The organism is Cyclobacterium xiamenense (genome assembly GCF_009467825.1).
Taxonomy (GTDB): Bacteria; Bacteroidota; Bacteroidia; order Cytophagales; family Cyclobacteriaceae; genus Cyclobacterium; species Cyclobacterium xiamenense.
This window is the reverse complement of record NZ_WIOK01000001.1, coordinates 230,686-346,028: the sequence shown is the minus strand read 5'-3', so window position 1 is coordinate 346,028 and position 115,343 is coordinate 230,686. Positions and strand designations below refer to the sequence as shown.

At 48.5% G+C, this 115,343-nt stretch carries 85 protein-coding genes, 1 tRNA gene and 2 pseudogenes (2 of these 88 only partly in view); 45 read left to right on the top strand and 43 right to left on the bottom strand.

Annotated elements, in window-relative coordinates; genetic code table 11:
* Positions 1-129, bottom strand: the beginning of a protein-coding gene (locus GCU44_RS01400) for a DUF2911 domain-containing protein (protein ID WP_154852771.1). The gene continues 483 nt to the left of window position 1, outside the view; only the first 129 of its 612 coding nucleotides appear in the window; its start codon is at positions 127-129; its stop codon lies beyond the left edge, outside the window.
* Between the two features lie 431 nt (positions 130-560).
* Between GCU44_RS01400 and GCU44_RS01395 the strand changes: the two genes are divergently transcribed.
* From GCU44_RS01395 to GCU44_RS01300, 20 genes and pseudogenes are all read left to right on the top strand, one after another.
* Positions 561-1,562, top strand: coding sequence for a 3-keto-disaccharide hydrolase (locus GCU44_RS01395; protein ID WP_154852768.1), 1,002 nt, complete (start codon positions 561-563; stop codon positions 1,560-1,562).
* A 95-nt stretch (positions 1,563-1,657) separates the two neighbouring features.
* Positions 1,658-2,752 carry a PepSY-associated TM helix domain-containing protein gene (locus tag GCU44_RS01390; protein ID WP_154852766.1) on the top strand — a complete coding sequence of 365 codons (1,095 nt, stop codon included), beginning with the start codon at positions 1,658-1,660 and terminating at the stop codon, positions 2,750-2,752.
* A 167-nt stretch (positions 2,753-2,919) separates the two neighbouring features.
* Positions 2,920-3,027, top strand: a pseudogene (locus GCU44_RS23240) (NAD(P)-binding protein); the annotation flags it as partial.
* Positions 3,028-3,509: 482 nt separating this feature from the next.
* Entirely contained in the window at positions 3,510-4,247 is a 738-nt protein-coding gene (locus tag GCU44_RS01380; protein WP_154852763.1) for a DUF1538 domain-containing protein, read from the top strand.
* A 3-nt stretch (positions 4,248-4,250) separates the two neighbouring features.
* Positions 4,251-5,024 carry a DUF1538 domain-containing protein gene (locus GCU44_RS01375; protein WP_154852760.1) on the top strand — a complete coding sequence of 258 codons (774 nt, stop codon included), beginning with the start codon at positions 4,251-4,253 and terminating at the stop codon, positions 5,022-5,024.
* Positions 5,014-5,358 carry a P-II family nitrogen regulator gene (locus tag GCU44_RS01370; protein WP_154852757.1) on the top strand — a complete coding sequence of 115 codons (345 nt, stop codon included), beginning with the start codon at positions 5,014-5,016 and terminating at the stop codon, positions 5,356-5,358. Before GCU44_RS01375 ends, GCU44_RS01370 begins: the two co-directional genes overlap by 11 nt.
* An 11-nt stretch (positions 5,359-5,369) precedes the next feature.
* Positions 5,370-5,765 carry a CBS domain-containing protein gene (locus GCU44_RS01365; RefSeq protein ID WP_154852755.1) on the top strand — a complete coding sequence of 132 codons (396 nt, stop codon included), beginning with the start codon at positions 5,370-5,372 and terminating at the stop codon, positions 5,763-5,765.
* A 418-nt stretch (positions 5,766-6,183) separates the two neighbouring features.
* Entirely contained in the window at positions 6,184-6,837 is a 654-nt protein-coding gene (locus GCU44_RS01360; RefSeq protein ID WP_154852752.1) for a DUF2490 domain-containing protein, read from the top strand.
* A 55-nt stretch (positions 6,838-6,892) separates the two neighbouring features.
* The gene (locus tag GCU44_RS01355; RefSeq protein WP_154852749.1) at positions 6,893-7,636 is read left to right on the top strand and encodes a carbonic anhydrase family protein; all 744 of its coding nucleotides are present in this window, start codon (positions 6,893-6,895) and stop codon (positions 7,634-7,636) included.
* A gap of 250 nt (positions 7,637-7,886) precedes the next feature.
* Complete coding sequence (locus GCU44_RS01350; RefSeq protein WP_154852746.1) at positions 7,887-8,981, top strand: FIST signal transduction protein; 1,095 nt, start codon at positions 7,887-7,889, stop codon at positions 8,979-8,981.
* Positions 8,963-12,622: a PAS domain S-box protein gene (locus tag GCU44_RS01345; protein WP_154852744.1), complete on the top strand. Its 3,660-nt coding sequence runs from the start codon at positions 8,963-8,965 to the stop codon at positions 12,620-12,622. The genes GCU44_RS01350 and GCU44_RS01345 overlap by 19 nt, the downstream gene beginning before the upstream one ends.
* A 281-nt stretch (positions 12,623-12,903) precedes the next feature.
* Complete coding sequence (locus GCU44_RS01340) at positions 12,904-15,039, top strand: outer membrane protein assembly factor BamB family protein (RefSeq protein ID WP_154852741.1); 2,136 nt, start codon at positions 12,904-12,906, stop codon at positions 15,037-15,039.
* 758 nt (positions 15,040-15,797) lie between these two features.
* Positions 15,798-16,382, top strand: coding sequence for a hypothetical protein (locus GCU44_RS01335; protein ID WP_154852738.1), 585 nt, complete (start codon positions 15,798-15,800; stop codon positions 16,380-16,382).
* Positions 16,383-16,708: 326 nt separating this feature from the next.
* Positions 16,709-17,227: a nuclear transport factor 2-like protein gene (locus GCU44_RS01330; protein ID WP_154852735.1), complete on the top strand. Its 519-nt coding sequence runs from the start codon at positions 16,709-16,711 to the stop codon at positions 17,225-17,227.
* A gap of 139 nt (positions 17,228-17,366) precedes the next feature.
* The gene (locus GCU44_RS01325) at positions 17,367-19,004 is read left to right on the top strand and encodes a TonB-dependent receptor (RefSeq protein WP_154852732.1); all 1,638 of its coding nucleotides are present in this window, start codon (positions 17,367-17,369) and stop codon (positions 19,002-19,004) included.
* Positions 18,943-19,785, top strand: coding sequence for an outer membrane beta-barrel family protein (locus tag GCU44_RS01320; protein WP_154852729.1), 843 nt, complete (start codon positions 18,943-18,945; stop codon positions 19,783-19,785). Before GCU44_RS01325 ends, GCU44_RS01320 begins: the two co-directional genes overlap by 62 nt.
* Positions 19,786-20,177: 392 nt before the next feature.
* Positions 20,178-20,606: a nuclear transport factor 2 family protein gene (locus GCU44_RS01315; RefSeq protein ID WP_154852726.1), complete on the top strand. Its 429-nt coding sequence runs from the start codon at positions 20,178-20,180 to the stop codon at positions 20,604-20,606.
* An 82-nt stretch (positions 20,607-20,688) separates the two neighbouring features.
* Entirely contained in the window at positions 20,689-21,693 is a 1,005-nt protein-coding gene (ahr, locus tag GCU44_RS01310; RefSeq protein WP_154852723.1) for an NADPH-dependent aldehyde reductase Ahr, read from the top strand.
* A 96-nt stretch (positions 21,694-21,789) separates the two neighbouring features.
* Positions 21,790-22,425: a sulfotransferase family protein gene (locus tag GCU44_RS01305; RefSeq protein ID WP_154852720.1), complete on the top strand. Its 636-nt coding sequence runs from the start codon at positions 21,790-21,792 to the stop codon at positions 22,423-22,425.
* Positions 22,426-22,648: 223 nt separating this feature from the next.
* Positions 22,649-23,443 carry an SDR family NAD(P)-dependent oxidoreductase gene (locus GCU44_RS01300; protein WP_154852716.1) on the top strand — a complete coding sequence of 265 codons (795 nt, stop codon included), beginning with the start codon at positions 22,649-22,651 and terminating at the stop codon, positions 23,441-23,443.
* Between the two features lie 384 nt (positions 23,444-23,827).
* On the opposite strand, the gene GCU44_RS01295 is transcribed toward GCU44_RS01300, so the two are convergent.
* Entirely contained in the window at positions 23,828-25,402 is a 1,575-nt protein-coding gene (locus GCU44_RS01295) for an alpha-L-arabinofuranosidase C-terminal domain-containing protein (protein ID WP_161993876.1), read from the bottom strand.
* Between the two features lie 430 nt (positions 25,403-25,832).
* Here GCU44_RS01295 and GCU44_RS01290 point away from each other — a divergent pair, with 430 nt between their 5' ends.
* From GCU44_RS01290 to GCU44_RS01275, 4 genes are all read left to right on the top strand, one after another.
* Positions 25,833-26,261 (top strand): DoxX family protein, encoded by a 429-nt coding sequence (locus GCU44_RS01290; protein ID WP_154852710.1) that lies wholly within the window; start codon positions 25,833-25,835, stop codon positions 26,259-26,261.
* Between the two features lie 232 nt (positions 26,262-26,493).
* Complete coding sequence (locus tag GCU44_RS01285; protein ID WP_154852707.1) at positions 26,494-27,474, top strand: NAD(P)-dependent alcohol dehydrogenase; 981 nt, start codon at positions 26,494-26,496, stop codon at positions 27,472-27,474.
* 9 nt (positions 27,475-27,483) lie between these two features.
* Complete coding sequence (locus tag GCU44_RS01280) at positions 27,484-27,912, top strand: DUF1801 domain-containing protein (RefSeq protein ID WP_154852704.1); 429 nt, start codon at positions 27,484-27,486, stop codon at positions 27,910-27,912.
* Between the two features lie 234 nt (positions 27,913-28,146).
* Positions 28,147-29,232, top strand: a complete 1,086-nt coding sequence (locus GCU44_RS01275; RefSeq protein WP_154852700.1) for a porin — start codon at positions 28,147-28,149, stop codon at positions 29,230-29,232.
* 267 nt (positions 29,233-29,499) lie between these two features.
* On the opposite strand, the gene GCU44_RS01270 is transcribed toward GCU44_RS01275, so the two are convergent.
* From GCU44_RS01270 to GCU44_RS01235, 8 genes and pseudogenes are all read right to left on the bottom strand, one after another.
* On the bottom strand, positions 29,500-29,895 hold the full coding sequence (locus GCU44_RS01270; RefSeq protein WP_154852697.1) for a hypothetical protein: 396 nt from the start codon (positions 29,893-29,895) through the stop codon (positions 29,500-29,502).
* A 74-nt stretch (positions 29,896-29,969) separates the two neighbouring features.
* Complete coding sequence (locus tag GCU44_RS01265) at positions 29,970-30,479, bottom strand: Crp/Fnr family transcriptional regulator (RefSeq protein ID WP_154852694.1); 510 nt, start codon at positions 30,477-30,479, stop codon at positions 29,970-29,972.
* Between the two features lie 363 nt (positions 30,480-30,842).
* Complete coding sequence (locus GCU44_RS01260) at positions 30,843-32,012, bottom strand: alpha/beta hydrolase-fold protein (RefSeq protein WP_154852691.1); 1,170 nt, start codon at positions 32,010-32,012, stop codon at positions 30,843-30,845.
* 204 nt (positions 32,013-32,216) lie between these two features.
* Positions 32,217-33,158, bottom strand: a complete 942-nt coding sequence (locus GCU44_RS01255; RefSeq protein WP_154852688.1) for an NAD(P)-dependent alcohol dehydrogenase — start codon at positions 33,156-33,158, stop codon at positions 32,217-32,219.
* Positions 33,159-33,161: 3 nt separating this feature from the next.
* Entirely contained in the window at positions 33,162-33,776 is a 615-nt protein-coding gene (locus tag GCU44_RS01250) for a hypothetical protein (RefSeq protein WP_154852685.1), read from the bottom strand.
* 84 nt (positions 33,777-33,860) lie between these two features.
* Entirely contained in the window at positions 33,861-34,442 is a 582-nt protein-coding gene (locus GCU44_RS01245; RefSeq protein WP_154852682.1) for a Crp/Fnr family transcriptional regulator, read from the bottom strand.
* 454 nt (positions 34,443-34,896) lie between these two features.
* Positions 34,897-35,340: pseudogene (locus tag GCU44_RS23450) on the bottom strand (4-fold beta flower protein).
* 83 nt (positions 35,341-35,423) lie between these two features.
* Entirely contained in the window at positions 35,424-36,731 is a 1,308-nt protein-coding gene (locus GCU44_RS01235) for a T9SS type A sorting domain-containing protein (RefSeq protein ID WP_154852676.1), read from the bottom strand.
* 486 nt (positions 36,732-37,217) lie between these two features.
* On the opposite strand from GCU44_RS01235, the gene GCU44_RS01230 reads away from it, so the two are divergent.
* The 5 genes from GCU44_RS01230 (at position 37,218) to GCU44_RS01210 (ending at position 45,942) form a co-directional block, all read left to right on the top strand.
* Positions 37,218-37,373 (top strand): hypothetical protein, encoded by a 156-nt coding sequence (locus GCU44_RS01230; RefSeq protein WP_154852673.1) that lies wholly within the window; start codon positions 37,218-37,220, stop codon positions 37,371-37,373.
* A 622-nt stretch (positions 37,374-37,995) separates the two neighbouring features.
* Entirely contained in the window at positions 37,996-40,197 is a 2,202-nt protein-coding gene (locus GCU44_RS01225; protein WP_161993875.1) for a carbohydrate-binding protein, read from the top strand.
* 536 nt (positions 40,198-40,733) lie between these two features.
* The gene (locus GCU44_RS01220; RefSeq protein WP_154852666.1) at positions 40,734-43,469 is read left to right on the top strand and encodes a DUF1553 domain-containing protein; all 2,736 of its coding nucleotides are present in this window, start codon (positions 40,734-40,736) and stop codon (positions 43,467-43,469) included.
* Position 43,470: 1 nt separating this feature from the next.
* Entirely contained in the window at positions 43,471-44,967 is a 1,497-nt protein-coding gene (locus tag GCU44_RS01215) for a DUF1501 domain-containing protein (protein ID WP_154852663.1), read from the top strand.
* A gap of 27 nt (positions 44,968-44,994) precedes the next feature.
* Positions 44,995-45,942 (top strand): sugar phosphate isomerase/epimerase family protein, encoded by a 948-nt coding sequence (locus GCU44_RS01210; protein ID WP_241684799.1) that lies wholly within the window; start codon positions 44,995-44,997, stop codon positions 45,940-45,942.
* Here the strand turns inward: GCU44_RS01210 and GCU44_RS01205 are convergent.
* Positions 45,939-46,853 (bottom strand): glutaminase, encoded by a 915-nt coding sequence (locus tag GCU44_RS01205; protein WP_154852660.1) that lies wholly within the window; start codon positions 46,851-46,853, stop codon positions 45,939-45,941. The genes GCU44_RS01210 and GCU44_RS01205 overlap by 4 nt on opposite strands.
* A 150-nt stretch (positions 46,854-47,003) precedes the next feature.
* A complete protein-coding gene (clpB, locus tag GCU44_RS01200; protein WP_154852656.1) occupies positions 47,004-49,619 on the bottom strand; it encodes an ATP-dependent chaperone ClpB in 2,616 nt (871 codons plus the stop codon).
* A 308-nt stretch (positions 49,620-49,927) separates the two neighbouring features.
* Between clpB and GCU44_RS01195 the strand changes: the two genes are divergently transcribed.
* The 3 genes from GCU44_RS01195 (at position 49,928) to GCU44_RS01185 (ending at position 53,113) form a co-directional block, all read left to right on the top strand.
* Positions 49,928-51,280 (top strand): sulfatase, encoded by a 1,353-nt coding sequence (locus tag GCU44_RS01195; RefSeq protein ID WP_241684798.1) that lies wholly within the window; start codon positions 49,928-49,930, stop codon positions 51,278-51,280.
* A gap of 95 nt (positions 51,281-51,375) precedes the next feature.
* The gene (gene rlmN / locus GCU44_RS01190; protein WP_092176190.1) at positions 51,376-52,425 is read left to right on the top strand and encodes a 23S rRNA (adenine(2503)-C(2))-methyltransferase RlmN; all 1,050 of its coding nucleotides are present in this window, start codon (positions 51,376-51,378) and stop codon (positions 52,423-52,425) included.
* A gap of 70 nt (positions 52,426-52,495) precedes the next feature.
* The gene (locus GCU44_RS01185; protein ID WP_092176187.1) at positions 52,496-53,113 is read left to right on the top strand and encodes a TetR/AcrR family transcriptional regulator; all 618 of its coding nucleotides are present in this window, start codon (positions 52,496-52,498) and stop codon (positions 53,111-53,113) included.
* Positions 53,114-53,124: 11 nt separating this feature from the next.
* Here the strand turns inward: GCU44_RS01185 and GCU44_RS01180 are convergent, their stop codons facing one another.
* The 4 genes from GCU44_RS01180 to GCU44_RS01165 are packed head-to-tail and all read right to left on the bottom strand — an operon-like array spanning position 53,125 to position 57,129.
* Positions 53,125-54,051: a rhomboid family intramembrane serine protease gene (locus GCU44_RS01180; RefSeq protein WP_154852650.1), complete on the bottom strand. Its 927-nt coding sequence runs from the start codon at positions 54,049-54,051 to the stop codon at positions 53,125-53,127.
* 6 nt (positions 54,052-54,057) lie between these two features.
* Positions 54,058-54,849: a rhomboid family intramembrane serine protease gene (locus GCU44_RS01175; protein ID WP_154852647.1), complete on the bottom strand. Its 792-nt coding sequence runs from the start codon at positions 54,847-54,849 to the stop codon at positions 54,058-54,060.
* Between the two features lie 19 nt (positions 54,850-54,868).
* Complete coding sequence (mutL, locus tag GCU44_RS01170; RefSeq protein ID WP_154852644.1) at positions 54,869-56,716, bottom strand: DNA mismatch repair endonuclease MutL; 1,848 nt, start codon at positions 56,714-56,716, stop codon at positions 54,869-54,871.
* Positions 56,713-57,129, bottom strand: coding sequence for a hypothetical protein (locus tag GCU44_RS01165; protein ID WP_154852642.1), 417 nt, complete (start codon positions 57,127-57,129; stop codon positions 56,713-56,715). The genes mutL and GCU44_RS01165 overlap by 4 nt, the downstream gene beginning before the upstream one ends.
* Positions 57,130-57,383: 254 nt before the next feature.
* Between GCU44_RS01165 and GCU44_RS01160 the strand changes: the two genes are divergently transcribed.
* From GCU44_RS01160 to lpdA, 7 genes are all read left to right on the top strand, one after another.
* Positions 57,384-60,353 carry a glycoside hydrolase family 3 N-terminal domain-containing protein gene (locus GCU44_RS01160; RefSeq protein WP_154852639.1) on the top strand — a complete coding sequence of 990 codons (2,970 nt, stop codon included), beginning with the start codon at positions 57,384-57,386 and terminating at the stop codon, positions 60,351-60,353.
* Positions 60,354-60,417: 64 nt separating this feature from the next.
* Positions 60,418-61,560, top strand: coding sequence for an N-acetyl-alpha-D-glucosaminyl L-malate synthase BshA (gene bshA / locus GCU44_RS01155; RefSeq protein WP_154852635.1), 1,143 nt, complete (start codon positions 60,418-60,420; stop codon positions 61,558-61,560).
* A 161-nt stretch (positions 61,561-61,721) separates the two neighbouring features.
* Positions 61,722-62,348, top strand: a complete 627-nt coding sequence (locus GCU44_RS01150) for a sterol desaturase family protein (RefSeq protein WP_154852632.1) — start codon at positions 61,722-61,724, stop codon at positions 62,346-62,348.
* 124 nt (positions 62,349-62,472) lie between these two features.
* Positions 62,473-63,291 (top strand): Rossmann-fold NAD(P)-binding domain-containing protein, encoded by an 819-nt coding sequence (locus tag GCU44_RS01145; RefSeq protein WP_241684797.1) that lies wholly within the window; start codon positions 62,473-62,475, stop codon positions 63,289-63,291.
* 305 nt (positions 63,292-63,596) lie between these two features.
* Positions 63,597-66,389 (top strand): 2-oxoglutarate dehydrogenase E1 component, encoded by a 2,793-nt coding sequence (locus GCU44_RS01140; protein ID WP_154852629.1) that lies wholly within the window; start codon positions 63,597-63,599, stop codon positions 66,387-66,389.
* A gap of 88 nt (positions 66,390-66,477) precedes the next feature.
* Positions 66,478-68,037, top strand: coding sequence for a 2-oxoglutarate dehydrogenase complex dihydrolipoyllysine-residue succinyltransferase (odhB, locus tag GCU44_RS01135; RefSeq protein WP_154852626.1), 1,560 nt, complete (start codon positions 66,478-66,480; stop codon positions 68,035-68,037).
* A 60-nt stretch (positions 68,038-68,097) separates the two neighbouring features.
* On the top strand, positions 68,098-69,495 hold the full coding sequence (gene lpdA / locus GCU44_RS01130) for a dihydrolipoyl dehydrogenase (protein WP_154852623.1): 1,398 nt from the start codon (positions 68,098-68,100) through the stop codon (positions 69,493-69,495).
* Between the two features lie 248 nt (positions 69,496-69,743).
* Here the strand turns inward: lpdA and GCU44_RS01125 are convergent, their stop codons facing one another.
* Complete coding sequence (locus GCU44_RS01125) at positions 69,744-71,036, bottom strand: UDP-N-acetylmuramoyl-tripeptide--D-alanyl-D-alanine ligase (protein ID WP_154852620.1); 1,293 nt, start codon at positions 71,034-71,036, stop codon at positions 69,744-69,746.
* Between the two features lie 182 nt (positions 71,037-71,218).
* On the opposite strand from GCU44_RS01125, the gene GCU44_RS01120 reads away from it, so the two are divergent.
* Positions 71,219-73,354 (top strand): T9SS type A sorting domain-containing protein, encoded by a 2,136-nt coding sequence (locus GCU44_RS01120; protein ID WP_154852617.1) that lies wholly within the window; start codon positions 71,219-71,221, stop codon positions 73,352-73,354.
* Here the strand turns inward: GCU44_RS01120 and GCU44_RS01115 are convergent.
* Genes GCU44_RS01115 through GCU44_RS01100 form a run of 4 tightly spaced genes read right to left on the bottom strand, consistent with a single transcriptional unit; the run spans position 73,351 to position 75,878 of the window.
* A complete protein-coding gene (locus GCU44_RS01115) occupies positions 73,351-74,142 on the bottom strand; it encodes an amidohydrolase (RefSeq protein ID WP_154852614.1) in 792 nt (263 codons plus the stop codon). The genes GCU44_RS01120 and GCU44_RS01115 overlap by 4 nt on opposite strands.
* A gap of 16 nt (positions 74,143-74,158) precedes the next feature.
* Entirely contained in the window at positions 74,159-74,710 is a 552-nt protein-coding gene (gene def / locus GCU44_RS01110) for a peptide deformylase (protein ID WP_092172596.1), read from the bottom strand.
* Positions 74,707-75,120: a Holliday junction resolvase RuvX gene (gene ruvX, locus GCU44_RS01105; RefSeq protein ID WP_092172593.1), complete on the bottom strand. Its 414-nt coding sequence runs from the start codon at positions 75,118-75,120 to the stop codon at positions 74,707-74,709. The genes def and ruvX overlap by 4 nt, the downstream gene beginning before the upstream one ends.
* On the bottom strand, positions 75,120-75,878 hold the full coding sequence (locus GCU44_RS01100) for a hemerythrin domain-containing protein (RefSeq protein ID WP_092172590.1): 759 nt from the start codon (positions 75,876-75,878) through the stop codon (positions 75,120-75,122). Before GCU44_RS01100 ends, ruvX begins: the two co-directional genes overlap by 1 nt.
* A 177-nt stretch (positions 75,879-76,055) precedes the next feature.
* Here GCU44_RS01100 and GCU44_RS01095 point away from each other — a divergent pair, with 177 nt between their 5' ends.
* Together GCU44_RS01095 and GCU44_RS01090 are read left to right on the top strand one after the other, a co-directional pair.
* Positions 76,056-77,687, top strand: coding sequence for a S41 family peptidase (locus GCU44_RS01095; RefSeq protein WP_092172847.1), 1,632 nt, complete (start codon positions 76,056-76,058; stop codon positions 77,685-77,687).
* Between the two features lie 89 nt (positions 77,688-77,776).
* Positions 77,777-78,232 carry a VOC family protein gene (locus GCU44_RS01090; RefSeq protein WP_154852610.1) on the top strand — a complete coding sequence of 152 codons (456 nt, stop codon included), beginning with the start codon at positions 77,777-77,779 and terminating at the stop codon, positions 78,230-78,232.
* Positions 78,233-78,278: 46 nt separating this feature from the next.
* On the opposite strand, the gene GCU44_RS01085 is transcribed toward GCU44_RS01090, so the two are convergent.
* Positions 78,279-80,231, bottom strand: coding sequence for a M1 family metallopeptidase (locus GCU44_RS01085; protein ID WP_154852608.1), 1,953 nt, complete (start codon positions 80,229-80,231; stop codon positions 78,279-78,281).
* A gap of 254 nt (positions 80,232-80,485) precedes the next feature.
* Here GCU44_RS01085 and GCU44_RS01080 point away from each other — a divergent pair, with 254 nt between their 5' ends.
* Both GCU44_RS01080 and GCU44_RS01075 read left to right on the top strand, forming a co-directional pair.
* Complete coding sequence (locus tag GCU44_RS01080; protein WP_154852605.1) at positions 80,486-82,318, top strand: TonB-dependent receptor plug domain-containing protein; 1,833 nt, start codon at positions 80,486-80,488, stop codon at positions 82,316-82,318.
* A 176-nt stretch (positions 82,319-82,494) separates the two neighbouring features.
* Positions 82,495-82,569: transfer RNA gene (locus GCU44_RS01075), tRNA-Val, on the top strand.
* A gap of 220 nt (positions 82,570-82,789) precedes the next feature.
* Here GCU44_RS01075 and GCU44_RS01070 read toward each other — a convergent pair.
* Together GCU44_RS01070 and GCU44_RS01065 are read right to left on the bottom strand one after the other, a co-directional pair.
* Positions 82,790-84,889 (bottom strand): FG-GAP repeat domain-containing protein, encoded by a 2,100-nt coding sequence (locus GCU44_RS01070; protein ID WP_154852602.1) that lies wholly within the window; start codon positions 84,887-84,889, stop codon positions 82,790-82,792.
* A gap of 200 nt (positions 84,890-85,089) precedes the next feature.
* Positions 85,090-86,571 carry a Do family serine endopeptidase gene (locus tag GCU44_RS01065; RefSeq protein ID WP_154852599.1) on the bottom strand — a complete coding sequence of 494 codons (1,482 nt, stop codon included), beginning with the start codon at positions 86,569-86,571 and terminating at the stop codon, positions 85,090-85,092.
* 290 nt (positions 86,572-86,861) lie between these two features.
* Here GCU44_RS01065 and GCU44_RS01060 point away from each other — a divergent pair, with 290 nt between their 5' ends.
* Positions 86,862-89,357 carry a mechanosensitive ion channel family protein gene (locus GCU44_RS01060; RefSeq protein WP_154852596.1) on the top strand — a complete coding sequence of 832 codons (2,496 nt, stop codon included), beginning with the start codon at positions 86,862-86,864 and terminating at the stop codon, positions 89,355-89,357.
* Between the two features lie 3 nt (positions 89,358-89,360).
* Here GCU44_RS01060 and GCU44_RS01055 read toward each other — a convergent pair whose 3' ends face one another.
* The 19 genes from GCU44_RS01055 to GCU44_RS00965 all read right to left on the bottom strand — a co-directional run.
* Positions 89,361-91,919, bottom strand: coding sequence for a sodium:solute symporter family transporter (locus GCU44_RS01055; protein WP_154852593.1), 2,559 nt, complete (start codon positions 91,917-91,919; stop codon positions 89,361-89,363).
* The gene (locus GCU44_RS01050) at positions 91,916-92,953 is read right to left on the bottom strand and encodes a Gfo/Idh/MocA family protein (RefSeq protein WP_154852590.1); all 1,038 of its coding nucleotides are present in this window, start codon (positions 92,951-92,953) and stop codon (positions 91,916-91,918) included. Before GCU44_RS01050 ends, GCU44_RS01055 begins: the two co-directional genes overlap by 4 nt.
* Positions 92,954-95,308: a M81 family metallopeptidase gene (locus GCU44_RS22980; RefSeq protein ID WP_161993874.1), complete on the bottom strand. Its 2,355-nt coding sequence runs from the start codon at positions 95,306-95,308 to the stop codon at positions 92,954-92,956.
* Positions 95,298-95,675, bottom strand: a complete 378-nt coding sequence (locus GCU44_RS01040; RefSeq protein WP_154852587.1) for a RidA family protein — start codon at positions 95,673-95,675, stop codon at positions 95,298-95,300. The genes GCU44_RS22980 and GCU44_RS01040 overlap by 11 nt, the downstream gene beginning before the upstream one ends.
* A 46-nt stretch (positions 95,676-95,721) precedes the next feature.
* Complete coding sequence (locus GCU44_RS01035) at positions 95,722-96,381, bottom strand: RraA family protein (protein ID WP_154852584.1); 660 nt, start codon at positions 96,379-96,381, stop codon at positions 95,722-95,724.
* Positions 96,378-97,304, bottom strand: coding sequence for a dihydrodipicolinate synthase family protein (locus GCU44_RS01030; protein WP_154852581.1), 927 nt, complete (start codon positions 97,302-97,304; stop codon positions 96,378-96,380). The genes GCU44_RS01035 and GCU44_RS01030 overlap by 4 nt, the downstream gene beginning before the upstream one ends.
* A 9-nt stretch (positions 97,305-97,313) precedes the next feature.
* The gene (locus tag GCU44_RS01025) at positions 97,314-98,420 is read right to left on the bottom strand and encodes a pyridoxal-phosphate dependent enzyme (protein ID WP_154852578.1); all 1,107 of its coding nucleotides are present in this window, start codon (positions 98,418-98,420) and stop codon (positions 97,314-97,316) included.
* Positions 98,417-99,241, bottom strand: a complete 825-nt coding sequence (locus tag GCU44_RS01020) for an SDR family NAD(P)-dependent oxidoreductase (RefSeq protein ID WP_154852576.1) — start codon at positions 99,239-99,241, stop codon at positions 98,417-98,419. Before GCU44_RS01020 ends, GCU44_RS01025 begins: the two co-directional genes overlap by 4 nt.
* Positions 99,228-100,145, bottom strand: a complete 918-nt coding sequence (locus tag GCU44_RS01015; protein ID WP_154852573.1) for a succinylglutamate desuccinylase/aspartoacylase family protein — start codon at positions 100,143-100,145, stop codon at positions 99,228-99,230. The genes GCU44_RS01020 and GCU44_RS01015 overlap by 14 nt, the downstream gene beginning before the upstream one ends.
* Before the next feature lie 9 nt (positions 100,146-100,154).
* The gene (locus GCU44_RS01010; RefSeq protein WP_154852570.1) at positions 100,155-100,916 is read right to left on the bottom strand and encodes an SGNH/GDSL hydrolase family protein; all 762 of its coding nucleotides are present in this window, start codon (positions 100,914-100,916) and stop codon (positions 100,155-100,157) included.
* 59 nt (positions 100,917-100,975) lie between these two features.
* Complete coding sequence (locus GCU44_RS01005; protein WP_241684796.1) at positions 100,976-102,115, bottom strand: sialidase family protein; 1,140 nt, start codon at positions 102,113-102,115, stop codon at positions 100,976-100,978.
* Complete coding sequence (locus GCU44_RS01000; RefSeq protein ID WP_154852567.1) at positions 102,112-103,581, bottom strand: sulfatase; 1,470 nt, start codon at positions 103,579-103,581, stop codon at positions 102,112-102,114. The genes GCU44_RS01005 and GCU44_RS01000 overlap by 4 nt, the downstream gene beginning before the upstream one ends.
* Before the next feature lie 215 nt (positions 103,582-103,796).
* On the bottom strand, positions 103,797-105,383 hold the full coding sequence (locus tag GCU44_RS00995; protein WP_241684795.1) for a sulfatase family protein: 1,587 nt from the start codon (positions 105,381-105,383) through the stop codon (positions 103,797-103,799).
* Positions 105,368-106,513 (bottom strand): sialidase family protein, encoded by a 1,146-nt coding sequence (locus GCU44_RS00990; RefSeq protein ID WP_154852564.1) that lies wholly within the window; start codon positions 106,511-106,513, stop codon positions 105,368-105,370. Before GCU44_RS00990 ends, GCU44_RS00995 begins: the two co-directional genes overlap by 16 nt.
* Before the next feature lie 2 nt (positions 106,514-106,515).
* Complete coding sequence (locus GCU44_RS00985; RefSeq protein ID WP_154852561.1) at positions 106,516-107,673, bottom strand: sialidase family protein; 1,158 nt, start codon at positions 107,671-107,673, stop codon at positions 106,516-106,518.
* Positions 107,673-108,842 carry a sialidase family protein gene (locus GCU44_RS00980; RefSeq protein ID WP_154852558.1) on the bottom strand — a complete coding sequence of 390 codons (1,170 nt, stop codon included), beginning with the start codon at positions 108,840-108,842 and terminating at the stop codon, positions 107,673-107,675. The genes GCU44_RS00985 and GCU44_RS00980 overlap by 1 nt, the downstream gene beginning before the upstream one ends.
* A gap of 34 nt (positions 108,843-108,876) precedes the next feature.
* Positions 108,877-110,361, bottom strand: coding sequence for a RagB/SusD family nutrient uptake outer membrane protein (locus GCU44_RS00975; protein WP_154852555.1), 1,485 nt, complete (start codon positions 110,359-110,361; stop codon positions 108,877-108,879).
* Between the two features lie 28 nt (positions 110,362-110,389).
* On the bottom strand, positions 110,390-113,611 hold the full coding sequence (locus tag GCU44_RS00970) for a SusC/RagA family TonB-linked outer membrane protein (RefSeq protein ID WP_154852552.1): 3,222 nt from the start codon (positions 113,609-113,611) through the stop codon (positions 110,390-110,392).
* A gap of 267 nt (positions 113,612-113,878) precedes the next feature.
* On the bottom strand, positions 113,879-115,343 hold the 3' portion of the coding sequence (locus GCU44_RS00965; RefSeq protein WP_154852549.1) for a sialidase family protein. Its footprint extends 233 nt past the window's final position; only the last 1,465 of its 1,698 coding nucleotides appear in the window; its start codon lies beyond the right edge, outside the window; it ends in the stop codon at positions 113,879-113,881.

Sequence of the window (115,343 nt, the reverse complement as noted above, 5' to 3'; positions counted from 1 at the left end):
CTGCTGGGAAACAGCAGCCGCAGGGCTTGGCGCAGGCGCCATCAATTGGGCCTCTGCCTGAAAAAAGACGGAAAAAACCAGCAGCATACTTAGTACGGCTGGAAAATAAAGTGGTGTTGACGTTTTCATACAATTTGGTTTTTTGAGTAATTATGAATGAAAGATACAAAAGGCAAACGGAAAACTAGCCCTTTCAATTTGAGATTTTTCGCGCGTGCCGGCCTGGAAGTTTTCCCGCCTCACGACGCGGGAAAACTTTATGCAGTCCTATAGACCGGGATTCATCACTTCTACCTGCGCGAATGGGGAAAAGAGGACAAATGGAGCAGCACGGCAAAATTCGCCCATATCTGGGTTTTAAAACAAGGAGTTTGGATCCTGAGCGAAGTGATTAGCTACGATCACCGAGACCCGCCGCTGGAAAGTCAATCCCAAGGCAACCTACCAGAATCCACAGGATCACCGGATCAAATGGCGTTTTAATTTATTTTTTTTTTAGTACATTCGAATTCGAACGCGGAAGCGATCCGTAAATTCAGAAAAAACTCAAAATATATCCCATGAAACAGCTACTATCTCCCATCCTACCCCTCCTCCTTCTGGTGGGCAGTTTTACGCATACCACTGCTGAAACACGACTAGCCAATCCCTTTCTCGGGATGTGGGGCCTGGAAATCGAAGGTGGCGGTGTCGGCTGGCTGCACGTGAGTGAAGAAAAAGGGTACCTCGACGCCGAACTGCTGTGGATCGGAGGAAGCGTACTTCCCGTAGCCCATGTCTACCTGGCCGATGAAAATACACTGGTCGTCACCCGGACCAACACGGCTAAAAAAAGCGAAGATCGGAGCCATACCCTCACCCATACCCTCCGCATAGTGAAATCAGGAGATTCCCTGAAAGGGACCATGACAGGACCCAGTCGGGCCGGGGAGTACCAATCTCATTTTACCGGAAAACGAATGCCTCCCATGCCGGACAAACCCGATTTAGCCGACCTTCGGTACGGAAAACCAGTCTCCTTATTCAATGGCACCGACCTGAGCGGTTGGGTATTGATGAACCCCAATCAGGCCAATGGCTTTTCGGCGCAAAACGGCGTGCTGCTAAACGACCCCGTGCAGCCTAATAACGGAGCCCACGTCTCTTACGGCAACATCCGCACCGAGCGGGAATTCGAAGATTTCAATCTCAAACTAGAGGTGAATGTACCGGAGGGAAACAACAGTGGGGTGTACCTCCGAGGCATCTACGAAATCCAGGTAGTGGATTCCTACGGAAAACCGCTCGATTCCCACAATATGGGTGCCTTATACAGTCGGATCACCCCCAGCCAGGCTGCCGAAAAACCTGCCGGCGAATGGCAGTCCATGGACATTACTCTGGTAGATCGGCACGTTACCGTTATTCTCAACGGCAAAAAAATTATTGACAACGAGCCAGCCTGGGGCCCTACCGGTGGAGCCATGAGTGCCGACGTGCTGGCTTCCGGACCAATATACCTGCAGGGAGATCATGGCAAGGTGAGTTACCGGAACATTGTTTTGACGCCCATTGAGAAATAAGCAAGGATTCCAATCCTCCACCTCTTATCCGGCATGCTCAAAATAGCCGTGACCGGATAAGGGTTTTAGGCTGCCAGCGAATGTCGTATTTCCGCATGTCCATTCGAAAACTGCTTACCCGTTTACACCTGATCCTTGGACTGGGAACGGGGCTGTTGTTTTTCGTCATTGCGCTTTCCGGTGCGATTTATACCTGGGAACCGGAATTCAGTCGGCTTGCCTACCATCAAGCCGTGGAAGCGCAGGACAAACCGGTTGTCTCCATCGCTGACCTACGGAACAGCCTGGAAAAAACCTTTCCCGAGGGAGATTTTCGGACGGCCCTCTACCGCGACCCGGAAAGCAGCATCGAAGTACTGTTGTACGCCCCTGGTACCTATTATCTCGCACAACTAAACCCCTATTCGGCCGAACTGATTCATTTACAAGACATGAATAAGGGCTGGATTAATTATCTAAAAAAACTCCACCGAAACTTACTTTTGGGAGAATTGGGCCGGGAAATTGTACACTGGGTAACCCTGCTGGCCATTCCCCTGTTGGTATCCGGATTGGTGATTTGGTGGCCCGCTACGGGCCGGCCAACGAAAGATAAGTTTTTCCTGAAAACTACCGGGAGCGCAAAAAAACGGAACTACGACCTGCATTCCGTTTTGGGCTTCTATGCTTCCTGGGTCCTTATTTTCGCCCTACTTACGGGGATATATTGGGGCTTTACACCCGTAAAAGAAACGCTTAAACAGCTCAGTGGCGAAAATACCATCGCATGGGAGGCCCCTCAATCGAAGGCTACGGCGGCGCGACCGGATAACGACGCCATCCTCAACCGATTGATCGCCGACTACCGGAGCACATTTCCCCATGCAGCGGTTCGGATTAGTATTCCGCATGCAGCGGACGAGGCGATCCATCTTTCCGTCATCGATCCTGGCAAGGGCTTAAACGCCATCGATCATTACTACCATGATCGATACTCGGGAGAACGAATTCGGGGGAAATTTCGAGCCGGCCTTTCCGGAGAGATCAGTACCTTCAACGCCATCAACGGCCTGGTGTACGAAATCCATTTTGGGAGTATTCTGGGGCTTCCGGGAAGGATCCTCGTATGTATAGCGGCATTGATCGCCGCATCCCTACCAATCACCGGACTGCTTGTCTGGCTCGGTAAACGAAAAAGCAAAAGGGTCTAGCTCCCGCTCCAGGCGCTTTAAAATAGGTTGCCGGATGTCCGAAAAACAAGAGCAACTGCATCTTTTCGATCTTTTTTCTGTTTTTTACCAAGCAATTTCTGCACATTTAGTAAATTACCGCCGGGGCGGTGTATGCCACGGTCAATGCTTCTACTAAGCCAATAACAATGCTAACTCTTGATGCTATAGTCATCGGCTCGGGTATTTCCGGTGGCTGGTCCGCCAAGGAATTGTGCGAGAAAGGTTTAAAAACCCTGGTCTTAGAGCGGGGACGGAGAAAATATCAATGCCGGAACATTTGTGGCTGAGGTTTTCATCTGGACAGCTATTTAAGCTACGTCGCGTACGCTTGATACTTCACCGGAAAGACTTGTTTATAATCCCGATTAATTCGAGGAAAAAACTTAACTAGTTTCCCGAAACGAATTCCGACGAAAATGCCGCCGATTTTGTGTCTATCCGAAACACCCTAAAGCGGATGAAGTATTTTCGAATAACCCAAACACCGAAAATGCTCCTCCCTACAAAAATCTCAAAATTAAGTGGTTTGAAATTTCAAAACTAAAACAAAGTATACCTACTCATCAAACCGCAAAAAACACTAAATTCGCTTCAGGAGGTCTTTAGCAGTGTTCAGCTTCTATAGCAGATGAATCTGGATTGGCTACAAATTCAAAAAATCGTATTTTCGAAAACGAGGCTTTAAAAATTGAAAGCAGACAGCTTCGTTGCTGTTTGAGTAACCAACGACCAAACGATGATAGTAAAATTACTAAAGATTACTGGCGGTAAACTAAAAAGTGCGTTTTTTGATTTGGTACCAATTGTATTGGTTGTCTCCTTCTTTCAAATAGCGGTGCTAAAACAACCTTTTCCAAATCTTCCTGAGGTACTAATGGGTCTGTTGTTTGTGGTATTCGGCTTGATGTTGTTTATCGAAGGACTAGAGATCGGTTTGTTTCCAATAGGCGAAAACCTTTCTTATGCCCTATCTAAAAAGGGAAGTTTGGGCTGGCTTTTGTCCTTTTCCTTCTTGTTGGGTTTTTCTACTACCATTGCAGAACCTGCCTTGATTGCGGTAGCAAAAGAAGCCGCCTACATTGCGGTGGAAAGTAACCTACTGGAACTGAAAAATGAAGCAGGATATGCCTTGGGGCTACGTTTATCAGTAGCGCTATCCGTGGGTCTAGCTATTGTTCTTGGAGTTTTGCGTATTATCAAAGGTTGGCCAATCTACTATTTGATTATCGGTGGGTACATCTTGGTAATGACAATGACCTTTTTTGCTCCTGATGCAATTATAGGTATTGCCTATGATGCGGGTGGAGTGACAACCTCCACGATTACCGTACCCCTGGTTACTGCCCTCGGTGTAGGTTTGGCTACGGTCATTCAGGGCCGAAGTCCGCTTACTGACGGGTTTGGGTTAATTGCTTTCGCCTCATTATTGCCAATGATTTTTGTTATGGGTTACGGGATTTTAATTTTCTCCTAATAGATGAGACAGCATTTTATCGCTACCTTTCTATCGACTATTCAGGATGTTGCTCCCATCGTGTTATTAATTGGAGCATTTCAGGTTTTTGTCATTAAAAAGAATATTCCTAAGCTCAAAAAGGTCCTTTTTGGCGTTGTCCTTGTTATTGTTGGCCTAACCTTTTTTTTAATGGGCCTGGAACAAGCACTCTTTCCGATAGGGGAAATCATGGCTGAACAGTTATCGAATAGTTCCTTTATTTCCGAACAATATTCGGGTGGCATTGGCGATTGGCAAGCGTATTACTGGGTATACATCTTTGCTGCTTTTATCGGATTCGCCACCACGATAGCCGAACCCTCCTTGTATGCCGTAGCCCTAAAGGCAAATGAAGTCTCCGGAGGCACTATTCGAACGACCTCACTGCGGGTTGTGGTTGCAATTGGGGTAGCATTTGCTTTGGTTCTTGGCACGTATCGAATCGTCGTTGGTGATTCGTTGGTCTATTACATCTTAGCAGGTTACATCGTGGTCATCGTCCAAACCATTTTTGTAAAAAAAGATTTGGTAGCCCTTGCTTACGATTCGGGTGGTGTTACCACCTCTACGGTGACGGTCCCAATTGTAGCAGCCCTTGGATTAGGTTTAGCAGCGGCGGTACCCGGTAGGAATCCCGCAATCGACGGGTTTGGCCTGATCGCATTTGCCAGTGTATTCCCAATTATTGCGGTGCTTAGTTATGCGCTCCTAAATGATATGATCGTACTACTTAAAAAAAATAACCATGAAGTTTAAATTAATCGTGGCCTTTGTCAATCCGGATATCACGGAAAAGGTTATCAAAACAGCAAAAAAAGCTGGTGCCACCGGCGATGTCAGCATGCAAGCTAAAGGAAGCGGTTTGGAAGAAACCAGTTTTCTTGGCCTTTCAATTCAAGACAAAACGGATGTTGTTTTGTTCGTAGTGGAAGAACACCACGTAAAGCCAATTATCCAATCTGTATCTGAAGAGTGCAGCCTGGAAGAACCTGGAAATGGAATATTATTGGTCCTGGCAATTGACAAGGTAGTTGGTCTTTCCAAACAAATAAAAAAGATTCGAGACAACTTAAAATCCAAACAATTATAAAAAAGCAAATAATGGGAACGTATAAAAAAGCCAAGGATATAGCGACAAACAAGCTGTATTTCATCGACGGACTTTCGAGTGCGAGAGAAGCCGTTCAATTAATGAAAGAAAAAGAAGTGCAAGCGCTATTTATCAAGAAAAGAAATGAAGAAGACGCCAATGGAATCATCACCCTAACTGACATTATCAAAGGAGTCATAATTCCAGATAAAACTCTAGACGAAGTAAGTGTCTATGAAATAATGACAAAACCGGCCCTGTCAATTTCCGCAAATTTAAATGTTCGATATGTGCCCAGATTTTTAGCTAATTTTAACGTAAAAGTAGCACCGGTAGAAGAAAACGGGGAGTTAATCGGGTTTATTGATTATAAACAGTGCGTGTACACGTACCTGGAAAATGAATAATTCTGGTTTTGCAAGCATCTTGAAAAGTAGATACATTATTGAGTCTAGGTGTTGTCACTAGTAGGCTGATACCTTGAGAAGTGGGCTCTCATAAGATAGTTTTCCCTCCCAGGTATATCTTATTCGTAGCATCGGAACAATTACACCTCAATTATCATGAGCCCAAAGTAAAAGCAACCACAAAAAGAGCTGATAAACAGTGAGTAACTCAGCCTTCAAACCTACGTCAACGACAGTCATCTTAGTTAAACTACCAAATTCCTCGTCGCGAACACCTTAAAAGGTATCAGATTTGCTGATAGTCCCACTGCCTACAGGACAAAAAAGCCTTCAGGAGTTTATGGATACCCTGCCAATTGAGTAACTTGCACCCAACGCTGAATTGTACCACATCCGAAAACAAAAAAAACACCACCGAATGAAGCTTATTTTTGCACTACTCTTTTTGATGCCGGTTTCGCTGCTTGCCCAATCCACTGACGTAGGGAACTGGATGATCTATTTTGGCGATAAAAAAATTTCCGAGAAATGGAATTGGCACCACGAGGTACAGTACCGAAACTTTAACGCAATCGGCGACACCGAACAGTTGCTTCTCCGGACGGGAATTGGTTACAACCTGAGCGAGAACAACAACAACCTCCTGTTGGGATACGGATTCATTTACAGCGAACCCTACATAGGCGATACGGATGCCAAAACCCAGTTCAACGAGCACCGCATCTACCAGCAATTTATCACCCGGCAAACGAGCGGACGCGTTGCTTTTCAACACCGGTACCGGTTTGAGCAACGTTTTTTTGAGGACGATACCAGACTCCGTCTTCGGTATTTTTTAGGCATTACGGTAGCACTCAATCACAACCAACTTGTGGATAATACCGTTTATTTATCTGCATACAACGAGCTGTTTGTGAATACCGAACAGACCGTTTTTGATCGAAACCGATTGTATGGAGGAGTAGGGTATCGAATATCGAAAAATGTCCGGACAGAGATCGGGTACATGAACCAACGAACCAATACCGTATCCCGAAACCAACTGAATCTGATTGCCTTTGTAAATTTCTGAACGCGTTGCGTTCAGGCCCAGAACCCTTTTCACCAGTTTAACTGAACGCAATAGAATGACTACATTACAATCAATCGTAGGGCTGGTGACATTTACCCTGCTTGTCGCCTGTGCCCGTCCCAATCAAACGGATGAAGCCTTACCAAGTAGTAACGAACAAACGGCAAGCCCCCTGGTTCAGGAGGTCCTTACCCGGGAGCAGCGGGATGCGCTGTCGCCGGGCGATGTTTTGCAATCCTTTAAAGAGGGAAATGAGCGGTTCCAAACAAACGACCTAACAGCGAGAGACCACTCGGCGCAGGTACGAAAAAGTGCCTCCGGCCAATTTCCCAAAGCGGTAGTATTGTCTTGTTTGGATAGCCGGGTACCGGTAGAAGACGTTTTTGACAGGGGTATCGGTGATATTTTTGTGGGTAGAGTGGCCGGTAACTTTGTTAACGAGGATCTATTGGGAAGCATGGAGTTTGGCTGTAAAGTGGCCGGTTCCAAGTTAATTTTGGTTTTGGGACACGAACACTGCGGTGCTGTACAGGCAGCTATCGAAGACGTAAAAACGGATAACATCACCGCCATGCTGAGTAAAATCCGTCCGGCAGTGGACGCAGTTGTCTACGAAGGTGACCGGACGGCTGCCAATGCGTCCTTTGTGCAAAAGGTCTGCGAACAGAACGTCCGGCACACCATCGAGCAGATACGGGCGAATAGTGAGATTCTCAAAGAAATGGAAGCCGCTGAAGAAATAATGATTGTCGGCGGCGTATACGACATGGATACGGGAAAAGTAACGTTTTTGGAATAAAATAAAATACCGCCAACGATCATCTCCCTCGTTACTCACCGGCTCCCTGCCTGCAATAAATCCGGATATACTCCTACTTATCCCTGAAAATTTATAGAATCATTCAAAACAGGGCATGTGAAGAGAAAAAATATCGGCTATTTTTTAAAAAAAATGGAGGAAATTCCCTTTCTTGTAGTAGAAAAGTCCGGATGCAGCCCATCTGGGATAATTAATTTTGTAAAAGCTGATACAACCAAACCGTACAGGCATGTATTTTTCAACACAGGAGCTGCTGAAATCGGCGCTGATTGACGGCCAGCGAAATCCGAAAATCGCCTCCTACCTGCTTTTTGTTGCCGCGGAAAATCACCCCGACAAGGCATCCTTCGAGGAGATCCTCGCATTGAACGAAAAACCGCTCCTGGGAGGTATTTTTCCCGAAATTATCGGAGAGGGAATCCGGTACAAAACCGGTTTTGCGCTAGTGCCGCTGGAAGAGCGGCTACAGGTAGCCTGTTTTGAATCGCAGCAGGGAATTGTTTCACCGGAAGCGTTCAGGCATTGGCTGGAAGAACAGCCGGTAGAAGCCGCAAGTGTTTTTTGCTTTGTGAACGCGTTCTGGTCAGAAAAAACGACCTTCTTACACGCACTTTACGACGTATTCGGCCCTTTTGTCAATTACCTGGGGGGTGGCGCAGGTTCGCTGAGTTTCAAATCCTTTCCCTGTATCCTTTCCAACCAACGCGTGATCGAACGGGGGGCCGTGATCGGACTCATGGACGAAACCGTCCAATTAGGCGTGGCCCATGGATGGCAACCGATTAGCGACCCCATCAAAGTGACGCAAACCAAGGGAAATACCATCGTCAGCCTTAACTGGAAACCTGCTTTTGAGGTCTACCGGGAGCTGATCGAAGCCCACTCCCAACAACGTATCTCCCCGGAAAACTTTTTCGATATTGCCCGTTCCTATCCGCTGGGGCTGGTTCGGCTGGACGACGAAATGATCATTCGAGATCCCTATGCGACCGAAGCGGGTATGCTCCATATCGTGGACGAGGTCCCCGAAGGCGAATACATCCGCATCATGCATGGGGATTTACATTCGCTGCTAAAAGGGGCTCGGGAGGCAGTTAGCAGCGCGTTTAATGGGCAAACCGCTGAAGGAAATCAGGTGTGTTTTGATTGTATCTCGCGGGTACTGTTTATGCAAAGTGACTTTCAACAGGAACTGACTTTTCTCAACCAAAACCATCCAATGGATGGGGCGCTGAGTGTTGGCGAAATCGCCAATATTGGCAGTGCCTCCCTGGAATTGTTTAATAAAACGGTAGTCGTGGCACGATGGAAAAAGACAAATTAAACATTCAGGTTCTTCTCGAAATCGCTTTGAACCAGCGGATTCAGGGAGAAATTGAGGATAGCCTGGGAAGGGTACTGACTTTGTATCTGCGCAAACTAAACTGTTTTGCAGCCGCGATTTTTCAAAATGACGCGCTGGTGCAGGTACTACCCAAGGCCATGCTGAAGCGTGAAAATTGGTTGGTACAAGCAAAACAATTGCTGGCAGGGGTGGATTCACACTCCCAACAACCCCATTACCAACTGCTGGATCAGATACACTGGTACGCATTCCCCCTGGATCGGTACGGGTGTATGGTATTGATGCGACAGCGGGCACTCGGTACCGAAATGCAATGGGAACTTGGGCGCGTGGCCTACCAGTTGGGACGCGACCTCTGTCAGGCAAAAGAGGAGCAACGGCTGCGGCTATTGCAGGAACTTTTTGACAATTCTTCCGATGCCATACAGATAGCCGAGGAAAGCGGTAAACTCTACTATATCAACAAGGTAGCTGCAGAGCGATTGGGCATCGAAAAGCAACAGGCGCAACGGTACCGGGTGGGCGATTTTGAGATGATTTTTGAAAACGAGCAAAATTGGAAACGTCACGTGCAGGATTTGGAGTCCAATGGACAGATGATCATGGAAGGCACCAATATCCACCAAAAAACCGGAGAAACCACCCCGGTAGAAGTTACCGCCACCACTACCCGGATTAAAGACAAAAAATTTATCGTCGCGATCTCACGCGACATCAGTGAACGAAAAAAACAAGAGCGGGCATTGAACGCTTCGAATCAGAAGTTGACAAGCATCTTTAACGAGATGAGCGACGTGGTCTGGTCGGTAAAACTACCGGAAAATCGGGTCATCTTTATCTCTCCATCCGTTGAAAACCTGTACGAGATCGCCCCAGCCGAATGGCTCGCAGATATCAGCTGCTGGGAAAAATACATCTACCCGGAGGACCGGGCAGTAATCACACAAATCCGCAGGTCGCTTGCGGCCAAGGGCTCCTATGCTGTACGGTACCGGATTCTGACACCCTCCGGTAAAACCAAATGGATTCGAAATAACGGGAAACTAATTTTCGACAACGAAAGGAAACCCATACGCCTGGACGGGGTGATGATGGACCGAACCCAACAGTACCAGGCACAGGAAACGCTGCAGCAAGAACTTCAATTGCAGGAGGTACTCATCGATATCGCCACCACCTACATCAATCTTGACCTTTCAAATTTAGGCACCACCGTCCAGCAATCGCTAGAAAAAATGGGCCATTTTGTTGCGGCAGACAGGGCCTATATTTTTGACTACGACTTCAAAGAAGGGACGACCTCGAATACCTACGAATGGTGCGCCGAAGGAATAAATCCCGAGATCAATAATTTGCAACAGGTACCCATCTCCTTGTTACCAAATTGGGTGGAAGCCCACCGGAGAAACGAGGCATTTTACGTGCCTCGGGTACAGGACCTCGACGACGAAACCGACGGCGGGCTGAAATCCCTGCTTGAACCGCAAAACATCAAAAGCCTGATCGCCATCCCCATGTTGGATGGAACGGAACTAGTAGGCTTTGTCGGATTTGAGTCAGTAAAAAAACACCACCAATACAGTCAAAAGGAACAAAAACTGCTCTCCCTTTTTGGGCAGATGCTCATCAACATACGCAACCGGAAAAAATGGGGCGTCCAACTACAGGTACAGGAAGAAAAATTCAGAAACCTAATCGCCAATATGAATCTGGGCCTGTTGGAAGTCGACCTATCGGATCAGGTCATCTATGCCAATCATAGCTTTTGCCAGATGTCCGGATATACCCTGAACGAGCTAAAAGGACAGCTGGCCACCAACCTTCTTTACCCGGCAGGACAACAAAATCGGGTCAACCAGAAAAATCAGGAAGGCGAGCAAGGAATTACCACGAGTTTCGAGGTGGAAATAAAAAACAAAAAGGGAGAGCCCAAATGGTGGTTCGTTAGCTGGGCACCCAATTACAACGATCAGGAGCAACTCATCGGTAGCATTGCCGTGCACCTGGACATCACCGAACAAAAACAACTCGAACAGGAATTGGCCAAAGCCAAATCCTTTGCCGAGGCCGCCGCCAAAGCCAAAGAACTTTTTCTGGCCAATATGAGCCACGAAATACGAACCCCGCTCAACGTAATCATTGGCATGATACGGCAGTTGAAAGCAGAAAATCTGGGACCAAAACAGCATGGATACGTGCTCCAGGCTCAAACCTCCGCCAAGCACCTGCTGACCATCTTAAATAATATCCTGGATGTCGCAAAAATTGAATCGGGCGATTTGGAAATTATCCAATCGGAATTCAGTCCCGCTGCCATGGCGCAGAACGTGCATTCCATTCTCTTTTCCCAGGCCAAGGACAAATGCCTGGACTTTTCCCTGCAGGTAAGTCCCCAGGTTCGCCCCGTGCTGATCGGAGACGAAGTCCGCCTACGGCAGGTACTCATCAACCTCCTGGGCAATGCCATTAAATTTACCGAAAAAGGAAATATTCAACTGCGCGTACACGTACTGCAAGAAACCGATTCCAGCCAAACCCTGCAATTCGAAACCGCCGATACCGGCATTGGCATGTCCGAAGACTTTATTCAAAAGATATTCGATAAGTTTTCTCAGGAGCAAAACACCTCCAATCGCAGGTTTGAGGGAACCGGATTGGGCATGGCCATTTCACACGACCTGGTGCGGCTCATGGGCAGCGAACTACAGGTGGAAAGCCGAAAAAACGAAGGTACCAAATTCTCTTTCGTCCTCACACTGCCGATCGGCGACCCCAGTAAACTGGTATCCCAAAGCAAGGAGACAAAACCCGGTGCCTTTCTTGGCTGCAAGGCGCTGCTCGTCGAAGACAACGAAATGAACCGCTTTATTGCCATGCAAAGCCTGGATTTTATGGGGTTCCAAACGACCGAAGCAGAAAATGGAAAAAAAGCCATCGAACATATTAAAAACAAAACCTTCGACCTCATTCTAATGGATATACAAATGCCCGTGATGGATGGAGTAGAAGCGACTGCCTACATTCGCCAGCAACTCAACGTGACTACGCCCATCCTGGCACTTACCGCCAATGCCTTTCGGCACGACATTGATTTGTACCTCCACACCGGTATGAATGACTTTATCACCAAGCCCTACGATGAACAGGATTTTTTCAGGAAAATCGAGCAGGTACTCCGGAAGCCAACAACCCCGGAAACGGAATCAGAACCCGATCAGACCGACAGCGGGAACGACGATGCATCCGTGAAAAAATCAACCCAACCCCTGTTCGATCTGTCCCAATTGGAAGAAATAAGCAGAGGCAGTGAGCAGTTTATTCAAAAAATGTGCGAACTGTTTGTTTCCCTCGCCGATGAAATCACCGGTGAAATGCAACAAGCCCTGGATCAGAGAGATTGGCCGCGCATCCAAAAAGCAGCCCATAAAATAAAACCAAGCTTGGACCAATTTGGGGTGGATTCCATCAAAAACACCGTACGCGACGTCGAAGATTACGTCATGCGCCGCGACAACGAAGAGGAATTCAAGGACATGGTGCGCCAAATCATCGATACCCTGCATCAGGTTGCTGCAGGTCTACCGAAAGCATCGGCAGCAAATGGGAACGAATTGGGGTAGCGCCAGGGCTTTTTTACCCGCGTGGATTTCAACAGATCTTCCCCAAAATCTGGCCGAATCAGTTCCCCTGACCCTTTATCTGTTCCATCCAACCGCTGGCAAAAAGAATCAATTGTCCCTACCTCCTCCACGGAAAAAGCCTGAGCAGGGCTAGGCGGTACAGTCAATCTGCCACGGTAGAAATAAAATTTTATTATTCCCAAATATTTCAGCATATTCGTAGGTAAACCGACGAGCAAAAACCTCATTGGCTTGCTGGTAGCACTGTGTAACGTATACCCATGGCTGTTTGTACGACCCCTTCGAATCCCTGGCTTCCTGTGCCGCTGCTGGCACTTTGCGTGCTGGGAAACTTTTGCTGTACACCCGATCTAAAGAATCAGGACTGGCCCGAATACCTGGGTGGGCCCGACCGAAACCATTACTCACCCCTGGCCCAAATCAGCCCGGAAAATGTCGGAGACCTCCAGATCGCCTGGAGCTATTCTACCGGAGACAGCGGGCACATGCAGACCAATCCCCTGATCGTAGACGGGGTGCTGTACGGTGTGAGTGCCTCCTTGCGTCCCTTTGCCCTGGATGCCGCTACCGGTAAAGAAATCTGGCGGCACGAAACTGCAGAAAAAGGGGCTTTCAGTGCTTGCAGAGGCCTGAGCTACTGGAAAGCAGGCATCGATGAGCGGATACTTTATACCCAGGGTGAATGGCTTCATGCAGTGGATGCACGGACGGGCAAGCCGATTCCGGGTTTTGGTGCAGCTGGAAAGGTAAGCCTGAAAACCGGTCTTGGTCCCACTGCCCGGAACAAAATGGTGCTATCCAATACACCCGGCACCGTCTTCGAAAATTTGATCGTCATGCCACTACGGGTGGCGGAGGACCACCAGGCTGCGGCCGGGCACATTCAGGCCTTTGACGTCCGAACAGGTGCCCTGGTGTGGGTGTTTCATACCATTCCCCATCCTGGGGAATACGGGTACGAGACCTGGCCACCCGATGTGTACAAAAACGAGGGGATCGGCGGCGCCAACAACTGGGCAGGCATGGCGGTGGACCGGGAACGCGGGATTTTGTACGTGCCCACCGGATCTGCAGCACCGGATTTTTATGGCGGTGACCGGCCCGGTACCAATTTGTTCGCCAATACCCTGCTGGCATTGGATGCGCGTACTGGTAAACGAATCTGGCATTACCAATTGGTTCACCACGACATCCTGGACATGGATTTGCCGGCTCCTCCCAACCTGATTACCGTCCGCCATGCCGGAAAAACAATCGATGCCGTGGCACAGGTCACCAAACACGGCTACGTTTTTTTGTTTGACCGGGAGACAGGACTGCCCCTTTTTGATATAGAAGAAGTACCCGTGCCTGCCTCCACCATCCCAGGCGAACAGGCATGGCCTACCCAGCCCATCCCCAGCCGGCCACCCCCCTTCGCACGGCAGCTACTATCCGACTCCCTCATCAACCCCAAGGCCAACAACCGGGATGAACTTCTGGAAATCCTCCGTAATTCCGGGTATCAGGGACCCTTTACCCCGCTCAACGAGCGGGGTATGCTGGTTTTTCCCGGCCTGAGTGGTGGCGCCATCTGGGGAGGTGCAGCAGCAGACCCGGAAGGCATCCTGTATATCAACAGTAACGAAATGGCCCGCTACATGGGTATCGGACCGAGTACGGCTCCCGAAATCCTGGACGCCATGGGGAGCGGGGAGCGGGTGTATACCCTAAACTGCGCGCCCTGCCACGGCACCGACCGCAATGGCCATCCCCAAAGCGGCTACCCTTCACTTCGCCAAGTGAGCGAGCGCAAAACAGCGGATGAAATTGCGGATCTCCTCCATGCCGGTAAAGGGATGATGCCGGCCTTTCCGGGATTGGCTGAGGAGGAAAAGGAAGCACTTATAAAGTACCTGTTAACCGAAGCGCGCATGAGCGGAGCTTCCGAGGAACCCGGACTGATAGCCGAAGGAACGGGCTTACAACCTCCTGCCTGGGTGGTAAACCGATACATGAAATTTTTGGACGATCAGGGCTACCCGGCAGTGCGCCCGCCCTGGGGTACACTGACGGCCATCGACATGAATTCCGGTGATTTCCGCTGGCAGGTGCCTTTCGGAGAAAACAATGCCGGGACCCATGGCGGGGATTCCGCGGCCGGAACCGAAAGTTTTGGCGGCCCATTGGTTACGGGCAGTGGTTTATTGTTTATCGCAGCTACCCGAGACGGGAAGTTGCGCGCCTACGCTACAAACACCGGAAAATTGCTTTGGGAAACCCTGCTGCCCGCAGCAGCTTTTGCCACGCCAAGCAGCTATTCGGTCAATGGGAAACAGTACATCGTCCTCGCTTGCGGTGGCGGCCGGTTCAATACCCCCACAGGTGACCAATACGTCGCGCTTGCCTTACCGTAGCGACACTCGAAACAGCTTGCTTACCCGACGGGGTAGGGATCCAAGTGGCACTATATGTATCCCACTACCTGCATACAAAAATACGTTTTTACCATCCATTTACCGTCCGACAACCCAGCCCCGGAAAAAAAATCCGCTCGTTGATACAGTATTTCCGGCTATTCGTCCTATACGGCTTTTTATAAAATTATTTACTTGTAAATTGGTTCTACTAAAGTATTTAAAAGAATTATTTACACAATTAAACAAATTATATTCTATTTATTGTAAACTGGGCGTCGAGCGTTTAGCAGTAGGCGTTGATGACCGCACAACAGCTGGTCCGATTGGTTAATGGCCTGAGGCTGCATCCACCCAAAGCTTAGACGTTCACTTTTCAGTGAATAGGGGTTTTGTTGCAGGAGGCAAAAATTCTATCTGGGTGTGTAAAACCGGAAATATGTTCTGTAGATCGATTGGGTCGCGTCGCCGTCCGGAAGGAACCCACCCGACGGCAATGCCAATCCTGATGCAAGCGGGACCGGGGACTCGCCTCCCTATACAAGGGATAGTGGCGAAAAACCAGCGGGACAATCCATTCAGTCGTCGGTTTCGATCCTTTAAACGGGCATTTTACCCTGCCTCCTTTTACCTGCGATGTACTTCGTAAAAAAGCAGCAGATTGACCGAACCAAAAATGAATCGCGAGTTAGCATTATTTAGATAACCGCGAAGCTTTTTTAAGAGAGCACAAAACAAAAAATTTTAAACACGTTACTATGGAAAACAAACAAACATTCGATCGCACCACAGGTGTGAGACTGGCTAAAGAAGCGGGTGCAGTGAAAACAGCTGCTATTATTGAAGACGAAAAGTCCTGTTTTCAGGAAATATTTGAAACAGCCATAACCGAGATTGGGCAAGACCGGTTTGTAAGCACGTTGAATAAAGGTCCAAAAATCTGGTCGAAAATTGCCGCAAACGTGTTGCCAAATTTTGCAGGAAAGAGCAATATTGCATTGGCCTCTTTGGATACAACGGTAGCGAAAGCGGGAGATTCTATCTCCAAATTCAGGCTGTTACAAGGAGCGCCGGTAAGTGGGATTGTAAAGATTAACAATCTTCCTCCGGACAAACGTTTTTTGAATAAAAATGACACCTACGAATTCAATCCTGTTGAATGGAATATCGCAGAAGGGGGTTCGGTTACACTTTGGTTTGGGATAGAGGATGATGCGTTGATAGGCTTAGCAGCAGCTCCGGAATCATTCAAGTTCGATAGTACGAGTTCAAAGGTAGCATACTACCACTCGTGGGGACCTGCGGGCACACAGCAATTTGCTTTATTAGATCATGCTGTGTAACCACCTCCAGCAGTAACGGCTAAATCGTGGGTAAAGAAGGCAAGCTGACAACTCATCCTTGTGCTCGCCGGTAACTCATTCGTTAAGGAAAGCGGAAGGATGAAGCCGGCCTGCACGGGACCCAGTGTCCCTATTTCCCATAAAGTCTGAGAAATGTCCAGTACGGTAGATCCATTCCTCAAATCTAGCTCCGTAAGGAATTCCATTGACTTCGGACGACCAAACCATCCTTTCGTCCTGCACGCCTTTCTGACCACTACTAATCCATTTATATTTAGATGATTGCATAACCTTTTCCCATTTCTTTCCAATAAAACCCGTCTGCCATGAAAATTTTCAAAATAATCGTAGTATCTGTCTTTCTGCTGGTTTTTACAACCCCACTTTCAATGGCACAGGAAGCGACGCTGGAATTTCAGAATGCAGCAAAAGCGATGGAAACAGCCCAAACCTATGCGACAGCACTTCAAGCGGGTGATGTGGCCACAATGAACGCTCAATTCGCAACAGGAGCCATGATTTATGGTTTGGGCGGAGGCCTGGACTCACTTACAGTGGCACAGCACAACGACTATTACACCACTAGTACCAACCAATTCACGCACAGCCTTTCGCAAGAGCTTTACCTTCCTGTCAAAGTTACCAATAACTGGAATGAAGGCGAATGGATCCTGTCATGGGGAATAAACACGCTTACAAACAAGGCAAGTGGGGAAACAATTAAGGTCCCCTACCACTCTGCTTCCCGTATGGAAAACGGTAAAATTACGTTTATGAGATACTGGTACGACATGCTCACTATTCTAGAAACGCAGGGGTTTAAGGTGACTCCTCCTGCTAATTGAGCAAATCTCCGACTTCGTCATGTCATATTTCCTTTGGTGACCTTGAGATCGCCAAAGCGATTTATTTGCCCGCTCGACTAGAATTTTTCTGTCTTCTCTTGAAGGAGTTGATACTGAAAAAAAAAATAATCCCACGCTAATGAAGGTCCCATTAATTGCCATCCTGCTTTGTTTATTGGCTTCCAGCGTTTTTTCTCAAGGAACGATACAGGGAAACGTTCACGATTCCCAAAAAAAAGGGATATCCTATGCCAGTATATTGCTCAGGAACGAGCCGGATTCCTCGCTGATCAAAGGGGCCATTTCCGATGACTCCGGAAACTATGTTTTTACGGATATCCCAAAAGGACAATTCTATGTGGAAGTAACGATCCTGGGATATGCCAAAAGCTATTCACCGGTATTCCCTTTTTTGGGGACAGAAAAAAGTGAGTTGGCGGCAATCTTATTGAAGGAAGAAGATCAGAACCTGGATGAAGTAACGGTAACCGCCACCCGGCCACTATTTGAGTTGGAACAGGGGAAAATGGTGGTCAATGTAGCGAACAGCGTGTCTGCTGCGGGTTTGTCCGTCATCGATGTGCTGGACAGGTCTCCCGGGGTAATGGTGAACAGGCAAAGCAATACACTTTCCGTCTTAGGGAAAAACGGCGTGGTTATCCTGATGAACGGCCAACGGTTCCGAATGCCCCTGGAGGCGGCGTATCAAATGCTGGCCGGTCTCAATTCAAGTGATGTCGAAAAGATCGAAATCATTACTGTTCCCCCGGCCAACTACGATGCGGACGGAGATGCGGGGTTTATCAATATTGTGATGAAAAAAGACAATGACATGATCGGTACCAATGGTTCGCTAACACTCGGCCAAGGCTATGGATCCGGCTATAACGGCAATATGAGCTTCAACCTCAACCATCAGGGCCCTAAATTCAGTTGGTTTGGTCTTTTGTCAACAACTTATGTAGATCAGGTTCAGGAATGGGAAAGCTTCAGAGGCAACAACAACGGATTTGAAGACATTGGAATTGATACCTACAGCGATCGGTTTTCCACCAGAAAGTCCATCAATTATCAGGCAGGGTTTGACTACAAATTAAGTACAAATACCATCTTTAGTGGCCTGGTCAGTGGTTATACTAACCAGTGGAATTTGTCTGCACCGACGATTACAGAAGCCAATTTTTCCATCTCCCCGGACACCCTTACGCGGATGACAACGGTAGAGAACAATACATGGAATCATATCATGGGCAATATCAATCTTCAGCATACATTCCAAAACGGGCAGGTCATCAGTACCAATGTAGATTACCTGACCTACAAAAATTCCAACCCATCCGGGTACACCATCATGAATTTTGATGAATCCAATGATTTGATCGGATCAGAGGAATTCAGAATAACCAAGGATACCCCAATTGAGCTTTGGGTGACAGATTTTAACCACTCCATGAAAATCGGGGAATCAGTAGCCGTAGAATCAGGTCTCAGAGCTACTTTTTCAGAATTTACCAATACGGTGCTCTTCGAAGAGAAACTTGGATCAGATTGGCTGATTGATTCAAACTTCACCAACGATGGCTTTCTCGAAGAAGATATATTGGCAGCTTTTTCTACAGCAAAAATTGAATTTGATGAAAAAACTACCTTAAATGCAGGGCTACGATACGAAAACACCAAAACCAACCTGACGACCGTTTCAGGAGAAAAACTCGTTGACAGGCATTACGGGGATTTCTTTCCAACGGCATTTTTTATCCAGAAAAATCAATGCTGACAACCTGGTACAGCTGTCTTATGGACGCAGGATTACCCGTCCCACCTTCAATGAAATGGCACCTTTTGTGTTTTATTCGGACCCTTTTACCTTCTTCGCCGGCAATGAAAACATCCTGCCTACCTACACCAACAACATCAAAACAGATTATTCTTACAAACGTATGATTTTCTCAGTGCAGCATAGCATGGATAACGATGTAATTGCACAATTTCAGCCTACTCTGCATGAAGAAACCAATACAACATTCTTAAGAACAGAAAATATCGACCATAGGCAGACGGTATCCATAATTGTCGCTTTCCCCTTGCAATTGACTTCCTGGTGGGAAACCCAAAACAACTTCACGGCAAATTATCAGAAAGTCAATTCAGAACTGAATGGAGAGGCTTATGCTGTTGATCAGACAGGTATTCAGGTAGTACTCACAAATAGCTTTACGCTTCCCAAAAAATACACCATTGAGTTGATGGGGTATTATATGTCTCCCAGTATCATGGGATATTACCAGGTACTTTCGCGGGGCTTTCTCAATCTGGGAATCCAAAAGGACTTCCAAAAAGCAGGGATGTTGAGGTTATCCTTCAACGATATACTTGAAACCAGTCAACTCAGGTGGAGATCTTTCGATGGTGCTGATTTGGAAATTACAGGTAGGCTCAAATTTGAAAAAAGGGTGTTTATGGCTACCTACACCTACAAGTTTGGAAACAGTAAGATCAAAGGAACCAGAGACCGAAAAGTAGGCTCCCAGGAAGAACAGAGAAGGGTGACCAATTGATCATTTTTCTTTGGGAAAATAAATCGAGGCATTCGGACAAAAAAGGGCACAGCTTCGTCCTTGATGGGTTTCCTTTCAACATTTAAAAGGTTAATTTTTAAGCTGATGTATTACTAAACGTCAGATTTAAGTCCGTCATGGTTTTTGCCAAGATCAAAAATAGACGATTCGCCAAAACGATTTCTATGATATAAGAAAAACCAGCACACTTCTGCTTAAGACCTATAGCCGCCGAATATTCCCATGCCAAATACCGGAACTCCATCTATACCCAGCAGTTTCCAACCGTATCCTGGCAGGAAGTCAAAGGGCTGACTTTGCCTGAATATTTGATAGAAATCAAATTGGAAGTACAATGACGAATAAATCAATAAACCCTAAAATAATGAATTATGAAAACTCTTGAAGAAAAGCTCAAAAGAGCAAGTGAAAACCGGGCCATTATAGATGGGCTTTACAAAGCTTTTGCCGAAGGCGATATCCCAACAGTTTTGGGAATGATGGATTCAACGATCGTTTGGAATGAAGCCGAAGGTAACCCGTATGCGGATGGTAATCCCTACATAGGACCTGATGCCGTTTTGAATGGCGTTTTTGGCCGCATTGGCGCAGAACATGCGTATTTCAACTTAAAGGATATCGTGCTTCATGAAATGTTTAATGACAAAGTACTAGCCACCCTACGCTATGATGGCAAACACAATAATGGCAATAGTTACGACGCCCAAGTGGCGCATTTCTGGACACTTAAGGATGGGAAAGTGATTGCTTTTCAGCAATATGTGGACACAAAAAAATTACATGATGCTTTTAGTAAGTAAAAAGATCCTCAAAGGGATTAACTACCAAAAATTTAATTTACACCCATTCGACAATACCCACACGTTAAACTAAATCAAAATAATGAACGTATCCGCTTATGCCGCCAATGGCCCCCATGAAAAACTAACGCCTTTTTCCTACGAATTAGGAGCAGTAGGCGCTGAACAGGTTGATGTCAACGTTATCAACTGTGGTATTTGCCATTCAGATCTGAGCATGATAAACAATGACTGGGGAATGACGGCCTACCCCATTGTACCTGGCCATGAGATCATAGGCGAAGTAGTCGCGGCAGGCAATGCTGTCAAAAATGTAAAGGTAGGGGATAAAGTCGGTGTGGGTTGGTTTTCGGGATCCTGCATGTCCTGCCATGAATGTATGGATGGCGCGCATCATCTCTGCAGCTCTGCCGAACTCACTATAGGTGGTAGACATGGGGGCTTTGCAGACCATGTGCGTTGCCATTGGTCATGGGCAATTCCCCTGCCCGAGGGCATCAATCTGGATAAAGCCGGACCCTTGCTTTGTGGTGGGATTACCGTGTTCAATCCGATCATTATAGCCGGAGTCAAAGCAACGGACAAGGTTGGCGTCATCGGTATCGGGGGCCTGGGCCATTTGGCCCTTAAATTCCTAAATAAATGGGGTTGTGAAGTCATCGCTTTTAGCTCCAACCCGGATAAAAAGAAATCCATTATGGAAATGGGAGCTACCCAGGTGGTGGATTCCAGGAATCCCGAGGAACTGGCAAAAATCGCCGGAAGTTTGAGTTTCATTCTCAATACAACCAATGTGACCTTGGATTGGAATTCCTATTTGGCGGCCTTAGCTCCAAGAGGAAAGTTTCACAATGTGGGAGCGGTATTAGAACCGATGGCTATTCCTGCATTTTCTCTGATTACGGGCGAAAAGTCTGTGGCAGGAAGTCCGCTCGGGAGCCCGGCCCTGACACGAACCATGTTGGAATTCTGTTTGCGACACGACATTTATCCGATTACAGAAGAATTCCCGATGTCCCAAGTAAATGAAGCCCTGCAACATCTGGAATCCGGGAAGGCCCGTTTCCGAATTGTACTGAAAAATTAACGGGTAGCAACATCCCCAAATTAAGCAGTTGCCGTCAAAAAGAGCTTCGCCAAAAACCGATTTAGCGTAGGTAGTTAGTAACCAAAAAGAATATTTATGGAATTAAAAGTTATTGGATTAGGTCTGGGAAGAACCGGCACCTATTCGTTGAAAACAGCACTGGAACAACTACAACTGGGTCCTTGCCACCACATGGAGCGGGTGGCGCAAAACATGCCCGTTCAATTGCCCCTTTGGAATGAACTATTGAATCATCCGGCCAATTTTGACGCTGTTTATGAAGGCATGCAGAGCGCCGTTGATTGGCCAACCGCTGCCTTTTACAAAGAGCTGTATGCAACGTATCCGAATGCTCAGTTTATTTTAACACACCGAAGTAAAGAATCGTGGGCGGAAAGCTTTGGTTCTACGATCTACAAATTGCTTAGCGGGCGTGAAAACGCACCAGCACCCGTTCAGGACTGGCTCAATATGGTGGTGAAGGTAATTGAAAAATCAGGTTTTCCAATGGGTCTTGATTTTGAGGGCCTGGCAGAAAAATACGAAGCACATAATAAAGCGGTACAGGATCTAATCCCACCCGAACAGCTACTGGTATATCAGGTAAAGGAAGGATGGGAACCTTTGTGCCAGTTTTTAAACGTTGAGTCTCCCGCAACAGCATTTCCCCGCACCAATAACCGGGAAGAATTCTGGGATTTGGTGAATGCTGCCACAAAGCCAACATCTTGAGGCTGCGCAAACAAGAACATTCAGCGCTAAGTGAATTAGTCTGGAAAAACGGCACGTGTTTCGGGTAGTACCGACCAGGAAATCATTCAAAAAAATAGCGCATTAGCTGTTTCAATTACCAAGGCGTATGTATAGCCGTTTAGGCCTATAAAACAGACAGGTGGAATTAATTTTCTGGCAGCAAACCGAATACCTAATCGTTACAATTACCAATCGCTAACCGATGAAAATTAACGGAAAATTAGCCGTAGTGACAGGTGCTTCACGAGGCATTGGTGCCGCCACGGCCATTTTATTGGCTGAAAAAGGGGCACAAGTGATTCTGGTTGCACGTTCGAAAAGTGACCTGCTACACGTGGCTACACGCATTCGTCAGGCGGGCGGAATCGCTTACATCGTTGCTTCAGACCTGGCGGATGCCGCCTCCACCCGCAACGCTGCACAAGCGATCCTTCAGAATCATGGGGTTCCCGATCTTTTGGTTAATAATGCCGGAGCTGGACGTTGGCTGTTTGCCGAGGAGACGCCGGAAGGAGAAGAGGATGTTATGATCGCCCTCCCCTACCTGGCTGCCTTTCGCCTGTGCAGGGCCTTTCTGCCCGGGATGCTTTCGCGCCGCAGCGGCATGATCCTCAATGTCAATTCACCGGCATCGCTCATTCCCTGGAGTGGCGCAACGGGATATGCTGCCTCCCGGTGGGCCTTGCGCGGATTTACCGAGGCGCTACGGGCTGATTTGCATGGTACGGGGATGCGCGTCTGCGAAGTGATGCTGGGTGAAACCAGCTCCAACTACTTTGAGGCCAACCCCGGATCCTACCTGCGCCTACCAAAACTGGCAAAATTTCTTCCCCTGCTTACTCCCGAGGAGGCGGCTTGGTACATTGTCAAGGCCGTACGGCAAAACCGGAGCACCTATACGGCCCCCTTTCTGCTGGCCGTAAATCGCTTCTTCCTGGGGCTGATGCCCGGTTTGTTCAAGAGGATATCCTGGAAAAGCGACTTTCCTCACCCGTAAGGTTGGGATTTCACCAAAGAAAAACGACTCGTAATTGTGACCTCCCATTCACCAAGCAGGTGCTTTTCAAACAACGGGGAAAATACCTGTCCACGATCCGGCCCAGTCTTTGAATTGCCAGGTATGCAGCGTTGCGGAAAGGATCTCCGCCGATACTAGAGAGCTGCTGTTTAGAAAGTAATTTGTGCACAAGCAAGGAAGCGGACCGTTCCGTCCCAAAAAACCGCTGAACCTGTTGCTGTCCGGGGAAAACGCACTGAAAGATGCCCCGGCAGCCCCTCCATTAAGGTGATCAGAAAGGCATTGCATCGGCTGCCTGACCCCGGATTGCCAGCACCCCCCCCAGCTACTAACGCTTGGCCAAGCCGGTCGTTACAGCCCCGGTTATACGAGTTGGATCTCCACCGCCGATACGGAAGCAGCCGGAAAGGTCCATGTTCCGTCGATAGGTGCCTCCTTTGTTTGTATTTCAAGTGGGTCAGGCTCCCGGGCGATTACTTCAAATTCCGGATCGGCCGCCATCTCGTGCACCTTGATCGAGGCAATCGTGGCCCCCTTTATAGATAAGGTAGTTTTTACGGGGGAAGTTCGATGCGTATTCACTACGTGCGCAAATAACGTATTTCCTTTTCTACTTGCCGTAACGTCCAGGTAGGCGGGCGTTTGTGTGGTTGCGCAATAGCTGGTACCGCTGTACTTTCTGTAGAGTTTCATCACTTTTGCAACGGGCATCAGGAATGTTTCCCCGTAGGATCTTGGGATAGGAATCATCAGGGCATTGACCTGCCAGCGCGTGCCGCAAAAATCGGCCATGGTCGCGATTTTGAGCAAGTCCCCGTGGCGTTCGTGTAAATTTGCCATGCGCGCATAGGAAACACCGGTGGCCCAGGTGGACATCACCTCGTTTCGGTTTCTGCCCGGAAAACTGTAGTGGCACTCGGTCAGGGCCATGGGCATTTGATAGGGCTCCACCTGTTCCCGCATGGCTACGACTTTTTTCTCGTGAAAGGCACAGGCATTCATCAGGTATTCCCAGGTTCGGCCAGGATCTTTCCGGTAATCTACTCCTTTCAAGGGGTTGTCCGGGTCCCTCCCGTAGGGGTTAAACATGTGGTGAAACGCCACGTAATCCAGGTGCTCTCCGGCACGCTCGATCATTTCCCTGGCCCAGAAGGTTTCTTTTCCTTCACCCCACCGTTGCAAACCACCCCAGCCGATCAGTTTGATAGACGGATCGGCCCGAAGCATCTCTTTGCTAAACGCCAGCGTCTTCTGAACGGCGGTATCCAGGTGGAAACGATCGTTGGCATAGGAGGTTTCGTTGCCGATTTGCCAGAAGGGGATGCGTAAGGGGCCGTCAAAACCGTGGTCCTTTCGCAGGGCGTTGTCCGGATTATTGCAATAGTCCACCCATTCGGCTGCTTCCTGGGCGGTACCCCGCCGATCGCTGCCCATACCGTCAATCGACCATCCGGGGCTTCCTTCCGACTCAAAATTCACACACATGAGCGGATCGGCACCCACCTGCCTGCAAAAGTCGACGAATTCCGCCGTGCCTACCTGGTTTGATTCATACCCGCCCCACAGTAGATTTTGCATGGGTACCCGACTGCTTCGCTTACCGACGCCCTCTCGCCAGCGGTAATACGAACTGAAAATACCGCCAAACCGCACCATGCTGGGCGCCAGCTCCCGGGTGGCTTCCAGCACGTCCTCACGCCAGGCGTGTTTACTAAAATCCCATGCGGCCTCCACCGACCCGTCGGTGCGGCCCAGGGGTTCCATAAACTGCATGTACAAATAGGGAGACAAGGCAAAGGTAGGCTCGGGATCAATTTCGATGCCCTCTTTTGCCTTAACGACAACAGACCTGGCTCCGGCTGACAGCTCCGGGCTAGCTGCTAATCCTGCTCCGGCAAAAGCAGCGGATTTAATAAAGGTTCTTCGGTTGATACTCATTTTTGAACTAGGGTCGTGTACGCAAAAAACGGACGGATAGGTTACAAATTCGGCAATAAAGCAGCAGCTGTGATCATTGGACTCGCCAATAGGCATCGACCCTGCATACCTGCCATCGGTTTAAATTAATAAAAATTCAATGATCCACAAAAAATAAGGAGGAGCAACAGCCCAAACGAAAAAATACCAGGATGCACCTAAGAGCGAAATAAGTCGTGATTATGTTGGAAGCGCTGCACGCCTACCCCATGCACCTGCGCGTTGTCCAATTGATTCCATCGATGTCGCTTGGGGAGCGGTCAACCATTTACGGGACTAAATCCGCGGGCGGACGTAAGGTTTTTAGTAAATGATTCACATTGGTTTGATCATGCGACAAATGTTGGGTACTTTTCTATCGGAAACGAATTCATCCCAAACAATAGTCAACATGAAAACAACGCTTATTCAAAAACTAATGAGAATCCTCCTGGGTGGCCTAATGGTACTGGCGGGATTGGGACATTTGACTTTTCAACGGGAGGAATTCCAGGCCCAGGTTCCGCGATGGTTACCTGAGGATCCGGCGTTTATGGATTTTGTCGTCATATCCTCTGGCATTGTAGAAATTTCGCTGGGACTTGCGATGATCTTTTTAACCGGGTACACTTATTACGTGGGGATTGCGTTGGCGGTCTTTTACGTACTTATCTTCCCTGGAAACCTATCTCAGTACAGCAATGGGATCGATGCGTTTGGCTTGGATACCGATCAAAAACGATTGACACGGCTATTTTTCCAACCTGTATTGGTTGTATGGGCCCTTTGGTCCACCGGCGCTTTCAATAAATGGACCCAGAAAAATAAAAATAAAACCTAAAACATGTGTTATTGTTTTGCAGCAACGCATTTTGCAAGCTCACCCATAGAGTGTGTTTTGTTTTGACGGATAAAGTTAAGGTGATTAATAAAGAATGCGTATCCCCGCTTCCCGTTTCTACAATCGGGACCTGGCGGCTTGGTTGGGGATCGCATCAACTGGAATAACAGCGATGAAATCAGATGTATCCTGAATCGGCATCGAAAGCCAAGCACAACCAATTGCTACTCTTATGAAAGCGGTCCAATTTACGATATACGGCAATCCTGAACGAGTGCTTGCTGTAAGGGAGGTGGCGAAACCCCTTCCCAAAAATCAGGAGGTATTGGTGAAAATACGTGCTACCGCCATAAACGATTACGATTGGAGCCTGGTAAGGGGCAAACCTTACCTGTACCGACTATTATTTGGCCTGTTTAAGCCCAAGGTGAAAATCCCCGGGATGGAATTGGCCGGAATGGTGGATGCAGTCGGATCGGATGTAACAAAATTTACCGTTGGAGAGGCAGTATTTGGAGATATTTCGGAATATGGTTTCGGAACCTTTGCCGAATACATCTGCATTGATGCAAATGCATTGGAAAAAAAACCAGTTGCCTTGGGTTTCGATGAGGCCTCCGCCGTTCCTCATGCATTCTGCCTTGCCATCCAAGCGCTGCGGGACCTGGGAAATATCAAAAAAGGGCAGAAAATCCTTATCAACGGTGCCGGTGGTGGCGTAGGAACCTTTGCTGTGCAGTTGGCCAAACTGGAAGGTTGCGTGGTAACCGGAGTAGATTCAGGAGAGAAGCTGGAGCAAATGAAAGCCATCGGATATGATTTTGTCGTTGACTACAAGAAAACCAATTTCACCAAGAGGGGCGAGACCTACGATTTGATCCTGGATTGCAAAACCAACCAGTACCCCTGGTCCTACTTACGGGCCCTATCCCCGAACGGAAAATACGTGACCATCGGTGGTAAACCGGGCGGATTGATTCAATTGCTCTTTTTTGGCAAAATACTATCCCTATTTTCCAACAAAAAGCTTCAAATAGTAAGTTTGAAACCCAATAAAGATCTAGACTATTTCCTGGAACTCTTTAGCCAAAAGAGGGTTCAGATCTTTATTGACGGACCCTATTTTCTCGGGGATACCCCCAGACTGATTCAGTATTTTGGTGAGGGAAAGCATCAGGGGAAGGTGGTAATCGGGCTGGGTAAGGCTGAATAAAAATAGACCATGGAAAAGCTAGTAAGAAAAACAAATCCCAACGTAACGGAGGTATTTGACCGGTATACCGACCCCGTTCGGGGAAAAATGCTTTTTTTACGGGAATTGATTATCGAAACGGCCGAAGAAACGGAGGGTATTGACGAACTTGAAGAGACGTTAAAATGGGGAGAGCCAAGTTACCGGACAAAAAATGGCAGCACTATTCGAATGGATTGGAAATCGGAAGCGCCAGATCAATCCGCCCTGTATTTTCAATGCACGAGTCGCCTGGTGGATACCTTTCGAATGGTCTTTGACCGTACCTTTCACTACGAGGGAAATCGGGCCATTATATTTGCAATAAACCAGCAAATCCCGGTCCCGGAACTAAAAGAATGCATCAAAGCGGCTTTACGGTACCACAAAGTCAAAGACCAACTGACCTTGGGAATTTGATAGGGCAAACGTTTTTATTGTTAGTTTGCCCCTCTACATGGCCTATTTTAATTAAAAACCAATGGACGAAGGGTAGCGTGGTAGCAATTCCCTTCCCTGTAAGCAATTTTATTGGTTCCCGCGCTAAAGTAGCCGCTTGTTTGGTGCTATTAATCCGTGTTAGAAAATTGGTCTGCTTTTTATAATCCTGGGCGTCAAAAAATCTTACATTGTACTAGGATTAATTTCAACAAGATGTTTAAACTACTATTCTTAATTCCAATAACTTTTGGCCTGGTTAACCCGATTTTTGCCCAGACCGAACCCAACGAGCGCCCAGTAAAAATAAGTGGGTATTTGGAAACCTATTACGTGTACGATTTTGGCGAGCCCGTGGACCACAACCGGCCCGATTTCCTTTACTCCTTCAACCGGCACAACGAAGTAAATCTAAATTTCGGGTACATTCAGGCCGCCTATGACAACGATCAGGTAAGGGGAACGTTGGCATTGATGACAGGTACCTATGCCAATGCCAATCTTTCGGCCGAACCCGGCGTATTGAAAAATATATTTGAGGCCAATGCGGGGGTAAAAATCTCCAAAACCAAAAACCTGTGGGTCGATGCCGGCATCTTTGGCTCTCATATTGGCTTTGAAAGCGCCAAAGGGGCCACTTGTTGGAACATGACGCGGAGTATTTTGGCAGAAAATTCCCCTTACTTTCTCTCCGGGGCGAAAATTTCCTATACCAGTGATAATGAAGCATGGTTTCTAAGTGGGTTACTCCTTAATGGCTGGCAGCGCATACAACGCGTTCCCGGCAACCAAACCCCGGCCTTTGGCCATCAACTTACCTGGACACCCAATGAAAAAGTAACGCTCAACAGCAGTTCCTTTATTGGCAGCGACACGCCGGACAGTACCCGACAGATGCGGTATTTTCACAATTTCTATGGTCAATTTCAAATCAGTGAAAAATTTGGTTTGATCGCTGGTTTTGATATGGGCACCCAGCAAGTGGCAAAAGGTAGCAATGATTACCATCATTGGTATTCGCCTGTGCTCATAGGGCGATTTACACCTACCGAGAAATTGGCTGTTTCCGCCAGGGCCGAGTACTATTCGGATATAGATGAAGTGATCATTTCCACCGGCAGTGGCTTTCAAACGTTTGGGTATTCTGTAAATGTGGATGTGCAGGTAATGGAAAATGTGCTTTGGCGGGTAGAAGGTAGGACCTTTAGAAGTAGGAGCGATGAAATTTTCCTGGACAGCCAACAGGTTCCCACGCAAAGCAATTTCTTTATTGGAACCGCTTTGAGCATCGCGTTTGATTGATTAGAGATGATGATGGGCAATGGCGACTACCTGAGGCTTTTCAGGTATAAATCAGCGTATTGGCTATACCTACTAAAAGAAACCAAGTAGTTGGCTGGTTTTGAAAAAAATCGCCAATCAACGGATTTCTTCCGGTATTGGGTGTGGTCAGGTGCTTAAAAATCGCACCCTTCCGGCAGAAAAATTGAGCGAAAGAGAACGCGCATTGGCCGAACAACGGATAGCCCCAGAAAGGGTTTGATAGCTCCGCGAAGCAGTATTTTCATGCTATACAAACGGTTTGCCACCAATCCCCGGTGTTACTTTTTTGTATTCCTGGTAGACGAGAACCAAAACGAGGATGATTTCACCGACAAAATAAGCAATCCCCAACCAGGTTATTTTTTCGCGATAAACGAACAATAATGTAGCAGTTGCCACACAATACGCAAGATTCGCAAAAAGGATCATACCCAGATAGCGGGAAAAACCCCTTTTTGCCAGCAAGTAGCTGCCCAGTGAAAAAGCCGCAAAGCCCAATGCAACGACCGAAAGTACGTAGACGGTCGCCTTTGGCATCCCAAATAGTGGTTCATACCGAGCCACTACCTGAGTTAGCAGGGTGGCCGTCATCAAGGCCCCCACGCCATCTAGCAATAACAAGTTTTTTGCAGAAATTGTCATGAGATCTCTTCTCGTCGGTGAACACACAAAAGTAAAGACCCCGCTTATCTTTACTTTTGACGAATGTCAAAAAATCAGGTCGAATTCCGAATTCTACTCAAGGTCTCCTGCGTTATGCCCAGGTAGGAGGCGATATGTCCGAGGCCCACGTATTGGGTGATCTGGGGGTAGCGGTTTAACAAATGATCGTACCGCTCCTTTGCCGATAAAAATAACATACCCTCTAACCGCTCCACCAGGTCCAGGTAAAGCTCCTGCGAAACCTTTCGCGCCAACCGCTCCAGGGAGGGGTTTTTTGCCAAAAAGGACTCCATTTCGCCGTAGTCCATACGCAGCACTTCGCTGTTTTCCAGCGCTTGAATGCTATACCTACTTTTGGTCTGCCGGAGTAAGCTATCCACTGCACCGACCATTCCGTAGCGCATGGCAAAATGAGCCGTGATGTCCTTTCCGTCTTTAAAATAGTACGACCGTAAAATTCCAGACTTCACAATAAATAGGCTATTGCAGGTGGTATTTGACGCGTGAATGATCGCTCCTCGGCGGTAACTAACCGAAGTGAGTATCCCGGCAAAAGTGTCCATTACTTGTTTTACTAGCTCTTCCACTTGTTCTATTGTCCTTGATACATCGGTTTTATCAGCGTTTGCCTGGCTCCCTAGTTCAGGCAATCCTGCCTGCAGTGGGCCTCCCTAAGGCAGCCTCTCCGGTATTTTCTACTCCTGCGGTAACCATGCGGGCGAAAATCCTACCCAATCGCCAACACAGCCCCGGAAACTCTCCGGACCACCATCGGGAAACGGGGATTTGTCGGGCTGGGGATTGGCGTTATGTATTGAACTCAACCACTCCGCGCGCCAATTTGCTCCCCTAAACGCAGGCGGCACCCCCCAACTAGCGCCCCTTGACCGAGAGCAGGGTTCGGCTGGTCCTGGGTACCATCGGGCTTAGTACCGGTCGTAATAACTTTCGATTTCGAACAAAAGCGCTCTTTGACGTTCGGGCTTTACTTTAACCGTGCCAAAGCTGCCTTTGACTTCGGCCTGCGACTCCCAGCTACCTCTGGTGAACTTGAATTGCGCAAGGCTTTTCAATGTCAACGTAATCTCTCTTTCGAAATCTGTAATTTTCTCCATTTTCAATGCAGCCGGATTCCAGTTTCCCAGGTTTTCCTGATTGCCCGTTAGGTAAATGGTGTCGTTCTTATCCGGTACCTTCACCCGAATGCTTACTTCATAGCCCTCTTCAGACAATACACCTTCCTGCGCCTCGTAGTAGTTCTCAAAATATTCGCTTAGCGCGCTTTCGGCACTGGTTGGAAAAGTGCTCAGGTGATTCTTGTCTGGGTAGGAGGCAATCGTTACGGAGAGGCGATCTCGGGATTCCGCTTCTCTGAAAAAATCATACACCTTCTCTCTGGCGGGCTTCCATTCCTTCCAATAGTCTATGCCTTCGTCCGCATGACTGAGATACAGGTAGGTTTCCTGTTGGATTTTCGAGTAGTCATAGGTAATCAGCTCGTTTGCCAGCCACTGCTCATCGTAGGAAAAATTGGGCGATACGGCGACGTAACTCTGGAAAAGATTGGGGGATTGTAACAGGGAATACAGGATGAAAGATGCACTCAAGGAATGGCCCACTGCCATGTTTCCACCCCTGGTTCGGTAATTGGCTTCGATATGTGGCATCAGCTCCATCGAAACGTAACGTAGAAAATTGGGGGCATTGCCAAAATACGGCGCGTACCGGGCAAGGGAAGTTTCGGTCTGCAAAACGGGCAACAAATCGTTGTTGCGGGAATAGTCCAGCGCCTCGTTATAGGGGGAAGTAATGCCTACCACCAGGTAGGCCCGGTCAGGATCGGCATCCGTCAAAAAGGGAATAATGGAACTGACAAAATCAAAAAACTCCCGGTTTTGGCTATCAAATACATACACGACGTTGAAGTATTCGTGAACTCTTTCATCGTATCCCACGGGTGTGTACACCAGGAATTCTCTTTCCTGATTTAGCGCCTCAGAATAAATCTGTAGGCTTTCAACACGGGCAACGGATTGGGCAAACGTATGGGAAAGGACCGTTGCAAAAAAGAAAATGGAGTAACCATATCGTTTCATCAGCGTCATTTTTTTTGTTTTCAGGGAAGCCCCCTCGATGCAATTCCCCGGCACACGAGGATCCTCATGGGCAGGTACCGGAAAAGCAGCCCTTCCGTTACGATGGCGCAGGAAGCAATCGTGAAAACACCAGGCCGTTCCTCCTTCGTGTGCATGGAGCCCGCGATTGTCCGGCACTGTCCCAACTAGGGGTTTGAAGCGCTCCTATCCTCCGGTTTCTGAAACGGACGAAGCCACCTGAATCACCACGTTTCCTTTTTTTCTCCCGGTATCGACGTAGCGATGGGCTTCCACTATCTCTTCTAGGGAGTACGTTCGGTCAATAACAGCCCGCATCTTCGCCGATTCGTAGAGGGCTTTGATGGCTGCCAGTTGCGCTTTTGTCTCGGTTGCGTAAGATAAGCTGCCCACCGAAATAAATCGACCTTTCTCCCGCAAAAGGTGCCTGATATCCGATTTTTTCACCACCCCGACTGCGTCGAATACGACATCGTAGGACCCGCCGCATTTGGTGTAATCCACGGTATCGTAAAAGAGGGTATTCGAAACCCCCAGGCCTTCCATCAAATCCTTGCCGGCACTGCTGCAAACGGCGGTGATGTCTGCCCCGTACGCATGCGCCAACTGAACAGCGGCCGTGCCAACCGCGCCGGTCGAACCAATAAGTAAGAGCTTGGGCTTTTTAGCAGTTGGCAGGCCAGCCTGTTGAAGAAACCAATGGGCTGTTTGCCCGCCAAAAACAAGCGCAGCCGCTTCCGCAAAGCTTGCCTTTTCGGGCATCCGCGAGACCGGACTGTTCTCCGTTGCGGTAAGATAAGTAGCATAGGCCCCAAAATCGAAACCTGTGCTGCCAAAAACCCGGTCCCCTTGCTTGAATTGCCGGACCTGTGTCCCAACCGCTTCCACTACCCCCGCATAGACGGTCCCTAAAATGGGTCTTCGGGGTCGAAAAATTCCAAGCACGATCCGCATGAGCGGCGTTAAATAGCCCGGTATGGCCAGGGCACGCACTTTTACATCGGCACTGTTGACGGCCGTGGCCATCACTTGTATCAATAGCTCGTTTTTCCCGCAGGTGGGTTTGGCTACCTCCAAAAGCCGAAGTACTTCCGGACCCCCGTAGTTGCTGCATACAATGGCTTTCATTCCCTAGAAATTACATCCAACAGGCAAACCGGGTTCGCCAAATAGAAACCTGGGCCATTGATCGTCCTGCTGCCGGAACCCATCCGGCATTTTCGTAGGATAGAGGCGATGGGTAATCGCAAGGGAGGGTTCGATGAAAAAGCGGTTGTGAAACAACTTTATCTGATAACCCAGGCGGTAGGTGGTAAACAGTTGGAAGCCGTTTCCTATTTTCTGTCCGTTTTCGTCAACAAACCGTTGCCAGGCGTTCATGATATGGACCCCGGCATACAGGCCTTTCCACCAAAACCGCTGGTACACCAGGGCAAAGCCGTGTTCTCGGATGTATTCGGGAAAGGCGGTGTTGGGGTCGCCGTAGGCGCTGTTTGTTGGATGTATACCCAGCGGCCAGGCACATTTCCAGGTTTTTAGTTCCAGGGATAGCACGTCCTGCGCCGTTAGCCGGAAACCAAGGTTAAGTTGGGCAAAATCCGGCGCATTCGTCTGGACAAAATTGCCCAGCAGGGCGAAGGTGCTACCCACGAAGTAGCGCCCATCTTTTTCGGTATATTGCGCATTCACGGTACACCTAATCGTCAACAGGACGACTAGACCCAGCCATCGTTTGTTTGTTTGCATGTCCGCTCCATTTTGGTAAATCGATGGGACAAAAATAGGTGGAAGGCTGGCCCAAATTCCTTCACTTAAGTTAAGAAGGGTGGCTCAATGCTTGCTTTTTTCGACAACTCTCGCCCGTAGGCGGCTCAACGATTGCGGTTGAATCCCCAAAAAACTGGCCAATTGGTACTGGGGAACCCGTTGGATTAAATCGGGTCGTTTTTCCAGGAGATCGAGGTAGCGTTGCTCGGGTGAAGAGGTCTTGAAGGCATCGAAATCCATTTGTTGTTTCACCAACAATTCTTCGGACAAGACCCGGCACATGGTTTCAAACTTGGGGAATTTTTGAAAAATTTCGGCTTCCATGCTCGGGTCGGAAATCGTAAGAATCGTGTCTTCCACGCAGGAAACGGCGTAAGTAGAGGGCTTGCCGTCCAGCACACAGGGAGGGGTCAGGCCTTCCATTTCGGTAAAAAATGCAGTCGTCTTTTCCACTCCCTCTATGGTATAATGCGTCCGAATACAGCCCTTCAGGACAAAATATCCCTGTTTGGAACGTTGCCCCTCTTCGAGTAAGACCGCTCCCTTTTTTGCCGAGTGAAACAAGTCCAAATCAATCAGGGCCTTTTTCTCTTCCTCCGTCAGGGAAATGTATCTGGCGATAAAGTCAAACAGTACGTCTTCCATTTCTTGGTAAACTAACGTGTAAATGCGCGATAAGGGTCGCTACCAGGGACAGCGATCCTACGTTGCGTCTTCAATGATGGCGTAATTTTCTGACTATTTGTCTTCCGTAGTATTTGGCCATTTAGCCTACCTGGCACCGGCATGTTTTCGTTCAGGTTCGTTTTTTTCTGATGTTTCATCCGGATTCTCCTATTGTCTTGGTTACTTCCCTGGCCATGCACAACAAACCCCAAGGTGGTCAATGGTTACAACCGGAGATCAGTAGAACAGCAACTAACCAAATCAACCTCCACAAATTTCCCCCACTCACCGTCACCTAATACTACTAATTTTTTTATGACCAATTACTAAAAATCGGCTTTTTTTATCCCCTACACCCTGCTATAGAAAGTAGAACTTCTACTGCGTGACTACCGAAAGCGAATCCAACAACCCTAAATGCAGCCTGAATTTGCTAACGCCTTCCTTTTCGCAAAAAATGCAATAGCGGTTCGGATGAAAATTGGTTGCTGTAATAGGGTTTGTAGGCCGCAGGTTCCCGGTACGCCGGGTAGGGTTTGTACTGCTTCGCGGATTTGTAAGGCGGGTACCGGGTATACACCTGCGCCCGGCCTTCTCTAAATCCAACCAGGGATCCGTCCCGATCTCTGACCATCCCGTCTTCCTACCAACCCAGGTGTTTCCCGTTAAACCCATACATAGCAAAAGCGTCTCCCTCGGAATCAAGATAGGCCACCGGCGTACCGTCCCACAGGTAAACGGTCCAATCTGCATCGGCTGCGTCAATGTAGGCGATTGCTTCTCCCTCGGAATCGAATAGCGTAATTTCTTGTGCCGCCACCGAATGAACGCCAAGCAGTACGGATAAAACGGTCGCACCTATTTTTACTGTTTTCATACGTTTTTATCAGAAAGGGTACTAAAATCCTTGCCATTACCCAGCATCGCTTTCCTGTCTGAATGCAGCGGTGTATTCGCTTTCTAGCGGATGAGTAGCTTTTTTACCAGCGAACGGTGGTCCGCGTACCCTACCCGGATCAAATACATACCTGGGGTCATACCGCTCGTGGTTACCCGAATTTCATCCACATTTCCCAGGCTCGCCCGTCTGATTACCTGACCCCGTTCGTTGCTAATGGTTAGGGACTCGGGACTCGCCTCGCTGTTTGCAAACCTGATCCACAAGTAATCGCTTGCCGGATTGGGATACATTAGAAACCCAATCGCTTCCGCTACCGGCGGTGCCTCACAATTGGGCTGCCTGCCGGTTTTTTGGTATACCCGCCCCTGGTCTACGTACCAATATTCCCATACGCCGCCCCTACCCGTCTCCCAATCGGTCAAATCAAAGCTGTTGGCGCCTTCGCTTGTTCCTTTTACCGCATACACCCGAAGGGCTTTGCCCCCCCGATTCCAATCCAGCGGTTGTCCGGGAGAACAGTTTTCAGGCAGCACATCCGGCAACTCGCAATTCGTTTGGATAAAATAGGCATTGTCATCGTACGCCGGATGACCACCAAAGACCCGAGCGATACCGCTGGCATCGATGCAAACGGCCGTATATTCATCACAGGCAATTCCCTTTGCCTCGATTCCGTAGTCCATCAGAATGCGGGCTAGGAAAACCAGATGCCTGCCCTTCCGCGTTGGGTTATCGTAATGCGTATCCGTGATGACATCCGATAGGTACGGATTGGAAATAAAAGATAGGGAATCGACGGTTACCTTTGTGTCAAAGGGATTGGATAGCGCTGCTCCGGAAGAAACCGTTCCATTTTCCGCAGAAAAATAAAAGCCTCCCAGGATCGCCATCCCCGCGCTGCTGCCCCCGATCACTACGTTTCGATTGGCGATCGCTTCGTTGATCAGGCGGGCGATGGGGCTATTCCGCCAATAGGAAATGTATTCCCATTGGTCTCCTCCGGCAAACCAGATCGCCTCTGCTTGCCGAATTTTTTGATGAATGTATGCCTCCTCCGATGCGGCAGGCTGGTGAAAGACAAGGGTCTCAACCGAATTTACGGGCACGCCCAATTCGGAATACAGGTACTGATTGTAGCCATCACTTCCGGAAGTTCTTAGGACCAGCACGTCTCCCCCGTTTGCTCGCTGTAGAAACCAGGTCATCGCCCGATCGTCTTCGGTTGCCCCGCCCATCAAACAGACGCCACCAGCCGGCGCCCTTGTTTCGTCACGGGTATTTCCTGTGAAATAGGAGGTATAGTATTGACCGAACGCGAGCGAACTAACGCCGAGAAAAACAGATACTAAAAAACCAAGTTGCTTCATGTTGCATGCTTCCTGTGACACACCACTTTCCCAAAGCCCTCGAATACGCAGCGCCAGTCAAGCGGAGCGAATGGACAGGCCTTCTACCACTAATACTACCATTTATTTTTTTAACGGGTACCAAAAAGCTACGTTTTCTGTGGTAAAACTTCGTTAACGAACGGATCCCTCGGTGTCGACTTGCTCCTTCCACAACAGTTTGCATCGCAGATACGCCAAATTTACTAAAATAGGGTGCTGCCTCCCCGCCTGCCGCTATGTAGGCGGGACAATTCCGTTCTGCTGCCGGTTTGGTAATACGTCACTGCATTCGCGTTCCAACGCAATCGACTTCCCCGAATGGCTATCTCCTTTTATTCCCATCTCTCCCCAAGTTGAACTCCTTCCCGGCTACCTTCCGCCTGTCTCCAACGGTCCGGAAATCGAACCGGGATTTTTGCTCGAATCTTTAGATTTTTCGCCTATCTTGTAGGAACTCCGATTGTTTTGCAGCAAACTGCCTTGTATTCGCCACAGCTAAGCTACCGCAGCAACGGTACGGTTCACACCTTGCCCTTACCCGTCCCGGGTAGAAAGGGCGTTCCGTTCGAAGAAATCGACGGTAACGTACAGGCGATTGCGGATATGTATATTTACCTGTGATGTTGACAGCCCCTGAGAGAACCAACACGATGAAAGCAGCCAGGTTTGTTAACTATAGTGCTCCAAAAAAATTCCTGAAGCCACAACCGTCGATACACCCGTACCCTCAATTCCAGACTGACTGGGTTAATCGCCGAAGCGGGCTACGATCTATTCATGAAGGCGGTTGTGGAAGGTGCGGTGGAAAACTGTGTGCCTGAATCCATCATTTCCTGATTTTTTGGTTTGCTGAACAGCGAGCGAGCCTCCGATACCCAAATATTCAGGCATGGGAATTCTGTCAGTTCGAGGCGGGTTGGAAAAAGGAAACATCCAGTGTAAAGTAGTTTTTTTTGAGGGATGTGCAGTCCAAAAGCTGCCTTTGCTGCATGATGCGACCCCTGCTTTCTGCGTTGAAAAAGGTACCAGAAAAAAGAATCGATCGCTTTTTTGTTTGAATATTTTTACCTATTTTTCGATGAAAAGCAAAAAAAATACTATTAAAAACAAATTAATCGATGTGAAAATGCGGAAAGTATTCCTTCTCCACTTGCACATATTGTTGGTTGTTTTAGTGGGAACTAGTCAGGGCAAGTCAACTGATCCATTTAAATGTGATACCAATAATCCGGGTCAGATAGGGATGCGAATACCAAGTACCGATGATTTTGGTAGCTCGTTCATACGTAGCAGCGTAAAGGCGCATTTTTCACATTCCCCGGAAACAAATCCCGATGCGCATTGGCCCGGGCATTTCAGACCTAAAAAAGAACCCTTTGAACCCTTGATTCGGGAAAAATCCACTTCCGTTGATCCGTATGCCGAAATTCAGGCCGAGGATTTTTCCAGCCAAAACGGAATTCAGCCCAGCAATGCCGGGGCAGCAGTGGGCTATATCAACGACGGCGACTACATCCGGTTTGATCACGTGGCTTTTGGGCGCGGACCCTTAGCCGGGCAGATCATCGCATCCAGCAATACCGCAGGAGGTACGGTCGAATTCAGAACCGGTAGCCCGGAGGGTACCCTCATCGCTACGGCTGAGGTTACGCCTACCGGTGGCTGGAGAACATTTGCACCTTTTGCGATCAAGGTGGTGGACCCGGAAAGCTACGCCGACGGGTCCGTGTTTCTGGGTGATCAAACCCTGTTCCTGGTTTTTAAGGGAGCTTCGGGGTACCTCCTCGATGTCGATAGTTTCACGTTCGAGCCTTCGGAGGTGATAGTGGAGGAGCTCAGCTTAATCAATTGCCCTTCGGAACCCTTGCAGGTCGGTGACACCATCGATCTCGATGTCCTTATTTCTCCCGCAAACACCAGCAATCAGTTTGTGGCCTTTGCTTCAAATGATGGCATAAGTGTCGATTACATCACCGGAGAATTCACGGCGACCGCGCCGGGTGAAGTCACGGTGACGGCCACAAGTTTCAGCGACGGTTCGGTTTTCGCGGTTTGTACGATCATCGTTCAGGAAAAATCTACTTCTGTTGATCCGTATGCCGGTATTCAGGCCTTAGATTTTTCCGGTCAAAACGGAATACAGCCCAGCAACCTGGGTAAAGCCGTCGGGTATATCAACGACGGCGACTACATCCGGTTTGATCACGTGGCTTTTGGGCGCGGACCCTTGGCCGGGCAGATCATCGCATCCAGCAATACCGCAGGAGGTACGATCGAATTCAGAACCGGTAGCCCGGAGGGTACCCTCATCGCTACGGCTGAGGTTACGCCTACCGGTGGCTGGAGAACATTTGCACCTTTTGCAATCAGGGTGGTGGACCCGGAAAGCTATTCCGACGGATCCGCGTATCTGGCAGATCAGACCCTATTTCTGGTTTTTAAGGGAGCTTCGGGATACCTCCTCGACGTAGATAGCTTCACGTTCGAGCCTTCGGAGGTGGTAGTGGAGGAGCTCCGCTTCATCAATTGCCCTTCGGAACCCTTGCAGGTCGGTGACACCATCGATCTCGATGTACTTATTTCTCCCACAAACACCAGCAATCAGTTTGTGGCCTTTGCTTCAAATGATGGCATAAGTGTCGATTACATCACCGGAGAATTCACGGCGACCGCGCCGGGTGAAGTCACGGTGACGGCCACAAGTTTTAGCGACGGTTCGGTTTTCGCGGTTTGTACGATCATCGTTCAGGAAAAATCCACTTCTGTTGATCCGTATGCCGGGATTCAGGCCAAGGATTTTTCCAGCCAAAACGGAATTCAGCCCAGCAATGCCGGGGCAGCAGTGGGATATATCAACGACGGCGACTACATCCGGTTTGATCACGTGGCTTTTGGGCGCGGACCCTTGGCCGGGCAGATCATCGCATCCAGCAATACCGCAGGAGGTACGATCGAATTCAGAACCGGTAGCCCGGAGGGTACCCTCATCGCTAGGGCTGAGGTTACGCCTACCGGTGGCTGGAGAACATTTGCACCTTTTGCGATCAGGGTGGTGGACCCGGAAAGCTACGCCGACGGATCCGTGTTTCTGGGCGATCAAACCCTGTTCCTGGTTTTTAAGGGAGCTTCGGGATACCTCCTCGACGTAGATAGTTTCACGTTCGAAATATCAACCCAGGTAAGCCAATCAAAAAGCTCCGAGAATGAGTTTCTAATTTTCCCGAATCCTGCCGACGCCGGCACGATAAATGTATCCATCGGGAGTTTACAGCCAGAAGAGGTGGTTCATGTACACATCTACACGGTCGATGGCGAGAAAATCATGTCGCAGGAGATCAGGAATTCGGTGACTCAATTGGATATAAACGCTTTACTCCCCGGATACTACGTAATGTTTATTGAGGGACCTCTCGTTGGTACACAACGCCTTTTTCAAGTGAAATAAAGTAAACGGTTGGAGTGTTTATCGAATGGCAACAAAAAGCCATACAATTTTTTCACCCGGGTCGGTTTGCACCGGTTGTTTTCCGGGAATCGGGCGTTTATTATGCGAGAAGGTGACGCATTTCAAATTCGACACGATCGACACCTTTTCCCGTATTCGCCTGTGAAGGCAACCCGTGTAAGGCGGTGGGAATGCAAGCGAATCGCTGACCTGGTTCCGGACATTTTGACGTGGGTAAATGCTACGGACAGACGTTCAAAATAGGCCAATCGTCCGATGCAAACCCAGTTCCTTTAAAAAAAAAACAGCCTGTAAATGCAAGGCCCGCATCTAGCCTCCCTATGTCAGAACCACTGATCAGCCAGTCATGATGAAAAGATGTCGGAGCGGGTTGCCGTTTTCGGCGCGTCCCATTTGAAAAAATCGGCTTTGGTTAAACGCGTTTGAAAACTAAAAGAAGGTATCCTATATCTCTACACCTTGCGATTTCAGGCTTTTCTGGCTATTTTCGACTCGTATTTGTGACAAAACGACCCATGAATAAAACCGGATTTCTTATTGGAACGGCCAGTATTCTGCTCGCAGGGGTACTTTTCTATTCCCTGACACAAGAAAAGGAAATTGACTTTAGCGCGCAGGTAAAACCCATCCTGAACCAACACTGCATTTCCTGCCACGGAGGGGTCAAGAAAAACGGGCGCTTCAGCCTGCTTTTTGAAGAGGAAGCCTTGGCCGTCACCGAGTCCGGCCATCCGGCCATCATTCCCGGCGATGCCAGCGCCAGCGAATTTATCAAGCGCCTCACCGCGGCCGATCCGGAAATCCGCATGCCTTACCAGAAAGCCCCCCTTTCCGAGGAGGAAATCGAAATCCTTACCGCCTGGGTGGAACAGGGAGCACCCTGGGGCAAACACTGGGCCTACGAAACCCCAACGAAACCCACTCCTCCCGAAACGCCGGTTCAGGCGGGTTTTTTTACCGAGTCCGCACCCGCCTTTCTGCAAAACGACATCGACCGGTTTATCGCCCGGGGCTTGACCCAACAGGAATTGGCGCCATCGCCCGAAGCGGATAAACTGGTACTTCTTCGCCGATTGAGCCTGGACCTTACCGGACTTCCACCCTCCGAGGAACTCGTAAACCGGTGGAAATCCAACGAAATGAGCTACGAGGAATTGGTGGATGCCTTGTTGGAAAGCCCGGCCTATGGCGAAAAATGGGCTTCCTGGTGGCTGGACCTGGCACGCTATGCCGATACCAAGGGCTACGAACGGGATGTCAGCCGGGAAATCTGGGCCTACCGCGACTGGGTCATCAAAGCCCTAAACGCCGACATGCCCTTCGATCAATTTACGGTGGAACAGCTCGCCGGTGATTTACTACCCGATCCGGACATGGACCAGCTTACGGCCACAGCCTTTCACCGCAATACCATGAACAACGACGAGGGAGGCACGCAGGACGAAGAGTTTCGGGTCGCCGCTGTACTCGACCGGGTCAACACCACCTTTGACGTCTGGCAGAGTACCACCATCGCCTGCGTGCAATGCCATAGCCATCCCTACGATCCCTTTACCCACGAAAACTATTTCCAACTCATGGCTTTCTTCAATAACAGCCGCGATGAAGACACCCATGGCGAGGAGCCCAAATTAAAATTCTACACTGGAGAGGACAGCGTTCGGGTAGAAGAAATAAAAATCTGGGCCGCCCGCCATGGGAGCAAGGATCTGGAAAAAGAAGTAGGAGCCATCCTACGCTACCAGGAGCCCAAGTACCATGCACACCTGGCGGAGGATTTTGAAAACGGAGAATTGATCGACACCAAATGGCTCGGACTTTGGGACCAGGGCTCCTGCTATTTTCGGGGAATCTACACCGGTGGATCCCCCTATATTTACCTAAACTATTGGACGGCCAACGAAGGAAGCCTGCTGACCATTCGTAAGGACGGGCCTGAGGGAGAGATCTTGGCCCGGTTTACCCTGGATAAAACGGAGGGACGGGTCATCCGGCGGTTTCCTATCAAAAAAGTTAACGAAAAAGTAGACCTGTATTTTCGCATGGAAAACCGGCGGCTTGGCCCCCAGCAAACCACCTCGGCCATCAACTGGCTGGCCTTTTTTCCGGAGTTGCCCGGAAAAAACCAACCCGGGCACGCAGAGACCGATCGGGATTTCCTGGCGCTTCTCAACACAACTACCCCTTCCGTTCCGATTATGATCGAAAATCCGGATTACATGAAGCGAACGAGCCATGTGTTTGAACGGGGCAATTGGATGCTCAAAGGCGAGGAAGTGGCACCAAATGTACCGACCGTGCTCAACAGCTGGGATGCCGCCTGGCCGAAAAACCGCCTGGGTCTGGCCTATTGGCTAACCAGCGAGGAAAACCCCCTTACGGCACGCACCCTTGCCAACCGAATATGGGCGCAATTATTTGGACGGGGACTGGTAAGCACCTTGGAAGACATGGGCACCCAATCCGATCCTCCAAGCCACCGGGAACTGCTGGACTGGATGGCGGTTCGGCTCATGGAAGACCACGACTGGCGATTGAAACCGTTGATTAAAGACCTGGTGCTATCCGGTACCTATCGTCAGTCTTCCGTCTCTTCGGCCTTGCTGCACGAAAAAGACCCAAACAACCAATGGTACGCCCGGGGACCGAGGTTCCGACTCAGTGCGGAACAAATCCGGGACCAGGCACTCGCAGCAACGGGCCTACTAAGCGACAAGATGTACGGCAAACCGGTCATGCCGCCCCAGCCGGACAATGTTTGGCAAACCGTCTATAACGGAGAATCCTGGAAAACCAGCGAGGGGGAAGACCGGTACCGACGCGCGGTATACACCCTTCTAAAGCGCACCAGCCCCTACCCGTCCTTTATCAGCTTTGATGCGGGAAGCCGGGAGGTATGTACCATCGACCGCACGGTGACCAATACGCCCTTGCAGGCCCTGGTAACCTTAAACGACCCGGTATACCAGGAGGCTGCCTACCAGCTGGCGCTGCGCATGCAGCAGTCCGGCGCCGAAGACCCGATCTCCTGGGCCTACGAAAAGCTGCTGCTACAGCCCATCACCGCGGAGAAACACCGCTACCTGAAAGACCTCCGGGATTTTGCGCACGAAGATTTTGCGCAGGATCCGCAGGCCCTGAAGGACTGGCTTCAGTTCGCCGCGGAAGCCGACAAAGACCCCGAACTGGCGGCCCTGGCGGTGGTCGCCAATGCACTATTGAATCTGGATGAATTCCTAACCAAATCCTGACATGGACACCCTCAAAAAATTACTGGCTGAGAAACTGGAACGGGAACTGCAGACCCAAACCCGCAGGCATTTTATTCAGCGCTGTGTAAGTGGCATGGGCGGCCTGGCTTTGGGATCACTCATCGGCGGCTGCCAGGCCCCGGAACCCCGGCGCATGCAACTTTCCGAGCGAGACCTCAACCCCCTGTCTGCTATGGCACCTCCCTTTACACCAAAGGTGCAATCGGTGATCTACCTGCACATGGCGGGTGCCCCCTCCCAGCTGGAAATGTTTGATTACAAACCCGAATTGGCGCGGCTTCACAACAAGGAGTGTCCGGAATCCCTGCTGCAGGGAAGAAAATTTGCCTTTATCCGTGGCCGTCCCAACCTGCTCGGCCCCCAAGCCAACTTTGAGCAGTGCGGCGAGTCGGGCAACTGGGTGTCGGATTACCTGCCTCATTTCAAGCAGGTCGTGGACGAAGTGGCTTTCCTGAAAGCCGTTCATACGGATCAATTTAATCATGGTCCTGCCCAGCTGTTTATGCAAACGGGTAGCCCCCGACTGGGCCGGCCCAGCATCGGTTCCTGGGTGACCTACGGCCTGGGCTCCGAAAACCAAAACCTGCCCGGATTTGTGGTACTCACCTCCGGAGGAAAAACACCTGACGCTGGAAAAAGCGTCTGGGGAAGCGGTTTTTTACCCTCCGTCTACCAGGGGGTGCAATGCCGTTCACAAGGGGATCCGGTATTGTACATCGAGGACCCGAAAGGCATGTCACGAAGCCTGAAACGAAAAATGCTCGACGCCATCAACGGGATCAACGAGGCAGATTTCCAGGCCTATGCGGATCCGGAAATTCTCGCCCGAATCAACCAGTACGAAATGGCATTCCGCATGCAAATTGAGGTGCCGGAGGTAATGAATATCAACGAAGAACCGGAATACATCCACCAGCTCTACGGCACCCAGCCGGGAGAGGAATCCTTCGCCAATAACTGCCTGCTTGCACGCAAAATGGTAGAAAAAGGCGTCCGGTTCGTACAGCTCTACGATTGGGGATGGGATGCACACGGTACCGGCGAAAGCACCGCCATTGACCTGGGCATGAAAGACAAATGCCGCGAAATCGACCGCCCCATTACCGCCCTATTGACCGACCTCAAGCAACGAGGCCTACTGGACCAAACGCTGGTGGTATGGGGAGGAGAATTTGGCCGCACCCCCATGCAGGAAAACAGGGAAGGAAAAACCCAGAGTTACAAGGGCCGGGATCACCACGTCGATGCCTTTACCATGTGGATGGCCGGGGGCGGTATCAAGAAAGGAGCGGCGCACGGGCTCACAGACGAATTCGGATTTTCCGGTGTGGAAGATACCGTTTCCGTACACGATATTCATGCCACCATCCTCCAACTTTTGGGATTTGACCACGAGCAATTTACCTTTGATTTTCAGGGCAGGCCTTTCCGCTTAACGGACGTGGAAGGGCATGTCATTCGGGAAATTCTATCCTAATCAGTCACGAATATTAGCAAACATCCAATGAACCGAAGAACATTTATTCAGCGAGGCGGTGCCCTCAGCCTGGGATTGGCTACCGCTCCCTACCTGGCCCAGGCCGCTCCCGATTTCCTCCAACGAAAATTCCGGATAAGCCTGAACCCCTACGCCATAGGCGTAAAAATCAGTCAGGAAGAAATGATTGACAAAGCCGTGGCCCATAAGTTTGAAGCCATCCTGCCTGTTCCTGCGCAGCTGATGGAAATGTCCCCGGGCAAATTGGATGAATTTTTGGCCCGAAAGGCCGCACAGCAGCTCAGTTGGGATTCGGCCGGTCTGCCGGTGGATTTCCGCAAAGACAAGGCTACCTACGAAGCAGGGATTAAAGAATTGCCCAAAATTGCCGTTCGCCTGCGGGAGGCGGGGGTAAGCCGGGTGAATACCTGGATCATGCCCAGCCACAACGAACTGCCCTACCTGGAAAACCTAAAGCAACACAGTCAGCGCCTCGGCCTGGCTGCCCAAATACTGGGAGAAGAAGGGCTGAAACTAGGGTTTGAGTACGTGGGTACAAAAAACCTGAAAATCATCAACCGGTACCCTTTTGTGGGGACACTGAAAGAAGTGCAAGACCTCATTGCTGACATCGGGCGCCCAAACGTAGGGGTACAGCTGGATAGTTTTCACTGGTACACCTCTAGCGAAAGTGTCGCCGATCTGGAAAAGCTAAGCAACGATCAAATCGTGACCTGCGACCTCAATGACGCCACGGCTGGAAGAAGCATTATCGAACAAATAGACGGCGAGCGCCAACTCCCGGGAGAAAGTGGCTTAATCGATCTGAAGGGCTTCATGCAGGCCCTTGTCAACATCGGCTACGACGGTCCGGTACGTGCGGAACCATTCAATGCCAAACTAAACGCCATGGACAATGAGCCGGCGCTGGCCGCAACTTCAAGGGCCATGTGGCGAACCGCCAACCTGGTCTAGAAGAGCGAAAACTTTAGCTTATCTGTCAGGAGTTCAAGGGCCTTGATCGCCTTGACAGAATTTCCCTTTTCGTTCAATTCGGGCGACCAGACGGCGATGCTGAATTTTCCGGGAAGTACCGCAGCCACCCCGCCGCCGACACCGCTTTTTCCGGGCAAGCCCACGCGAAATGCAAATTCTCCGGATTCGTCGTAAAAGCCGCAGGTGAGCATGAGTGCATTGACACGGCGGGATTGACTTTCGTTTAGGATTTCCCTTTTTGCAAAGAGGGAATAGCCGTCGTTTGCAAGGTAAGAAAACGCTTTGGCCAGTTCCTCGCAACTCATTTCAATGGAACACTGCGACACGTAGGTGCGGATGACTTCCTGTATGTCATTGTCAAAGTTTTGGTAGGCCTTCAAAAAATAAGCCATGGCCGTATTCCGCTCCGCATGCAGCAGTTCGGAGTGCATCACCTCTTCATTGATCCGAACGCAATGCTGTCCTGCCAGCTCGTCAATAAACTCCCGTATACTACGGACGGGATTTTCAAATTTGCTCGTAAGGGCATCGGTAATCACCAGGGCCCCTGCGTTCAAAAAGGGGTTTCGGGGGATGCCTTTTTCGTACTCCAGTTGGGCAATGGAGTTGAAGGGGTTGCCGCTAGGTTCTACGTTAACGCGTGACCAGAGTTTGCTCCGAAAAACATGAAAAACCATTGTCAGGGTGAATACTTTGGAAATACTCTGAATGGAAAAAGGCTCCTGGTAATCGCCAACCCCGTAAACCTCCCCGTTCAAGTCGATCAGGGCCATGCCAAACCGGTCAGCGGATACCTTTGCCAATTCGGGAATGTAGTCCGCTACCATGCCCCGTAGATTCAGGTCGTTGACTTCCTGATATACTTCTTCGATCAGTTGCTGGTAGTCCATGCATACAAGGTACAACCCAAGCGGCGTTTTGACTTCACAAGGAGTGAATTATTTCGGAACGGCTTCATAATCCGTGGGCAAACAAAAAGCAGCTGACCAAATCTTTGGCCAGCTGCTTGCTGTTTCTATCCCGGCCACATGGGCCGCATATTACTCTACACCTACTTCATCCACATTTTTGAAATACACCTGCCTGTCTGCATCCAGGTCCACCAATACGGCGCTATCGTTTTTGATGTAACCACTTAGAATCTGCTTGGAAAGCTCGTTTAAAACCAGGCGTTGCATGGTTCGCTTTAGTGGCCGCGCCCCGTATTGGGGATCAAAACCTACCTCGCCCAGGTAGTCCAGCACTTCCCGTGTGGCTTCCAATTCGATTCCAGCTTCCGCCAGTCGTTTTTGTACTTCTTTCCATTGGATATCCACAATTTTTCGCAGGATTTCCCGGTTAAGGGGTTCAAACATGATGGTTTCATCGATTCGGTTCAGAAACTCCGGGCGAACCGATTTTTTCAGCAAGCCAAACACTTCTTCTTTGGTTTCTTCCATCACCTGTTCCTTGTTCCAGGCATCCATGTTTTCAAAGCGCTCTTGTATCAAGGTGGACCCAATATTGGTAGTCATGATGATAATCGTGTTTTTGAAATTGGCCACCCTGCCTTTGTTGTCCGTCAGCCTGCCATCATCCAGTACCTGCAGCAGGATATTGAATACATCCGGATGGGCCTTCTCGATCTCGTCTAGTAATACCACGGAGTAAGGCTTTCGGCGTACCGCTTCGGTCAGCTGTCCTCCCTCGTCGTAACCGACGTAACCGGGAGGCGCTCCCACCAGGCGACTCACGGCGTGTCGTTCCTGGTATTCCGACATATCGATGCGGACCATGGCATTTTCATCGCTAAACAGGTATTCGGCCAGCGCTTTCGCTAATTCGGTTTTCCCTACACCGGTGGTGCCCAGGAAAATAAAGGAACCGATCGGACGCTTGGGATCCTGCAAGCCTGCACGGCTACGTCGAACGGCATCCGAAAGGGCCACGATTGCTTCCCGCTGTCCGGCCACGCGCTTGCCCAACTCCTCTTCCAGGTGAAGCAGCTTTTCGCGCTCGCTTTGGATCATTTTTGATAGCGGAATCCCGGTCCATTTGCTGACCACCGCCGCAATGTCTTCGTGGTCTACCTCCTCCTTCAGCAGGGGCGATCCTTCCTGCATTTCCTTTAGCTGCTGCTGAAAGGACTGCAGCTTCTTCTCGCTTTCTCCGATTTTTCCGTAGCGAATTTCCGCCACCTTTCCAAAATCACCGGCTCGCTCCGCTTGTTCGGCTTCCAGTTTGAATTTATCGATATTTTCCTTCTCCCGCTGTATGCCCTGAATGACCGCTTTTTCGCTTTCCCACTTGGCCTTGATACCTTGTCTCTTTTCCGAAAGTTCTGCCAGTTCCTTGCTTAGCACGGCCTCCTTGTCCTTGTTTTTTTCACGTCGGATGGCTTCCCGCTCGATTTCCAACTGCATGATGCGGCGATTAAGCTCGTCCAACTCCTGAGGCAGCGAATCAATTTCCATACGCAATTTGGCGGCGGCTTCGTCCATCAGGTCAATGGCCTTGTCCGGAAGGTACCGATCGGAAATGTACCGCTGCGAAAGTTCTACTGCCGCAATCACGGCATCGTCTTTTACCCGCACTCCGTGATGCAGTTCGTACTTGTCTTTGATTCCCCGTAAAATGGAGATGGCATCCATAGCATCCGGTTCATCGACGATGACTTGCTGAAACCGACGCTCCAGGGCTTTGTCCTTTTCGATGTATTTTTGATACTCTTTAAGGGTGGTCGCCCCGATGGCGTGCAATTCACCCCTGGCCAATGCCGGTTTCAGCAGGTTTGCTGCATCCATGGCCCCTTCTCCGCCCCCACCTGCTCCGATTAGCGTGTGAATCTCATCAATAAACAAGATGATTTCCCCTTCCGAATCGGTCACTTCCTTGATAACAGCCTTTAGGCGTTCTTCAAACTCTCCCTTGTACTTGGCGCCCGCTACGAGCAATCCCATGTCCAGGGAAATAAGGATTTTACTCTTGAGGTTTTCCGGCACATCCCCGCTCACAATCCGTTGAGCCAGCCCTTCCACAATGGCGGTTTTCCCTACACCCGGTTCTCCCAGAAGGATGGGGTTGTTTTTGGTCCGGCGGGCCAGTATTTGCAGCACCCGTCTAATCTCCTCATCCCGGCCGATCACCGGGTCAATTTTGCCTTTTTTGGCAAGTTCGTTCAGGTTTTTGGAGTACCTCTCCAGCGACCTGTACTTTGATTCTGCGTTCTGATCTGTCACTTTATTTCCTTTTCGTAGTTCCTTGATGGCTTCAATGAGATTTTTCTCATTCAGTCCCTGATCCTTTAAGAGTTGGGCCGTTTTATCCGTACCGGCCAACACCCCCAATACCAGATGCTCCACCGCTACGTATTCGTCTCCAAAGGTTTTTAGGTATCCTTTTGCTTTTTCCAGCACCTGATTGGTGGCATTGGACAGGTAAGGTTGCTGTCCGCTGACCTTTGGCAGCTGCCCGATCAGTTCGTCCAACTTCTGCACAACCAATCCACTGTTGACTCCCAATTTTTTAAATAGAAAATCGGTGACGTTGCTATCTTCTTGAATGATTCCCTTGAGCAAATGGGCAGGTTCTATCAATTGTTGCTGCCCGGCTGTGCACAGCTCCAGTGCCTGCTGTATGGCTTCCTGAGACTTGATGGTGAATTGTTTGAAATCCATGGTGTTCCGGGTTATGGTTGCTTTCTTTTCTTCTTTTACAGCTAGAATCAAATATGCAACCAATCCGATTTCTCGGAAAAAATGTCCGATTTCGAACAGGATCGATTCCTTTTTCGGACTTTTTGGCAGGCGCTCGCTACTTCCTGTATGGAAATCCGAGGGCACCGATCGGATGTATTCGTGCATTTGCCTATCTTTGCCGGGTACAATCAGCCTGTCTTGGTCCCATGAAACTCCCGCTTACTTTATTTTGCCTAGGTTGTTTTTTTTCCTGTGTGGAAAAAGAGGCGCCTAAACCAAACGTCATCGTGATTTTGGTAGACGATTTGGGTTGGGCCGATATCGGGGCCAACCATCCGGAGACCTTTTACGAGACCCCCAACATCGACGGTATGGCTGCAAATGGCCTGCGGTTTTCCCAGGCCTATTCCGCCCATCCGGTATGCAGCCCAACGCGGGCAGCCCTGATGACGGGAAAGCATCCCAACCGGGTGCAGATTACAGATTGGATTCCGGGCTTTAATCGGGATAAAGAAAATTGGCCGCTAGCCACTCCGGAAATTAGCCATGAACTGCCGCTGGAAGAAACCACGCTCGCAGAGAAATTTAAGGAAAACGGCTACCAAACCTTCTTTGTTGGGAAATGGCACCTGGGAGAAGAACCCCGCTACTGGCCCGAATACCAGGGATTTGACCGAAACATCGGTGGCTGGAGTGTGGGAGCGCCGCAATTAAAACAAGGACAGGCAAACGGGTACTATTCCCCCTATGGAAATCCCCGACTGGAAGACGGGCCGGAAGGGGAATACCTCACGGAACGACTTACGTCGGAGAGCATTCGATTTATTCAGCAACGAGGCGAAGAGCCATTTTTCCTGTACCTGGCCTTTTACACGGTGCATACCCCCATACAGGCTGCGCCAACCAAACACGATTACTTCCTTCGCAAAAAAGAAAATCTGGAAACCAAACCCGGGCAGCAGGCGTATCGGCCGGAAGGAACGGGCCAAACCAAACTCATTCAGGACAATGCGGCCTATGCATCGATGGTTTCCGCCATGGACGAAAATGTAGGCAGGCTGCTTCAGGCCTTGGAAGATGCAGGGCTTTCGGATAACACATGGGTCGTGTTCACCAGCGATAATGGAGGCCTGTCTACCTTGTTTACGGAAGGTGCTCCCACGGCAAACGGCCCGCTTCGGGCGGGCAAAGGTTGGTGCTACGAAGGGGGCATCCGGGTGCCCTTCATTGTTCAGGGGCCGGGTATTTCCCGGCAGGGCAGTGTATCGGAGACTCCGGTGGTTAGCATGGACGTATTTCCCACCCTCCTTAGCCTGGCCCAAATCCCGCACGATGCCGGCGATGGGAAGGACTTGAGTCCATTGATCCTCGAAAACGGGCAAATTGAGCGGGAGGAACTGTTTTGGCATTACCCCCATTACCATGGCAGTGCCTGGAAACCCGGTTCCGCCATTCGGAAGGACCACTGGAAATTGATCCATTTTTACGAGACAGGGCTCAGTGAACTGTATAACCTGGACAACGACCCGGGAGAAACCGAAAACCTGGCAGCAAGCCATCCCGAAAAGGCGGCCTCGCTCGAAAACATACTCATGCAAAAACTGAAGGAAACGGGAGCCCTCCTTCCGCAACGCCGGTAATTGCCCCTGGCAAAATAGTTGGGCAGAACGGCAGTTGGGCAGGAACCAAGGTACCGAGAAGCTTTGTTTACTACGGGCCCGAAACAAGCAGAAAAATGCAGGAACACGACAAACAAGACATTCGAAAATTAAGCCTTCCGGATTTGGAAACGTATTTTGAGACGGTGGGCGAAAAAAAATTCCGAGCCAAGCAGGTCTACGAATGGCTGTGGAACAAATCGCTCAAAAACTTCGATGACATGACCAATTTATCGAAGGCCACCCGGGAACACTTGAAGGAAAATTTCACGATTAACCACATTCGGGTCGATCAGCTTCAACGCAGCACCGACGGGACCATCAAAAATGCCGTGAAGTTGTTTGACAATCAAATCGTGGAATCGGTGTTGATCCCTACTTCCAAACGAATTACGGCCTGTGTCTCTTCCCAGGTCGGCTGCAGTCTGGACTGCAACTTCTGTGCGACAGCCCGGCTGAAACGAATGCGCAACCTAAACCCGGATGAGATTTACGATCAGGTGGTAGCCATTCAGGAAGAGGCCCGGATGTATTTTGACCGGCCCCTGACCAACATCGTGTTTATGGGAATGGGAGAGCCCCTGCTAAATTACCAAAATGTGCTAGCCGCCATTGAGCGAATCTGTTCTCCCGAGGGCCTGGGAATTTCCCCCCGGCGGATTACCCTTTCGACAGTGGGGATTGCGAAGATGATCCGAAAACTGGCGGATGACGGGGTTCGTTTTAATCTGGCACTTTCCCTGCATTCGGCCATCAACGAAACCCGAACGCGTCTGATGCCCATCAACGAGAGCAATACCGTCGAAGAACTGGCCGATGCGTTGGCCTATTGGTATTCCAAAACCAAACGAAAAGTGACCTTTGAATACGTGATTTGGGAAGGGATCAATGACGACGAAACACATGCCAGGGCATTGGCCAGGTTTTGCAAAAAAATCCCTTCAAAAGTCAATATTATTCAATACAACCCCATTGATGACGGGGAATTTCGACAGGCCGCACCCGATAAGGTAGCCCTGTATTTGCGGATATTGGAGGAATCCGGAATCATCGCCAAGGTCCGAAAATCACGGGGACAGGACATCGATGCTGCCTGTGGGCAGTTGGCGAATAAAATAGAGTGGTAATTAGACAACGGGAAAATTAGGATATGAATTACTTTTTTTTAACTTTGAAATACGAAATAGAGTAAATTAAATGGACCTTCCTGCCATCATAGAAAAATCACTACCCGTTTTGAACGAAAAGGGCTACCAAGGGACAGATATGGACCGTTTGATAGACCAATTGCAAATCCGTCCTTCAGATTTATACCGGGATGTACGAGATTTTGACGATTTGATCGTCCGGATCTTTTACCGCCTGTGCAACGAATCGGATGCAGCCGCGGCAGAAATTGACCAAAATGGCAGTTCGCTGGAAAAGTTGTATACGAGTACCCTGGCTTCTTACCGGATTCAGGAAAAGTACCGCTTCTTTTTTTTGGATCTGGGAACCATCATCAACCGGCACGAGGCGGTAAAAGATCGGTATTTTGAACTCATTTCCCTGCGTAAGACCCAACTGATTCACCTTTTTCACAAGATGAGTCAGGAAAATGTGTTTGAAAAAGAAAACTTTACGGGTAGCTTTGAAAACCTGGCCAATCAGATGACCATGCTATCCGATTACTGGCCCATTCACAATCTGGTGATTTTTGGGCAAGACTCATTTCACCACCAGTATTACAGCAAGCTCGTTTTTTCCATGGTCTTGCCTTTTTTGACCGACGAAGGTCTTAGACAATACAAAAAAATATTGGGCTACGAACGGTGAGCTAACCCGGATCAAACATCCTTGTTACTAAAATCAAAAAGTTTGCGTTTTTCTTCCTTGCTCAGGTTATCGTAGCCTTTTTCGGCAATCTTATCGAGAATTCGATCGATTTCTTCCTGTGTGCTTTTGCTGCCGCTGCTGCCCGAATTGACGGGTGCCGTTCCACCTTTGGTTTTCACGTTATCGCTACCCCGTCGGTAGGTTACCTTCACTTTTGGTTTTTGCGAGAACAATTTCTCAAAAAACAAGCCAACTGCCTGAACGGGCTTGCCCATATCCACGCCCTTTTGGAGCTGTAAGATGTACAGGTACCCGAGAGCGGCTCCGCCCAGGTGTGCCAATTCCCCACCGGCATTTGATCCCGCAGAATTGGCAAACGCGATCAAGACGTAGAAAATGGCAATGTATTTAATTTTTACCGGTCCGAGCAATAGCAGGTGAAACTGGGTATCGGGTCGAAGCGTTGCGGCGGCTACCACGATGGCATATACACCGGCACTGGCTCCCAGCATCAGTGCTCCATCCACCCGATCGCTAAAATACGGGGCAATGTTATAAAGTACCATGTATAGCAATCCGCCTGCGATTCCTCCCAGAATGTACAGGTTTACCAGCTTTCTGCTACCCAGGTATTCCTGAACCAAAAGCCCAAACCAATACAAAAACAACAAGTTAAATATGATATGAAAGAAGCCTTCATGAAAAAACATGTAGGTAAGTAGGGTCCAGGGTTGTGTCACAAACCTGGGCAGAGAGGCCGGCATCATAAAAACGGAGACAATGGAGCGGTAAAGCTCTTCGGCACCACCAATGGTAAGAAATACCCGCAGCACCATCAAGACCAAAAATGCGATCAAATTGATGGCAATAATTTTATAGAGACCATTGTCTTTGTGGTCAAAGGCGTGCCTGATATGATACCAAAATCCTCCGTACATGATGTTTTAATAGAAATTTCTTCTGTCCTTCTTCCAATAGGTAATCAATACCGCACCGATGGCCAACCCGGCAAGGTGCGCAAAATGAGCTACATTATCTGTGGGATTCGATACAAATATATTATAAACCGTGTATAGTCCATAAAACAAGACAAGGTATTTTGCTTTTACCGGCATGGGAGGGAACAGCAAAAACAACTGGGTATTGGGAAAGAGCATACCAAAGGCAATGAGAATCCCAAACAACGCTCCGGAAGCTCCCACCATCGGAACATTCGCCTGCCGATCCCGTACATCCAACATGGTGCGTTTGGCGCGGGACTCCAGCTCCTGACTTTCGGGATTTCGGCTGTATTCGTCCACAAATTCATAGATAACCGGATTGAACAAATGCCGGTTGTCCGACACAAACCGGTTGAAGGATTCCGGATCGGGGTTATCGGTAAAAGCTTCGATCCGGTCGTTGAGGCTGCCCATTTTGTAGGCATTGTATCCCGAGTAGAGTACCCCGGACCCAATCCCGCAAACCATCCAGAGGATTAGGATCTTTTTCGGCCCCATGAACTGCTCCAGCAGCGGCCCGAAGATAAACAGGCCAAACATGTTGCTGAACAAATGCCAGAAGTCAGCATGCATAAACATGTAGGTGACAAACTGAAACGGCATAAAAAACCGGCTTTCCACGTAATAGAGTGCAAAGAGATTTTTCAGCTGCGGCATAAAAAAAGATACGACTACGTGCATCCCCACAGTGATCAATAGCAAGTTTTTCACGATGGGGGTAAGGGCTCTAAACATAGGATACGATTTTAATTCATCAATGGAAAAATTGCTCTATTTTACTCAAATCTAATTTAACAAAGGTTTTGATGCCCTCCGGACTGTAATTGGGGTTTTGACAGGCAAATAGTTGACCGGCCAGGTTTTCCATTTCCTGGTATTTCAACGGATCTCCCCGTTTGATAGACGTTTTTTTCGCCAAAGATCTTGCCAGATTTTCCTTTCTGCCCAGGGAAAGCTCCTGCTTGAAATGTTTGAATTGCTCCAGCAGTTCCTCCACCAGAACTTTTTCACTGGCGATGGACACGTCCGCAGGGACCCCATTGATCAATACCGAATGCTGACCAAAGGCGGTCAGTTGAAAGCCCAAATCATTTAACTCCTCTTTCAAATCCATCACCAATGCGAAGTCCGCCGGGCTCAAGTGGATGGTTTGGGGAAACAAGCATTGCTGCGAAGCCCCACCGGACTGTTCCAACTGCCGCAAGTACTGCTCGTACAGGATGCGCTGGTGCGCCGCCTGCTGATCAAAAATCAACAAGCCCGAGGAGGTCTGTGCTACAATATAGGCCTGTTCTACCTGAAAGGTTTTACCCGATCCCAGCGGCCCTTGCCCGGGTAGGGGCTGAACAGCTTCCCGTTGGTTTGCTTTGCTAGGGAAAGTAAGCAACTGCTCTTCTTCCGGTGGTGCCTTGTCGGGATCAAACTGCAAGGCCAGGTCTTCCGGGTTTTGTTGGAACAATTGCTCCCAACCTTTGACCCCCTTGTTTAGCAGGCTGGGACCCCGATAGGTACGGTAGTCGTTTTCGCTGCGAAGCTCCTGGCGTTTGGCTTCGTCCTTTTCCCAGGTATCTGCAATGTTGACATCCTGGCTAAAATCGATCATGGGCACCACATGGTGGGCCCCCAGGGCCTGTTTCACGGCCGAACGAACCACCCCGTAGATGGTTCGCTCGTCGTCAAATTTGATCTCCGTTTTGGTGGGGTGTACGTTGATATCGATGTGTTTGGGGTCAATCGTTAAAAACAACACGTAGAACGGGTGTTGATCGCTACCGATCAGCGCCTCGAAGGCATTCATGACCGCATGGTGCAGGTAATTGCTTTTTATAAATCGGTTATTGACAAAAAAATATTGTTCTCCCCGGGTCCGTTTCGCCTGCTCGGGTTTCCCAATGTATCCTTTGATGGAAATATGGGGCGATTCTTCCTGACACACGATGAGTTGATTTCGGTACTGTTTGCCAAATATGCCGAGTATTCGTTTGCTGAGTTTGCCGGAATCCAGGTTGAACAGCTCCATGTCGTTTTGGTGAAACGTAAATGCCACCTCCGGATAGGCTAGCGCCACCCGCTGAAACTCCTCCACCAGGTGACGCGTTTCTACGGCATTGGATTTAAGAAAATTTCTGCGGGCCGGCACGTTGAAAAACAGGTTCTTTACCGAAATCGAGGTCCCTTCCCGGAAAACGACCGGCTCCTGCTTTTTCACGGAGGATCCCTCAATCACAATGACTGTTCCCAGTTCGTCCTCGCTACGCTTGGTCTTCATCTCTACCTGAGCGACAGCCGCGATAGAGGCCATGGCTTCGCCCCTAAACCCATGTGTCCGGATCGCAAATAAGTCATCCGATTTTCGGATTTTCGAGGTGGCATGGCGCTCGAAGCACATGCGTGCGTCCGTGATGGACATGCCCATCCCATCATCCACTACCTGAATCAGCGATTTGCCCCCCTCCTTCACCACCACCGAAATGTTTCTGGCTTTGGCATCGATGGCGTTTTCCAATAGTTCCTTCAGCGCAGAAGCCGGACGCTGCACCACTTCGCCAGCAGCTATCTGATTGGCGATGGCATCCGGCAACAACTGAATCAGGTCATTCATGTAGCTTTCTTTTTCGAGGGTTTTAATTTAAATAAGGACACAAGCAATGCCACGGCAGCTCCCAGGTACAGCAGGTAATAAAAGAAATCCGGACCGATATACAGGTACCCGCCAAAACCAGCCACCAGTAAGACAAAAATTATCATGCGCATCATCCCGGCACTTTGCATGACCGTAGAAGGCTGCTTTTTGATGGGGCTTCCACTGGTGAATGCCCCACGAATACTCGAGCCGTGGGAGTAGCGGCGATCCAACTCCTCCCGGTCTTCGTACTCCAGTACACCCCGGGCTTCGAGTTCCCGCTTGATGTTCTCCGTACGCTGATGAATCTCTTCTTTTACCGGATCGTAATGTCTTGGATTGATTTGAAACCTTCTTGGTTGATTGACCCTGAATATGGATGGAAACTTCATGTTCGTAGAAATTTGACTGCAAGAATCTTTGGAAAGAAAAGCCACCAACTGGCGTCTTTTCCTTTCGGCAAGTGAAAAAACCGCGCCGGGCGAGAAACCTAATTTATTCAACTATTGTTTTTTGAATAAGATATTTTCTGCTCATCACTTTTAACTAGGTAGACGAACGGAAAATACGTATGTTTGATCAATTCAGCACGGTGTTGATTGCAAAGTTATTCTTAAATTAGTACCAATAAAATTTTAACACACCCATGTGTCAAAAAGTTTACGCATTACTTTTTAGTATACTCTTCCTTTTCGGACCGGTTTCCGCATCCCCTCCCGTTGGCAACTCCGACCCCCTGCTTGGTGAAAACATAGTAAAGCAGCAAGCCTGGGTAGACAGTGTTTTTAATTCCCTGACCTTCGACGAAAGACTAGGGCAATTGTTTATGGTAGCGGCTTATTCCAATCAAGGGCCTGCCCACAAAGAGGAAATCTCCCGATTGATCGAAGAGCAAAACCTGGGGGGACTCATCTTTTTTCAGGGAGGCCCCGTACGGCAGGCAGCACTCACCAACCACTACCAGTCCCTGGCAAAAACGCCTCTATTTATCGCCATGGATGCAGAATGGGGGCTCGGCATGCGGCTGGATAGCGTCCTGCAATTTCCGAAACAGATGACCCTGGGTGCAGCCGCAAACGACGAGCTGGTTTATCAGATGGGGAAAGAAATTGCACGGCAGTTTAAAGAAATGGGCATGCACATCAATTTTGCACCGGTGGTAGACGTGAATTCCAACCCGGAAAACCCCGTCATTGGGTACCGCTCCTTCGGTGAACGCAAGCAACTGGTAAGCAGAAAATCCCTGGCCTACATGAAGGGAATGCAGGATCATGGCGTTATGGCCAATGCCAAGCATTTTCCGGGCCACGGGGACACAAATGCCGATTCCCACTATACCACCCCCGTGATTCACAACAGTCGGGAGCGGATAATGGACATCGACCTGTATCCGTACCGGGAACTCATCAACCAGGGCCTGATGAGCATCATGGTGGCCCACCTGCACGTCCCCAGTCTGGGGAGTGAAGAAAAATTACCCACCACCCTGTCTCCAAAGGTAGTCACCGACCTGCTGAAAAACGACATGAATTTTCAGGGACTCATCTTTACCGACGCACTCAATATGAAAGGTGTCAGTAACTTGTACAAACCCGGAGAAGTGGATGTATTGGCGTTACTCGCCGGAAACGACGTACTGCTCTACGCAGAGGATGTACCCCAATCCAAAGCCTTGATTAAGCAAGCCGTAGCCGATGGAAAAATAAGTGAAGCGGAAATTGATTCCCGGGTACGCAAAATATTGCGCGCAAAATACTGGGCAGGATTGCACCAAAAGCAGCAGGTCAACACCCATCGCCTGGTGGAGCGATTGAGCAATTTCGGCACAAAGGCCCTTATCGAACAACTCTATGCCTCCTCGCTTACGGTAGTAACCAACGAAGAAGATGCCATTCCCGTACGGCACCTGGACATGGAGCGAATGGCATCCATCACCGTGGGAAACGGGGGAAAAACCTTTAAGAACTTCCTGGACAAGTATTCCGAATTCACGCATTACACCCTTCGGGGAAACAGCAACCGGGATAATTTTGCCGCACTTGAGGAAAATTTGAAAGAATACAGCACCATCGTGGTAGGGGTGATGGGAATGAGCAATAATCCACGCAGAAACTTTGGATTAAAATCAGAAGAAATCGAATTCATCACGCGCTTGCAGGATTCCCACAGGGTCATCACGGTGGTTTTTGGCAACGCCTACGCTGCCCGAAATTTTACCGCACAAAAAAACCTGATTTTAGCCTTTGAGGAAAATGACTTTACAGAAAGCCTGGCACCTCAGGTAATTTTTGGCGGCCGGCCGGGTACGGGTACACTACCTGTGAGTATTGCTCAAGCGTGGAGTCAAGGGCATGGCATCGAAACACCCCCGCTGCATCGGCTGGCCTACAGTACCCCCGAAGCGCAACAAATGGACAGCAGGGAATTACTGAAAATTGACGAGCTGATGGAGAAAGCCATCGCTTCTCGGGCTACTCCCGGCGGGACAGTACTGATTGCTAAAAACGGAGCGGTCGTTTACGAGAAGTCCTTCGGACACCTGGACTACAACGAGGCCGTGGAGGTCACCGACAAAACCATGTACGATCTGGCCTCCCTGACCAAGGTACTGGCAACCACTCAGGCCATCATGTTTTTGGAGAGCAGGGGATTTCTCGATTTGAATAAATCCCTGCAGGACTACCTCCCTGAATTGGCGGGCAGCAACAAGGGTCCTTTGCAAATACGGAACATTCTGACACACGAAGCCGGCCTCGTTCCCTACATTCCCCACTTTACCAACACACTGGACGGCACGGAGTGGAAAGAGGGATATTACAGCAACGAAAAGCAGGACCCTTTTACGCTTCCTGTGGCAGCCGGAGTGTATGCGCACCGGGCTCTTCCGGACAGCGTCTGGAAGTGGACAATCGCATCCAACCTTCGATACCGGGGTACCAAAGGCACCCGGTACAGTTACCGCTATTCCGACGTGGGCATGTACCTCTTGCACCGGCTCATTGAGACCCGGGTAAACCAACCCATGAACGAATTTCTGGAGCAACATTTCTACCATCCCCTTGGGATGTACCGGTTTGGCTACCTGCCCCTGGAAAAATTTAAACCGGGTGAGATTGCTCCTACGGAAGACGACCGGATTTTTCGAAAAACCCTGGTTCATGGATACGTGCACGACCCGGGAGCTGCCCTATTTGGTGGTGTGGCAGGACATGCCGGACTTTTTGGCACGGCCAACGACCTGGCAAAACTTTTGCAAATGATGCTTCAGGGAGGAAAATACGGGGCGGTGGAATTGCTGGACCAGGAGACAATCGATCGATTTACCAGCAAACAATCGTTTCACAGCCGTAGGGCGCTGGGATGGGACAAACCCGATCCCGAAAAAGACAAAGGTCCTACCGGTAATCTGGTTTCCCTGAGCACCTACGGACATACCGGCTTTACCGGTACCGCTGCCTGGGCCGACCCGGAGCACCAATTGATTTATGTATTTCTATCCAATCGGGTACATCCTGATGCCGGCAATAACCGCCTTCTTCGGGAGAACGTTCGTTCAGATATTCAAGATATTATCTACCAATCCATAAAAAATGAGTTCCTTTTAGCGGGAAAATGAACAAAATGACACATCGGGCGTGTTTACTTTGGCATGCAAGCAGCCTTCAACAAAACCAATTAAAATGAAAATCGGGATCGTCTGTTACCCCACCTTTGGTGGAAGTGGCGTGGTGGCAACTGAACTGGGGAAAGCGTTATCCGCTAAAGGCCATCAAATTCATTTTATCACCTACAGCCAACCAACCCGGCTGGATTTTTTTAGCGAAAATCTTTTTTACCACGAGGTCGATATCAAAAGCTATCCGCTTTTTGAGCATGCACCGTACGAATTGGCGCTTGCTAGCAAGATGGTCAATGTGGTCAAATACGAGCAGTTGGATTTATTGCACGTACATTATGCGATTCCACATGCATCCGCTGCATACATGGCCAAACAAATCCTCAAAAGGCAGGGAATTTCCATTCCCGTTGTCACCACTCTGCACGGGACCGATATTACACTGGTGGGTAAAGATCCAAGCTACGAACCGGTTGTAACGTTTAGCATCAACGAGTCGGACGGTGTCACCGCCGTGTCTGCGGACCTGAAAAAAGATACCCTGCTACATTTCGATGTGGACAATCACATAGAGGTCATTCCCAATTTCATTGACCTGAACCGCTTCAAAAAACAAAAGAAAGAGCATTTCAAACGGGCCATTTGCCCAAATGACGAAAAACTCCTGGTACATACGTCGAATTTCCGCAAAGTGAAGCGAGTGGACGATGTCATTCGTGTTTTCTTTGAACTGCGAAAGGCAATACCTGCCAAGCTATTGCTTGTAGGGGATGGTCCGGAACGGGATAAAATGGAGCGGCTTTGCCGGCAATTGGGAACCTGCGAAGACATTCGGTTTCTGGGCAAATTGGAAGCGGTAGAAGAAGTGCTTTCGGTAGCCGATTTATTCCTCATGCCCTCCGAAAAAGAAAGTTTTGGCCTGGCCGCTCTAGAGGCCATGGCTTGTGAAGTCCCTTTGCTGACCAGCAACGTGGGCGGCATACCGGAGTTAAATATCAATGGAGAAACCGGTTTTTTATGCGAAGTAGGCAATATTGAAGAAATGACAGGAAAAGCGTTGTTTATCCTCGACGACAAAAACCTGCCTGGGTTCAAAAAGAATGCCCTGGCCCGAGCCAAAATGTTTGACGTAACAGCCGTATTACCCCTGTACGAAGCTTTTTATTTAAAAACGATAGAAAAATGTTTGCATCCACAAAATGGATAAGAAAAATCAAGTTTCTTTTTTGTTGGAATCAAAACAGGACCGAATTACTTGACGTTTAATAAACGGTTTAATAAACAAAAAATTTACTAACTGTAGCCAATATTTCCTACCTTAGGCATTAAAATTGAGGAAATTGTATTGATACAAAAGTTATACGACGAATGAAAAAAATTGGAAGATTGGATCGGCCGGATAATAGCGGTTCTGCCAAAATGTTTGCCAACCCAGTTTTGGAAAAACTCAGTAGGACCCACATCAGCATACCTATCGCCATGTTTCTGGGCGTGGGCACGTATTCTCTATATTTTGGAATTTCGTCGACACCGATATCCCTTTGGAAAGGTGTCGCCTTGTTTCTCGGAGGATTTTTGGTTTTTACCTTTGTGGAGTACCTCATGCACCGGTACCTCTACCACATGGAACCGGATACACACATGAAGGATAAATTACAGTATTCCGTACATGGAGTCCACCACGACTATCCCAAAGACAAAGACCGACTGGCCATGCCTCCTTTTATTTCCGGGCTCTATGCCGTAATCCTCTATTTTTTATTCGACTTTATCATGGGAGAATCGGCGCTGTTTTTCCTACCTGGATTCCTGTTGGGCTATGCCTTGTACCTGGGAGTGCATTACACCGTACATGCCTACCAGCCACCCAAAAATTTTCTAAAAATCCTTTGGGTGAATCATGCTATCCATCATTACAAGGATCCGGATGTGGCATTTGGTGTGAGCACGCCACTTTGGGATTATATTTTCGGTACCGCTCCCAAGAAAAATTAATCGGGTCTACTTCCGTAAGCCCGGAAAACGCTGGAAGTAAATCATTCCCCTGCCTATCCGGATCCTAATTCCGGATAGGTATCTGGTAGGAATACCAGAAAAAATAATCATTTTATCGGTACGAATGATGCACATTAGCATAATTGGATTAGGATGGCTGGGCCTTCCGCTAGCTTCTTTTCTACAGCAAAAAGGCCATTCGGTCAACGGAAGCACGTCTAGCCTGGAAAAAAAGGAAACCCTGGAAAGGCAGGGTATCCGGGCAGAGCGCTTGCTGTTAGATCCCCTGCCCGTTCACGCCGTACCGGCACAACTGTTTGAAACGGATATCTTATACATTAACATTCCCCCGGGTCGTCGCAGACACCCCGACGAGTATCACCCCCAACAGATCCAATTTCTTCGGGAGGCCATTGAGCAGCACCAGATAGGAAAAGTGATTTATGTCAGCGCCACTTCGGTCTACCCTAGTAAAAACCAACTTGCCCGGGAAACCGACTTCTTATCCGCGGATACTACAGGAAATCCCGCCCTATGGAATGCCGAGCAGCTTTTATGGGGAAACAAGGCCTATGACCTCACCGTCGTTCGGTTTGGCGGGCTGCTGGGAGACGACCGGATTCCGGGAAGGTATTTTTCCGGAAAGGAAAACGTACCCGGACACCCCCCGGTAAATTACATTCACCGAACGGATGCCGTTCGTGCCATCCACTGGATCATTGCGCAAAACCTTTGGAACGAAACGTTTAACATCATTAGTCCGGAGCATCCGGACAAAAAAACCGTTTTTGAAAAGAATGCGCAGGACATGGGTTTCCCGCCGCCAGCGAGTTACGAACAGCCCCCTCAGCAGATGTGGAAGGAGATATCCTGCGAAAAATGGTTAAAAACTGGTTTTTCCTTTCATTTTCCAGACCCCTTGGCGTTTACCTATTCTACCTAACCAATCCCTGGTTTGGCAGCAACCATGCAGCGTTTTTACCGGCTCACCAAGCTAGTTTGGGCGGGCACCAAAAGATCTGCAAAAAATTTCTAAAAAAGACAATCCGAATCAGGGCGCTTTTCAGAATCTAGTTTCATCAAACTGGAATGATAGAAATAATCCGTCTTGTTTTTGTAAAAAACAGTATTTTATACGGTGATTAAAAAATAAAAAGGTTGATAATCAATGATATTTGTAAACCCGCATAAGCGGTTTTTATTAAATAACTTAATACCTTAATTTTGGTGTCTGAACATCACAACCTTATGGATAAATATTCTTACATCTCCAATGCCCACGTCGCCTACATAGACGAGTTGTACGAGGACTACCGGAAGGATCCCGAATCCATTGATGGCAGTTGGAAAGCCTTCTTCGACGGCTTTGAATTCGCCATCAACAAATACGGTGAAGACGAAAACGGCGGCGCCGAAACTGCTAGCAGCACGCCCGTAAACGGCAACCTGGCAACCAAGGGCACCATCATGGACATGGAGCAGTTGCCCAAAGAAATTAAAGTCCGGGCACTGATTCACGCCTATCGGTCCCGCGCCCACTTGCGCTCGAAGACCAACCCTGTACGGGAACGGCGAGACCGAAAGGCCCTTTTGGACCTGGAAGACTTCGGGCTGGACAAAAACGACCTGGACACCACCTTTCAGGCAGGAAACGAAATTGGGATCGGAGATGCCCGGTTATCCAAAATCATCGAATCCCTGAAAACCATTTACGAGGGTGCCATGGGCTTTGAATACCTCTATATCCGCGATCCCGAAATGTTGGATTGGTTCCGGATCAAAGTGGAAAAAGAAGCCCTGGAGTTCAATCCTCCATTGGAGGACAAGAAGCGCATTTTATCCAAGCTCAACGAAGCCGTTGTTTTCGAAAACTTCCTGCATACCAAATACCTGGGACAAAAGCGATTTTCGCTTGAAGGGGGCGAAAGCACCATTCCCTTTTTGGATGCCTTGATCAACAAAGCTTCGGACCTGGGCGTGGAAGAAGTAATGATCGGCATGGCGCACCGGGGACGTCTCAACGTCCTTGCCAACATCATGGGCAAAACCTACGAACAGATTTTTTCCGAGTTTGAGGGCACGGCAAAACCCGATCTGACCATGGGAGACGGAGACGTCAAATACCACATGGGCTTTTCTTCCGAAGTTCCTGCCAAAAACGGCAAGTTAATGATCCTCAAATTGGCTCCCAACCCCTCCCACCTGGAAGCGGTAAATCCGGTGGTCGAAGGATTTGTGCGGGCAAAAATAGACGACCATTACCAGGGCGATGAAGACAAGATGATCCCGATCCTAATCCACGGGGATGCGGCGGTAGCCGGGCAGGGAATCGTCTACGAAGTCACCCAGATGGCCAACCTTAAGGGCTATTATACCGGAGGGACCATTCATTTTGTCATCAACAATCAGGTGGGTTTTACCACCGATTTTGACGATGCACGAAGTTCCATCTATTGTACCGATGTGGCGAAAATCATCGATGCGCCTGTAATACATGTAAACGGAGACGATCCGGAAGCGGTCGTGTATGCCGCCAGACTTGCGGTTGAATTCCGGCAAAAATTCAATAAGGATATCTTTGTAGACATGGTCTGTTACCGCAGGCATGGCCACAACGAGTCGGACGAACCGAAATTTACGCAGCCAGAATTATATAACCTCATTTCCAAGCACCCCAACCCTCGGGAAATTTACAACAAAATCTTGCTGGAGCGGGGACAGGTGGATGCGAAGCTGGCCAAACAGATGGACAAAGAGTTTCGCCAGCTGCTTCAGGACCGGCTGAACATGGTGAAGGAAAAACCACTTCCCTACACCTTTTCTCCTTTCGAAAAAGCATGGAAGGCACTAGAGCGGGCCAAACCGGAGGACTTTGACAAATCGCCGGACACGTCCGTCTCTTCCGAATCCATCGAAAAGGTAGCGGAAGCGCTTACCGTTTTACCCAAAGGATTCAAGCCGATCAAGCAAATTGAGGCTCAGCTAAAGCAGCGGAAGGAGATGTTTTTCCAATCCAGGACATTAAACTGGGCGGCAGCAGAGCTATTGGCCTACGGGTCGCTGCTGTTGGATGGAAAAACGGTACGGATTACGGGGCAAGACTGCCAGCGCGGCACCTTTTCGCACCGGCATGCAGTCGTACACGATGCCTCTACCAATAAGCCGTACAATTCCCTGAAGGAATTGAAGGACAGCAAGGGAAAATTTTATATTTACAACTCCCTCTTGTCGGAATACGCGGTGCTTGGATTTGAATATGGTTACGCCATGGCCAACCCCAATGCCCTCACCGTTTGGGAAGCGCAGTTTGGAGACTTTGCAAACGGAGCACAAACCATGATCGACCAATTCATCACTTCCGGAGAATCCAAGTGGCAAAAGATGAACGGACTGGTTATGCTTTTGCCCCATGGCTACGAAGGACAGGGACCCGAGCATTCCAATGCCCGGCCGGAGCGGTTTCTACAACTGGCGGCGGAATACAATGTAATTGTAGCAAATATCACCGAGCCCGCCAACTTCTTCCATTTGCTCCGCCGGCAGATGACATGGAATTTCCGGAAACCATGCATTGTCATGTCGCCAAAATCTCTGCTGCGGCATCCAAAAGTGATGTCCCCGATTGAGGAGTTTACCAGCGGTAATTTCCGTGAAATCCTGCTGGACAAGGAGGTGGATTCGAAAAAAGTAAAGCGGGTGGTTCTTTGTTCAGGAAAGGTCTATTACGATCTGATCGAGATGCGGGAAAAAGAAAAGGTCACGGACGTAGCCATCATACGCCTGGAGCAACTTCACCCCCTGCCCAAAAAGCAGCTACTCGAGGCCATTCAGTCTTACGGTAAAAACACCGAGACGGTCTGGGTTCAGGAGGAACCCGAAAACATGGGGTATTGGGCGTTTATCGTTAGAAACTTGTTCAAAGAATTGCCCATGGACGTCATCGCCCGAAAGGCGAGTGCTTCCCCAGCTACCGGATACCACAAGGTGCACCTGGAAGAACAAAAGCAAATTTTGGAAAAAGCTTTAAAAATTAATTCTTAATTTCCCTTTTTCATTTTCAGTATACAACATAAATTGAGATAGAGGCTAACCGGAACCCCTGCGATATCCGGTAAAAATCAACTAACCGATGAGTATAACAATCAAAGTGCCTGCCGTGGGCGAATCCATCACCGAAGTTACCGTAGGTCAATGGTTTAAAAATGATGGCGATTTTGTTGAAATGGATGAGGTCCTATGTGAACTGGAATCCGACAAGGCCACCTTCGAACTAACGGCAGAAGCAGCCGGAATCCTGCACACAAAAGCCGAAGAAGGCGATAGCCTGGAGATTGGCGCAGTCATTTGTGAAATTGACCCGGACGCAAAGGAAGAAGCCGCATCCGGCAAACCGGAAGCAGAAAAATCGACCCCTTCCGAAACCAAGTCCGCAAGCCCAAAGCAAACCGGTGAGGTGAAAGAAATGCGCGTTCCTACCGTTGGCGAATCGATCACCGAGGTGACCCTGGCCACCTGGCTTAAGGAGGACGGAGACTACGTAGCGCTAGACGATATCATCGCCGAAGTGGACTCCGACAAGGCAACCTTCGAATTGCCCGCAGAGGCTTCCGGTATCCTGAGACAGGTAGCACAGGAGGGGGATACCTTGGAAATTGGGGGATTGATTTGTAAGATTGAAGAAACGGATGGTGCCCCATCCGGGGAAGCGGAGACATCCTCAGCAGCCGAAGCCCCGGAAAATACGGCGAAGGGAAATAGTGGTAAGGAAACCTATGCTTCCGGACACGCCTCTCCGGCTGCAGCTAAAATCCTTGCCGAAAAAGGCATCGCATCCAGTGCAGTAGCAGGCACCGGCAAGGATGGCCGTATCACCAAGGAGGATGCGCTGAAAGCCGAACAATCCAAGCCGGCAGCCGCCGCGAGCAAACCGGCCGTCGCAGACAAAAGCAAACCGGCGGAACAGCCGGAAGCGCCGCAAAAAACCGGTACGCGTGGTAGCCGAAGAGAAAAAATGACCTCCCTGCGAAAAACCATTTCCAGGCGATTGGTCTCCGTAAAAAATGAGACGGCCATGTTGACCACCTTCAACGAGGTAAACATGAAGCCCATCATGGATTTGCGAAAGCAATACAAGGATAAATTTAAGGAGCGGTACGAGGTAAATCTGGGCTTTATGTCCTTTTTCACGAAAGCGGCCTGCATTGCCCTGCAGGAATGGCCGGCAGTCAATGCGCAAATAGACGGAAACGAGATTGTTTACCACGACTTTTGTGACGTATCGATCGCCGTATCTTCACCCAAGGGGCTCGTGGTACCTGTCATTCGAAACGCCGAACAACTCTCCTTTGCAGAAATCGAAAAAGAAGTGGTGCGGCTGGCTATCAAAGCCCGGGAGGGTAAATTGACCATCGATGAAATGACGGGTGGAACCTTTACCCTCACGAACGGTGGTATTTTTGGCTCCATGATGTCTACGCCTATCATCAATGCACCTCAGGCCGCTATCCTGGGAATGCACAACATTGTGGAACGGCCAATGGCTGTCAATGGGGAAGTGAAAATTCTGCCCATGATGTACCTGGCACTTTCCTACGACCATAGAATCATCGATGGCAGAGAGTCGGTGAGCTTTCTGGTGCGCGTCAAAGAGCTGCTGGAAGATCCTTCCCGCTTATTGCTGGGTATTTAACGTTTTTTTCACATTCTATCCGGGCATTGCACGGGTAGGGACATTAAACCACGATCACGTATGTATGATTTAATCGTAATCGGTTCGGGACCCGGAGGCTACGTAGCCGCCATCCGGGCCGCTCAATTAGGCTTAAAAACTGCCATCATCGAAAAATACGACACCCTGGGGGGTACCTGCCTGAATGTAGGCTGCATCCCTTCCAAAGCCTTGCTGGATTCCTCCGAGCATTACCACAATGCTGCCCACAGTTTTAAAGCCCATGGCATTGACCTCAAAGATTTGAAGATCAATTTCAAGCAAATGATCCAACGAAAACGGGACGTAGTCAAGCAAAATGTAGATGGGATTCAATACCTGATGAAAAAAAACAAAATCGACGTGATTCAGGGCCTGGGTTCTTTCAAGGATAAAAACACCGTACTCGTCACGAAGAAGGATAAAAAAACCGAGGAGCTTTCCGGCAAGCACATCCTAATTGCTACCGGATCCAAGCCCGGAATCCTTCCCTTTATCAAATTGGATAAGGAACGAATCATCACCTCCACCGAGGCGTTGGAGCTGAAGGAAGTCCCCAAGCATTTGATCATCATTGGTGGCGGGGTCATCGGTCTGGAACTCGGATCGGTGTACGCCAGACTGGGCGCTAAGGTATCTGTGGTGGAATACCTGGACAGCATCATCCCCACCATGGATCGAACCATGGGCAAAGAACTCCAGAAATCGCTGAAAAAATTGGGTATGGAGTTTTTCCTCAAACACAAAGTAACCGGCGTAGAACGGAAGGGAAAAGAGGTGACCATAACCGCTTTGAATCCAAAAGAGGAAACGGTATCCCTTACGGGTGACTATGCCCTGGTTTCCATCGGGAGAAAGCCTTATACCGAAGGCCTCAATGCCGATGCCGCCGGTGTGATTATCAACGACAAAGGTCAGGTCGAAGTAGACGAGCACTTGAAAACATCCACACCGTCCATCTTTGCCATTGGCGATGTGGTCAAAGGCGCCATGCTTGCCCATAAAGCAGAAGAGGAAGGTGTGTTTGTAGCCGAACAAATCGCCGGCCAGAAGCCACACATCAACTACCTACTGATCCCCGGTGTGGTCTATACCTGGCCGGAAGTGGCCTCGGTAGGGTATACCGAAGAACAACTGAAAGAAAACGGCAGGAAATACAAGACGGGCAAATTTCCATTTATGGCTTCCGGGAGAGCACGGGCCAGTGGAGACGTGGACGGCCTCGTGAAAGTACTCGCAGATGCCGAAACGGATGAAATCCTGGGGGTACACATGATCGGCCCTCGTACCGCCGATATGATTGCAGAGGCTGTTGTGGCCATGGAATACCGCGCATCCGCAGAGGATATCGCCCGCATGTCTCATGCACATCCCACCTACACGGAAGTGTTTCGGGAAGCATGCCTTGCTGCCACAGACGACCGCGCCCTGCATGTCTGATGGTTGTTCGCTGACAATGGTATCCAAAGCCCCTGCAGTTTACTCAGGGGCTTTTTTATGCCCACCCACCATCGCCTGCGTCACACCAACAAGTTAGCAGCCTGCTTTTTCGAAGGAAATCGCCATTTGTCCGGATCTATAGGAGGTATTACGTGCAAAATAAAGACTCCCCGGATAGGGTTTCAGGAGGTAGACACCCGATAATTCCAGAAATACCTATTCGACGGATTCTGGAGATTACCTCCCGCTCATATAAAATCCAGTAATGTTTCAAGCCGCATACCGCGGCTTCCCTTTATCAGAATCTGATGATCTTCCAGGGAAGAATCGCTCAGCCAATTCCGTAAGGAAAAGGGATCCGGAAAGTAGAGCGCTTTGGGTACCTTCGGCAGGGCATGGCGAACCAGGTCGCCGGTCAGACAGACTTTTTCGAGGGACATTTTCTGTAACCGTTCCCCCAATTTTTGGTGTTCTTCTACCGCATGGGCACCCAATTCGAGCATGTCTCCAATGATTACCATCTTGTGTGGCCGCTTGTCCAGCTTCCCAAATGTATTCAACGCTTCCTCCATGCTGGACGGGTTGGCATTGTATGCATCCAGTAAAATCCAGTTACTCCCTTTTTCCAAAATCTGGGAACGCATGTTGGAAGGGGTGTAGGCAGCGGCCGCTGCGGCAGCTTCGCGCGCTGGTACGCCAAAAAAAATGCCCATACAAATGGCCGCAGCCAGGTTATCGAAATTATAGTGTCCGATTAATCCTGAGGTATAGCGATGGGGATCGGTCCCCAGACTAAAGACCACAAAAGGATCGGCACCGTGGAAGGAGATGGAACAAAAATCGGCTTCGCCCGGGAACAAGACCGGATCTTCAAACCGGCGAATCATTTGGGAAAAAACCGGCTGCCGGGTATTGATAAAGACCTTGCCCTTCGCTTCCAACAAAAACTGAAAAAGCTCCGTTTTGGTCTTCAACACCCCTTCCGGTCCCCCCATACCTTCCAGGTGTGCTTTTCCAATATTGGTAATAAAGCCATGCGTGGGTAAAGCGATGGCGCACAATTCTGCGATGTCCCCTTGCCTATTGGCGCCCATTTCAACAATAACCATTTCCGTGTCGGCGGATATACCCAATAGCGTCATCGGAACCCCGATATGATTGTTGAGGTTGCCTTCGGTGGCATGCACCCGGTACTTTCTGGACAGCACCTGTTGCATCAACTCCTTCGTAGTTGTCTTCCCATTCGAACCGGTAAGTCCGATGACCGGCCCGGCAAACTGTTTCCGGTGATATCTGGCCAAATCCTGCAAGGTCTTCAGCACATCCTCCACCAAAAAATACGCATCCCCTTTCACTACCTCCGGATTATCTACGACGACCAACGAGGCTCCTAGATCCAAGGCCTTTGCGGCATAGCTGTTTCCATCAAAATTGGGGCCCTTCAGGGCAAAAAATAAGGCTCCCTTTTTGAGTTTACGGGTGTCTGTCCCTACACCCTTAGCTGACCGAAAGTGCTCGTATAGTTTTCTGATTGTATTCATCCTCAGGTCGGTTTTTTTGAATTACTAAAAATTACGCCTGCCCTGTCGCATTTCCAGCAAAAGTAACATATCCGATTTCAACTTTTATCGTTAAAGAACAAAAATAACTATTATAATGCGTAGCAATCCATTAATTTCACCCGAAGTATTCCAGGCCACCGCCTGTAAATCCTAATTCCCTGATGAGGCAATTCTACCTGATCCTTTTTCTTTCCCTTTTTCTGATCCTACGGAGCACTGCCCAGGATCTGTTTCGCTTGGCAGGTGACACGCCCCAGGTTACGATCTCCGGGGTGGAACTTCCCATGCCCTTTGCCGGCGGCATCAATGCAGCGCAGGTACAGGAATTTGACCTAAACGGAGACGGGCGGGAAGAACTGGTTATCTGGGACATAAACGCAGGACGTATCCATGCCTACGCGTTCACCGAAAGCGGCTACCGCTACTTCCCGGGGGCCGCATACTATTTTCCGGACGATGTCAATGGATTCCTGCTACTGGCAGATTTTAATGGGGACGGAAAAAAAGACCTGTTTACGGGCTCTCCTTTTGGAATCAAGGCTTACCGGAACGGAGGTACAACCGCAGATCAGTTTCCTGACTGGGTAGTGGAACACGATTTCCTCCGCTTGGAAAGTGGATCCAATCTGACGGCCAATATTCTGGATGTCCCCCTGATTGAAGATCTTGATGGCGATGGAGACCTGGACATCCTTACGTTTAATTTTGCCACCGGGGACTACCTGGAGTTTTTTAAAAATACAAGCGTAGAACGAACCGGTCAGCCGTCGGTAGACGGTTTTGCATCCGCAGTTACCCGCTGGGGAAAATTTGAATTTTGTGGATGCGGCGCCATAAGTTTTGGCCTTACGTGTGCAGGCCAGCCCATGGCCGATCGGGAACCGGACGCAGATTTGCTCCGTACCCTGCATTCGGGTGGACACACGCTCTTGTACCGTGATTTTGATAACGATGGGGTAAAGGACTTGCTCATTGGGCAAGACCAGTGCGAGGTGCTGTATTACCTGCCAAACGAGGGATCGGACACCGAGCCTGTTTTTCAAACATTCACAAACGACCTGCCTGGTTTCGGCCCTTTGCCTGAATTCCCGATATTTCACAGCGCATTTGTTTTGGAAGAAAACCTGCTGGTATCCAGTCATTCTTCTGAGCCGATCATCAACACCGGCTCGGATTTTTCCCGAAGCATGTATTTGCTGCAGCCGGGCCTTTCCGGCACTATTGAAACCAGCGGCTTCTTGCAGGATAGGATGGTGGACCTCGGCGAAAACTCCCGCCCCTATTTTCTGGGTAACCGCCTGCAGGGCAGTCTATTCGTAGCTGCCAATATTCTGGACCCCAAAGGAGTTCAGGGGCGGATTTTTGAAATGGAATGGGCAGACAACCAAATCCGGCTGGTCAATGAAGATTACCTTGATTTGTCCGCGCTAGAAGTCCTTGAGCCTTCCTATCAACGCTTTACTTCTGCCGCCAATCAAACCTATCACCTGATTACCGGTGATGTGTATAACGGACAGATTCCCGAGAAGCAAATTTGGCTCTCGCCATTTGATGCCCCCGAGGAAAGGGTTTCGCTACGGATTCCCGATTTCACGCTGCGGGGCATGGACCAGGTATATTTTTTCCACGATTCCAGAGAGGATTACCTGCTCTTAGCCCGACAGACAGGAGAATTGCTGTTGTTTTCGTTGGCCCTGGATGGGAGCCCGGAGGTCAGACTGCTGGAGCGGGAGTTTTTGGGTTTTGTGGATAATCCCGTGAGCCGAAACGTTACCGTGGCCGTGAGTTCCGGCCCCGAACCTTACCTGGTGGCCGTCGACCAGCGAGGTGTGTTGTTTTCTTCGGAAGACATCCTAGGATCTCCGGAAACGACACCCGTATCCATTCAGCTGGAAGGCCGGACCTTTGAGAGGACCCGATACGGGAGAAATACCTGGATCAGCCTGGTTCCAGGTCTATTGGGAGAAAAACCGGATTTAATTATTGGCAACCGTGCGGGAGGCCTCGAGTACCTGAGTCGGATACCGAATCCGGACGAAGGTGATGCGGAGGTCCTAAAGGCTCTGGTATTTCCAAACCCGAGCGAGGATAAAAAAGTCCAACTCGTCGTAAACCAAGCTGGGGTAACTGTTTCGGTCTACGACAGTACCGGTAAACTATTGAAAAGCGGATTGCCCCTTACCGAAAACGAACGAAATGAACTTAACCTTTGGGGATATCCACCGGCTTTGTACCTGTTGGAATTCCAGGCTCCCAAGCAACGGCCGATCCATAAAAAGCTATGGATAGGGCCTTAGGGAAAAGAAAACCTGTCTGCGTCTTTCCAGGCAGGGAATTTCTTTCGGTATTCGCTGAGGGCAGAACCATCGAGTTCTACGTAAACAACCCCTTCCTGCTCTCCGGCACTTGCGAGGCAATTCCCTTTGAAATCGTAGGCTGCCGAATGGCCACAATACAGCACACCATTCCCATCGGTACCGATTCGGTTGACACCTACGGAGTAAGCGAGGTTTTCTACCGCTCTTGCCTGAAGCAAGATGTCCCAGGCCTTCACCCTTGGCGCCGGCCAGGAAGCGACGTAGAAGATCAGGTCGTAATCCATTATCCCATCCGCTGTGGCCCGATTACGTGACCAAACGGGAAACCGGAGGTCGTAACAAATTTGCGGACGAATTTTCCAACCCTTTATTGAAAAAATGGTGTTCGTTTTGCCCATGGAATAATGGTGATCTTCATCAGCCATGCGAAAAAGGTGTCGTTTGTCGTAAGACGCAACCGCTCCTCCCGGTTCTACCCAAAGCATGCGGTTGTAATAGTTGGTATCCGCTTTGATGATGAGGCTTCCCGTAATCACGGTATTCATTTGGGCAGCCATTTGCTTCATCCATTTGGTACTGTGAAGGTTCATCGGCTCGCCCTGACTGACCGCGTTCATGGTAAACCCGGTGGTAAACATTTCGGGCAATACCAAAATATCTACCTTACGCTCCATTTTCCACAACTTTTCCTCGAGCATGGCGAGGTTGGCAGCTGCGTCTTCCCAATAGAGATCTGATTGAACCAATGCTAAGCGGATGTTTTCCATGGGGTTCGTTGGCTCGTTATCCGGGATAGACCATTCGATAATCCGTCGGGACCTTGCCCTTGCTAATATCGAGCAATTTCCCTTTGACCATTCGCTTTTTCAATCCTTTTAGGTAATCGATAAAGAGGATGCCCTCCAAATGGTCGTACTCGTGTTGGATCACACGGGCTGTCAACCCCGAAAACTCTTCTTCCTTAAGGTTCCAGTTTTCGTCAAAATACTCAAGGGTCAGTTTCTCGGGCCGGGTGATTTCCGCACGCACGTCAGGAATACTCAGGCAGCCTTCTTCAAACTCGAATTTTTCGCCGTATTCGTCGAGAAGGATGGGGTTGATAAACGCCTTTCTGACACCTTTTTCCTCGTCTCCGTCCTCCAGCATTAGGCTGCTATCGATGACAAATAGCCGGATGCCTTTGTTGATTTGTGGGGCGGCTAAGCCAACTCCATTTGCCAGACCCATGGTTTCAAACATATCTTTGATTAGCCCTTTTACATCCTCTCCTTCCCGAATTTCTTCGGATTCCTTTTTCAGAATTGGGTTTCCATACGCTACGATGGGGTATATCATTTTTTCTCCAGGTAAGTTTGCAATATAATCGCGGCACTGATTTTATCCAGATTGCCCGCCTTTTCTCTTCTGTCTTTTTTACTGCTTCCCATTTCAATCATGGTTTGCATGGCCATTTTGGACGTGAACCGCTCGTCTACCAGCACGATGGTCTGATTTGGGTACAAGCGCTTCAGCTTTTTCTCCAGAGCCAGAACGGGCTGGGTCATTTGCGTGGCGCTTCCGTTCAGGGATTTTGGAAAACCAATCACAATTGCCGAAACCTCTTCTTTTTCGAAATATAATTTCAGGTAATCTAACAAATTATGCGTGGGGATAGTTTCCAGCGGATTGGCCAACATGGCCAGTGGGTCGGTTACAGCCAGTCCGGTCCGCTTGGATCCCAGGTCTATGGCCAGTATCCTGCCCATTAATTATACTTAATTTGAAGGGTGAGTTTGCGCTTAACTTCTTTTTCCAATTCAATTGCTTTAGGGAAAAGCAAATCGTTTTCAATTTTCGCGTGAATCACCAACTCCCTTTCCAACTGTTGAAATTCATGAAAAAGGACCTTCAGGGATACCGTTGCCGTAGCAGGAATCCGGTAATCGTTGGTCAGTTTGCGGATTCCTTCCATTTCGTCATCATGGGCTTCGTGATCGGAAGCCATTCCGGAGATGGAAGGAAGATCAAAAATCTGAATCGCTTCGGAAAGTGGCAACACTGCGGCATCGATGTCCTGCAAGAGGCGAATCCGTTCGAAAAGCGTGTCTTCTTCCTCGTGAATATGGTGAATAAAATCGTCCACAAAAAGAGGGAACATTAGCCGCATATCGGTCATTAGGCTTTTGTGCATGGCACCGAGTTCGATACCTTCTACCATACTGGATAAAAAAGGCAGTGCTTGTCGGACAAAATACCGGTGTTTTTTCTTCAAATAACCCACCACTAACTCAATGGGGTGAAGAAACAACTCCTCCCGTGTGGGTTCTTTGCGCGCAGCCCAATCCTCCAGTGCGGCGATCACCTGGGCAGGATTCACGTTGTGGGCTATGCAGGCCTCTTCCAGGGAATGGTTTTCGTGTTGAAAAAAACTTATGCCAAAATAATGCAACACTCCCGCGAGGACATGGTTCTCGTTGACCAAATCGGCAATGGATTTATTTCGGTTGTTTTCGAGGGAATGCATGGCTACAAAATTAAAATAAATTAACGTAAAAAACGGGAAGTTCCGGCATCGATTTGAATTTTATTGCGTTTATTTAAACGAATCGCTTCCGATACATGTTTAATTGTATATTTGATTAAAATAGGTTACCTTGAAAGATGCAGGGCTTTGCCTGAAAAAATAGTAAACCGAAACGACGTGAGTATAGAGAAAAACACCAAAGCACAGATTAGATTACCCATTTTCCTGGCACTGGGGATCTCTGCTGGAATCTGGATAGGTGCTACCTTTGCAGAACCCAAGACAGATAGAAACGATTTAAAATCGGCTATTTACAAGTTGCAGGAAATCATTACCTACATCAACAGAGACTATGTGGATAGTGTAGATACCAATGAATTGGTAGAGTATGGCATCGAAAAGATGCTTGGCAAACTGGATCCTCATTCCAGCTACATACCGGCAGAAGATGCCGCGCTGGCCAAGTCGCAGTTGGAAGGGGAGTTTGACGGTATTGGTATCGAATTTGGGATTTTACGCGACACGATCTACGTGGTTTCACCGCTCACTGGCGGACCCTCCGAAAAAATAGGTCTCCTACCGGGTGATCAGATCATTAAAGTGGATGGTGAGACCGTAGCCGGAACAGGGATAACCAACCGGGACGTATTTGATCTCCTGAGAGGGCCAAAGGGGAGCCAGGTGGCTGTTGACATTAAACGAAAAAACGAGTCAGACCTGCTTGAATACAAGATTATCCGGGATAAAATACCCCAATACAGTGTCAATGCCTCCTATATGATTGATGGGGAAACCGGTTACATCAAGATTACGCGGTTTGCCGCCAACACGCACGAAGAGTTCCGGTTAGCTCTTCAAAAACTCAAAGCAGAGGGCATGAATCGGTTAATTCTTGATTTGCAAGGAAACCCAGGTGGGTACATGGGTGCCGCAATCAACATCGCTGACGAGATTTTAAAAGACAACGCCGTCATTGTATCCCAGGAAGGAAAACTTCAACGGTATAACCAAAAGGCCAGGGCTGTTCGACCCGGATCATTTGAAGAGGGTTCGGTGGTCGTATTGGTAAACGAAGGCAGCGCATCGGCCTCTGAAATTGTGGCAGGAGCACTGCAGGACAACGACAGGGGATTGATCGTCGGCAGACGTTCCTTTGGCAAGGGGTTGGTACAGATGCCCATTGACTTATCGGACGGTGCCGAGCTAAGGCTTACCATCGCCCGATACTATACGCCATCCGGACGTTCCATTCAAAAACCCTACGGTGAAGATGATGAAGATTATGCCATGGACTACTATAACCGACTGGAGCACGGAGAATTCTTTAGTGCAGACAGCATCGATTTTAACGACAGCCTGAAATACGAGACGGTTAAAGGCAGAACAGTGTATGGTGGCGGTGGAATCATGCCGGACTATTTTGTCCCGCTAGACACCAGCATGACCAGTTCTTATGTGAATCGGCTTTTCAGCTCTGAGTCTTGGAGAGAGTTTATTCTGGATTACCTGGACACCAACAAGCGGAAATTTGAAAACATGGCCTTTGATGAGTTTTACCACAACTTTGAAATATCCGATGCCATGCTGAATTCCTTGGTAAAGACGGGAGAAAAATACGATGTTGAATTCAACGAAAAAGATTTCAACAAATCCAAGGTGTATCTGAAAACACTCCTAAAGGCGCATATGGCGAGAAATATTTATGACGACAATGCGTTTTATAAAGTCATCAACGATATCAACGAAATTTACCAGCAGGCGGTAAAATTGCTCGATAATGCCGACAATCTGGCATTTTTTGACGAATAGTTGCCGACTGCCCCTAAAAAAGCCAGAAACATTCTTTCTGGCTTTTTTTATTTCTTAGATTTGGCTAGGAACAAAATTCACAACGACCCATGCATCAAACCTTCAGCCGTGCTTGTTTTACCATTCTAGCCTTTATTTTACTTTCCATGAACGCCTTTAGCCAAACCAAGATCAATCATTTTGCCGTCTATGCCAAAGACCTTAAAGAAAGTGCCCATTTTTATGAAGAGGTCGTTGGCTTAACCCCCATTGACGAACCCTTTAAAGACGGTCTTCACGCCTGGTACGCCATCGGGTATGGACTGTCCATGCATCTGATCGAACGAGAAAAACCCTGGAAGGAACCCCTCATCGATAAAACCAATCATTTGTGTTTTAGTGTGGAAGATTTGGAGGCATTTATTGAAAAGCTAGCCCACCACGATATCCCGTTTGAAGATGCGGTAGATAATAAAGGAAAAATCAATATCCGCCCCGATGGCATTCGCCAAATTTACATTCAAGACCCCAACGGATATTGGATTGAAATCAATGACGAGTACTAAAAAAAAGGCTGGCCGGTTCCTGGAGCCAGCCGTTTTTCTTCTAACGTTATTCGTATATAGCAGTCGGCCAAGAGTCATTGGCAATGTTGATATCCGGAAGCAATTTATCTGGATCAATTTCTACTTTCGTCAACTTTTTTGCGCCTTGATGGCGGTAATTCCACCGGTCTCCCCGCTGCCATATTTCTACAGGCAGCATCAGCGACTCCTGGGATCCATCTTCGTAGGTGAGCCCGAGTTTCACCGGCATGGGCACCTCCCCTTTGTTTGCCAGAATAATTACTTGATCATTTCCATAGGAGACCACGCGTTCGACTGCCAGGTCAATATTTCCTGTTCCGTAAAACCAGGATTTCCAAAACCAAGACAGATTCTCTCCTGCCACATTTTCCATGATATTGAAAAAATCACTTGGTTGAGGATGTTTGTATGCCCAGGCTTCGATGTAAGCAGTAAAAGCATTGTCAAATCGTTCTTCACCCAGGATGTACTCCCGAAGCATTAGCAGGCCCATGGCAGGTTTCATGTAGGCGATCATGCCAAGATTTGCCGTATTGGCCACATCCGGATAGGTATCAATTCCCTCGCGTTCCTCGCTTGTCAGCCAGCCGAGGTACCTGCGGGTTTGATCCAGATTGGAGCCGTATTCTCCATTATTAAATGCTTCTGAGCTGTAGTGGTTGATAAATGTGTTGAACCCCTCATCCATCCAGGCATACCTTCGCTCGTTTGTTCCTACGATCATCGGAAACCAATTGTGCCCAAACTCATGGTCGGTGACACCCCAAAGGGATCCTTCCCGACTCTTATAGCTACAAAAGTTAAGGCCTGGATACTCCATGCCGTTGATGTCAGCTGCCACATTCACTGCTACCGGATAGGGATACTCGTACCATTTTTGGGAGTAGTGTTCGATGGAGGCTTTGCTGTATTCAGTAGACCTGCCCCATGCTTCTTCTCCGTCACTCTCCTGCGGATAGACGCTTTGTGCCATGGCCATGCTTCCGCTGGGAAGCCGGATAGCAGCCGCATCCCAAATAAACGCCCTGGACGAAGCAAAGGCAACGTCCCTGGCATTCTCAATCCGGAAGTGCCAGGTAAGGGTTCCTTCCTGCTTTGGTCGGGTCAGTGCTGGCTTCAACACCTCTTCTGGCCGAACCAAATATACGGTGGTATCGCTGCTAGCTGCCAGGTCCATGCGCTCCTGCAATTCCTTGTTGAGTACTTCTTTGGGATTTTGCAGGGCCCCCGAACCGACCACTATGTGATCGTAGGGTACCGTCACTTTGTAGTCGAAATCACCGTACCCGAGATAAAACTCGCCAGCTCCTAGGTAGGGCTCGATATTCCATCCTACGACGTCGTCAAATACGGCGACCCGTGGATACCATTGGGCCAGCGCATAAATGGTTCCGTCCTCTACGGCCAATCGGCCCATCCGGTCCATCCCCTTTTGTGGGATTTTAAATTCAAAGTCCATGGAAACGGTGGCTTTACCTCCCTTGGCAGGAATGGGCTCGCTAAAAAAGACCTGCATGCGCGTATCGTTGATCAGGTATATCGAATTGGGCTCACTTCCCCGCTTGTCTAACTGGGAACGTAGATTGCGAATGGTATAGCCTCCATCGGTATCTCCCGAATAGCGGTTTCCCGAGATGGGAGTGGTAAGTGTTCCCCTCGAATCCGCAGTAAACCGGTTTTGTTCGAGATGAATCCAGATAAACGGCAACGGCTCCGGGCTATTGTTGGTGTACGAAATCTGCACCTTTCCTGCCAATAGGTGTTCGTCTTCATCGAGACTGACCTCCAGCGAATAATCCGCCCGGTTTTGCCAATAATCGGGGCCTGGTATGCCAGAAGCAGATCGGTAGGCCGAGCCCCGTTTGTACATAAAATCATCAAAATCATCCTGGTTGTTTTCGGTCACCTGCGCAGAGGCCCAACTTACCGAAAATAGCAGTAGCACTGCCATCCATTTACGGAAACTAGTAGAAGTCATATTTTTTTCTTTTTTGCTAATTTAACAGAAATAACCAAATAAAAAGAACGGAACCGATCAAGAAGCATACGGCGGTTGAATACGAATAAAACCCACCTTTCTTCTAATATAGAAAAAATATAGCTTGGAAATTTTTTGTTTATTTCCGATTTTATTACAGATGATCCTGTCGCGCAAAAAAATACCTTTCTTTTTCGGACTTGGATTTTTGATTTTTTGGGAGGTACTTTGACCTACCTAACCTACTACCCGTCATGAATTACTTCATTTTTACGTTTGTTTTTATTGGACTTGCCATGCCCGTTCTCGGGCAGGAGGACAGTCTATCCTTCACGTTAGAGGAGGTCCTAATCAAAGAAAACCGCATGGAGATCCCCTTTTCCAAAAGTTCGCGGAATATTCACGTCATACATAGAAAAGCCCTCGAGACCACGCCAGCAAGAAGTCTTCAGGAGATGCTCTCGTTTACGCCGGGCGTAGATGTTCGGCAGCGAGGCGTGGGTGGGGTCCAGGCGGATATCGGCATTCGCGGCGGGTCTTTTGAACAAACGCTCATGTTGATCAATGGGATTAAGCTATCCGACCCGCAAACGGGCCACCACATGGTAAATATCCCCGTCCCCTTGGCAGGAATCCGACGTATAGACGTACTAAAAGGACCCGCATCCCGGATTTTTGGACAAAATGCCTACGCCGGAGCGATCAACGTAATCACCGAATTGCCAGAGACCTATAATCTCCATGCCAACCTGTATGGAGGTGATTTTGGTATGCGTGGTGGAACGTTTCAACTGGGTCTGCCTATGGGAAAAGTAAAGCAAAACCTGGCCGTATCCCACGACGCAAGCGATGGACACTGGTACAATTCCGATTACGCAGTCACTAACCTTTTTTACGAAGGAGGCCTGGCACTGACGCCCTTTCAGGAAGTGAAAGCGATGGTGGCCTATGCCAATCGGGATTTTGGGGCAAATGGATTTTATTCCAGCTCCTTTCCCGATCAATGGGAAAGCATACAGACAACCCTGGCAGCGATAAGCCATACGTTTGACCATGATCAATCGTACGTTCAAACCCGTATCTACTGGAGAAGAAATCAGGACGAGTTTAGATTACGAAGAAACGAACCCGATTTCTTTCAAAACCAGCACAGCACCGACGTGATGGCCCTGGAAATCAATGGACGCCGGGAACTGGCTATTGGTACCCTCGGTATGGGCTTGGAGGGTAGAAAAGAGCAGATCGATAGCAATAACCTCGGAAAACGCGACCGGACGCTTTTGGGAGCGTTTCTGGAACATCGCCTGGAATTTGCAGAAAAGGGCGATATACGGGCTGGAGTGTATTCAAATTACTATTCCGAATACGGATGGAAACATTTTCCAGGAGCCGAAATTGGCTACCAACTGCGTCCCTGGATGCGTACCTATGCAAACTTTGGCAGCAGCTTCCGGATTCCTACCTACACCGACCTCTATTATTCCGGTCCCACCAATATTGGGAACGAAAACCTGGAGCCCGAAAAAGCCCTAAGCTATGAGGGAGGTATAAAGATTTTCAAAAAAGGTCTTCAAGCGGAGATGGTTTACTTTAGCAGACGTACCACTAATCTGATTGAATGGGCCAGACCGGACACCGACAGCCCATGGCAGCCCCAAAACTTCAACGAAGTAGTTTTCCAGGGACTGGAACTCGGTCTGTTATATGCATTTACTTCGTCCACTTCCTCCGTGAAAATGCAAGAGATCTCCCTAAGCTATAATTTCATCGATGCCAATCTGGTGGAACAGGAAGGACAGGAAACCCGCTATTCCCTAAATGCGCTCCGCCATCAACTTATCGGCGGATTACAAGTCTCTTACGAGGAACACCTCGAGCTAACCGCAAAGAGCCGCTACATTGAACGAATGAAACTTGATCCCTACTTTCTGCTGGACATACGCCTTGATATTAACCGATTAAAAAAAGTCGGTTTCTTTGCAGAAATATCCAACCTTAGCAACACGGACTATATTGAAGCAGGCACCGTACAGATGCCAGGAAGATGGGCTCGGGGCGGTTTGACGGTGAATCTAAGCGAAAAATAGTACGCCGAAAAAAAAATAAGCCTTAGAGTTTGCTCCGAAAAAAATTAATCCTACATTTGCATTCCCATCTGGTTAAGAGCGGTAGAGATTTCCCACAATGAATTGGAAATTATCCTAAACTGGAGGGTAACGTCAGGACTTTAATGCCCCAAATACAACTGGCGAATTGATTTATTGGGAGTTTAGCTCAGTTGGTTCAGAGCATCTGCCTTACAAGCAGAGGGTCGGGGGTTCGAATCCCTCAACTCCCACAACTAGCCTCCCTCCGAGGCTTTTTTTCGTATGGCCTGCTTCTTCTACTTCCTTTTCTCCGAATCAAGCGACAGGTTTTACATAGGGCACTCCTGTGATCAACTCGCTGAACGTATTCGTAAACACCAAGTGAAATAAAGATGCTCTAGGAAGACTACAGGTCCTTTCATTTCTCCTCTTTCCGCCGATAATTAATCGCATAGAAGCCGATAAATCCAACTATCGCTTAAAATACGGGTAATTCGCGGGCCCCTGCCTTCCAACAGTGGTCATGGTAGAAGTGATATTGTAGTCAGACCGCTCCCAGTAATAAAATTGCCCGGTTTCTGTCCCTACCAGCAAATCAGGAACGCCATCTTTGTTGAAATCCGACACTACCGGACCATCGGTGTGCCCCATCAGCGTTTGCGATAGTACCCGACCCATGTACTCCAATACGATTTTCCCATCCTTCTTTCCTTTGTTCTTCATCCAGTCCACTGCCGGTTTGGAGGAGACGATCAAGTCTTCCAGGCCGTCTCCATCCCAATCATGAAAAGTGATTTTCAACCGACCACTACTGGATCCCTGACGCTGGTTGAGAAGTATGGGACTACCGTCGGGGTAGACAAAGTTCCGTTGTGGATGCGATAACATCCATTGGTCTTCCACCTTTATACGAGGGTAAACGGCCAGGAACCCCTCGTGATCCAGCATCACCAAATCATTCAAGCCGTCTTCGTTAACATCCATCATTAGCGGAGATGTTCTCCAGGGTGCAAGAAGCTCGTTGCCATCGGCGACTCCTGGCACCCATGCCGGACGCAGGGGCTCACCTTCCCATATGACCTGCAAGGGCTGCGGATAGTCCAGTACCGGAGAAGTCCTGGTACCAATATTTTTGAAGAAAACAATATTCCCGTTATGCTCATTTGCCAGAATATCTGGCAGGTTATCTTCGTCCCAAAAACCCACATCAATGGTAGAATACCCCCATATAGGCGGCTCTGTATCAGGGAGCGCCTCGTTTTGTATCAGCCGAATCGGCTTCCCATCCACTTCCAACAATTTGGGGGCATCCCAGGATGGTGTTTTTCCTCCCAGGTTTCTGATAAACCCGATGTGCCCAACACCATTTCCACTAATGATATCATCCAGTCCATCGCCATCCCAATCAAAAACCCTTGGTGCCACCAGCGCACCGAAATCTACATACTTGGCTTCCTGCTGAATAAATACCGGTGCTTCAAATTGAGGTAAACCATCTTTGAAATTTCCAGTATGCCTGAGATAGGATATTTTTCCGTCCTCATCACCCGCAAGGATATCTGTAAAACCATCCTTGTTCCAATCCACAGCGGCAAGATGCATGGTAGCTCTGGACTCGAATTGAATAGGAATATCATCAATCGTCAGCACCTTACCGGTCGAAAATTCATGAGCTGCCGCCGAACCGGTATTTTCAAAATAAATAATGAAATCATTGTTCCATTCAATTTCAAAATCCTCTTCAGTTTTACCTATGCTCAAAAAATCGTAGTCCCCGTCGTTATCAAAATCTACAAACATGGGTTTGAGCGAAAGGCCTTCTGCGAGGGAGGAACCATCCGATTTCACTAGTCGCTTGGGGTTATCATAATCCGGGATGTCATTTGTTCCGTTGTTTTTAAAAAATAAGACGTGGTTTTTTCCATTGGTCACGTATTCGATTTTCTCCGCCAATTTTCCTACCTTTCCACGGTAAGATCTGGGCCTATCCCTGGTAGCCACTGCCATCAAATCATGAACTCCGTCTGCGTCAAAATCGATAAGCTTCCATTCTGTCTTGCAATTGTGCAAGTAATCGTATCCTTCTTCGGGGAGTATCAATTCATTTTCATCCCAAAACACATTTTCAGGAACATCTTTATAAACTAACAATTTTTCCCTTACCCTATCTGGTGTTAGCACATGAATACGGCCTTGAACGTCGGATACCTGAAACCTCGCCCCATCATCTCCCAACCTTCGCCGCTCAAATGAGACCTTCATTCTCCTTCTGAACAAGGGCATGGGTACATTTCCTGAGATGTTTTCAAAGTAGAATATCCCGGATTCCGTGTAGCTAGCTGATTCTGAAATAAGCAAATCAAGGTCCCCATCACCATCAAAGTCCATGGGCATCGGAACGGCTTTGAACCCCGCATCCAAATCCACTAACAGGTCTGGGTTATTGTAGGCAAGTTTATGGAGTAAATTGTCTCCATACATGCTTTCAGCTTCCTTGGTACCTTTGAATTCACAGGAATACAAGAAAAACGAAAAGGCAACGAAAACGAAATATATTCTCCAATAAACCATGATAGAAAATTTAAAGGTTTTTCAACGATCTTTAAATATATCCCTTTTTTTCGGCTACCCCAGTGCATGTTAAAGCCACTGAGCTTTTTTGGCTGGTAAGTGAGGTTCTTTTGTTACAAGTTTATCCAGTTTCTGTAAACCAAAAAAAAAAGGCTACTCTACCTAGAGAGTAACCTTTCTTGCGTTTTTCGATACAAAAATTACAAGTCCAAATCGTAATAGGATCGTTGTCCATTGGGATAAACACCCAAAACGGTCACTTCTTCGCCTTTGTAGTTTTTGAGCGCATTGATCACATCTTCTCCTTTCAGGATTTTTACCCGGCCAATTTTGGTGATGATAAACCCTTCCTTCACGCCAGCTTCTCTCCAGGTTTCGTTATCAATGACAGAGATAGAGGCGCCACCTTCGAGTTCAAGTCGCTCTTTAATACCGGCACTCAGGTCTTCAAAGACCACTCCTTCAAACTCGGTTGTTTTCGGTAGCTCTTTAATCACTACTTTGGTATCACCGGATATATTTTTCAACGTGGCCTTGGTGGTCATTTCCTTGCCATCTCGTAAAAACTTCACTTCTACCTGATCTCCCGGTCGTTTTCTTGCGACCCTTTCCTGGAGAGCGGAGGTGGTGAACGTATCGTACCCATCCACTCCGATAATGATATCACCTTTTTGCAGGCCTGCTTCTTCTCCCCCACTGCCTTCATTTACCTCTCGTATGTACACGCCGCGGTTCACACCTACGTCTTCTCCGATGAATTCCTCCAGATCGGCATTCACATCCATGATGATGACCCCTAACAAGCCTCTTTGGACAGCACCAAACTCCAGCAGATCATCCATCACTTTTTTGGCTATCGAACTGGGGACTGCAAAGGAATACCCGCTGAATCCACCTGTTCTGGATGCGATGGCCGTATTGATACCAATTATTTCCCCATTCAGGTTTACCAAGGGTCCACCGGAATTACCGGGATTCACCGCAGCGTCGGTTTGAATAAAAGACTCTACCTGAAGACCACTTTCATCCCGGAGGATCCCGATGTTTCTGGACTTGGCGCTTATTATTCCGGCAGTTACGGTAGAGTTGAGCTCGTAGGGATTTCCTACCGCCAGTACCCACTGCCCAATTTTTGCCTGGTCCGAATCTCCAAATGGAATGAACGGGAGGTTGTTTGCCTCAATCTTCAATAAAGCCAAATCGGTGGTTGGGTCCGTTCCTATCACCTTTGCCGTAAATCGCCGGTTATCTTCTAAGGTTACGTCCACTTTGGATGCATTTTCGATAACGTGATTATTGGTGACAATGTACCCGTCTCTGGAAATAATGGCTCCCGAGCCGGAACTCCTGCCCTCTCTCGGCGGCGCTTCCCCTCTTGGTGAACGGAAACCGAAGAATTCTTCCAGGGGATCCACTCCGCTTTCACGACTCCCCATGGTAACCGTACTCCTTACGTGAACCACAGCCGGGGTCACTTGCTCTGCCGAGGCTACAAAATTAATCCCCTCTGGAACGACAAACCGATCGTCTGCCAGCCAGTTCACAAGACTCGTATTTTGCTTCTCTGTGAAATTGGTGGATGAATCTTGATTGTTTTGCAACAAACTCACACCCAGTATGGCTACCATACCCCCGATTAGCGAGGCCAGGACCATTCCCAGGAAAAACTGTTTTCTATTCATTGTATACCTTTCTTTTAGATTACTCAATTATACACGACAATATGCAGAATAAGTTGCTTCCAAAACAGTGCCACATCACAAGAAACAACTGTTTTTAACAGCAATTAACATCGAATCGCCCCGATTTTGTACCTCACTGGCAAAAAAGCAGTTACCAATGGGGTATGTATCGGTGTGCTTCTTTTAGTAAACAAAAAACTTCTCAAATTAAATCGACTGATCTGACAAATTTCTAGTAAATTTATTTGACGATTATCTGAATCCGTTTGGTTTTCCATGTAATTCTTAAAATGAGACCCAACTTCCCCTCAAGCACCACAGGTGCAAAAAAAGGCATACCCTATCTCTTCATCGGAACCGTCTGGCTACTTTTTATGGCGTTTATGCCTACGACAAATGCGCAGAACAGCAGCCAACTCTTCTATCTCCTGCCGAAAGCAGCTTCCGATACTGTCACTTTGGCGGACTCCTCGGTTCGTAAGCCTATAAGCATCGAGCAACGGATCCAACAAAACCAACAATTTCTCAACACGGTACAAGAAATTAAGGCCGGTTTGATGAAAGCCCCGGATACAGCATTCATGCAAAACCAAATTCCTGTGATTGAATTGGTACTGCAACGTATTCGGGAGCAATCCTTGGCGGAGCAAAGCACCGTCAATTTACGTTTTCTCAACGAACTGGAAAACCTGATCATCGGCTACAACCAGCAGGTCAACAAATGGCAGCAACAAATCGATGCAAAGGCAATTGACTTCATCGAGCTGGGAAAAAAATTGAATCGTATTCAGGAATTTTTGGATCAAGAAAAATCCCTGGTTGTTACCGATGGCCTGCAGGCATACTTCGAGCAAAAAGAAATCCTGCAACAAAGATTTAGCTCCGTAGACAGTATGTATGCCACCAAACGCATGGCTGGACTCCGTATTCAAACGCAACTTTCCGGCATAAAAATCCAACTCAATGAATTGCTGGAATCGGTTCGGTCACGGCAAACAAGTTTTAGGCGAGACCTCTTGAAAAGAGATAGCCCCTACCTTTGGCAAAGCCACGCGATCACATCAGAAAAACCTTTTTCGCAGGTAATCGAGGAAACCCTGATACTCAACCGGGTTATCCTCCGGCACTACCTGGAAACAAAATACGGTTGGCTAATGCTTGTTGTGGTCATTTTCATTATGGTTTATTTTGGCATCCGAAACATGATCGGCAAGATTTACCGAACCAAAGATTTTTCCAACCTTATTTTGGACAGAAGCAAATACCTGAGGTATTCTCCCTTTCTGGGAGCGGCCCTGATTCTGCTTGCAATTGGCCCTTACCTGTTTTCCTTTCCTCCCTACTTGTTGATTCTTAGCTTTCTATTTGGGAGTATACTGGTGACGACTTTCCTGATTCGAATCGTCTTAGACCGGCAATCCATGCTTCTTTGGTACCTGATGGTGGTGTCTTTCTTTGTATTTGGGGCCAGTAATTTAATCACCCAACTAGCCCAGCAGGAAAAATGGTACCTCATGGGTTTTTCCATTTTGGGAATCGGTATTGGGTACCGATTATTAAAGCTAATCAAAGAAAAACAAGAGCTATTTCCTGTGAATTTACCCTACCTGGTTTATTTTTTCATAGGCATGCAACTTCTGGCTGTTGGGTGTCAGATTATCGGGAGGTTTAGCCTGGGAAAACTGCTAGGTATTGCCTCTACCCTGAGCACCATGCAGGGCATTTCCCTGTATGTGTTTGTTCTGGTGCTCATGGAGGCCATTTACCTGCAATCCGAACTGAGCAAGGAGAATCAAAAGGACTATGCGAATTACCTGAACTACCAGGCTATTTACAGCCGGTTGAAAAAGATTTTCTCTTTCCTGGCCCTGCTGATGTGGTTGTATTTGCTGCTGGTCAATTTTTCCGTAAACCAGGCGCTGGCGGATCTGGTGCTTGCATTCCTTCAGGAGACCCGTACAATCGGAAACACGAGCTTCACCTATGGAAGCATCCTCGTTTTTTTTCTATTGATATGGATTTCGTCCGTGTTAGCGAAAAACATTGCCTATTTTGCCTCTATACGCGATAGCCAAAACCTGCAGCAGCGAAACAAACGGCTGGGGTCTTCCATCCTGCTAATTCGGCTTGCCATCCTTACACTGGGCTTCTTCCTGGCTGTCACTGCGTCGGGATTGTCCCTGGACAAGTTAGCCATCGTCTTGGGTGCGCTCAGTGTCGGCATTGGTTTTGGCTTGCAAACGATCGTCAATAACCTGGTTTCGGGAATCATTCTTGCGTTCGAACGCCCCATACAAATCGGCGATGTGATCGAAGTAGGAGGCCGCTCGGGAATTGTGAAGGACGTCGGTATCCGCTCGAGTACCTTGCAAGCTTACGATGGATCGGAAGTGATCATTCCAAACGGCGATCTTTTGTCTCAACACCTCGTAAACTGGACCTTATCTGACAAAAGCCGTAGGGTGGAATTACTGGTGGGTGTGGCCTATGGCTCCGACCTGGAAAAGGTGCATGCAATCATCGAAAAAATTATCGCTCAGGATGGTATCCTTTCCTTTCCAGTGCCCAATATTCTGGTTCACAATTTTGGGGACAGCGCCGTTGAATTCCGGATTTTATTCTGGGTAGCCAATTTTGATCAATGGCTGCAGGTAAAAAACAAGGTACTGCGGGAAATATACCTGGCCTTCGCCCGGGAAAACATTGAAATCCCCTTCCCCCAACGAGACGTACACCTTAAACATAAAGAAGTAACGAAGCATCCGCCTGCGAGCGAACTAGAATAGGCCTTATTTTTTTACTAGCGACCGGTAGGTATAGCCCTGCGGCTGGCTCCTTCCTTTCGGAAAAAAAAGGCTGGCAACATAGCCGATCGCGAAACAACTGATAACTCCGATCGCTCCATAAAGGTAGCCGTTGATATCGCTAAATCGGCTAATCATAAATGTGATTCCCGCCCCGCAAAGTGTGCCGATGATAGCCCCGGTAGCATTGGCACGTTGGGTAAAGATGGCCAACATAAAGACCCCGGCGAGGCTTCCCCCGATCATTCCAAGCAGCTTTTGGAATAAATCAAAAATAAATCCAACGTCTGATGAGGCGATCCACATAGCCGCGAGGGTCCCGAATAGACCCATAAGAACGGTTATAATTTTTGCCAAACGTAGGGATTTACGATCATCCGTTTGGGGATTAAAATAGGAATGGATATCGGTGATGTATGCGGTGGCAATGCTATTCATACTGCTATCAAGAGAAGACATACTCGCTGCAAATATCCCGGCGATCACCAGTCCCGCTATACCCACCGGAAGCTCTGCAACGATGAAATAGGGCAGCAATTCTTCGGGATTCGTACTCCCGATTTTCTGTGGATTACTGAGGTAGTAGACATACAGTACCGTACCCAACCCAAAAAACAGCAAAATTCCCGGCAATGTTAGGATACCGTTGGTCCAGAGGCTTTTGGCCGCCTCCGCTTCGCTTTTCACGGTAAGGTACCGCTGTATGACCACCTGGTCTGAGGTATAGGAAATCAGGTTTAAGAAGAAAAAGCCGATCACCGCAACCCAAAAAACCAATTGAGTATAGTCCCAGGACCACTCAACCAGGGTAAATTTCTCGTGCGCTACGCCCACCTGTATCACCTGTGCCAGCCCCCCGTCGATTTGCCCAATGGCCAAAAACAGGGAAAACAAGGCTCCTCCCAAAAGCACGACCACCTGCACCACATCCGTCCAGATGACCGCCTCCATTCCTCCCAGCACCGTATAGGCAGTGCTAAACACGCCCATGATGGCAATGCACAAGTAAATATTCATCCCGGTCACTGAGGAAATGGCAATGGCAGGAAGAAATACCACTACCCCCATTCTGGCCAGTTGCAACAAAATAAAGGTCAAACTACCCAGCAAACGAACCTTTACGTTGAAGCGCAATTCGAGGTATTGATAGGCGGTCGTGATACGCAGTCTACGGAAAAAGGGCAGGTAAAACCGTATGATGATCGGTACAATGGCAAAAATCATAAAGGAACCCAAAGCCAACCGCCAATCGGTGGCGTACACGATCACGGGAATGGCCATAAAGGTGATCGCGCTTAACTGGGTGCCGTAAATACTTAATCCGGCTGCCCACCAGGGAATCCGACCTCCGGCAAGAAAAAACTGGGCCGTGGACTTATCTCTTTTGGAAAAGTAAAATCCGATTCCCAACATGCAACAAAGATAAACGCCTAGAGAAGTCCAATTGGCCCATCCGAATTGGTTTTGGGTTTGTAACCCCAGGACTGCCGGTGATCGGACACCCGGACCTTTTTCTCCGTTAGGTACGATCCAGTATCCCTTCCAATACGCCGTGGGTGCCGTCACTCGGGACGTCCCTCCCGGCATGGCACCCATTTGTACCCATTCTTCTGCCCGGCTATTGTAAGCCAGCATTTCGTCCAAAAACCCAGGATGTGTGGCTGGATCCGAGTGCGTGAGCGTTTTTTCGTCCAGCCCTCCGGAAATCAGAATATGGGAATTACCCAGGCTAAAAGCCGGAGAAGGTGCTGCCGCGACGCCTCGCGGTAGGTCTTTCAGCCGCTCCCATTTCCCATCAACCAACCGGGCTCCAGGAAGGTATCGATACGCATCACGCAGCAATTCCCTGCTATTACCACCGGCTTCATTCGTTGTCAGGTGAAAGCCACTGAACAAGTAAAACTTTCCTTCCTGAGCGGCGGCCACAGCCTGAATACGGCTAACTCCGGGAAATGATGGGCCTGCCAGCCACTCCATCTCGGAGCGTCCATCCCGAAGGTCCAGCATATAAAACACCTCTCTGGCCAGGCCTTCGGGGCTTTCCTGACCACCTTGAATGTACAGCACCCCGTCTACTACCGCTCCAGCCATATTGGCAAGGGGCACCGGCAGGCGTGGGTAATCGGTATCGATCCGAATTTCCCCAGCCTGATACGACAAGGTTAGTACCTGACTTACATGTCCGCTTGCGTCATTGCCGCCAATGATCCAAACTTTATCCGCATAGGTTACCGAAACACCATAAGCGAGGGGCTGTGGCAGTTTTTGCCCGGACTTTTGCCAGACGCCATCCACCGCGTCTAAAAAATAAATGTGGTCGTACCAAACCTTTTGCCCGCCTTCCCAGGGCCTTTTGCCAGGAAAGTTCGCTCCTCCAGCCACAATGAGGCGGTCATCGCTTACTCCGGCAAACATTCCGGCAAAACCTTCCTTGTCTGGAACGGGGGGAAAATTCCGCCAATTGATTTCACCCGCCAGCAAGGAGCTTACCGAAAAAATCAACACTAACAGGCTAAAGATCCAAGGTGATGGTTTCGTATTCATGATGCGTGATTTGTTGTGATAGTTTCAACTGAGGGTACGATAATTTCCTTCCCACTCGCCGCAGAAGCCTTGGCCGCAAACAGAACTTGCATCAAATACAAACCATGCTCGCCCGATACCTGCGGAACCTCGTTCTTCACTACGGCATTGGCAAAGGCGTTCCACTCGGCTTCCAACGCCTCCTCCATCCAATTCACTGTATAAGACCCCGGTAATAATTTCCATTTTTGATCTTTTCCGTAAAAAGCACCCTCGGAGAAACCAATCTTCAATGTGCCATTATCGCCGTAAAGTAGGACCTCAACCTGGTTCACTCCATTCCTGAATCCGGAAAAATGGAGCGAGGCTTGAAGGCCGTTGTTGCATTTCATCGAAAGAATACCGCTATCATCCACTTCATCCAGATGGAAGCCATTCCCTAGCAAGGCATGTACACGCCGAATTTCCGAGGGGAGCAACGCACAGAGCACATCCAACTGGTGAACCGCCACGGTAAAAAGGTAGCCCCCGCCGGACTCCTTTCGCAGGTGCCATTCCTTCCGGTCGGCGTGCTTCCAAAGAGAGGCCGATACGGCATGGGCGGCACGAATGGTTCCCAGCTCACCCGAGTGCAAAAAACGCTTTGCCGCCAAAAATGCCGGCGTAAACTGCCCTACCTGGGCGAGCATCAATGTTACCCTATTTTTTTTGCAAGCATCGTAGATGGCGAGACAGTCCGTCCAACGGGTTGCCATCGGTTTCTCGAGGAGAATATGTTTGCCCGCATGGGCTGCAGCAACAGCTATTTCGGCATGGAGGTGATGGGGGGTAGCAATCAACAGGGCATCTATTCCGGGATTTTCCAGAAGTTGGCGGTAGTCGGTAGTTCCTTCCACTTGGTACATTTTCATCAGTTGAACCAGCGACGGGGCATCCCGCCTACAGATAGCTGCCAGCCGGAGCTGTGGAACCCGCCGAATGGCTTCGATGTGCCGCGTACTGAAATTTCCAGCCCCAATGATTCCGACGGATATCCTACTTTCCTGCTTTTTCATTCAACTAATCGGGTATCCTTCAATGCCTACATTTAATTTTGTCAGGCTTCCCGGTCCAGGTTCGGAAAACCCACCTGTGATCCAAACCTCGTCATCCACAAAACAAAGATTACTGGTCAAAGGGATACCTGAATCGTAGGTTGCCAGCAATTTCCCTTCTCGTGAAAGGACCTGAACGGCCTGCATGCCATAATGCGCAACCCAGAGGCGCTCCTTGGCATCCATAGCCAATCCATCCGGGAGATTTCCGGTCAGCCGATTGGTAGGATGGTAGGGTAGGGATGCAAAAACCTGCCGATAATCTGGATGATCCGCAGGGAGTTTCAGGTCAAATTTCAAAATGCGATTTTTATAGCTTTCTGCAACCCACAATACCTGCGATTCTCGCAGAAAAAAGAGCCCATTTGGATAATCCAGATTTTTTGCAACACAGTGAGCCGAACCGTCCCATCCGACGAAATACACCCTGCCCACTTCGCGTACCGAATCCGAAAAATAAAAACCTTTGCCGGAATCCAGCGAAATGTCGTTCGGACAATGTACCCTTTCCCCATCGATCCTTTCCGGGGAAACCGCACCGATACGTTTTCCGTCTGCCGCGTAGCGCACCACGTGCCCGGAACCGCTATCACAGACCAAATGGTCCCCTCCGGGAAGGATGGCCTGACCATTGGGACGGTTCCCGTCGGCCCAATGTGAAACCGAACCCTTTTCGTACTTTAAAATATGCTTTCCGAGCAGATCGGTAAAATACACGCTTCCTTCGCTACCGACCACCGGCCCCTCTGTATAATATTCCCAATTGTGGAGCAATTCAGGTTTCACCTGGGCCGGCTCTGGCAAACCTGCTCCGCGTCCCTTGGGAAACGAAAGCACATCCAGGGGAAACAGGGGATGTCTCCGGTTTCGATACACAAATTGACGCATGTCTGCGCAGGTGACCCCAGGCGTATTGACACGAATGACGCTTTTACAAACTGCCTGGTATGCGGCCAGGGGAGCCTGTACCCCCTTTGCTACTAAAATCTCAAACTGTGCCGGGTCTATTCCAAAATGCACCAACTGTTGTAAACTAAACGGAACTGTTCGCAAGGATGTCAGCATCAGGGTATTTCCCCCCCGAGTTTTGACAATAGCCGTTTCCCCCATCGTGAAATGCACCTGTCCGCCATGCCTGGGTTCTTTTTCGCTGAACTTCCCATCCACCATGCCCAATAATTTGACGGCCATTTTCTGCGGTTTCCCGTGAAGTCGGTCCGTCTTGCCGCCGATGGTGAGCGAAATGAACCCGGAACCCGGGCTATCCCGAATCGTCGCGACCGCTTCCGGGTCGCATATACACATAAATCCGTTCGTATCCGGGGATTCCTCCAATAATTCCAGCAAGAATGTACTGTCTCCGGGGCCGCCTCCACCCACATTATCACCCATATCCAAAAGCAGCAGGGGTTTTTGTGCCTGCCGCATGGCCGCTGGCAGGTCATCCAGGTCCATTTTGGTTCCCGAAAACTTCTGGTGGTTTTCCAGGGCATACTCGTTCAGCTTATGCAAGCCGGCTCTCGCAGCATGGTCTACCCTATCAGCGATGACGATAAAACTGGTGCCCATTTCCGGCACATCTGCATAAGGAAAGCCCAAGACAATACTGGTAGAAAGGATGGCTGACTGTTTGGCTATCTCTTTGGCCACCTGGTACAGTTCCTTACAGGGACTGGATGCCGTATGCTGCATTTCTATGCTTATGGCAAACCGGCACTGAATGGCGTGCATTGTTGGAGATATTTGGCCTTTTAATGCCCCTACCAGTAAACTCGCCGCTTCCCTTCCCACCGCTCGCTGATCCACGTGCGGGTTGGTTTTATAGGCCACGAGGGCGTTTACTGCTGCCACCATCTCGTAGCTAAGGTTGCAGTGCGGATCAATGGTCCCTATTATGGGTAGCTTGGGGCCAAGGATTTCCCGCGCCATGCCTAGCCAATATCCGTCAAAATCGGTGTATACCGCACTCACAGCCGCCCCATGCGGCACCACCAATAAACCATCCAGCGGGAGCGATCCGGTCAGTAGATTTCTTACTTCCGCCAGTAGAAAATCGGTGACATCTTCTGACAAACTACCTCCAGGGGTAGCCTCCGCATAAAAAAGTGGCACGATTTCAAAATCCGGCTCGCTATCCATTACCTCCACCATACCCCCGATTTCGTGGTAGGCATCCCGGTACTCTTCTAAGAGCGCAGCCCCATAGAGCAGGTGTCCGTTTTCGAAATCCTCCCTGGTCGTCTGCTTTTCCAGAAAGGTATTGGACTCGTGGTAAATACCCAAAAGACCGACCCGCATTGGACGCTTATTCTGCATAGGCAATCAAATCTACTTCAAACTTCAACAAGTTGCCCAGACAGCCGATCAAGGTTGTTCGAGCGGGGTAGGGCGGTTGAAAATAGTCGGTGTAAAGTTGGTTGAAAGTTGCCAGATCTTCCTGTCTGGCCACATAGTTCCTCACCTGCACCACGTGGCTAAAGTCAAGACCCGCCGCTGCAAGAATTTTTCGGGCATTTTCAAACGATCGTCGTACTTCTCCCTCAAAATCGTCTGAAACGATTTTTCCCTGTTCGTCCACAGAGGCCTGGCCTGAAACAAATACCAGCTGATTGACTTTTAGTGCCGGTGAGAACGGCAATGTGCTTTGGGGTACTCCTTCCCCTGAAATAACTTCTTTTTTCATAACCTATCCAAAATAATCCTTTTTTTCGTGCAAATGGGTACGCCCGTCAAAGAATGCCATATTTTTTATAGACCTCCGTGGCCTTCATCCCATTTTTTATCGCTTTTCTACTGGTATTTTCGGCATGCACCTTTTGCATGGCATTGGTCAGCACCAGCCCCTCCACTTTCTGAGGCACCACCACCACCCCGTCTTCGTCACATACTACCAAATCTCCCGAGCAAAAACGTACACCGCCGATTTCGACAGGAACATCGATGGCCACTACACGTTGCCGGTTTTGGCTGTCATACACCCGTTTCCCTTTTGCAAAAACGGTGAAACCCATGTCTCGGATTTTTGCTATGTCCCGAATGCAACCGTCCACCAGAGCTCCAACACATCCCCGGTTTTTTGCCGCCGTGGAAAGCAGTTCTCCCCAGATGCCCGATCGGCTGGAACCTGCTGCTGCTGCAATGAAAACGTCACCTGGCATGCAATCGTCTACGGCCTTTAACTCCAATTCGTAGGGGTTTGGGTCCGTGTGGTACATGTCCGACCATAGCGTGGTTTTACACCTACCTGCCAACCGGGTTTTTCCAACCTGAATGGAAAATTCCCCCTCGGGCGACTGATTGGGGTACCCCAATGCGTCCAGTGCATCCGAAATAACTGCGACGTAGAGGTTTTCTTCGATTTCTTTCAGGGAATAGCTTACTTCTTTCATTTTGATTCGTTGGGTTCGTTGACTTTTGCTGCATTGATGATCCGCTCCAGCAGGGCGACCACTTTTTCTTCTTTCCAGGGACGGTTGGTATTGCCAACCGGCGGGATCGCCGGGCCGATGTCCACCTCATACCGGAGCCGGATGGCCTGACGAAAAAACGTCCAGACATTCGGCAAGACCTCCGCGATCATTTCCTGAAAAATCAACATAAAATCGGTTGCCAGGGCCACATTTCCTTCCATAAAGGAGTTACGAACAAACTGGCACTCGGGTCCAAATACATTGTAAAAAGAACCAATCGCCCCGGATGTCCCGCAAAGGGCCGCATGGCACATGAGCTCATCCGCTCCACTGAAAAGCGTCAGCTTTCCCCGGGAACTGTAAGAAATGGTACTTATTTCCAGCAGATTGTTGGTTGTTAGCTTCATGCCTGCCATGTTGGGGAGTTGAAGCAATTTATTGACAAATCCAACCAATCCATCAGAAAAACCGCTTGTTCCCAATTGGTACGGAAAAAATGGCAGATCGGTAGCACTTGCAATCGATTCGTAGTGCTTCAAAGCCATGGCGGAACTCCCATCGGAGGATCCGTAATATACCGGTGCGACGGACGAAATCCCATCTACGTTGCAGCCAGCCGCATGCTGCGCCAGGCGAACCGATTCGCCGGTAGTCATGGAACCAACCTGTATGATCAGGGGCACCTGGCCTCCGTTCACCGAAGCAGCCACCTCCGTAACCTTCTTTCTTTCCGCCTCCCCTAATAGGAATCCTTGTCCGGTGGATCCCAGCAAATAGAGTCCATCCATGCCTTGCGAGATGAGTACATCCAGCCATTTTTCTAGCTCAGCGATATCCGGTCTACCTGCTTCATTCATGGGGGTCAATAACGCCGGCCACACCCCTTTTAGTCGTTCATCCATGGTGATTTGTTACTGATTCGATTCGTTACTTTTAAAATAGTTTTCTAATTCGCCTACATTATCCAGAAAATGGAGAGGATTCGCTGCGGTCATTGCTGCTACAGAAGGCGGATCTTTAAAGCCGTTCCCAGTAATAATACAAACGGACTTTTCATCTGCAGACATTTCTCCGAGTTTTAAGGATTTTCTCCATCCTGCCAGCGCAACAGCACCGGCTGGTTCCGCAAAAACGCCCTCACACTGTGCCAGTATTCGCTGCGCGTCAAAGACATCCTCGTCAGACACCAGGTATCCATTTCCTCCGGAGAGCCGGCAGGCCTGCAAGGTTTCGTTTCCGTCGATGACGCTGGCCACTTGCAGTCCACTTACCCGGGTAAAGGCATTTTCCACGGCCTGGGCATGTTCCAAACCTGCCCGTAAATTTCCGGCAATGGTATTGTTGCCCTCCGGCTGTACACAATGGATTTTTGGGAGCTTAAATTCAGGTTGCCTATGCTTCCATAGTTGATATCCCCTGCAAATAGCCAGGGCAAGACCTCCTCCACCTGCAGGTACAAACACATGATCCGCCTCCGGCAAGTCTTCTGCCAGTTCAAATCCAATGGTTTGCACCCCCTGCATGCCTACCGGACTGTAGGTATAGGCACTTACCTGAATCTGCGTCTGGTAATCGGAGGCCAGCATTGCTAGTTTACCAAATATGCTTTCGCTAATCTCCTTGTTGATCCCAAAACCCTTAACGGTTACCAAACGGGCTCCATGGGCTTGCATCTGCGCCAACTTACCTTCCGGAGCTCCTTCTACCAGGACGATGTGACAAGGGAGCCCCGCAGCAGCGGCATAGGCGGCAAGCGCTGCCCCGGTATTTCCACTGGAGGTAGCCAGGCAACGTTCGCTTTTTGTTCGCAGCATGTCAGCGACGGCAAAGGCAGCAAACCGGTCTTTGTACGAGCCGGAAGGATTGGCTGTCTCCAGTTTAAAATACAAGTGCCCCTGTCCCTGATCCGGGCCGATGGTTTTTGACCGAATCAGCGGGGTGGACCCTTCTCCCAGGGTAAATGGAAGCAGCTCCTGGGGCAAATCCATCCATTTTTGGTATTTCCAGATTCCTCTCAAAACTCGTTGGGAAATTGTGATTTTTTATTGGTGTAACTACTGAAATTGTGACTAAATCCTCCATCCATCTGAATGGAAGTACCGGTGACAAACGAGGCCTCGGACGAGCAAAGCCAAAACACGCCGTTTGCGATTTCTTGCGGCGTTGCGCTTCGTTTCAAGGGCGTCTGGTTTTCCATATCCTGAACAAGTCGTTGACTGATATTATTGCCCGCTCGATCCATGAAATCCGTACTCAAGGCTGTATGAACGTTCCCCGGACAAACGGCAACCACCCGAATTCCCGAGGGTCCGTACAAAGCGGCCATTTCATAGGTCATGCTCAGCAAGGCCCCCTTGGAAGCCACGTAGGCGGGACTGGTGCCACCGGCCCTTTCCGCCATGATGCTGCTGATGTTCACGATTACGCCTGTGGATTCCCTGCTTTCCATGTTAGCGGACACCAGTTTGCTCAAAAAAACAGGAGCAGTCAGGCAAATTCGAATGGTTTTTTCCCAGGTATCCAGGGAAATGGTCCGCAAGGTTTCCAGCGTGCGCCAAGCCGCATTGTTTATTAAAATGTCTACCCTTCCCCATTTGGATAGGGTTTCAGTCACAAGCTCCTGTAGAAAGACCTGGTCAGCCAAATCTCCAGGCAATACCAGGACGTTTGCTCGCCAACGGATTCCGTCCACACTGCTGCGTAGCTCCTCCACATCATCCGCTACCATCGCCACACGATCGCCATTTTCAATAAATTGCCTGGCGATCGCTTTTCCGATTCCTCTGGATGCACCGGTGACGATGACCACCCGACCCTCATGTTTGTCAATCCCTTCCATTGCTAGTCAATTTTGAATTGGGTAATATCCCGGCCAGCGCTTCCCCTTTTTCGACTCGGGGAATCGCGCGCAACAAAAATACCGTGCCGTCCTTTTCTGCCAACACTTGATTGGTAACCTTTCCACTGTAATCCCAGATTTCTCCGATCGGATCGTATCTTCGAACCTCTGCGCCCAATCCAACCTGAGGTACAAATACACCTGCTCCAGGAGCCGGATACATCCGTTGCAGCTGCCCGCTTCCAGGCTCTTTGTCTTCGATTTCAAGGGAAATCTTGGCTGACCTTTCTCCTTCGCTCAGCATTTCAAAGTACGACAGCACATGTTCGCAGCCGGCTACCAGGCGTCCGATTCCTTCCGGACGAAATCCTCCGCCTCTGAATTCTGTATATATGGCAGGAATCTCCGCGTCTCGGGCTATAGACAAGGTTCTACCTTGCAAATCCGGACTGGTCCCCCAAATAACGGGCAAGTTAAATGCCGCTGCCATCGAACGCTGCGTTTCCAACACCTTCGAATTGGAATGGATCATGTAACCGGATAAGGGGAGAATATCGAAAAGGTTGCCCCCGGTATGCATATCAATCATAAAATCCGACGCTTGAATCCGTTTGCTGATTTGGTAGGCTACTTGTTCGGTGATGCTACCGGCTTTGTCTCCGGGGCAGGTCCGCGCCAGGTCCAGGCCATCTTCACCGACACGGGCGCCTGCCAGATAGGCGCTTTTGTTTGCAATGGGCACCAATGTAAGGCTTCCACAAAGCAAGCGTGCCCCCAGCGTTCGGATGAGTTGCATCACCGCCAGTATGGGCTCGTATTCGTCTCCGTGGACTCCGGCGATAATCAGCCCCTTGGGACCATCCTTTGGACCACGTAACGTGTAGATAGGAAATAACTCCGACATATTTTCAGTTTAAATTAATATCAGTAGGCGTTGCACCTCCTCCACCATTTTTTCGGCCATCAATTGATGTCCCAGGTCATTGGGATGAATACCATCCAATAGCAACGCTTCCAAAGGATAACCCGTGTCTTTATGGTATTTCATAAATAATTCGACGTTATCAACCAATCCGGTTTGGTACTCTCTGGATAATCTTCGAACGGTCGCCACATACTGCATCAACCGCTCATTTTGATAGCCAGGAAATTTTCCTCCCAACATGTTGGGTGCTATCAAAACAACTTTCACCCGACATTCCTGAAGCGTCTTAATCATGAATGTAAGGTTTTTTTCATAATCCGATAATGGAATTCGGGAGGGGCCATTCGGATCGGATCCATCAATATAGGCATCGTTGGTTCCAAACCCAATGGTTACCAAATCGGGATGATGGGCCAGCACATCGGACTCAAATCTGTCCTTCGCATGCCTAATTTTGAACAGGGAGTGATCCCTGATGCTACCCGTATGGCTACCCGGTATACCGGCATTGATGACTTCTGCCGTTATTCCCCGCACCGCCAATAGTTCTGGCAACCGCTGTGCAAACACCCGTTGAACGGTGCTTCTGGTAGCCGTAATGGAATTGCCGAAAGCCACCACGGTATATGTTTTTTCCCGCTTTGACCCATTTTCGGTCTGTACAGGCATTCGGGAATGGGCAGCAAAACAACCCCCGGTTGCGAAAAGCAGTGTGAATTTTAAAAAAAACAGGACTCCGATACGATACATTAGTACATAATTATTTGGATGCCGGACCGACTTCGGGACCAATCAGTCGAGCAAAAAACCTATTTATCTCCATAAATCCAGGCCAGGTCCAACAAGGTAATTTTTGTGACGGCTAAACCCGTTCCCTGGCTTCGATTGCCAGCACAGTATCCAAGCAATACGTTGTTGTCATGGACAAAATGAATAGCGGTATAACAATACCATCCATCGGCATCGTCCTCCAGAACCCGCTCGTTTTGCCAGGTTTTGCCTTCATCTTTGGAGATAGCGATATTTAGCGGAGTCCTTTTACCAGCATAAACCCCATTTTTAACCCCATTATTGTTCCAAACCAGTATTAGATCCCCAGTAGAGGGAATCCTCGAAATAGTAGCCGGGGATAGTGGAGAGGGTATGTCAGTGGCTTTAGCACCAGTCCACTTTTCTCCATCATTTTTAGAATAGGCTGCAAACTGTACACCTTCATCGGTACGAATGATCATCATAATTTTCCCACTATTCAGTACCACAAGCCCAGGTTCCTGTAACGTAGCATTTTTCGGGTTCCCAACCTCCTTTCCTGACTGCCAGGTTTTCCCGTTGTCGTCGGAATAATAGGTAAATAGCCGACCTTTTTCATTAAATGCTTCTCCTTCCAATGTCTCGTGCAAGGCCACCGGCATCAGTATCCTCCCATTTTCAAGTTGTATGACCCGGTTATTATTCAGTACAAAATATCCTTTCCTATCGGTGATACAAGCTACGGGATCGGACCAGGTATCTCCTTCATCGGTGAAAATCCGCATGAGTGGAATACAGTCCATCAGGCTGTTTTTCCGGGCGTAAAACAGCGCAATATTTCCGTCCTTTAGCCTGAGTAAAGAAACAGACATGACATTCATTCCCCCATCGTTGGAAACGACAGCCTTGCTTTCCTTTGTCCAGGTATGGCCATTATCTTCTGAATACCTGGCTGCCAAAAAGGCGGAGCCAAAATCACTGGCCGATCGGCCGGTGAAATGGGTATAAACAAACATGATCCGGCCATCTTTCAATCTGATAAAGTCACCTTCGCTATTTCTGGGATTGTTTTCCCCTGGGTTAAGTTTTAATACCATACGGACATCGCTATATTTAGTGTTTTGAGCATACATATTCTCAATGCCAGCCAGAAATTGGGTGGCAAACACCATTAAATAAAATAAGCTGATTTTTTTCATGGTTTGATTGTTCCTTCATCTGGAAATCTTGCCTTCGTTTCATCAAGCCATTGGCTTAATAAGGCTTTCATTTTCTTCGTTTTTCTTTCATGTGTTTTACTTAAATCGACTTTTTCACCAATGTCTTTCCTCAGGTTATATAACGAAGCGTTACCTGTCTTGTACGTGTATATCATTTTGTAATCGCCTGATCTAACTGCTGCTTGAAATACCCCGTGCGGATAGTGCCAATACAAAGGGCCTTTGTTAATAGATTTTGATTTTCCTAATAAAATATCTTTGAAACTACGGCCATCCTGATGTTGCTCCGGAATCAGAGATAGGTCAAGAAGATCCAGAATGGTTGGATACAGATCATCTGTTATTAGTGGCGTTGAATTTATGGTTTCAGCCTTGATTTTGTCCGGCCACCGTAAAATAAGAGGCACGCGTATCCCGCCTTCATACAGGTTGTGCTTACCACCTCTTAATGGGGCATTTGAAGTCACATTCATTTTACCCCCATTATCAGAAGTAAAAATTACAATCGTATTTTCGCGTAGGTTGAGCTCATCCAATTTTTTCAACAAACGCCCAACATTTTCATCCAAATGCTCTACCATGGCTGCATATTCCGGGATATTTTGATAAACCCGTGAACCATTGGCCTTTTCCTCAATTCCAAGTACTCCTTCTTCGTCAAACTTTTTCTCATATTTCCTGATAGTTTCTGCTTTAGCCTCCAATGGTGTATGTACGGTATGGAATGATAAGAAGGCAAAAAATGATTCCTCTTTACCACATTTATCCTCTATAAAATCAATCACCTCATTGGTTAATCTATCCGTCATATATTCACCCGTCGGTCCATCATCAATATGAGTGGCATGGTATGGTGAAAAATACTTGATTTGCGTCAGATAATCCAAAGGTGGTTTCTGGTCAGGAAACAATACTTTCCAGGCATTTACAGAAGATACGCCACCCATGGCAATGTCAAATCCCTGATTGGATGCCCAATGCTTTTGCTCATATCCCAAATGCCATTTACCGAAAAAACCGGTTGCATACCCCTGGCCTTTTAGCGATTCAGCAATCGTATATTCAGCTAATTCCAGCTGGTGCGTGACAAAATAGTCATCCTGTTCAGGAGTAATAAGATAGGTGGTAATTCCAGTTCTTGCAGTTGATTTTCCTGTCATAATTGAAGCTCTTGTTGGAGAACAGACTGGTCCTCCCGAATAGAAATCTGTAAATACCATACCTTCTGAGGCTAGTCTATCAATATTTGGAGTTTCATATCCTCGGCTGCCCATAAAGGACAGATCACTCCACCCCAGGTCATCAACCAATACAAATAAGACATTAGGCTGTTGTTGATTGTCAGCGGCAAAGGTAGATACTGAGCATACATACAAGATCAATAAAGCCCCTACAGGTAAGCCGATAAACAAATAATTAGCTCTCAATTTGAATAGTGATGCCATTCGATAATAAAGCTTTAATTTTTACCACCAATTACCCAAATCTGAATTGGAGATAATTTTTACCCAAACCCAACTGCAAAACAGTTCTCCTTTGCCGTGCCTTTGCTTCTGCACAACTAGAAACCTTACTTACCGAGCATAATGACTTCAATCCCCACCCTATCCTCATAGTCTGCTTTACTCCATGTTTACCCATTACCGAAGCTATTAACTTCCTACTTTCTGTTCAAAACATAATCCCCAAAATATTCGGGATACCTCCACCGAAAGGCGGTGTCTTTTTGATAGCTATGGTCCGGGTAATACTTGTTTATTGAATCAACTTCCGCTCTAATCGTATTAAAATTAAGCGAATCCATAAACGGATCTCTGGTGTTCGCCCGCCAATCATTAAGCACACTCTTTAATCGCTTCAACTCCTCTTGATGATTGGGATCATCCGCTAAATTAGTAAACTCCCATGGATCATGTTCCAGATCATATAGCTCAAAAGCCGGCGGATTCTCCCATCTATCATAAACATCTTTAAGTTCAACCGGTAATGATGCTATTTCTTCCCTTGAGGTACCTGACAAAACCGTGGGGTATATGTGATCTGTATACACCGTAAAGTAGGGATCAGGTTCACCACTGAACAACGTATGGATCAGCTTGTACTTTTTACCCCGGACACTTCTTTTAGGATAAAAATATTTTGCTGTTCCAATCATCCCTCCTGCATAAATATACTCGTGTCCAGCCTGTTGTCCTTTGGCTATTTTTATAAGTGATCTTCCCGGCAGCTCTACTTCTGATAGCGCTGAAACTGCATCAACGATAGTCGGAAATACATCGATAACAGATACCATCTGATCGCTCATCACCTCTCCTCCTGTTAAACCTTTCGGCCAGGTCATTATTAATGGTATTTTTAGCCCTGCTTCATAATTTGTTGTTTTGCCTCGTGAAAACTGCGCACCGTGATCACTGAGATAAATGATCAATGCATTTTCAGCTTTTGCTGTAGCTTTTAATGAATCTAACAGCATCCCGATGGATTCATCCAATCTATTGATCTGACTGTAGTAGTCTGCAGTAAGCTCCCTTAGCCTTTCTGTATCTGCACCCACAAAAGGAAGTGTGCTTAAAACATTATCTGCGGAAACTTCAATCGTTGGCAGACAATCAACTTTCCTTAACAAAGGGAAGTGGGCATCGGGAAAGTTGACCATCAGAAAAAATGGTTGTTCTCCTCCTGCTTTGATAAACTCAGCAGCTTTTATGGCGTAATCTCCCATTCTTTCTTTGGCAAAATTTGAACTTTCAATTTCATGAAAGTCAAAGGGAAAGGCTGATTCCGGATTGACATGTAATTTACCCAAACATCCCGTTCTATAACCTCTCGCTTTAAGAAAAGATGGGATGTTTTCGAATGCTTTATACATTTCAAAATTATGAGTTGCCAGTCCTATCTGACCATTTTGATGAGGGTAAAGCCCGGTCAAAATTGAGCTTCTGGAGGGGCTGCACACAGAATAGGTTGTATAGGCATTGATGAATTTTACACCCGATTTTGCCAGGGAATCAATGTGGGGCGTGTGTACGTTTTGGTTTCCATAACATCCCAAATCCTGACCATGGTCTTCCGATACAATCAAAATAATGTTGGGTAGGGTGTTTTGATCATCGGGAGTACAGGCCCCATGTACCACTGGTATCAACGACAAAAACGCAAACCGCAGCCATTTTTGAATAGACCAATAGGAGGGTGCAACCCACCACCTGCATTTTCCCTGGCTACCCACCATCATTCGTAAAGCCAATCCATGCTCACTTTACTTAGGTTGGTCACCGACAGGCCTGTTCCAGCGGGCCGGTTTCCGGCACAATACCCTAGCATCACTTCCTCTCCCACAAACTCCATGGCGATGTAACAATACCATCCGTCCGGGTCGTCTTCCAGGGTTTTTACGTTTTCCCAGGTTTTACCTTCGTCACGGGAAATGGCCGCATTTAACGGCGTTCGGAGCTTTGCCCGATCGGGATCCTCCGATAGGTTGTTGTTCCAGACGGCCAAAAGGTCTCCGGTACCGGGAATTCGTTCAATCGTGGCTGGTGATACGGGAGACACCAGAGTGCTCTTTTCTACCTCGGACCAGGTTTTCCCCCGATCTCGGGAATAGGAATAGCATTGTACGCCCGCGTTGGAGCGGATAACCATCAAAATGGAGCCATCTTTCAATTCTACCACACCGGGCTCCTGGAGTACAATGCCCTCCGGATTGGGAACTTCCTCACTGCTTTGCCAGGTTTGTCCGTTATCGTCCGAGTAATAGGAGAAGATGTCCCCCTTGCCGCTCCATTCCATACCGGGTCCGGCGTGCCTGGCCACAGCGAGCAATAACCTGCCATCCGCCAGCTGAATCACCCGGTCGTTGTTTAGGACAAAATACCCTTCTTTGTCTGTAATACAAGGAATGGGTTCCGACCAGGTTTTGGTTTCGTCTTTTGAAATCCGCATCATGGGGATACAATCATCGGTGTCGTTCTTGCGTAGGTAAAAAAGCGCTATATCTCCATTTTGCAGGCGAAGCAGGGATACCGACATGACGTTCATCCCTCCTTCGTTAGGAAGAATTTCCTCGTCCTCGGTGGTCCAGGTCTCCCCCTGATCGGAGGAATACCTGCCCGCAAGAAAGGCGGTGGCATGGTCACTAGAAGATTCTCCATAGTAATGGGAATACACAAAAAGGAGTCGACCGTCTTTCAATGCAATGAAGTCGCCCTCACTATTTCGGGGATTATCTTCACCCGGATTCAGCACTAATTTCCGCTCAATTTCCCATTCCGAGGTGGATCCATGGTTTTCCTGTGTGGAAGCTCCGTCTCCGCAGGCCTGGATCAATGAGGCTATCAGCAAAAGAATCCCTCCGTTAAATACAGATTTTTTCATTTTCATAGGTTAATTTGCATGGTATAAAACTCTTGTAACGGCACTTTACGCAGCACCAACGGGATCCTTTTGGCCAATTCTGTTCTTTCAGCGGCCATATAACCCAGGAGTACCTGGTCACCGACAAACGCGATAGCCGTATAGCAGAAAAATCCTTCTGGATCATTTTCGATTACTTTTACAGGCGTCCAGCTGGTACCCTCGTCGGTAGAAATGGCTGCCGTTAGGGGAGTCCTGAATGCGGCACGCGCTGCATCTGAACCATCGTTATCATTCCATACTAGCAAAAGATCTCCGGTTGCTGGAATACGTTTTATTGAGGCCGGTGCTCTTGGCGAAGGTATATCCGAAGGCACCACAGGTTGCCATGTTATTCCTTGATCTTGTGACCGGCTCAGGTATTGAACACCTGTATCCGTCCGTAGCCACATGGCTATGTCTCCGTCTTCGAGCTGCACCACTCCAGGTTCCTGAAGGACAACATCTTGTGGATTTGGAACCTCCGCACTACTCGTCCAGGTTTTCCCCATATCGTCCGAAAAATAACAAAAAATAGTACCTCTCATGGAAAAATCAACCCCTTTTGTTTTGTGTCGGGATACCGGAACGAGCAGTCGGCCACTTGCCAATTGAACGACCCTGTCATTGTTCACTACAAAATACCCTTCCCTATCCGGTATAATCCGTACCGGATCCGACCATGTCTTTGCCTCATCGGTAGAAATCCGTATGTAGGGGATGCAGTCGTCCAAAGAGTTCTTCCGGGCATAAACCAAGGCAATAGACCCATCTTTTAACCTGAGAAAGGACACGGACATCACGTTCATATCGCCTTCGTTTTGAAGAATTACGTCGTCATGCTCCGTCCAGGTTGACCCACCATCCTCCGAAAAACGCCCGGCTATGTGCGCCCGGGCATGGTCTCCCGATTCGTTTTCAAACTTGGAATACGCAAATAAAATGGTTCCACCGGCTAACGATATAAAGCTACCCTCGCTGTTTCTCGGGGTTTTTCCATCCTTTCCAACATGCAGCACAATCTCTGATGGATTTCGCAGCTGTTGCGCATGGGATTGGCCTATCGCATAAAGAGCAGCTCCTACCAGTAGCAGAGAAAACAACAAGCGGTTTGATAAAAGAACACCTATTTTTGTACCCATTATTTTGTTGATTTACTAAAGTCCTTTTCCATAAGCTTGACCCGTAAGCCCCCCTGCATAGTGGTAATCCATATTTCTCCGGGCGCGTACTCAAAAACATACGGGTAGGAAATTCTTTTTAGTGGTGGATCCATTTTTTGACTGCTGTCTATTTTTGCAATCACTTTTGGATCAGACCATGTCAAGCCCTCATCTTCAGAAAAGGCTATGGACAATTCATCCCTGTGATTACTTGCGGCCACCTCTGACCATTGATTGTCGCCTCCGCTAAGTGGGTATGATTGAGTACCTTCTGGAAATCTTCGGTTCCATACCAATACCAATCTACCGCTTTGAAGTCTTTTAAGCATACCCGGCGCGGAACTAGCTTCTATGTCTGTTGACCGAATATTTTCCCAGGTTTTACCATCATCCATTGAAAATGCTTCCCAGAATGTCCCCCAGTTAGTGCGCATTAAAAGCCATAATTTCCCTTTTTGAAGTACTTCAATAGTTGCTTCCGTCACCCCACTGTGATGGCCAATGCCTCCAAGGTCAATGATATTTGATCGTTCCCAGGTGTCTCCTTCATTTCCGGACTTATAGGTCATGACCGTGTGATGACCAGGGTGGTGCCTCATCATCATGGAGGTAAATACGACATTCCCATTTTCCGTTTCAATCATATCACGGATAGCACCCGTCCATTCATTGTGGAGTTTTTGCACATCTTGCCAGGTTTTTCCTCCATCAAGACTTCTCACGGTGTAGGTAGGTAGCCTGGCTCCCGGTGAGTCAGAAATGTCTCTCTGCCAATCCCAGTTGGCTCTTTCCTTCAAATTCATAAAGGCCAGGATTATTACCCCATTACTCGTCTTTAATAGCGCCCGCTCATTTGAAATCAGAAATTTTTCAGGATGCTCAAAAACAGGCCACCTTTGCCAGGTTTTTCCATTGTCGTCGCTTATGATACAATCGGTTCCGTCAACCGATAAGATATTGCCATTGTCAAGTTTGACAAATGGCCCCATCATTAAATCTTTTATTTCCTCCACATCCTGATGAACCAAAGCACCTATAGAGATGGATTTTCCATTTTCAGCGGTCAAGAAATTATCTTGTGCTCGAACAGGTAGGCAAAGAACTGCCACAATCACTGTTAGGGAAAGGAATAGTTGGGCTTTTACCATTGCTGATTAGTAATAGGACTGTACCGGTAGTTTTTTATTGTTCGTATCCCGGGTTTTGGGTTATCTTAGAATTGAGACTTATGGTTTCCAGTGTGATGGGCCAGAGAAGCAAATGCGCTTGGCCTTCTCTGCCCTGAAGGGAGGGAACTTTCTCGAAGGCTTTTCCAAAACGGACCAAATCCCACCACCTTTTACCCTCAAAGGCCAATTCAAACAACCTTTCCTGCAAAATGGATTCATCATTTTCAGCTTGAGAACCGTTGGAAAACTCATACATGGAAAAATCATCACCGTATGCCCTGTTTCTGACCATATTGATTTCGCCGGAAGGGTCCTGCCCGAGCGCATTTTTGGCTTCAGCTATAAGAAGCAACAATTCTGCATATCTGTAAATTACAATATCATCCAGGAACCTTCGTGTACCTCCTTCGGAATAGCCGTTGCCTTTTAACACAATAGACGTGATAAAGGTATTGTCATCATCATTCGAATAAATTTCTAGAAAACTTCCGGACTTTCTGCTATCTTCCTCGGTAAATTGATTTCTCAAAGTAGCTGAAGGAGCCCACCAATTGAATCCTCCTGGAGTTCCTATTGTTTCCAATGTTTGTTGCGAATAGGTATCTCTGATATCCAAGGCATTGATATACATATCGGAATACATATTGTTTGAGGACTCAAAGTCGTTAAAATGCACAGCAAAAATGACTTCCTGATTGCCTTTATTGTCAAAATCAAATATTCTTGAAAAATCGTCGAGAAGGGCTAAATCTGCCGACCTTGCCTCATTCAAAGCGGTCAATGCGGTAGCTATATCTCCTTCTCCTCCACCCATCGTCTTTCCTGTCCACAAATAAACATCGCCCTTGAGAACGTTGGCAGCGGGCCTTGACCACACGGCCCTTCCTGGAGGAAAATCATTGGTCGGAAACAATGAAATTGCTTCCTCCAAATCACTTTTTATCTGGTCAAAAACGATAGCCACGGCGGCTCTTTCCTGAAAAGTAGTCTCTGCGTCATAGCCTTCGACAGGCACGGTCACCAACGGAACATCACCCCAGGTTTTGGCCAAAACGAAATAGACAAATGCCCTCATGGTGTAGGCTTGGGCAAGTAACTCGTTTTTCTTGTTCTCATCGGGAAACGAAATATCCGGTACGTTTTCTACCACCAAATTGGCGTAATTGATAATTCGATAGGCTTGCAACCATTCCAGGTCAGCGTTACCCTCATTCATATCATTTTCAAAGTATTTCTGCCGGAAATCTGCATTTTGAAGACCGAATCCCATCACTTCACTTCTGGCCTCTCCCATGTAGTATAATGACCTGGAGGCCATGTTTCTAAACTGGTTGTACATCCCAATTACGCCTCCCGAGGCATCTTGTTCGGACTGCCAGAAGGAATTAGCTCCAATCGAACTGATCGGCGCTAATTCCAGTGGTTCCGTGCACGAATAAGTAAGCATGAAAGCGACCATGCCAAGTAGATAACCCTTACTATTAACTAAATTTTTCATGACATTTTTTGTTTGATCAGCGCTTGAATTAAAGAGAGAGGTTGATACCTAACATGATGTTTCGCGGAACCGGAAAACGTCCTCTGTTCATCCCGCCATCTTCCGGTGAAAGCCCGCTGAAATCGGTAAAGTAGTACAGGTTATTTCCTGTAAGGTTAACTCTGATGCCCTCAATTCCAATCTTTTTATACCAATCTGCCATGTAATTATAGCTTAAAGTTAGCTCTCTCAGGGCCAGAAAATCTCCTCTTTCATAATTTACAGAACTTCCACTTCCATTATTGATATTCCTGGGGTCTCCCCGCCAATAGTTACTCTGTGCGACCTGGTCTGCCCAATAAAACCTGGGCACGTCCGTTACATCCCCTTGATTCTCCCAGGATCTCAGAATATTTGAACTCATGTTGGTGTTGCCGACAAACTGACCATCCAGATTTGCACGAACGTAATTATAAATGGTATGCCCTGTTGTATAGTCCATTCGGAGGTACAGGTTGATCCCCTTATAGTTCACATTATTGGAAAATCCCCCGGTCCATCTAGGGAAAATATTTCCCATGTATACGCGATCCCGGGTATCGATTACCCCATTATCGTCTACATCCAGCCAGTCAACGTCACCACCAAACCGGCTGCGATCCGGACCGGGCATGATCATATCAGCTGGCGCTTCCGCCGCTGCTTGATCGGTGGGAAATATCCCCTGGTACTGGTATCCGTACAATTCTCCAATCCTACCCCCTTCTTGTAGTCCACCGCGCCAGACATAATCTCCTACAGCCCGATCGTATATGAATATACCTCCAATCCTGTTATTTTCGTTGTCATTTTCCGGCAATTCCAATATCTCGTTTTGCACGAAAGAAGTATTGAATCCAATAGACCACATCCAGTCCTTCGTTTCGAGCAGGTTCAAATTCACTTCAAGCTCAACTCCACTATTCTCCAAACTACCCAGATTCGTCAAAATACTGGTAAACCCGGTTAACTTGGGCATCGCCAACGTGGTAATGAGATTGGAGGTCACTCGTTGATAATAGTCGAATAGTAATGTGACTTTGCCATCAAAAAGACTTGCATCAAAGCCGATATCAAACGTTCTCGATTCTTCCCATCTAAGGTTTGGGTTGGCGATAGTCGTGTACTCTACCGCCGCATTTCCCTGATAAATGGAGCCAACACTGTACGCTCCTTGGGATTGGAAATCACCTAAATTCCCCAGATTACCATTTAGCCCATAACTTGCCCGTATCTTAAATTTATCAATAGCCGCGGGTTGGTTCCAGAACGACTCGTTGTGGAGATTCCACCCGGCCGATATACCTGGAAAGAAGCCCCATTTGTAGGCGGAGCCCAAATTAGAAGCACCATCGTATCGCGCACTCACCGAAACAAGGTATTTGTTATCAAAATCATAGTTGGCTCTTCCAAAATAGCCCAGAATTAGCTGCTTCCCTTTGGTACTCGAAACTGCTACGGGTTCTCCTGAGGCATTTAGCGTTGGAATTAGGTCCGTTGCTGCCCCCCTACCCTGAGCAAAAAGCGTATAATTATCTCGCTGATACAAGGAATAGCCAAGGGTAGCATTCACATTATGTAGCCCTCCGATGCTTTTTTCGTAATTAAAAACCGCATCCACCTGAATCTGCTCCCAATTCTCCTGTCTACCTGTGGCATTTCGGTCTTCCACTAATTGAATCGGTGAATTAAGGTAGGACATTAAAAACGTATTGGCAGTATTTGTCCTTGAAAAGAGAGAGGCTGAAGGCTCAAAACTTAGTCCAGGTGCAAGCTCCCAATTCGCACCACCGCTTAGTGTCATAAGTGTTAATGTATTGTCATTTCTACTTCTGCTCAGGTGGTAAGCCGGGTTTCCTAACGATCGGTTTACCCCAGGAGACAGTGTTCCATCTTCGAAGGTGTATTTGGCCGTTGGGGGAGTAGCAATAGATCTTTCAAACAAATTGTTTTCGCTGTACACGAGGTTATCCGACGACCTGGTGAAATTCAGGCCCGCAAATACAAATAATCTATCGTTCACCTTTAACCTCCCATTCATATTCGCTGTAAATCGTTTGTAATTTGTGGTAATCGCCGTTCCATCCATATCGGCATAACCAACGCCAATATTAAACGTCGCGTCTTCAGATCCGCCTGAAAGATTTAGGTAATGATCATGAGTTACTGCGGTTCTGAACAATACATCTTGCCAATCCACATCGTCAAAAATAATCGTTTTTGTAGGGTCAACCGGATCAGGCATGCTTTCCCATCCTTCATTCAGCTTGTACTCATTTTCAGGAGTCAGATACTGCGTTGTATATGCGGTATTATTGGTAAGGTCATTTCCTATGCCATATCCAAATGCACCGTTTAGCTGCGCAAGCCGTGTTGGAGACTTTATGCCTGTAGCCGCTAATCCTGATCTTGCATAATAAATATAATCCCTGGCAGAAAGGAGATCGTATTTTTGTCTCAATTGAGAGGTGCCGACGGTATACCGGTAGGTTACTTTCGTCGCACCGGATTTGCCTGTTTTTGTCGTTAAAATCACCACCCCATTTGAGGCCCTTGCCCCGTAGATCGCAGTGGACGCAGCGTCCTTTAATACCTGCATGGATTCAATATCCATCGGGTTAATCCCTTCGATATCGTCTCGAATGACACCATCAACCACGTACAATGGCTGGGCACCATTGGGGTTATTTATGGATGTTCCGCCCCTCACAATTATTCTAGGTGCAGCTCCAGGCTGACCACTCAACGTTTGAACCCTCACCCCAGAGACAGTACCCTGCAATGCTGAGGCAGCATTCCCCAACGGTACATTTTCAAGGACTTTGGTATCCAGCGTACTTACTGACGTTGTTAGCTTTTCCCTGGATTGTTCGCCATAGCCCACGACAATTATCTCTTCCAGGGCTCCGACATCGGTTGAAAGCCGAACTTCGAGGATTGCCTGATTACCTACGGCAATTTCTTCCGGGCTGAAACCAATCGCAGAAAACCGCAAAACAGGGTTCTCACCGGTGAGCGTCAGGGAAAAATTTCCCTCCAAATCCGTAACGGCACCCGTTGCCGTACCCACCACAATAATATTCACCCCCGGAATCGTGGTACCATCATCTTCGGATAGCACCGTTCCAGTTACTGTTCTTGCCTGTCCAAAGCTCGTCCCAAGTCCAATAAATACGACCAGAACGGTGGTGCCAAGCAATCGTCTCAGAAAACCCGCGTAGTAATGCTGCATTTCTTATAGTATTTATTATTTAAATAAACGGATCTAAAATCATATACTATTATTAAATAGGTGTTTACAAAACAAATAATATGTATGATTTATTCAAATATACACATTAATCAACACCATCAAAATGTACGGGGTATTTTTTTTCATTCTGGTGTCAGGACCCCGCTGACAAAACCCTGATTGTAGCCTATGGGGAAATATTCCTATCACTAGAAGATGAAAAAGATTGGTATGGCTTCTAGCATAGGATGTATTTATACAACCTGATCATTCGTTGGAAATAAACTGCAAAGACTCCAGCAGTATTGGCATATGCGGGCTGGACGAAGTACCGAGCCGAATGTAGTTCAAACCAAGCACGGTCTTTCTTTCTGGAGGATACCGTCCAATCGGTGTCCCATTTACCGATACCTCAAGTACCTCCTCAGCGTTCGACAGATTCCAATCCAGCTGAATCAGGGCGGCGGCATCGTTTCCCGGCAGCTTCCCAATGACCTCGGCTTCAATTTCTACCAAATAGACTGCATTTTGGGAAGCCTGCTGGTCTGAAGGAATCGAAAAATGGTCCGTCAGTGCCAGGGATAGCGTTTTCCCATTTTGGGATATCGGAATCGAAAGCTTCAAGCTGCCTTTTTTTGCCATGGGGAAATTCACTACGTATTCTCCACAGGAGTCGATTTCGGGAATATGAACCCCAGTCACTCGGTTATCCGCTCCGTGCGTGGAAATGCCATTGATCGTTTTGACACCGCCCGACCTAGTGAAGATAATATCAAGAGCCGTTTCCGAGATCCATCTGGGGTGTAGTGCGTAGATCCCCTTTCCTTCCCCTTGTCCCGTAGCCAGCAGTATGTCTCCTGACTCCGTTTCGACCACCGAAGGGTAGGCCGTTCCGCGGTCTCCAACCGCAGAGGGAGATTGTACCGAATGTGCAACCTCTCGAAAGCCCTGCCAACTGGCTCCCTCATCCCAACTCACAGCTGCGTGCAGTACTTCCCGTCCCCCCAACGCGTAGGAACGCACCGTATCCCAGCGTTGACAACTGTTCCAAAACAGCAGGATCGAACCGTTTTTCAGCCGGTACAGGCAAGCCGGAGAATCGCTGGAAATAAATTGCGAGGCCACCGGGTTTGTCCAGGATTCTCCCTTATCCAGGGACATCGCTTGGTACAGGCGGCCGTGCGAAGTCCGAATCAGCATCCAAAGAGACCCGTCCTTCTTTTCGATTAAATCCGGTTCGATTGCCCCATATCGGGTCACTTTTCGGTTATCTATTTTGACTTCCAACTCCTTACCGGAGGAATGCCAGCTTTTTCCTTCATCGTCTGAATACATAATCCGGACTACATTCCATCCATAATCCGGAGCCTCGTCTGCCGGCGGCTCCTCCCGGTCGGGAACTGCTTTTCCAAATGCAAGCAGCAGTCTTCCTGACTCCAGCTTCTTGAACCCGCGGAGTGCCCCCACGTACCCCTCAAGAATTTTAACGGGAGCACTCCAGATACCGCCCACCCGCCGGCTTACCCAAAGGTCTAGGTGTCGACCCCTGTACCCCCCGTTCCCTTCACCAAATTGATGAAAGACACAAACCAAGCCACCGTTTTTAACAGGCTGGACCTGTAATGCATGGTAGGCCTTACCGGACAAGGAAAAAGCCATTTTCGGTTCACTCCAGCTCTCACCAGTGTATTGGCGATACATCACCCGATCAGCATCTCCCGGTCGATTGATG

Coding starts and splice junctions, on each gene's coding strand:
- GCU44_RS00970 (WP_154852552.1), bottom strand. CDS start 113,611: ATGCAGCATTACTACGCGGGTTTTCTGAGACGATTGCTTGGCACCACC.
- GCU44_RS01150 (WP_154852632.1), top strand. CDS start 61,722: ATGAAAAAAATTGGAAGATTGGATCGGCCGGATAATAGCGGTTCTGCC.
- GCU44_RS22980 (WP_161993874.1), bottom strand. CDS start 95,308: ATGCAGAATAAGCGTCCAATGCGGGTCGGTCTTTTGGGTATTTACCAC.
- GCU44_RS01030 (WP_154852581.1), bottom strand. CDS start 97,304: ATGGATGAACGACTAAAAGGGGTGTGGCCGGCGTTATTGACCCCCATG.
- GCU44_RS01215 (WP_154852663.1), top strand. CDS start 43,471: ATGGACACCCTCAAAAAATTACTGGCTGAGAAACTGGAACGGGAACTG.
- clpB (WP_154852656.1), bottom strand. CDS start 49,619: ATGGATTTCAAACAATTCACCATCAAGTCTCAGGAAGCCATACAGCAG.
- GCU44_RS01350 (WP_154852746.1), top strand. CDS start 7,887: ATGTATTTTTCAACACAGGAGCTGCTGAAATCGGCGCTGATTGACGGC.
- GCU44_RS01285 (WP_154852707.1), top strand. CDS start 26,494: ATGAAAGCGGTCCAATTTACGATATACGGCAATCCTGAACGAGTGCTT.
- GCU44_RS01055 (WP_154852593.1), bottom strand. CDS start 91,919: ATGAATACGAAACCATCACCTTGGATCTTTAGCCTGTTAGTGTTGATT.
- GCU44_RS01330 (WP_154852735.1), top strand. CDS start 16,709: ATGAAAATTTTCAAAATAATCGTAGTATCTGTCTTTCTGCTGGTTTTT.
- GCU44_RS01245 (WP_154852682.1), bottom strand. CDS start 34,442: ATGGAAGACGTACTGTTTGACTTTATCGCCAGATACATTTCCCTGACG.
- mutL (WP_154852644.1), bottom strand. CDS start 56,716: ATGAATGACCTGATTCAGTTGTTGCCGGATGCCATCGCCAATCAGATA.
- GCU44_RS01160 (WP_154852639.1), top strand. CDS start 57,384: ATGTGTCAAAAAGTTTACGCATTACTTTTTAGTATACTCTTCCTTTTC.
- GCU44_RS01065 (WP_154852599.1), bottom strand. CDS start 86,571: ATGAATAGAAAACAGTTTTTCCTGGGAATGGTCCTGGCCTCGCTAATC.
- GCU44_RS01225 (WP_161993875.1), top strand. CDS start 37,996: ATGCGAATACCAAGTACCGATGATTTTGGTAGCTCGTTCATACGTAGC.
- GCU44_RS01270 (WP_154852697.1), bottom strand. CDS start 29,895: ATGACAATTTCTGCAAAAAACTTGTTATTGCTAGATGGCGTGGGGGCC.
- GCU44_RS01235 (WP_154852676.1), bottom strand. CDS start 36,731: ATGAAGCAACTTGGTTTTTTAGTATCTGTTTTTCTCGGCGTTAGTTCG.
- GCU44_RS01255 (WP_154852688.1), bottom strand. CDS start 33,158: ATGAAAGCCATTGTATGCAGCAACTACGGGGGTCCGGAAGTACTTCGG.
- GCU44_RS01040 (WP_154852587.1), bottom strand. CDS start 95,675: ATGAAAAAAGAAGTTATTTCAGGGGAAGGAGTACCCCAAAGCACATTG.
- GCU44_RS01180 (WP_154852650.1), bottom strand. CDS start 54,051: ATGTACGGAGGATTTTGGTATCATATCAGGCACGCCTTTGACCACAAA.
- GCU44_RS01390 (WP_154852766.1), top strand. CDS start 1,658: ATGTCCATTCGAAAACTGCTTACCCGTTTACACCTGATCCTTGGACTG.
- GCU44_RS01305 (WP_154852720.1), top strand. CDS start 21,790: ATGGAATTAAAAGTTATTGGATTAGGTCTGGGAAGAACCGGCACCTAT.
- GCU44_RS01100 (WP_092172590.1), bottom strand. CDS start 75,878: ATGCATTCCCTCGAAAACAACCGAAATAAATCCATTGCCGATTTGGTC.
- GCU44_RS01280 (WP_154852704.1), top strand. CDS start 27,484: ATGGAAAAGCTAGTAAGAAAAACAAATCCCAACGTAACGGAGGTATTT.
- GCU44_RS00980 (WP_154852558.1), bottom strand. CDS start 108,842: ATGGTAAAAGCCCAACTATTCCTTTCCCTAACAGTGATTGTGGCAGTT.
- GCU44_RS01380 (WP_154852763.1), top strand. CDS start 3,510: ATGATAGTAAAATTACTAAAGATTACTGGCGGTAAACTAAAAAGTGCG.
- GCU44_RS01185 (WP_092176187.1), top strand. CDS start 52,496: ATGGACCTTCCTGCCATCATAGAAAAATCACTACCCGTTTTGAACGAA.
- GCU44_RS01355 (WP_154852749.1), top strand. CDS start 6,893: ATGACTACATTACAATCAATCGTAGGGCTGGTGACATTTACCCTGCTT.
- GCU44_RS00985 (WP_154852561.1), bottom strand. CDS start 107,673: ATGGGTACAAAAATAGGTGTTCTTTTATCAAACCGCTTGTTGTTTTCT.
- GCU44_RS01080 (WP_154852605.1), top strand. CDS start 80,486: ATGAATTACTTCATTTTTACGTTTGTTTTTATTGGACTTGCCATGCCC.
- GCU44_RS01345 (WP_154852744.1), top strand. CDS start 8,963: ATGGAAAAAGACAAATTAAACATTCAGGTTCTTCTCGAAATCGCTTTG.
- GCU44_RS01210 (WP_241684799.1), top strand. CDS start 44,995: ATGAACCGAAGAACATTTATTCAGCGAGGCGGTGCCCTCAGCCTGGGA.
- rlmN (WP_092176190.1), top strand. CDS start 51,376: ATGCAGGAACACGACAAACAAGACATTCGAAAATTAAGCCTTCCGGAT.
- GCU44_RS01050 (WP_154852590.1), bottom strand. CDS start 92,953: ATGAAAAAGCAGGAAAGTAGGATATCCGTCGGAATCATTGGGGCTGGA.
- GCU44_RS00975 (WP_154852555.1), bottom strand. CDS start 110,361: ATGAAAAATTTAGTTAATAGTAAGGGTTATCTACTTGGCATGGTCGCT.
- GCU44_RS01395 (WP_154852768.1), top strand. CDS start 561: ATGAAACAGCTACTATCTCCCATCCTACCCCTCCTCCTTCTGGTGGGC.
- GCU44_RS01360 (WP_154852752.1), top strand. CDS start 6,184: ATGAAGCTTATTTTTGCACTACTCTTTTTGATGCCGGTTTCGCTGCTT.
- GCU44_RS01090 (WP_154852610.1), top strand. CDS start 77,777: ATGCATCAAACCTTCAGCCGTGCTTGTTTTACCATTCTAGCCTTTATT.
- GCU44_RS01250 (WP_154852685.1), bottom strand. CDS start 33,776: ATGCAAACAAACAAACGATGGCTGGGTCTAGTCGTCCTGTTGACGATT.
- GCU44_RS01145 (WP_241684797.1), top strand. CDS start 62,473: ATGATGCACATTAGCATAATTGGATTAGGATGGCTGGGCCTTCCGCTA.
- GCU44_RS01000 (WP_154852567.1), bottom strand. CDS start 103,581: ATGGCATCACTATTCAAATTGAGAGCTAATTATTTGTTTATCGGCTTA.
- GCU44_RS00990 (WP_154852564.1), bottom strand. CDS start 106,513: ATGAAAAAATCTGTATTTAACGGAGGGATTCTTTTGCTGATAGCCTCA.
- GCU44_RS01335 (WP_154852738.1), top strand. CDS start 15,798: ATGGAAAACAAACAAACATTCGATCGCACCACAGGTGTGAGACTGGCT.
- GCU44_RS01260 (WP_154852691.1), bottom strand. CDS start 32,012: ATGAAACGATATGGTTACTCCATTTTCTTTTTTGCAACGGTCCTTTCC.
- GCU44_RS01125 (WP_154852620.1), bottom strand. CDS start 71,036: ATGAATACAATCAGAAAACTATACGAGCACTTTCGGTCAGCTAAGGGT.
- GCU44_RS01010 (WP_154852570.1), bottom strand. CDS start 100,916: ATGTATCGTATCGGAGTCCTGTTTTTTTTAAAATTCACACTGCTTTTC.
- GCU44_RS01205 (WP_154852660.1), bottom strand. CDS start 46,853: ATGGACTACCAGCAACTGATCGAAGAAGTATATCAGGAAGTCAACGAC.
- GCU44_RS01325 (WP_154852732.1), top strand. CDS start 17,367: ATGAAGGTCCCATTAATTGCCATCCTGCTTTGTTTATTGGCTTCCAGC.
- GCU44_RS01365 (WP_154852755.1), top strand. CDS start 5,370: ATGGGAACGTATAAAAAAGCCAAGGATATAGCGACAAACAAGCTGTAT.
- ruvX (WP_092172593.1), bottom strand. CDS start 75,120: ATGGGCAGGATACTGGCCATAGACCTGGGATCCAAGCGGACCGGACTG.
- lpdA (WP_154852623.1), top strand. CDS start 68,098: ATGTATGATTTAATCGTAATCGGTTCGGGACCCGGAGGCTACGTAGCC.
- GCU44_RS01290 (WP_154852710.1), top strand. CDS start 25,833: ATGAAAACAACGCTTATTCAAAAACTAATGAGAATCCTCCTGGGTGGC.
- odhB (WP_154852626.1), top strand. CDS start 66,478: ATGAGTATAACAATCAAAGTGCCTGCCGTGGGCGAATCCATCACCGAA.
- GCU44_RS01035 (WP_154852584.1), bottom strand. CDS start 96,381: ATGAAAGAAGTAAGCTATTCCCTGAAAGAAATCGAAGAAAACCTCTAC.
- GCU44_RS01070 (WP_154852602.1), bottom strand. CDS start 84,889: ATGGTTTATTGGAGAATATATTTCGTTTTCGTTGCCTTTTCGTTTTTC.
- GCU44_RS01020 (WP_154852576.1), bottom strand. CDS start 99,241: ATGGAAGGGATTGACAAACATGAGGGTCGGGTGGTCATCGTCACCGGT.
- GCU44_RS01370 (WP_154852757.1), top strand. CDS start 5,014: ATGAAGTTTAAATTAATCGTGGCCTTTGTCAATCCGGATATCACGGAA.
- GCU44_RS01340 (WP_154852741.1), top strand. CDS start 12,904: ATGGCTGTTTGTACGACCCCTTCGAATCCCTGGCTTCCTGTGCCGCTG.
- GCU44_RS01295 (WP_161993876.1), bottom strand. CDS start 25,402: ATGAGTATCAACCGAAGAACCTTTATTAAATCCGCTGCTTTTGCCGGA.
- GCU44_RS01060 (WP_154852596.1), top strand. CDS start 86,862: ATGAGACCCAACTTCCCCTCAAGCACCACAGGTGCAAAAAAAGGCATA.
- GCU44_RS01315 (WP_154852726.1), top strand. CDS start 20,178: ATGAAAACTCTTGAAGAAAAGCTCAAAAGAGCAAGTGAAAACCGGGCC.
- GCU44_RS01265 (WP_154852694.1), bottom strand. CDS start 30,479: ATGGACACTTTTGCCGGGATACTCACTTCGGTTAGTTACCGCCGAGGA.
- ahr (WP_154852723.1), top strand. CDS start 20,689: ATGAACGTATCCGCTTATGCCGCCAATGGCCCCCATGAAAAACTAACG.
- def (WP_092172596.1), bottom strand. CDS start 74,710: ATGATATACCCCATCGTAGCGTATGGAAACCCAATTCTGAAAAAGGAA.
- GCU44_RS01220 (WP_154852666.1), top strand. CDS start 40,734: ATGAATAAAACCGGATTTCTTATTGGAACGGCCAGTATTCTGCTCGCA.
- GCU44_RS01140 (WP_154852629.1), top strand. CDS start 63,597: ATGGATAAATATTCTTACATCTCCAATGCCCACGTCGCCTACATAGAC.
- bshA (WP_154852635.1), top strand. CDS start 60,418: ATGAAAATCGGGATCGTCTGTTACCCCACCTTTGGTGGAAGTGGCGTG.
- GCU44_RS01300 (WP_154852716.1), top strand. CDS start 22,649: ATGAAAATTAACGGAAAATTAGCCGTAGTGACAGGTGCTTCACGAGGC.
- GCU44_RS01165 (WP_154852642.1), bottom strand. CDS start 57,129: ATGAAGTTTCCATCCATATTCAGGGTCAATCAACCAAGAAGGTTTCAA.
- GCU44_RS01175 (WP_154852647.1), bottom strand. CDS start 54,849: ATGTTTAGAGCCCTTACCCCCATCGTGAAAAACTTGCTATTGATCACT.
- GCU44_RS01375 (WP_154852760.1), top strand. CDS start 4,251: ATGAGACAGCATTTTATCGCTACCTTTCTATCGACTATTCAGGATGTT.
- GCU44_RS01115 (WP_154852614.1), bottom strand. CDS start 74,142: ATGGAAAACATCCGCTTAGCATTGGTTCAATCAGATCTCTATTGGGAA.
- GCU44_RS01085 (WP_154852608.1), bottom strand. CDS start 80,231: ATGACTTCTACTAGTTTCCGTAAATGGATGGCAGTGCTACTGCTATTT.
- GCU44_RS01015 (WP_154852573.1), bottom strand. CDS start 100,145: ATGTCGGAGTTATTTCCTATCTACACGTTACGTGGTCCAAAGGATGGT.
- GCU44_RS01005 (WP_241684796.1), bottom strand. CDS start 102,115: ATGAAAAAAATCAGCTTATTTTATTTAATGGTGTTTGCCACCCAATTT.
- GCU44_RS01275 (WP_154852700.1), top strand. CDS start 28,147: ATGTTTAAACTACTATTCTTAATTCCAATAACTTTTGGCCTGGTTAAC.
- GCU44_RS01120 (WP_154852617.1), top strand. CDS start 71,219: ATGAGGCAATTCTACCTGATCCTTTTTCTTTCCCTTTTTCTGATCCTA.